Genomic DNA, 115,343 nt, shown 5'->3' on the forward strand with positions numbered 1-115,343 from the left:
ATAAGCGCAGATTTTGATTTCGACGGATTTTCAAAGCAGGGGGCCGTTCCGAAGCGACCCATCACTCCCGAAGTAGTTATTGAGCGGAGTGAGTTGTCTTACGCGCGAGCAGCTGACCTATCGTTTAAAGGCGAAGGAACACCTCGGACGATCTGGGGTACGGGCGACGGATGGTTCAGCGCGTCCTTCGGGCCATTTAGACGGTTCACTGGCGGCGACAGAATTTACGATCGCCTTTTCGTCTCCAACAAGCGCTTAGCCCCTCACCTAACAGCGCTTGGCGAGGATGTTGCTCTGACAGAGGCGTTGTCATGGCTCTCCTCTCTGTTTGTAAAGTCACTTCAAGACGAGAAGAGCAACACGCCCTCCACGGCGGGCGATATCCTCAATGGAGTGCTCACATTTATCAACGATAGCAAGTTTCTACCCCATGACGCAAAGATAGAATTCATCTCCGATGATGCTGTTTTGATATTGGATGGAAACGGCAATCTGGTTTCAATAGATCAACTGAGCGACGGATATAGGTCTGCACTCAGCCTTACATTAGAAATACTGAGGCAGATGTTCGAGCTGTTTGGACATGCTAAAGTGTTCCGTGCTCTAGAGTTGAATTCGCGCCAGATAATGCTTCCCGGAGTTGTTGCCATTGATGAAGTTGACGCGCATCTGCATCCGACTTGGCAGCGCGATATTGGACGATGGCTGACGCGCTGTTTTCCCAACATCCAATTCATTGTCACAACGCACTCTCCAATTGTTTGTCGAGCGGTAGCCAACGACGACGGGGTGATCACTGGCGGTGTCTGGAAGTTGCCTGCCCCAGGTTCAGACGACCTCGCGCGGAGAATTGAGGGAACGGAACTCGAGCAGCTAATTTTTGGCGACGTCCTCGATGCGTATGGAACAGAGCTCTTTGGAGAAGGTGTTACCCGGTCTCCGGTGGGCGGGCGAATGGTCGAACGTCTTGCCGAGTTGAATCTCAGGGCGATCGATCACGGCCTGACCGAGGAGGAGAAGCGTGAGCAGGCGCATCTCAGGGCCACTTTTCCCGCAGAAGCGGGGCGATTGAAAGCATAGCATGCTCAGATATCGCCCCGATGCCCTCTCGAAAGGGGCTGAAGACTCGCTCAGGAATCTGGCTGCTCAAGTTGCCGCCAAGTTGACCCGCGACGAGCAGATTGCGGAGGCTGGCAGGCTCTTTAAGAAAAAGACCCCAAAGGCCGCTTTCGACGACATTAGGTCAAAGCTGGGGTCTGTATCGCCGCCAGGTCGAGCATGTTTCTATTGCGAACGGGATCGATATCGAGATATCGACCATGTGAAACCAAAGAGACACTACCCCCAGTTCTGTTTTTCGTGGGACAACTACGTATTTGCGTGCGCTATTTGCAATCAGGATGCAAAGGGCGACAAGTATGCTGTGTTCGGCAACGGATTGGACGTTATAGAATTTGACAGATCGTGGGATCGCAACGTCGCCCCTCCGGTAGGCCAAGCCGTACCTATAGACATCCGAAGCGAAGACCCGCTCGACTACATCAAACTCGATTTAGAAACCGGTGTATTCCTTCCTATTGAAGTAGGTACGAGGTCCGCAATAAGAGCTGAGTATACGATCAAACTGTTCAAACTATTCGCCGACGATCTCGCTCGTATTCGACGACAGGCGTACGACAGTTATGCTCACTACCTCGAACTATTCTCGTCGGCCTTACAAGACGGGGATGTCAACAAGGCGCGCCGCATCCTTCAAGAGATATCTGAGTTACCCCACCCTACCGTGTTGGCCGAGATGCGGCGTCAAGCTGAGGAGGTGCAGAGCTTAGCGGAGCTATTTGCAGCCGTCCCTCCGCAGATCGGAGCGCGCAACTAGGGTGTAAGTTGCCCTCGTCTTGCGCGCTTAGCCCTCACACCTTCACCTCCACCACCCCGCCCCCGGCCCTGAACTTCGCGCTCATCTCCGCCATCCCGGCCTCGGCCTCGGCCAGTGAACCGCCCGCGTCGTTCTGCGCCTGGGCATCCCGGCGGATGTCCTGGCTGATCTTCATCGAGCAGAATTTCGGGCCGCACATACTGCAGAAGTGCGCCGTCTTGTGGGCCTCCTTGGGCAGGGTGGCGTCGTGGTATTTGCGGGCGGTTTCGGGGTCGAGGCCGAGGTTGAACTGGTCTTCCCAGCGGAACTCGAACCGAGCCCGGCTGAGGGCGTCGTCGTGCATCCGCGCGGCGGGGTGGCCCTTGGCCAGGTCGGCGGCGTGGGCGGCGATCTTGTAGGTGATGACGCCGTCCTTGACGTCCTGACGGTCGGGCAGGCCGAGATGCTCCTTCGGCGTGACGTAGCAGAGCATGGCCGTGCCGAACCAGCCGATCATGGCCGCGCCGATGGCGCTGGTGATGTGGTCGTAGCCGGGGGCGATGTCGGTGGTCAGGGGCCCGAGCGTATAGAAGGGCGCCTCGTGGCAGTGTTTCAGCTGCTCATCCATGTTCGCCTTGATCTTGTGCATCGGCACGTGGCCGGGGCCTTCGATCATGACCTGGCAGCCCTTGGCCCAGGCGATCTTGGTCAGCTCGCCGAGGGTGCGCAGTTCGGCGAACTGGGCCTCGTCATTGGCGTCGGCGATAGAGCCGGGGCGCAGGCCGTCGCCGAGGCTGAACGACACGTCATAGGCCCGCATGATGTCGCAGATGTCCTCGAAATGCTCATAGAGGAAGCTCTCGCGGTGATGCGACAGGCACCATTTCGCCATGATGGAGCCGCCGCGTGAGACGATGCCGGTGACGCGTTTGGCGGTCATCGGCACGAACGGCAGGCGGACGCCGGCGTGGATGGTGAAATAGTCGACGCCCTGTTCGGCCTGTTCGATCAGGGTGTCGCGGAACACCTCCCAGGTCAGGTCCTCGGCGACGCCGTTGACCTTCTCCAGCGCCTGGTAGATCGGCACGGTGCCGATGGGGACGCTCGAGTTGCGGATGATCCAGTCGCGGATGTTGTGGATGTTGCGGCCGGTCGACAGGTCCATGACATTGTCGGCGCCCCAGCGGGTGGCCCAGACCAGTTTGTCGACCTCGTCGTCCACGCTGGACAGGACGGCCGAGTTGCCGATGTTGGCGTTGATCTTCACCAGGAAGTTGCGGCCGATGATCATCGGCTCGACTTCGGGGTGGTTGATGTTGTGCGGGATGATGGCGCGGCCGCGGGCGATTTCCTGACGCACGAACTCGGGCGTGACGAAGTCGGGGATGCTGGCGCCGAAATCCTCGCCGTCGCGGATGCAGGGGGCGTTCTGCTCGCGGCGCAGGTTCTCGCGGACGGCGACGTACTCCATTTCTGGCGTGATCACCCCCTGACGAGCATATTCGTACTGGGTGACCGGACGGCCCTCGACGCCCTTGAACACCTTGTGGTTCGAGACGTCGAAGCGGGGGGCGAGGTTCTTGCCGGAGGCGTGGCCGTTGTCTTCCGGCTTGACCTCGCGCGGGTTCAGGACGGGGGCGATGTCGCCGCGGTCGAGCTGCCAGCTGGATTTGACCAGGGGCAGGCCGCGCTTGATGTCGATGGTGACGGTCGGGTCGGTGTAGGGGCCCGAGGAGTCATAAATGGTCACCGGCGGCTCGTTGGCCGAGGGGTGGACGGCGACCTCGCGGAAGGGGACGCGGATGTCGGGGTAGAGCTCGCCGGCGACATAGACCTTGCGCGACCCGGCGCGTTCGCCGGTCGGGATGGTGCCGGTCTCCTTCATCACCTGCTCGCGGGCGTCTTTCAGAGCCAGATCCACATTGGGCTCTTCGGGCAGGGCGGGGGGCGTGACGGAGATGTTCATGGCGGCCTCTGGTTTCAGAGAGTCCGCCGACGTCGGGCGCGGTGGTCCATTGGCATGGACCAGAAGCGTACTCATCCCTTCGCCGGCATGACCCGGATCAGGTTCGACGGGTCAGGCGAATACGCCAATCTCAGCCGCTGACCTGCGACCCCCCGGAGAACGGATCAAGGCATACGCCTCCGGGGGATGCGGTTCAACGGGCTAGACGGTGACCTGGGCTCCCATCTCGACAACCCGGCCCGGCGGCAGGCGATAGACGTCCGAGGCCGCCGAGGCGTTGCGGGCCAGCAGGATGAACAGCTTCGCCTGCCAGGGGGGCATCGGAGACTTGACCGACCGGACCACCGTCCGCTTGCCGAGGAAGAAGCTGGTGGCGTTGATGTCGACCTTGAAACCGCCCTTGCGCGCCAGGCTGAGGATGCGCGGGATCGAGGGCTGTTCCATATAGCCGAAGGTCGCCGTGGCCCTCCAGAAGCCGTGGCCGAGATCCTCGAAGGCGAGGCGGTCGGCGTCGGCGACATGGGGCCGGTCAGCCGTGTGCACGCTCAGCACCACATTGACCTGGTGCAGGATGTGGTTGTGCTTGAGATTGTGCATCAGGGCCGCGGGGGCCTCGGTGTTGTCGGCGGCCAGGAAGATGGCCGTGCCGGCGGCGCGGTGCGGCGGGCGCTGTGCCAGCATGGCGACGACGTCGGTCAGGGGCAGGGCCTCGCCGGCCGAGCGGGCGCGGACCAGCCCGGCGCCGCGCACCCAGGTGGCCATGACCAGAAACAGCCCGGCCCCGAGCATCAGGGGCACGAAACCGCCCGAGAACAGCTTGAGCGCATTGGCTCCAAGGAAGACGAGGTCGATGACCATCATGGGCACGATCACCAGCGACGCCTTCCACAGCGACCATCCCAGTTTGTGGCGCACGACGATGAAGGCCAGGGCCGTGGTGACCACCATGGTGCCGGTGACCGCCAGTCCGTAGGCGTGGGCCAGTCCGGCCGAGGATTTGAAGATCGCAACCAGGGCGACCACCCCGACGAGCAGGGCCCAGTTGACCCTGCCGATGTAGATCTGTCCGGCCTCGTGCTCGGAGGTGCGGTCGATCTTCATGCGGGGCAGGAGGCCGAGCTGCATGGCCTGGCTGGTGAGGGAGAAGGCACCGGTGATCACCGCCTGGGAGGCGACGATCGTGGCCAGGGTGGCGAGGATCACGACCGGCGCACGCAGGGCCTCGGGGGCCATGGTGAAGAACCAGTCGGCGTTCTCGACACGGGCCCCGTTCGCGGAGGCCACGGCCTGCAGCGCCATGGCCCCCTGACCGAGGTAGTTGAGGGCCAGACAGGGCAGGACCAGCCAAAGCCAGGCGGCGACGATCGGCTTGCGACCGAAATGGCCCATGTCGGCATACAGGGCCTCTGCCCCGGTGACGGTCAGGAAGACCGAGCCGAGCACGAACAGACCCGCCGTGCCATGGTTGGCCAGGAAGCTGATGGCGTAGGTCGGGCTGAGGGCGGCGAAGACGCCCGGTTGGTGGATGATGTGGCTGATCCCCAGCACCGCCAGCACCGCGAACCAGACCACACAGAGAGGCCCGAACCAGGCCGAGACGCGGGCGGTGCCGCGCGACTGGACGGCGAACAGGCCGGCCAGGATCACGCCCGCGGCGATCAGGATGAAGGCGGGGCTGACGAAGCCCCCGACGCCGGGCACCGACTTCAGCCCCTCGACCGCCGACAGCACCGATATGGCCGGGGTGATGATGGCGTCGCCGTAGAACAGGGCCGCGCCGGAGACGCCGAGTACGAAGATCAGCAGCGTGCGGCGGCCGACGGCGCGCTGGGCGAGGGCCATCAGCGACAGGACGCCGCCTTCGCCATGGTTGCTGAGCCGGGTGAGGAAGATGACGTATTTGACCGTGACCACGAGGATCAGGGCCCAGAGCGCCAGGGAGGTGACGCCCAGCGCCCCCTCGGCGGTGACACCGTCGCGGGACGCCTGTCCCAGAGCTTCGCGGAAGGCGTACAGCGGCGATGTGCCGATGTCGCCATAGACCACGCCTACGGACCCGAGGGCCAGCGGCCAGAATCGCGCACTCTTGCCGTCAGGCGAGGGTGTGGAGGATTTTTGGCTGAGGTCGGAAGGGGCCGATGAGGGCGTGGCGAACAAGGGTTCGCCGTTCATCGATTTCCAGTTCTCCGGCGGTTTCCGGGTGAGTCCGGTCCATCGCCACCCGGGAAGCTACGCTCGATGTTGCGGTGCACAAGTAAAATATTGCAACGCACACATCATGGTCAATCCGGGAAGGCGGCGAGGAGGGCGTCGAGGGCGCCCTCGATCCGGGCCCAGCCGGCGGCGTCGAGCGCCACCCCGCCGGAGCCGGGGCGGGCCTCGCCGGTGAGGGCGAGATGCTGGACGGCGGCGAGCAGGACGGCGTTGATGGCCACGGCGTCGCCGGACGGCGGCAGGCGCAGGCGGGGCCGGCGCTCGCGCATCCAGGCCTGGAGCACGGCGGCGCGCTCGGCCTCGATGCGGTTGAGCAGGGGCGAGGCCTCGACCAGGGCCCAGGCCATGAGGCGCAGGGTCAGGGGGCTGGCGCGCAGGGCGCCGAGCCAGGCCGACAGGCTTTCGCGGGCGAAGGCGCGCAGGGTTTCGGAGCCGGCCGGGGGCGTGGCGTCGAGGGTGCGGACCAGTTCGGCATGGGCACGGGCGGCGATGCGGGCGACCACGCCGTCGGTGCCGTCGAAATAGCGATAGACCAGCTTCCGGTCGCAACCGGCCTCGGCGGCCAGGGTCTGGACATTGAGGCCGGGGAAGCCGTCACGCAGCAGGATGCGCTCGCCGGCCTCGACGATGAGGGCCTCGGTGGCGGGGCGGCTGCGCAGCCTTATGGCGGGGTTGGCGGGCGAATCGGCCATGGGCACAGCATCGGGCCGCGCGGCCTGAGTCGGCAAGCGGGGCCGGGAGGGGCATAAAGGCGCGGCCCGGCCTGCGTCGGGGGGGCGTTGGCAGGGCCGGGCCGCAGTGGACCCTGTCGAGCGCGCATCGCCGCAAGGTCCGATCAGTTAACGGTGATCGATGAATTCGGTTCCGGAAAGCCTTCGGACGTTCGCCGGATGGGCGAGGGGATGGTAACGGGGGCGGTTCATCCGGAGCCCCGCCCATGCATCTCGCCCGCTTTCCCCGCATTCGCCTCGCCCATCTGCCGACGCCGCTGGAGCCGCTGCCGCGGCTGAGCGAGGCGCTGGGGGTGGAGATCTGGATCAAGCGCGACGACTGCACGGGGCTGGCCGGCGGGGGCAACAAGACGCGCAAGCTGGAGTTCCTGCTGGGCGATGCCTTCGAATGCGGGGCGGATACACTGGTGACCCAGGGCGCGGTGCAGTCGAACCATGTGCGCCAGACGGCGGCTGCGGCGGCGGCGCATGGTCTGGCCTGCGAGGTCATTCTGGAAGAGCGGACCGGGTCGAAGGCGATCGACTACACCCGCAACGGCAACGTCCTGATGGACCGGCTGTTCGGAGCGGGCATCCGCACCGTGCCGGGTGGCAGCGACATGCCGGCCGAGTTGGAGAAGACGGCGGCCGAGGTGCGGGCGCGGGGCGGCCGGCCCTATATCATTCCCGGCGGCGGCTCGAACCCGGTCGGGGCGCTCGGCTATGTCGACTGCGCGCGCGAGATCGTGGTCCAGGCCGATGAGCTGGACATGCAGATCGACCGGATCATCACCGCCACGGGCAGCGCCGGGACCCATGCGGGTCTGGTCGCCGGGCTGGCGGTGATGGGGGCGGACATCCCGGTGCTGGGCATCGGGGTGCGGGCACCGAAGGCGAAGCAGGAAGAGAACGTCCTGAAGCTGGCCCGCGAGACGGCGTCGCTGCTGGGGCGGCCGGGGGCGGTGACGCCGGAGATGGTGGTCGCCGACTGCGACTATGTCGGCGAGGGCTACGGGCTGGTCGACCAGGCGGTGATCGACGCCCTCGTGCTGGCGGCGCGGACCGACGCGATCGTGCTGGACCCGGTCTATACGGGCAAGGCGATGAAGGGGCTGATCGCCCTGGCGAAGGCGGGCCGGTTCGAAAACGAGACGATCGTCTTCCTGCACACCGGTGGGGCGCAGGGGCTGTTCGGCTATCAGGGCGAGATCGAGGGCGCGCTGCAGGCCTAAAGCCAGCGCGTCCGCTTGAACCGGATGTACAGCCCCGTGCAGGTCGCGGCGATCAGCAGCAGGACGGCCGGATAGCCCCAGACGCTGTCCAGCTCGGGCATGTGGGTGAAATTCATGCCGTAGATGCCGGCGACCGCGGTGGGGACGGCGAGGATGGCGGCCCAGGAGGCGAGCTGGCGGGTGATGACCCCGGTGCGCTGCTGCTCCAGCAGGCTGCTGAACTCGAACACGGAGCCGAGCACGTCGCGCAGGCCGTCGACCATCCCCTGGACCCGCCGCACATGATCGAGCACGTCGCTGAAATAGGGGCGCGCCTCGGGGTCGATCCCGGGCAGGTCCAGGCGGCTCAGCTTGGCCACCACCTCACCCGTCGGCGCGAGGATGCGCTGGAAGCGGATCAGCTGGCGGCGAATCTCGAAGATGCGGCGGACCTCGTTGCGGGCGAGGAAATTGTCTACCGCCCGCTGCTCCATGGCCAGCACCTCGTCCTCAAGGGCCTCGCCCAGCGGCAGATAACCGTCGACGATGAAGTCGAGGATCGCGTGGAGGACATAGTCGACGCCGTGGCTGAGCAGCGTCGGCGACGATTCGAGCTGGGTCCGCAGGTCGGCATGGCCGCGGCTTGAGGTGCGGCGGACACTGATGATGTGGCTGTGGCCGACGAAGATGGCGGTCTCGCCGTAGCGGATGGAGCCCTCCTCCAGCCAGGCCGTCCGGGCCACCACGAAGATCTGGTCGCCGAAGACATCCAGCTTGGGCAGCTGCTCGCCCTTGGCGGCGTCTTCGACTGCAAGCGGGTGGAGACCGTAGCTGTGCTGGAGTGTCTGAAGTTCCTTGAGGGTCGGATCGACAAGGCCGATCCATACGAACTGCGACTTGTCCTCGGGACAGTCGATGCGCTCGCGGATGGTCACGCGCCGGACCCGCTTGCCGTTCTGATAGAGATAGGCCGCGACAACGCTCATGGGCCAAGGCCTACAGCGGAAGGCCGCGCGTTAGAAGGCCGGCATGCTATCGCGCCGCTCAATCCGCGATCGCCTCGACGCCGGGCCGTTCCGGGCCGGGCCCGACGGTCCTCCATGGCCGCAAGACGTCTTGCCACACGCCGCGTTTCCGACGGCATGGCGTTCACGGATGGTTTTCGCGCATAAGGGCGGCTGATTGACCGCCTCGCGAAGGCGGCGAGGAGTTCAAGGGTACAATGGGCAAGGTATTGGGCGTTCTGGGCGGCATGGGTCCGGCCGCGACCGTGGCGTTTCTGGGCCGGGTGCAGGCGCTGACGCCGGCCGCCGGTGATCAGGACCACATCCGCATCATCGCCGACATCAATCCGCATGTGCCGGACCGCAACCGCGCGCCCGACGCCGCCGAGCAGACCCTGGGCCAGATGGCCATGCGTCTGCGCGACGCCGGGGCCCAGGTGCTGGCCATGCCCTGCAACACGGCCCACGCCCAGTCGGCGGGAATCCGGAAGGTGGGCCTGCCCTTCATCGACATGATCGCCGAGACGACCGAGGCGGCGACGGCGGGCGGGGCCAAGAAGATCGGCGTCCTGGCCACGCCGGGTGGCGAGGCGCTCTACACCAAGGCGCTGCAGGGCAAGGGGGCCAAGATCGTGCGCCTGAGCGGCGCGGCACGCGAGGCCTTCATGGCCTGCGTCTATGCGGTGAAGCGGGGCGATGTCGGCGAGGGCCCGCGCGCCGAGATGCGCCGTCTGGCGGCCCTGCTGGTCGCGGGCGGTGCCGAGGCGGTGATCGCGGGCTGCACCGAGGTGCCCCTGCTGCTGTCGGCGGAGGACGTGTCCGTGCCGCTGGTGGATTCCGCCGAGGTGCTGGCGGCGGCGTGCGTGGCGCGGTGCCGCTGATGGGGTGATTGGTGATTGGTGGTTGGTGATTGGTCATTCCTGCCTCCCTCACGGCGGACGAAGGGCGCAGTCCGGGCCCTGCCCCAACCAGCCACCAACCACCAACCACCAATCACCTTGCATGTGGTTGCCTAACCCCGCGACCCGCTCCAAACCTGACTCCGTGACCCAACAAGCCCTCATCATCGACTGTGATCCCGGCGTGGATGACGCCGTGGCGCTCATGCTCGCCTTCGGCTCCGCGGCGTTCGACCTTCTGGCTGTCACCGCCGTGGGCGGAAATGTGCCGGTGGTGAAGACGGCGCGGAATGCGCGGATCCTGAGGCAGATCGCCGGACGCGAGGATGTGCCGGTGTTCATGGGGGCCGACCGGCCGCTGCGGCGCGAGCCGGCGGGGGCGGGGGAGTTCCACGGGGCCGAGGGGCTGGGCGATATGGCACCGTTCGAGCCCGGCGCGCCGTGCGCGGACGGGCATGCGGCGGATGCGATCATCGATCTGGTGATGGCGCGGCCCGCAAAGTCGGTGGCGCTGGCGGTGCTGGGGCCGCTGACAAATCTGGCGCTGGCCCTGCGCAAGGAGCCGGCGCTGGCCGGGCGGCTGGGGCCGGTGGCGGTCATGGGCGGGGCACGCGCGGAGGGCGGCAACATCACCGCCTCGGCCGAGTTCAACATCTGGGCCGATCCGGACGCGGCGGCCGAGGTGCTGGCGACCGGCTGCGACGTGATCCTGTTCGGACTGGACGCGACGCATCAGGTGCGGGCGACCGACGCGCGGATCGCGGCGCTGGAGAGCGCGGGCACGCCGATGGCGGACGCCGCGGCCTCGATGATGCGGTTCTCGCAGCGGGTCGAGCGCAAGATCGTCGGCTGGGACGCGCCACCGGTGCATGATCCCTGCCCGGTGGCCTGGCTGCTGAAGCCGGAACTGTTCGAGCTGGAGCCGTGCCAGATCGCGGTGGAGACCGACAGCGATCTGACGCGCGGCCATACGGCGGTGGAGTTCCGCGAGGGCGTGGCCGGCGCGCGGCCGCACCGCTGGGCGGTATCGGCCGATGCGGGCGGCATCTTCGCCCTGATCACCGAGGCCGTCCGGTAAGGCCCGGACAATCTGCCGCAGCGTCCCGGGGCTGAGGTTTGCGCTGACGCAAGGTCGCTGCCGGGAGACGGGACCAGGACATCCGTGACGCCCGCACCGGCCGCATGTCGCGTCCGGACCGCGTCGTGGAAGACCAAGATGAAACGGAACATGACGCTGGCGGCCGCAGTGGCGGTGATGACGCTGGCGACCGGCGCCGCGACCGGCGCCACGGCCCAGACCGCCAACGACTGGCAAGTCGCGCGCAAGGGCGACTGGATCGTCACCGGCCGGATCACCGACGTCTCGAGCAGCGCCGATGATTCCATCTTCACCTCGGGCGGCGTGGACACGGGCCTGAACGTCGATGTCGGCAACAGCACCATGCCGACCCTCGGCTTCACCTATTTCCTGACCGACAACATCTCGGTCGAGGCCATTCTCGGCGCGACCCAGCATGAGATCCGGGCCCAGGGCGGGGCGACCGATGTCGCCGTGCACGAGACCTGGGTGCTGCCGCCGGTGGTGACCCTGCAATACCGTCCCGCCCCCGAGGCGCGCGTCAGCCCCTATGTCGGTGCCGGCATCAACTACATGCTGTTCTTCGACGGCAAGGACCAGAACGGCTTCACCGTCGATCTGGAGGACGGCTTCGGCTACGCCCTGCAGGCCGGGGCGGATGTGGCCCTGACCGGACCCTGGACGCTCAATGTGGACGTCAAGAAGGTGTGGTTCGACACCGAGGCGACCGTCAACGGCGGTGCCCTGACCAGCGACGTCAACCTCGACCCCCTGGTCGTGTCGGTCGGTATCGGCCGCAAATTCTAGAACGAACAGGCCCGCCGCCGGCGTGATCGCCGGCGGTGTCGCCGTGGTGGCCCACCGGGCCGCGCGCGGGTTATAGAATGGCGTCGGTCCGGTCCTGCCGGACGTGGGAGAGACGCCTTGAGGCTGACCGTCGTCGGTTCGATCAATCTGGATTTCGTCGCCACCGCGCCGCGTCTGCCGCGCGCGGGCGAGACCGTGACCGGCGCGACCCTGGCGCGGCATCCGGGCGGCAAGGGTGCCAACCAGGCGCTGGCGGCGCAGCGGCTGGGCGCCGAGGTCTGCATGATCGGCCGGGTGGGTCGCGACGGCATGGCCGAGGAGGCCATGGCCCTGCTGCTGGCCGACGACGTCGATGTCGCCGGCGTGCTGACCGACACCTCCGCGCCGACCGGCGTGGCCCTGATCGCGGTCGATCCCGAGGGCGAGAACCAGATCGTCGTGGCGGCCGGTGCCAATCATCACGCCATGCCCGAACAGCTGCCGGCGCGGATCGAGACCCCGCTGATCCTGCAACTGGAGCTGCCGATCGAGACGGTCGAGGCGGCGGTGGGACGGGCGACCGAGTTCGTCTGCGTCAACCTGGCCCCGGCTGCACCGGTGTCGGACCAGCTGCTGCGCCGGGCGGACCTGCTGGTGGTCAATGAGACCGAGGCGGAATTCTACGGCGATCTGCTGCACCACGGCGGAGGCAAGGTGGTGGTGACGCTGGGGGCGCGGGGCGCGGTCATGTACCAGCGCGGCACCGAGATCGCCCGCGCGACGCCGCCGAGGGTCAGGGCCGTGGATGCGACCGGCGCGGGCGACTGTTTCGTCGGGGCGATCTGCGTGGCCCTGCTGGAAGGCATGGATGCTGAGGCGGCGCTGCGGTTCGCCTGCGCGGCGGGGGCCATCGCGGCGACCCGCCCCGGAGCCCAGCCTTCGCTGCCCACGCGCGAGGAAGTGGAAGCGATCATTACAGGGTCGTAACTTGGGGCGCGATCGGTCACTGATAGGGTCAACGACCTGTTCAGACCTGACCGACTGGGGACCGCCGACATGACCCGCACCGCCGCGCTTCTGGGGGCCTCATTGCTGGCCCTCTGCACCCCCGCGTTTGCCCAGACGCCCGCATCGGCGCCGATCTCGGTGCCGCCGCTGGAGTTCACCCATCGCGAGCTGGCCAACGGGCTGGACGTCTACGCCATGCCGGACGCCACGGCGGGCACGGTGACGGTGACCCTCTGGTACAATGTCGGCGGCAAGGACGATCCGCAGGGGCGTTCGGGCTTCGCCCACCTGTTCGAACACATCCTCAGCCGCAAGACGGTGAACCTGCCCTATGGCCAGATCTCGACCCTGGTCGAGAACGCCGGCGGGTCGCGCAACGCCTCCACCGGCCAGGACTTCACCAACTACTATGAGACGGTGCCGCCGCAGTATCTCGAGACCATGCTGTGGACCCACGCCGAGCGGATGGCGCGGCCGGTGGTCGACCAGGCGGTGTTCGACGCCGAGCGGTCGATCGTCCAGGAAGAGTTGCGCCAGCGCGTCTACGCCCCGCCCTACGGCCGGCTGCAGCGCTTCGTCATCGGCGACAACAGCTTCGACGAGAGCATCTACCGCCGCAGCGTGATCGGCTCGATCGAGGAGCTGAACTCGGCGCAGATCGAGGACGCGCGGGCCTTCCACGAGGCCTATTACCGCCCGGCCACGGCGACGATGATCGTCTCGGGCAATTTCGATCCGGCACAGCTGGACCGCTGGGTCGACCAGTATTTCGGCGACATCCGCAACCCGGACCGTCCGGTGCCGGTGTTCGAGCGTCCGGTCGAGACGCCGCGCACCGCGCCGCGCAGGGTCGAGTCCTATGCGCCGAACGTGCCGCTGCCGGCGGTGGGCGTGATCTACCCCGGCGTGGCGGCGAACCATCCGGACAATGCGGCGCTGGACGTGCTGCAGGCGATCATGTCGCGCGGCGAGAGCTCGCGGCTGTACCAGTCGCTGGTCTATCGCTCGCAACTGGCCTCGAACGCCAGCTTCAGCGGCAATGCAATGGAGGAGGACGGCGTCATCGCCGTCACCGCCGTCGTCGCCCAGGGCAAGGCGATCGCGGACGTCGAGGCGGCGCTCGACGCGGAACTGGCGCGGGTGCGGGACGAGCCGGTGACGGCGGCCGAACTGGCCGAGGCCAGGACCGAGATCGTCGCCGGCGAACTGCGCCAGCGTGAGACCTCTTCGGGCCGGGCCTTCATCCTGGGCCAGGCGATCGTGTCGGAGAACAACCCCCGTGCCGCCGATGAGGGGCTGGCCGCGATCCAGGCGGTGACGGCGGCAGACGTGCAGCGCGTGGCGCGGACCTATCTGAATGATCAGGCCCGGGTCTCGGTCCGCTATCAGGACGAGAGCGCGCGGCCCGAGGGCGTGCCGGAGGAGAGCTGGCGCAATCCGGCTCCGGTCCCGACTTTCCTGACCGTGCCGCCGGCGGTGCTGGCGGCCAATGAACTGCTGCCCGAGGACCAGCGCATGGCCCCGCCCGCGCCGGGCGAGCCGCGGGCGATGGCGACGCCACGGGTGGTCGAGCGGACCCTCTCGAACGGCCTGCGGGTGATCGTGGCGAAGTCGACCGACCTGCCGATCCTCAATGCCCAGCTGGTGATGGCGGGCGGGGCGGCGGGCGATCCCGTTGATCAGCCGGGACTGGCGGCGATGACCGCCGGACTGGCCACCCAGGGGGCGGGCGACCGCTCGGCACCCGAGATCGCGCGGACGCTGGAGGCGCTGGGCGCCAATATCGGCGGCGGGGCCGGGGCGGATTCGACCACCCTGTTCCTGTCGGCGCCCGTCGCCTCGGCCGAGGCCGCGGGGGCGGTGTTCGCAGATGTGGTGCAGCGCCCGACCTTCGCCGCGGAGGAGGTGGCGCGCAGCCGGACCCAGGCGGTCAATGCCCTGCGGGTCAACCTGCGTCAGCCGGGGCCGCTGGCCTCGCTGGTGCTGAACCGGCTGGCCTTCGGCGCCGCCCCCTATGGCGCGCCCTCGTCAGGGACGCCCGACTCGGTGGCGGCCATGACGCGCGACCAGATCGACGGCTTCCATGACCGCTGGTGGCGGCCCGACAACGCCGCCCTGATCATCACCGGCGGGATGGAGCCGGAAGAAGCCTTCGCCTTCGCCGAGCGGACCCTGGGCGGATGGGAACGGCCGTCAGGCGCGGCACCGTCCGCCACGAACCGCGCCGGCGGCGAGCGGCCGGGACCGCGTATCGTTGTGGTCGACCTGCCGGGTGCCGGTCAGGCCGCGGTGGCGGCGGCCGTGCGCGGCCCGCGCCGGGCCGATGCCGGCTACTATCCGCTGGCGGTGGTCAACAGCGTCATCGGCGGCGGCCAGAACGGGCATCTGTTCCAGGAGATCCGGGCCAAGCGGGGCCTGTCCTACGGGGCCAACTCCTCGCTCGGCGCGCGGGTCGACGGCGGCCTGCTGAGCGCCGCGACCCAGACCAAGAACGAGAGTGCCGCCGAGGTGGTCGATCTGGTCCTGGCCGAGTTCAACCGGCTCCGGACCGAGGCGGTGACGGACCAGACGGTGACCGACCGCGAGACCTTCATCACCGGCGGCTTCTCGCGCGCGCTGGAGACGACCGGGGGTCTGGCCGGGGTGCTGGCCGACGCCGTCACCTATGGTCTGCCGCTGACGGAGATCGAGACCTATCCGCAGCGGATCGCCGCGACCACGCCCGAGGGCGTGATGGCGGCGGCCCAGGCTGTGAGCGCGGACGAGGCCTATGTGGTCGTGGTCGGCCAGGCCCCGATGTTCATCGATGCCCTGCGCGCCGCCCATCCGGACGTGGTGGTGATCCCGGCGACGGCGCTGGACCTGAACAGTCCGACGCTGGGGCTGTAGTGCAGTTTCCTCCCTGCGCCGAAGGCGTGGGGAGGGGGGCCGCCGGCACGGCGGTGGAGGGGTAAAGGGTCGCGACGCCGCCAAGGCCCCTCCACCATGCTTCGCATGGTCCCCCTCCCCATCGCTGCGCGACAGGGAGGAGACGGCTACTTCGCTCGGAACGCCGCGATCGCGTCCACCGTCTGGCGGACATTCGCCTCGATGCCGGCCCAGTCTCCGGCCTTGACGGCGGCGTCGGTGACCAGTTTCGAGCCCATGCCCGCGGCGACGATGCCGGCACCGAACCACCTGCCGATGCTGGCCGGGTCGGGATCAACGCCGCCCGTCGGCATGATCTTCGTCCACGGCATGGGTCCCAGGACTGCCTTGACGAAATCGGGACCGCCGACGCTGGCACCGGGGAAGAGTTTGACGATGTCGCAGCCCAGCTCATGGGCCTGGCCGATCTCGGTGACCGAGCCGCAGCCGGGGAAATACGCCGTCATGCGCCGGTTGCAGACGCGGGCGACCTCGGGAACCAGGCAGGGGCTCACCACGAAGCGCGCGCCGCGATTGAGGTAGAGGCTGGCCGTGCCCGCATCGACCACCGAGCCGATGCCGAGGATGATGTGGGGGTCGGTCTTCTGCAGCTCGCGCGCGATGTCGCCGAACAGGTCGCAGGCAAAGTCGCCGCGATTGGTGAACTCGATCACCGGCGCGCCGCCGCGGGCGCAGGCGCGGATGACGTCCAGGCAGGTCTGCGGATCAGGGTGGTAGAAGACCGGTGCCACGCCCTGGGTCTCCAGGGCGGTCAGGACGGCGAGGCGGTCGTGGCGCATGGTCTGATTCCTCCGCCGGTCGCTCCGGCAGCCCGCCATGCTTATCCCACCCGCCGCATGCCGGGAAAGCGCCGGTGCGGGCCAGTCTGGAACTTTGTGTTTCGAAAGCCGGCCGGGCGGGTCAGACCGCTTTGCGCTTGGCACCACAGAGGTCGCAGAACTCCCCGCCCGTTCTCTTGCGGTCAGGGCGCCAGCGATGGCGGCGGCAACGAAGCTGACGGATCAGGCGGGAAAAGACGCGGAACATCAAACTCAACTGGATGCGACGGATCGCCAGAACATCTGACCGGAACAGTGCAGACACAACCATTCGTCATTGTCGTCAAGCTCTGAATCAGGCGACGCCTTGATCCACCTTTCCGCGGACCGGACTTTCGTTCGCGGATACCGCGAGCGATCGCCGTTATGCGGAGGCCCGCGCCAGACCGGCTATCCGCATCACCATCGGGGTTCCCGGATCAAACAGCGGGTCGAGCACGGTGAAATGGTTCAGCCCCGGCAGCGCTTCGTAGCGTGTCTCGACGCCCTGACTCCCCCAATGGTCGGCCATCATCCGCGACTGGCGCAGGAACGCCGGGCTCTCGTCAGCGCCGACAAGGCAGTCCAGCACCGTGCCGCCGGGGGTGGAGCCGTTGGGGACGGGCCAGTGGATCGGCGACAGGGCGGCGGCCTCGCGGTCGTCGAGGTCGAGGGCCTTGTTCAGCGAGGTCGGAATCAGGGGCGTGAGGTCGAAGACGCCGCTGATGGCCACCGCAGCCGAGGCGCGGCCCTCGCTGAGCATGCAGGCTGCCATGTGCCCGCCAGCCGAGTGGCCGAAGACGACGGGGCGGACGCCGGTGCGCTCGCGGACCCTTTCAACAGCGCTGCGGACCTGACGCAGGATCGTCCCGAGGCGGACGGCGGGGCAGAGGTCGTAGGAGGGTATGGCCAGGCTTACGCCCCGGGCGAGCAGCGCCGGGGCCAGGCCGGAGAACCAGTCCTTGTCGAGGGCCTGCCAGTAGCCGCCGTGCAGGAAGACGGCGACAGGCACGTCGGGGCCGGCCTCGAACAGGTCCATGACCTCGCGGGGCCCGCGGCCGTAGGCGATTTCGAGCGGCGGATGAGCCGCACGGGCGACCTCCGCGGTCTCGCGCCAGCGCTGCATGACGGCGGGATGATCGGGCACAAGGGCGCGGTTGTTGTATTGCGCTTCCCAGTCAACGATTTTTGGGTCGATCTCGCCTGACACGCATCCATCCGCTAGACAGCGTCCAACACCCGGAAGGACCTCCGCCATGATGACCGCCATCTTCGTCTTCATCAAATGCGAGCTGGGCCACGCCAACGATGTGGCGGCCGATATGGTGGACAATGTCGAGTACGTCTCGGAGGTCTATTCGACCTCGGGCCAGTACGACCTGCTGGCCAAATTCCAGCTGCCCAGGGACATGGACATCGGGACCTTCGTGACGAAGTCGGTGCAGACCCGGGCCAACATCCGCGACACCTTCACGGTCATCACCTTCTCGCCGTTCCTGCCGGGCGGGGGCTGACGCTGCGTCACCGCGGAATCGCTGCTAAGGTTTCGGCACGGAGGATGACATGACTGATCTTGATGCATTCCGCGCGGAGACCCGCGCCTGGCTTGAGGCCAACTGTCCGGCGGAATGCCGCGGGCCGGTGGAGAGCGAGGACGACCGGGTCTGGGGCGGGCGCAACGCCGTCTTCCCGACCCCGGCGCACAAGATCTGGCTTGACCGGATGGGGGCCAGGGGCTGGACCGCCCCGGAATGGCCGACCCAATACGGCGGGGGCGGGCTGAGCCGCGAACAGGCCAAGGTGCTGCATTCGGAGATGCGGCGCATCGATGCCCATCCGCCGCTGGCCAGTTTCGGGGTCTGGATGCTGGGTCCGGCGCTGCTGGCCTTCGGCACCGAGGCGCAGAAGCTGCGCTTCCTGCCCGAGATCGTGCGCGGCGAAATCCGCTGGTGCCAGGGCTATTCCGAGCCGGGCTCGGGGTCCGACCTCGCGTCCATCCAGACCCGGGCCGAAGATCGCGGCGACCACTGGATCGTCAACGGCCAGAAGGTCTGGACCAGCTACGCCGACAAGGCCGACTGGATCTTCTGTCTGGTGCGGACGGACGCCGAGGCACCGAAACATCTGGGCATCAGTTTTGTGCTGATCGACATGGCCACGACCGGGGTGTCGACGCGGCCGATCACCCTGATCAGTGGCAAGAGTCCGTTCTGCGAGACCTTCTTCGACGATGTGCGGGTCGAGAAGGAAAATCTGGTCGGAACGCTGAACCGGGGCTGGGATGTGGCCAAATATCTTCTGGCGCACGAGCGGACGATGATCGGGGCCATGGGTGAGCTCGGCGGCGGGCGTCCCCTCGGTCAGGTCGCGACCGGATCGATCGGGACCGACGACGACGGCCGGCTCGACGAGCCGATGCTCCGTGCACGGATCGCCGAGATGGAAGTGGACGCCGCGGCCTTCCGCCTCGCCATGGAGCGGGCCGGGGATCAGGTGAAGGTGGGCCAGGCGCATCCGGCCATCGCCTCGATGCTGAAATACTATGGGTCGGAGCTGAACAAGCGTCGCCACGAGCTGCTGATGGCGGCGGGCGGGTCTGACGCACTGGAGTGGGAGAGCGAGCGCTCGCGCGGCGGCAAGGCGGCGCGCGACTGGCTGCGGACCAAGGCCAACTCCATCGAGGGTGGGACCAGCGAAGTGCAGCTGAACATCATCGCCAAACACCTGCTTCAGCTTCCGGGAGCCTGAGCCCATGCCCCTGATCCTGACCGAAGAGCAGACCATGCTGAAGGAGGCCGCGGACGGCTTCCTCAACGAACACGCGCCGATCGCCCACCTGAGGAAGCTGCGCGACTCGAAGGACACCGACGGGGTGTCGCGCGACCTGTGGCGGGCCTTCGGCGAGATGGGTTTCGCCGGGGTGATCATCCCCGAAGAACACGGCGGCTCGGGCCTTGGCGCGGTCGAGGCCGGGGTGATGGCCGAGGCGTTGGGGCGGACCCTGGCACCGTCGCCCTTCCTCGGCTCGGGCGTGCTGTCGGCCAAGGTGCTGGTCGACGGCGGATCCGCCGAGCAACAGGCGGCCTGGCTGCCCCGGATCGCGGCGGGCGAGGCCATTGTCTCCCTGGCCGTGGACGAGGGTTCCAAACATGCGCCGTCGCGGATTGCGACCGTGGCCGAGCGGTCGGGCAACGGGTTCAAGCTGAACGGCGCCAAGGGGTTCGTGCTGGACGGCCATGTCGCCGATGCGCTGATCGTTGCGGCCCTGACCGAGAACGGGCTGTCCCTGTTCCTCGTCGATCCCAAGACAGCCGGGGTCGAGATCGAGCGGACCGTCATGGTCGATGCGCACAATGCGGCGCGGGTGACGCTGACGGATGTCGAGGTCGATGCTGATGCCGTGATCGGGTCGGTCGATGGCGGCGAGGCGTTGCTGGAAGGGGCGCTGAACCTTGGCCGGGCCTGTGCGGCGGCGTCGCTGAACGGGGCAGGGGATCAGGCCTTCCAGACGACCATGGCCTATCTGCGGACCCGCAAACAGTTCGGCAAGCTGATCGGCGAGTTCCAGGCCTTGCAGCATCGCTCGGCCCATCTGTTCAGCGAGATCGAGATCGCGCGGGCGGCGGTTATGGGGGCGCTGACGGCGCTGGATTCCGATCGACCGGATGCCGCCCTCCGGGTTTCTGTGGCCAAGGCCAAGGCCGGCCGGGTCGCCGAACTGGCGGTGCAGGAGGCGGTGCAGATGCACGGCGGCGTCGGCATGACGGACGAATATGACGTCGGCCTGTTCATGAAGCGGGTGCGGGTGCTCAACGAGCTGCTCGGCGACGCCGGCTTCCATCAGGAACGGATGGCGCGGGCGCAGGGCTTCTGACGGCGTTGATCACCTCCGGTTCACGCCGGAGTGGCCAACCGGTCCGGCCTGTCCTAGATCGAGGGGCAGGGAGACTCTGACCATGACGACGCGATCCAACGCGCCTCACTATCTGAGCGGCTTCGGCAATCATTTCGCGACCGAGGCCGTGCCCGGCGCACTGCCTGAGGGCCGGAATTCACCGCAGCGGGCGCCGATGGGGCTGTATGCGGAGCAGCTATCGGGGACGGCCTTCACCGCCCCGCGCAGCGAGAACCGGCGGTCGTGGCTGTACCGGTTGCGGCCGAGCGCGCAGCACCCGGCCTACAGGCCGTTCGCCCAGGGGCTGGTGCGGACCGGACCCTTCCATGACGCGCCGCCGTCGCCGAACCGGATGCGGTGGGATCCCCTGCCGCTGCCGACCGCGTCGACCGACTGGGTCGAGGGGCTGGTGACCTATGGCGGGACGGGCGATGCGGAGGCGCTGTCGGGCGTCGGCATCCATATGTATGCGGCCAACCGGTCGATGGTCGACCGGGTCTTCTACTGCGCCGACGGCGAGCTGCTGATCGTGCCGCAGTCGGGCGACCAGGCCTTCGTCACCGAGATGGGGCGGATCGACGCCCGGCCCGGCGAGATCGTGGTCATTCCGCGCGGGGTGCGGTTCCGGGTCGAATGTTCCGGGCCGATCCGCGGCTATGTCTGCGAGAACTACGGTGCCCTCTTCCGCCTGCCGGACCTCGGGCCGATCGGCTCGAACGGCCTGGCCAATCACCGCGATTTCCAGACGCCCGTGGCGGCGTTCGAGGACATCGACCGGCCGACCGAGTGCGTGCAGAAATACGGCGGCCGCCTGTGGACCACGACCTTCCCGCATTCGCCGCTGGATGTGGTCGGCTGGCACGGCAACTATGCGCCGTACAAATACGACACCGCCCGGTTCAACACGATCGGTACGGTCAGTTTCGACCATCCGGACCCGTCGATCTTCACCGTCCTGACCTCGCCGTCGGATACGCCGGGAACCGCCAACTGCGACTTCGTCATCTTCCCGCCGCGCTGGATGGTGGGCGAGGACACCTTCCGTCCGCCGTGGTTCCACCGCAACGTGATGAGCGAGTTCATGGGGCTGGTGACCGGCGAGTATGACGCCAAGGAGGGCGGTTTCGCGCCGGGTGGGGCCTCGCTGCACAACTGCATGAGCGGCCACGGGCCGGACCAGGCCAGCTATGACAAGGCGGTCGCCGCCGAGCTCAAGCCGGTGAAGATCGAGAACACCCTGGCCTTCATGTTCGAAACCCGGGCACCGATCCGGACCACGGAATGGGCGCAAACCAGTCCCACGATGCAGCTGGACTACGACGACGTCTGGACAGGCTTCGAAAAGGGCCAGGTAACATGAAGCGCATTCTGATTGCGGCGGCGGTGTTGATGGCGGCCTGCCAGCCGTTGCCGGCGAATGACGGCAAGACCGATCTGGCCGGGGTGACGCCTGCGGTACAATCGGTGGCCGGCAGCGAGGATGCGGCGGCCTGCGCGCGGGCCGGCGGCAAGATGCTGCCGCAGGGCCGGATGCAGTCGGTGCGCTGCGTGATCACCTATGCCGATGCCGGGACCCGCTGCACCGATGGCGACGACTGCGCGGGCGACTGTCGCGTCGAGGACGTGGCCAATGCGCCGGCCGCGGGCACGAACGCCGTCGGCCAGTGCCAGGCCTCGAGCAGCCGGTTCGGCTGTTACACCACGGTCGAGAGCGGCAAGGCCGAGGCCACGCTCTGCGTCGACTGATCCTTTTGCATCCGGCCCCACCCCACGGACGTTTCTGACCCATGAGCCTGACCGAGATCGCTGCCCTTCTGGGCCTGAACCTGGCCCTGATCATCGTGGTGATGATCGGGCTGTGGACCCTGTCGCTGCGTCTGAAGGACGTCAGCTTCATCGACGCCGTCTGGCCCATGGCCATGCTGTTTCTGGCCCTGGTCACCTTTCCCCGGACCGAGGGTGACCCGACGCGCAAATGGCTGCTGATGTGGCTGGTCGGGATCTGGGCCCTGCGGCTGGGCTGGCATCTCTATCGCCGCTGGCGCGCGCACGGAGCCGATGGCCGGTATCTGAACCTACTGGCCCGGATGGAAACCAACCGCGGCTGGGGCTTCGGCAAGACGGCGCTGCTGGTGGTGTTTGTGCCGCAGGCGGTGCTGGCCTGGCTGACTTCCCTGCCGGTGCAACTGGGTCAGGTCGCCCTTGAGCCGGCCGTGGGCTGGCTCGGCTGGGCCGGGGCGGTGCTGGCGGTCATCGGAATTGGTTTCGAAAGCATCGGCGACGCCCAGCTGACCGCCTTCCGCAATGACCCGGCGAACAAGGGCAAGGTGCTGGACACCGGCCTGTGGAAATACACCCGCCATCCCAACTATTTCGGCGACGCCTGCGTCTGGTGGGGCCTGTATCTGATCGCCGCCGAGACCGGGCCGGGGCTGTGGGCGATCGCGGGGCCGCTCTTCCTGACCTTCACCCTGACCAAATGGTCGGGGATCGGGATCACGGAAAAGGCCATTCACGGCACCCGGCCGGGCTATGTCGACTATGTGCGCCGGACCAGCGCCTTCATCCCCTGGCCGCCGAAGAAGCCCTGAGACCTTTTCTTTTCCGGACACGGAAAACCCCCGCCGCGAACGCGACGGGGGCTGACCGTTCTGAATAGTCTCCGGAGGTTATGACCCCCCGGAGTCGTCCCGATTAGTTGTTCGGGTTGGCCGGCGTGGCGCTCGGCGAGGTGTTCGGCGTGTTCTCGGTGGTCATGCCACCGTCGGCGTTGCCGGCCTGTTGTTCGACGCGGTCGGCTTCGGCGTTGAGGGCGGTTTCAGCGGCTTCGGTCGGAGCGGCAGCAGCCTGCTCTTCCAGGGCGTCCGCTTGAACTTCAGCGGTCTTGTCGGCGGCGCTTTCACCGCAGGCGGCGAGGCCGACGAAGGCGAAGGTGGCGGCGGCGGCGATGATCAGTTTACGCATGAGGATATCCTTCCAGAGTGGAAACCTCATAACTCCGCCGCGCCGATCGGGTTCACGGCGGCGTGAGAAAAAAGTGTTGGAACCTCAGATCGATGCGGAGAAGGCGACCCGGGCGGCGCCCAGCAGGGCCGCATGTTTGTGCAGGATCACGTTCGTCGGGATGGCGGCCATATAGTCCTGGAACCGGCCCTTGCGCTCGAACCGTTCGCGGAACGGACTGGCCTTGAGGAAGGGCAGGATGCGGGGCGCGATGCCGCCAGCGATATAGACGCCGCCGCGCGCGCCCGTGGTCAGGGCGATGTCACCGGCGACGGCGCCGAGAATGGCGCAGAACCGGGCCAGGGTCGCACCACAGTGGCTGTTGGGGTTCTCGAGCGCCTCGGCTGTGATCTGGGCCGGATCGTCGATGTGGCTGTCGCGTCCGTCGATCTCGGCGAGGGCGCGGTGCATGTTCAACAGGCCGGATCCGCAGATCAACCGCTCAATCGAGACGCGATCATAGCGGCGGCGCAGGATGCGCAGGATCTCGTCCTCGATGGGGTCGCCGGGAGCGAAACAGGCGTGGCCGCCTTCGGTCGGCATGGCGATCGCCCGTCCATGGTGATCCCTCGCCAGGGCCGAGACGCCGAAGCCGGTACCGGGCCCGAGCACGGCGATGGATGCATGGGGATCGCCGGCGGCGGGGCCTCCGAGCGAGGCCAGCTGGTCGTACGGCACGACCGGCGCACCCCAGGCCAGGGCCTCGAAATCATTGATCAGGCTGACCGGGTTGAGGCCCAGCGTCTGAAGCTCGGCCTCGGACACCCGCCAGGGGGAGTTGGTCAGGTCGATGGACCCGTCCGTGACCGGCCCGGCCACGGCGAGGACTCCGCCCGTCGGCTTGATGTCGCAGCCGTCGATGAAGGCCTTTACGCCGCCGAGGAAGGTGGGATGTTCCGACGCCGGGAAGCTTTGATGGCGCTCAAGCACCGGCCGACCCTCGACCATGTGGGCCAGGGCAAAGCGAGCGTTGGTTCCCCCGACATCGCCGACGAGAAGGGTCCGGTCCCAGGCCACGGTCATTCAGGCGTCCTCTGCATCAGGCGTCGACCGTGCGGTCGACGAGATTTGCGTTCGGCGGCGTGTCGGCGTGCGACAGTTCGCCAGTCGGGGAGTCGAAACAGATCGAGGCACCGGCCTCCGCCGTGCCGACCGCCTGCCGGAAGGCACCGAACAGTTCGCGGCCATAGCCCCAGGCCGCGCCCGTGGCATGGGCGGGCGTGCGGACGGCGGCAGGCCGCGAGGACAGGTCGGGGACGCCGACGGTGGTCAGGACGCCGGCCTCGGCGTCGAGCCGGATGATGTCGCCGTCGCGGACATGGGCCAGGGGCCCACCGGCCAGGGCCTCGGGCGAGACATGGATGGCGGCGGGTGTCTTGCCCGAGGCCCCGGACATGCGGCCGTCGGTGACGAAGGCGACCTTGAAGCCCTTGTCCTGCAACACCGACAGGGCCGGGGACAGGCTGTGCAGCTCCGGCATGCCGTTGGCGCGAGGGCCCTGGAAGCGCAGCACCACGATCACGTCGCGGTTCAGCTTGCCGTCCTTGAAGGCCTGGAGGGCGTCTTCCTGGGTTTCGAAGACGGCGGCGGGCGCCTCGACGATGCGGTTCTCCGGCTTGACGGCCGAGACCTTGATCACGGCCCGGCCGAGGTCGCCCTGGACGAGGCGCAGACCGCCCTCGTGGTCGAATGGGTCAGACGCGGGGCGGAGAATGTCCGTGTCCAGACTTTCCGTGACGCCGTCGTTCCAGACCAGCTCGCCGTCGATCAGCATCGGCTCCTGGAAATAGTGGTGAATGCCCTCGCCCATGACGGTGACCACGTCGGAATGGATATGGCCTGCCTGGGCCAGTTCGCGGGCGACGAAGGCGACCCCGCCGGCGGCCTGGAAGGCGTTCACATCGGCCGAGCCATTGGGATAGACGCGGGCCAGAAGCGGGGTGACCGAGGACAGCTGGTCCATGTCGGTCCAGTCGATCAGCACCCCGGCCGCGCGGGCCATGGCGACCAGATGGATGGCGTGATTGGTCGAGCCGCCGGTCGCCAGCAGGGCGACGATCATATTGACGACGGACTTCTCGGAAATGACGTCGGCCATACGGCACTGACCGGTGCGGGCGAGCTCGACGGCGCGTTTGGCCGCCGCCGCCGTCAGGGCGTCGCGGAGGCCGGTCTCGGGATGGACGAAGGCGGTCGAGGGCAGGTGCAGTCCGCCCAGCTCCATCATCATCTGGTTGGAGTTGGCCGTGCCGTAGAAGGTGCAGGTGCCCGGCGAATGGTAGGAGCCGATCTCGCTTTCCAGCAGGACGGACCGACTCACATTGCCTTGCGCATATTCGGCACGGACGCGGGCCTTCTCGAAATTGGGAATGCCGGATGGCATCGGCCCGGCGGGAGCGAAGACGACCGGCAGGTGGCCGAAGGCCAGCGAGCCCATGAACAGGCCGGGCACGATCTTGTCGCAGACGCCGAGGCAGATCACGGAATCGAAGGCGTCGTGGGTCAGGGCCACGGCGGTGGACATGGCGATGACGTCGCGGCTGAACAGCGACAGGTCCATGCCGGGGCGGCCCTGGGTGACGCCGTCGCACATGGCGGGCGTGGCACCGGCGACCTGGGCGGTGGCGTTCACCTCGCGCACGGCGTCGCGGATGATCTGCGGGAAGCGCTCGAACGGCTGATGCGCCGAGAGCATGTCGTTGTAGGCGGTGACGACGCCGACGTTCGGCTGGGTCCCGGACATGGCGTTGAGCTTGTCCTTGACCGGGGCACCCGCGAAGGCGTGGGCCCAGTTGGCGCAGCTGAGCTTGGCCCGGCCGACGCCGGAGGAGCCTGCGGCGTCCATGCGTTGGAGATAGTCGGCGCGGGTCGCCTTCGAACGTTCGACGATACGGGCGGTGACCTCGGCCACGACGGGATGGAGTCTGGACATCACGCTTTCTCCGTCCACAGAACGTCGAGGGTGACGTTGGCCGCGATGAGCGCGGCGATGGGCTGGATGGCCGGGTCGCCGACGGCCTCACGCTCGAACACGGCCCGTTTGGTGGCACCGGTGATGGCCAGGACGACGCGGCGGGCGGTCATCAGATACGGCAGGTTGATCGACAGCCGCTCCAAGCCGGGCGCGGTGCCGTCGCGGCCGTGGGGGACGCCGAGAACGGTCGGCCGGAGCGCGGGCGAGAGCAGGGTCTTCAGGGTCGGGCTGTCGTGGAACATGGAACAGATATGGCCATCCTCCCCCATGCCGAGAAGGATGGCGTCCAATTTGCCGCCTTCGGCCGCCAGCGCATGGGCGGCCAGGGCGGCCGCCCGATCGACGGTCACGGCCGGATGGAATAGGGGCACGAAGCGCGCCGCGGCGGCCGGACCTGACAGCAGGGTCTGCTTCAGCAGGGCCGCGTTGGACTCGGGCGAGGTCTCAGGGACGTAGCGTTCGTCGATCAGGGTGACGGCGACGCGCGACCAGTCGAGGTCGGCCTGCGCCATACGGCGGTAGATCGGCGCGGGTGTCGAGCCGCCGGATCCGGCGAAGACGGCCTTGCCCGTATCGGTGAGGGCGGCGGCGAGTGCGTCAGTCAGGCGGTCGGCGCAGGCGTCGGCCCAGGCGGTGCCGTCGGCGAAGGACTCGATAGCGGGCGCGACCTCACCCATGGCCGGTGTTCCAGGCCCGGCCGCCGCGCTCGAGCAGCAGGTCGGCCTCGGGCGGGCCCCAGGTCCCGGCGTCGTATTCCTTCGGCTTGAAGGCCGCGCCGCGCCAGGCGTCCGAGACCTCGTCGACCCATTTCCAGGCCTGCTCCGCCTCGTCGCGGCGTACGAACAGGGTGGAGTCCCCGGACAGGGCGTCGAGCAGCAACCGTTCGTAGGCGATGCGGCGACGCGGCGGCTTGGCACCCTTGTCGCCCTGGCCCCAGGACAGGGACATCTGGATCGGCTGCAGCTTCATCTGCGGGTCCAGCCCAGGCTTCTTGTTCATCACCGACAGGGCGATGTCTTCCTCGGGCTGGAGCTCGATGACCAGACGGTTGGCGGCGATCTCGCCGCGTGCGCCGTGGTCGAAGATCGAGTGGGGCACCGGTTTGAACTGGATGACGATCTCGGTCCGCTTCTCGGCCAGCCGCTTGCCGGTGCGCAGGAAGAAGGGGGTGCCGGCCCAGCGCCAGTTGTCGATGTCGACGCGCACGGCGACAAAGGTCTCGGTGTCGGAAGGCTGGCCACGCTCCTCGCTGTAGGATTTCGCGGGCTTGCCCTCGCTGGTTCCGGCGACGTACTGGCCGCGCACCGTCACACGCTCGGCCTCATGCTCCGTGATCGGACGGAGTGAGCGGATGACCTTGACCTTCTCGTTGCGGACCGAGTCCGGATCGAGGTCGGACGGCGGCTCCATGGCGACGAGGCAGAGCAGCTGGAGCATGTGGTTCTGCAGCATGTCCCGCAGGGCACCGTACTCGTCATAATAGGGCCAGCGGTCGCCGACGCCGACGGTCTCGCCCACGGTGATCTGGACGTGGTCGATCGACAGGCTGTTCCACAGCGGCTCGAAGATGGTGTTGCCGAAGCGCAGGGCGATCAGGTTCTGGACCGTCTCCTTGCCGAGGTAGTGGTCGATGCGGAAAACCTGGTCCTCGGAGAAGGCATGGGCGACGGCGTCGTCGATCTCGAGGAAGGACTGGAGATCGCGGCCGACGGGCTTTTCGAGCACCACGCGGTCGGTCGCCTCGGCCAGGCCCGCGGCCTTCAGGGCCGTGACGATACGGCCGTACAGCGAGGGCGAGACGGCGAGGAAGCTGGTCACACCGCCGTCGCCGACCTTGTCCTTGAGCGGCTTCAGGCTGGCGGGGTCGGTGGCATCGACGGGCAGATAGTCGAGCCGGGCGTCGAGCCGGGCCCAGGCGGCGTCCGACCAGGCGTCGTCGGCCCGGGCCTTGCCCTCGACCGCGGCGCGGACCCTGGCGACATATTCCTCGCAGCTCTCGTCCGAGCGGGCCGCGCCGATGATCTTCAGCCCGTCGGGCAGCAGGCCGTCGTGCTCGAGAAAATAGAGTGAGGGCAGCAGCATCCGCATGGCGAGATCGCCGCCGCCGCCGAACAGCACCAGGGCCGCCATGCGCTCTTCTCCATTCAGGTCCCGGCTGGACCGGGGGATTGTCTGGCCGCTTCCGCGCGCTGCGCCAAGACGTCGAGGACGTCCTGAAACACCATGTGACGCGCCCGAAGCAGGACCATCAGGTGATAGACCAGATCCGCGGCTTCCGCCGCCAGTTCTGAATCCGGGCCCGCGACGCCGGCGAGGGCGGTCTCGACCCCTTCCTCGCCGACCTTCTGGGCGACGCGTTTGACGCCCTCGGCGAGCAGACGGGCGGTCCAGCTTTGGGCCGGATCGGCGGCGGCGCGTTCGGCGATGGTCGCTTCCAGCCGGGCGAGCCGGCCCAGGCCCGGCGCGTCCTCCTCGCCGAAACAGCTGATGCGGTTCAGGTGGCAGGCGTTGCCGACAGGGCGGACCTTGAGGACGATCGCATCGCCGTCGCAGTCGGGCGTGATCGAGACGACGTGCAGCCGGTCGCCCGAGGTCTCCCCCTTGCGCCAGCGCCCGCCGCGCGAGCGCGAGAAGAAAGTGGCTTCGCTGCAGGCGATCGTCTCGTCGAGGGCGGCGCGGTCCATATAGGCCAGCGTCAGGACCTGCAGGGTGGCGGCGTCCTGGACGACGACGGGGATGAGGCCGCCGGACTTGTCGAAGTCGAGGGTGGAAGGATCGATCACAGTCTCATTTCCTGTCCGGCGTCAGAGAGAAACGCCTTGAGATCGGGAATCGTCAGGGTCCCGGTGTGAAAAACACTGGCGGCGAGGGCACCGGAGACGTCGGCCTGTTCGAAGACGTCGCGAAAATGCGAGGCCGCGCCGGCACCGCCCGAGGCGACCAGCGGTATGGTCAGAAGGGCGCGGGCGGCGGCGAGCTGGGCGATGTCGTAGCCGCGGCGGACGCCGTCCTCGTCCATGCAGTTCAGGACGATCTCGCCGGCACCGAGGGTCTGGGCCTCGACGATCCAGTCGAGGGTGCGGCGGCCGGCACCGCGGCTGGCGGTCGGGTCGCCGGTGTACTGGTGCACCAGCCAGTCGTCTCCGGCGCGTTTGGAGTCGACCCCGACGACGACGCACTGGCTGCCGAGGCGCGCCGCCATTTCGGCGATCAACTCGGGACGCTCGAGGGCGGGGGAGTTGATCGAGACCTTGTCGGCGCCGTGGTCGAAGCAGCGCGCGGCCTGGTCGACCGAGCGGATGCCGCCGGCGACGCTGAACGGGATGTCGAGCAGGCGGGCGATGTCGCGGACCCAGCCGTAGTCGAGCGTGCGACCCTCGGGGCTGGCGGTGATGTCGTAGAAGACCAGCTCGTCGGCACCCTCGTCGCGATAGCGTGCGGCCAGGTCGCCGGCGTCGCCCATGTCGGTGTGGCCCTGGAAGCGGACGCCCTTGACCACCCGGCCGCCCTTGACGTCGAGACAGGGAATGATGCGACGGGCCGTCATGCCGGCGCCTTGGCCGCGAGCGCTTCTTCGAGGGTGAAGCGGTTCTCGTAGAGGGCACGGCCGACGATGGCGCCGTCGCAGCCGAGGGCGGCAGCGGCGGTCAGGTCCGCGACCGTGGCCACGCCGCCCGAGGCCTGGACCTTCAGATCGGGCCGGCGGCGGATGATCTCGCCCAGCAGGTCGAGATTGGGACCGGTCAGGGCGCCGTCGCGGCCGACGTCGGTGACCAGCAGGTGATGGGCGAGGTTGGGCGGATAGCGGTCCAGCGCGGTCCAGAGATCGACGCCTGCCGCCTCGGCCCAGCCCTTGAGGGCCGGGACCCAGCGGTCGCCGTCCGCCTTGACGTCGATGGCCAGGGTGATGCGGTCCGGGCCGAAGTGGCGCAGCCAGTCGGCCACCGTATCCGGCTGCGACACGGCGAGAGAACCGACGACCACGCGGGCGACGCCGGTGTCGATCAGGGCCGCGACGTCGTCGGCGGAGCGGACCCCGCCGCCGGACTGGATGCGGATGTCGATGGACCGGGCGAGGTCCCCGATCAGGGCGTGCTGGACCGCGCGGCCGGCCTCGGCGCCGTCGAGGTCGACGATGTGGGCCCAGGTCGCGCCGGCGGCCGCGAAGGCGGCGAGCCGGGCGGAGGGCTGGTCGTCGTAGCGGGTGACGGCATCAAACCGGCCATGCATCAGCCGCACGCAGATCCCGTCTTTCAGGTCGATGGCGGGATAGACGATCACGCGGGAAGCTCCAGGAAGTTGCGCAGGATGCGGGCGCCGGCGGCGGCCGAACGCTCGGGGTGGAACTGGCAGCCCCAGCGGTTGGCGCTGCGGACCATGGCGGGCACCGGGCCGCCGTAGTCGGCACGGGCGAGGGTCGCCGGGCCGTCCGGGCAGACGAAGCCGTGGACGAAATAGGCGTAGGCGCCGTCTTCGATCCCTTCGAGCAGGGGATCGGCCCGATCGGCGGTCAGGCGCGACCAGCCCATGTGCGGCACGGTCAGGCCCGGGCCGGGCTCGAGACGGCGAACGGCGCCGGGGATCAGGCCGAGCAGGGGGACGGGTTCGCCTTCCTCGCTGGTCTCGAACAACAGCTGCTGGCCGAGGCAGACGCCGAGCAGGGGGCGGGAGAAGGCGCGGAGCGGTTCGACGAGGCCGAGGGCGGTCAGCCTTGCCATGGCGTAGGCCGCGGCACCGACGCCGGGCAGGATCAGCCGTTCGGCCTCACTGACGGCGGCGGGGTCATCCGTCAGGCGCACGGTGGCACCGAGCCGCTCCAGCGCGAACCGGACGGAGGCTATGTTGCCGGCACCGTAGGCCAGGACGGTGACCTCGGTCACAGCACGCCCTTGGTGCTGGGCACGGCGTCGCCCTCGATGCGGATGGCCTGACGCAGGGCGCGTCCGAAGGCCTTGTAGACGGCTTCGGTCTTGTGGTGGTCGTCGTCGCCGGAGACCGAGACATGGACGGCCGCGCCCATGGCTTCGGCCAGCGAGCGGAAGACGTGGGCCGTCAGGTCGGTGCGGTAGTCGCCGATGAAGGGGGTGGAGAAGGTCCCCTCGAAAACCGGGAAGGGTCGGCCGGACAGGTCGATGGAGACGCTGGCGTTGGCCTCGTCCATGGGCAGGACGAAGCCGTAACGGGCGATGCCGCGGCGTTCGCCGAGCGCCTGTTTCAGGGCCTGACCGAGGGCGATAGCGGAGTCCTCGATGGTGTGGTGCGGGTCGGTGTGCAGGTCGCCCTCGCAGGCCAGCCGCAGGGAGAAGCCGCCGTGAGCGGCGACCTGTTCCAGCATGTGGTCGAAGAAGCCGACGCCGGTGGCGATGGAGACGGGCCCGGTCGCGTCGAGGTCGACGGCGCAGACAATGCGGGTCTCTTTCGTGTCGCGGACGGCCTCGCCGGTGCGGTGGGCGCGGCCGGATGCGGCACCGAGGCCGAGGGCGGCGAGGAGCCGGTCGTTGACCTCGGCCTTGGCGGAGACGGGCAAACGCAACCGGTCGCCGGCGCGTTCGGCGGTGAGGCCGAAACGGGCGAGAGCGGTCAGGACGGCATCCGGGTCGGTGGGCCGGGCCATGATGACGGGGCCGAAGCCCGGCTCGATCGCCATGTCGCGGGCGAGGGCCTTGATCAGCCGCTCACGCTCCGACCGGACGAGGGCGATACGGGCCGTCGTCTCCATCATCCGTGAGGGGTCGAGGGCCTGCAGGGCGAGACGGATTGAGACCTCGGGGAGGGCCCAGGGCTCCAGCACCGAGGCGAGGCGGGCCAAGGTCTCCGGCTGGCCGAGGGCGGCACCGACGCGGGCACCGGCCAGGCCATGGGCGAGCGAGAGGCTGCGCAGGACGATCAGGTTGGCGTGGTCGGGGATGGCGGTCGCCGCGGAGGTGGCGTCGGCGAACTCGGCCATGCCCTCGTCAATGACCAGCAAGGCCGGGGCGACCCGTTCGGCCATCTCGGCCACGGCTTCGGGGGAGCCGAGGGCGCGGAGGATGACGGCGCCGGTCTCGGCCCCAGGGGTGGGCGCGGCGTAGAGGGCGGCGAGGGCGCGGTACGGCTCGGCGTCGGGTGCCTCGACGCGAACACCGTCACGGGCGGCGAGGCGGAAGACCAGTTCGAGGCCGTGTGTGAGGCCGCGAACCGGCAGGACGCTGTCGGCGGCCACGCCATAGACCTGGGCCATGCGGGCAGCGAGGGCGCGGGGCTCGGCCGGATAACGGTCGAGGCCGTCGCCGCCGGCGACCAGCGGGGCGAAGGGGGCGGGGAGGTTGTTCATGCGCCGGTCCTCAGATCCGCGGCCCGGGCGTGGGCTTCCAGTCCTTCCAGCCGGGCGAGGCGGGCGGCGACGGGGGCGAGGGCGGCGGCGCCAGCCTCGGTCACGACCTGGACCGACATGGTGGTCATGAAGCTGGCGGTGGTGACTCCGCCCATGGTGCGGGCGGCGCCGTCGGTGGGCAGGACGTGGCTGGGGCCGGCGGCGTAGTCGCCGAGGGTCTCGGCCGCGAAGGCCCCGACGAAGACCGCCCCTGCGGCCGAGATGCGGCTGACCAGTCGGTCGGGTTCGACGGTCTGAAGGGCGAGGTGTTCCGGCGCGTACAGGTTGGCCACCTCACAGGCCTCGGCCACATCGCGGACGCGGATGGCGCGGCCCTCGGCGAGGGAGGCGCGGGCGATGTCGGCCCGGGGCAGGGTCTGCAGCTGCTCCTCCACCTCGGCGAGGATGGCGTCGATGTTGGCCCGGCTCTCGGAGACGAGGATGACCTGGGCGTCGGCGTCGTGCTCGGCCTGGCTGAGCAGGTCGGCGGCGGCGATTTCAGGGTCGGCGTCGCGGTCGGCTATGACCAGCAGTTCCGAGGGGCCGGCGGGCATGTCGACGGCGGGGCCGCCGGGCAGGTTGGCGGCCTGCTTCTTGGCCTCGGCGACCCAGGCGTTGCCGGGCCCGAACAGCTTGTCACAGGGTTCGATGACGCCGTCGTCCAGCTCGGCACCGAAGGTCAGGGCGGCGATGGCCTGGGCACCGCCGATCAGCCACAACGCGTCGAGACCGGCCTCGGCGGCGGCGAAGATCATGGCCGGGTGGGGCTCGCCCGAGGCCGAGGGCGGGGTGACGGCGATGCGACGGCCGACCCCGGCGACGGCGGCCGGGATGGCCAGCATCAACAGGGACGAAAACAGCGGCGCCGACCCGCCGGGGACATAGAGGCCCGCCGACCGCAGCGGCCGCCAGACGAGGCGCGAGCGGACGCCGGGAACGATCTCGACATCGGGGGTGTCCTCGGGCCGGGTGGCCTCGTGGAAGATCCGGACGTTCTCGGCCGCCATGCGGATGGACCGGGTGTCGGCGGGGCGCAGGGCGTCGCGGGCGGCGGCGACGCGGTCGGGCGTCAGCTCGAGCCGGCGCGGCGCGGCACCGTCCAGCTTGAGGCTCCAGTCGGTCACGGCGGCACCGCCGCGGGTGCGGACGTCGTCCATGATCTCGCGCACCGTATCGGTGACGCGCGCCTCGGTGCGGCGGCGGGGGCGGGCCAGGGCCTCGCGGCGGCCGGCGTCGTCGAGGGTGCTCCAGTCGATCCGTTTCATCACATCATCTTCTCGATCGGGAGGACCAGGATGGCCGAAGCACCGGCGGCCTTGAGCCGTTCCAGGGTCTCCCAGAAGACCGCCTCCTGGCAGACGGCGTGGACGGCCACGGCGTCGTCCCGGCCGGACAGGGGCATGACCGTCGGCGCGCCGGCCCCGGGCAGGATGGCGGTGATCTCGGCCAGGGCCGAACGGGGGGCGTTGAGCATGACGTATTTGGCCCCCTGCGAGGACACCACCCCGGCCATCCGCTCGATGATGCTGTCCAGCAGGTGCTGCAGGCCGGGCTCGGGCGCGACGGGCGATTTGATCAGCACGGCCTGGCTGTCCAGCACGGTTTCCTTCGCTGAAAGGCCGTTGGCCTCGAGCGTCGCGCCGGTCGAGACGAGGTCGCAGATGGCCGAGGCGAGTTTGAGCCGGGGGGCCACTTCGACCGCGCCGCGCATGGTGACGATGTCGGCGGACACACCCTGCGCATCCAGATAGCGGCGCAGGATCTTCGGATAGGAGGTGGCGATGCGCAGACCGTCCAGCGACGCCGGTCCGTCGTAAGCCAGGGTCGGGGGGATGGCGATCTTGAGGGTGCAGCGGCCGAAGCCGAGCGGCATCAACACCTCGGCCGTCGGGCCACCGTTGCGGACCTCCTCCAGCACATTCTCGCCGACGATGCCGAGGTCGCAGACGCCGTCGGCGACGAAGGTCGGGATGTCGTCATCGCGGACGCGCAGGAGGTCGATCGGGTAGTTCTCCACCCGGTAGAGCAGGTCGTTGTTGCCCTTGACCACGCGCAGACCCGCATCGCGAACGAGGTCGAGGCTGCGTTCGGACAGGCGGCCGGATTTCTGGACGGCGATACGCAGCCGACCCTGGACAGTGCTCATGACGGTGTACTCGGACTTTCTGTTTCAGGCTTTGGTCTTCAGGCGGTCCAGCACCAGGCGGTAGCCCTGGTGCGGCATTTCCCGGAGGAAGCGGGCGACGCGAACGACGGTGGTCGGGCTGGCACCGGCCGAGGAGGCGATCTCGCGATAGGACTGCAGTTGCTCGTCGAGCAACCGCGCCACCGCCCAGCGCTCCGCGAAGGCGCGCAGTTCCGACGGCGTGCAAAGATCGGCGAGGAAGGCGTCCAGCTCCTCACGCGTCTTCAGACACAGCAGGGCGTCATACAGGGCGAGCCGGTCGTCGGCCGCCTTGTGCACGGCCTTGGGGGGCAGGGTGTCGTTCATGTGCGTTCCACTATGCTGTAACAGTGGCACGGTCAAGGCGCATCTGTATGCCCTATCGACCCCCGCGCTCCGCCCCTCTATTTCCGTCTCATGACCAAGGTTCTGATCATCGGCGCGGGCCATGCAGGCGGGACGGCGGCGGCCTTGCTGCGCCAGTACGGGCATGAGGGCCCCATCGTGCTGGCGGGCGAGGAGTCGGCGGCACCTTACCAGCGTCCGCCCCTGTCCAAGGCCTGGCTGAAGGGTGAGGCCGACCTCGAGGCGCTGCTGCTGCGGCCGGAAGTCTTCTACGCCGAGCACGATATCGAACTGCGCACCGGCGTGACGGCGACGGCGATCGATGCGTCGGCGAAGACCGTGACCTTCGCCGACGGGACCGTTGAACCGTACGACGCCCTGATTCTTGCGACGGGATCGACGGCGCGGAAGTTGACCATTCCGGGCGCGAACCGGCCGGATCTGATGGAGCTGCGGACGCTCGCCGATGCGGAGCGGCTGAAGGCGGCGCTGGGGCCGGGGAAGCGGCTGGCCGTGGTCGGCGGCGGCTATGTGGGGCTGGAGGCGGCGGCCTCGGCCCGGGCGCTCGGCGCCGAAGCCGTGGTCATCGAGCGGATGGACCGGGTGCTGGCGCGGGTGGCCTCGGAGACCCTGTCGGCCTTCTTCACGGCGCATCATCGGGCGCACGGCGTCGAGGTGCTGACCTCCGCGGAGGTGGTGGCGTTCGAGGAGGGTGGCGTCCGGCTGGGCGACGGTCAGTTGATCGAGGCCGATGCAGTGCTGGTCGGGGTCGGGGCGTTGGCCTGCGACGGGCTGGCGCGGGCGGCGGGGCTGGCCTGCGGGAACGGCGTGGTGGTCGACGAGGCCGCGCGGACGTCGGACCCGGGGATCTGGGCCATCGGGGACATGACCTTCCGTCCGATTCCGGCGCACGGCGGGCTGCGGCATCGGCTGGAGAGCGTGCCCAATGCGCTGGAGCAGGCGAAGCAGGCGGCGGCGGACATCACGGGGCGCGCGGCGCCGGCGTCCGAGGTGCCGTGGTTCTGGTCCGACCAGTATGAGATCAAGCTGCAGATCGCGGGCCTGCCTGATGGCGCCGATCGTCAGGTGGTGCGCGGCGATGTCGAGGGCGGGGCGTTCGCCGTCTTCCATCTGGCCGGTGACCGGATCGTCTGCGTCGAGGCGGTCAACGCCCCGGCGGAATTCATGGCCGGGCGGCAGATGATTTCGCGCCGACAGGCCGTCAACGCGGTGCGCTTGGCTGACCGGTCTGTGTCGATGAAAGAGGTTGCGGCGGCCCAGGCCTGAGCCCCCAGGTCCTCCTAGAACCGCGAGGTCAGGGTCAGGCGGGCGTTCAATGGCGCTCCGGTGGAGATGTTGAAGTTGTTGTGGGCGTCAGAGAACCAGGTCGTGTCGAGCAGGTTCTCGATATTGAGCTGCAGCTGGACGGTGTCGCTGACCCGATAGTAGACGGCGGCATCGACCCGGTTGAAGGCGGGTAGCCGGGTGGTGGTTGCGGAGGTCCGGATAGCCGCAAACTGGCTGGACTGGTGGATCACGCCAAGGCCAAAGCCCAGCCGGCGGCTGACATCGTAGCGGTTCCAGACGCTGAACTGTTGCTTCGGCGTCTGCGCCAGTCGAACCGAGTCATTGCCCTGCAGCCGGGCGTCCAGCCATGAATAGCCGCCGCTGATCTGCCAGTTCGGCCGCAGACGCCCCGTCAGTGCCAGCTCGACGCCCTCTGTGCGGGTTTCGCCGACGTTGATGGTGACGGTCGGGTTCAGCGGGTCCGGTGTCGTGGCATTGGTCCGGTCCAGCCTGAATACGGCGGCCGTAAAATTCAGGTCGGGCCGGATATCCCATTTGGCACCGATCTCGTGATTGGTGAACGCCTCGGGCTCGAGGTTCTGCTGGGTGGTCGACAGGGAAAGGAACTGGTCGCCCGAGCGCGGCAGGAAGGACTGGCTGTAGCTGCCGTAGATCGAAACGTTCGGCTGCGGCTTGTAGATCAGACCGAGGCGGGGCGAGACCTTCTCGTCAGTACGGGCGAAGGGGCGATCCGGATTCGGCTGGAGGTCAGCACCGTCGATGTCGAAGCGGTCGTAGCGCAGGCCGGCGACGATCTCGAACCGGCCGCCGAGACTGATCTGGTCCTGCACATAGACCGAGACGGACTCCACATTCGAGACCGTGTCGCGGCTGAGTGACGGGAAGGTAACCGTCGGAAACACCGGATTGGCGAGGTTGAACGTCGTGTTCGACAGGACGCCGTTGCGCCGCTGGTTTGCCGAGTCCTGATCGCCGTATTCGAGGCCGACCAGGACCTTGTGGTCCGTGCCGCCCACCGTGGTCTTCCAGACCAGATTACCCTGGATCAGAAGGTTCTGCCGGTCGGTGGGGTCGGTGTAGGCCGAGAGCGGAACCGTGCCGTTCTGCGCCGTGGCGGCTCCGCTGGCGAAGACGTTGGTGTAGACCTTGTCGTAGTCGCCATACAGGACGTTCGTCGAGACCTCGATATTGTCCGCCAGGACGCCGTCGATGCGAAGTCTGGCGATATTGGCCTCAAGCGTTGTGCGGTTCACGCCCGGCACGCCGAAGAACTGGTCGCGATGGCCGGAGAGCGGGACGCCGGACAAGGACGGCACCCCCCGGTCGACGACGCGGTCATCGTTGACGTGCTCAAGGGAAAGGCCCGCTCGCCAGCCGCTGCCGAGGTCTACCGCGACAAAGGGGTTCACCGCGTAGCGCTCGCCCTCATAGAAGTCGCGGTGACTGTCGAGGTCTTCGTAGATGGCGTTGAACCGGAACGCCGCCATGGAGCCCATCGGGGCGTTGACGTCCGTCGAGATGTCCCAGGCACCAAAGCTGTTGGCGCTTGCCCGACCGGTCGCGAAGAAGCCGACTGCGCTGGGGGTCTTTTGAACCCGGTTTACGATTCCGCCGCCGCCGCCCCGGCCGAAGATCAGGGCATAGGGTCCCTTCAGCACCTCGACCCGCTCGAGATTATAGAGGCCGCGGAAATACTGGGTGTCGTCCCGAACTCCATCGAGGAAGAAGTCGGCGGTCGTATTCTGACCCCGCAGCGTGATCTGGTCACGGTTTCCCTCGCCCTGGCCGACCGTGGTTCCCGGAACATAGCGCAGCACCTCGCCGAGGCTGTGCAGCGCCTGATCGTCGAGTTGCGCCCGGGTGACCACATTGACCGTCTGCGGCACGTCAATCAGTGCGGTGTCGGTCCTGGTCGCGGTGACGGAGTTGAGCGCGATGTATCCCCGGCTCTGGCCCGTCACGATGATGGGCGCCAACTGGGTCGCGGGTTCTTCATCAGCCCATGCCGCGACCGGTGTCGCCATGGCCAGGGAAGCCGAAACCAGAAGGATACGCATCGTCAAGTGCCCGCAAACTCGATGGGAGGGCGTTCCTAATAATGCGACCCATTCTCATTATCAATTGAAAAGCGCAACTCTCCGAAATGGGGTCCGAGGGGGCGGGCTGTTGCTGGCAGAGTGTTCCGTAACCGTTCAGTAGACGTCGCGCCGGTAGCGGCCGGCTTCGGTCAGGGCCAGCAGGCGTTCGGTGCCGAGGACGGCCTCCAGCGCCGCCTGCACGCCCTTCGACATGCCTTCCAGACTGCCGCAGACGAGGATGGTCGCGCCGCGGTCGACCCATGCCGAAAGGTCCGCAGCATGTTCGCTGACAAGCTGCTGAACGTAGCGTCCGTCTCCGGCGTCGCGGGAGAAGACCCGGTCGAGACGCGTCAGGCTGCCGGACGCAAGGGCAGCCTGAAGCTCGGCATCGAGGAAGGCGTCATGGGCGCGGGTCCGCTCGCCGAACATCAGCCAGGTTCCGCCATGCGGGCGGGCGGCGCGGGCCTTCCAGTGGGCGCGCAGGCCCGCCAGACCGGTGCCGTTGCCGATCAGGATCAACGGCGTCTCCGGCGACGGCCCGTGGAAGCTGCGGTTGGTGCGGATGCGCATTTCGACCGCATCGCCGACGGCAAGCTCCCGCGTCAGCCAGCCGGAGGCCAGCCCCGGCGTGCCGTCCGGGCGATGCATCAGGCGGACGATGAATTCGGCGCGACCGTCGGCGGGCAGGGAGGCCACGGAATACTCGCGGCTGCCCGGAGCGGGCTGGCCGTCGATGACCGGCAGGCCGATCCCGGCGATGTCACCGGCGACCCATGCCGGGGCGTGGTCGACCGGCCCGAAGGCCATCAGCCAGGCCTCGCCGCCGGGGCTGCCGGGGTTCAGATGGGTGCGTTCGACCAGCCGCCAGCGATCGTATGCGGGCGGGGTCCAGTCCGCCTGAACCGTTGACCCGGTCAGCAGGGCCAGCTGGTGCTGCCAGTGCCGGACCGCGCTCGTGTCGCCGTCATCGACCTCGATCCGATCGAACAGGGGCGCGGCACCCGAGCGCTGCAGCCAGCCGTCCAGCGCCCGGCCGAAGCCGCAGAAATCGGCATAGGTCGCGTCGCCCAGGGCCAGCAGGCCGTAGGACAGGCCGGTCAGGTCGGCAGGCGCTTGCATCGACTGGCGCACGAACCGGGACAGGGCGTCGGGGGCGTCGCCCTCGCCGGTGGTCGAGGCGACAATCAGGATGCGCCCGGCGGCCTTCAGCCCCGCGGGCTGAAGGTCACCCAGCGGCATCACGCGGGCCGGGGTTCCGGCATCGGACAGGCTGCGTGCCGTCATCCAGGCCAGTTCCTCGGCGAGGCCGGTCTGGCTGGCGAAGGCGACCAGTACGGGTGGGGCGTCTCCGGCCGGCGCGAGGGCGGCCGATCGGGCGGCGGCGGCGCGGCGGGCGCGGGCCTGCGAGCGCCGCACGAGGGCGATCGTCATCAGCCAGAGGCCAAGGGCCAGGACCGCCCAGAGCCAGCGAACGGGATCGGTAGTCACGCGCCCTCTGACAACATGGCGGTGAAGGCGGGGGTGACGATCTCGACCATGCCGTCTCCGGTGCGCACGACGAAGGTGGCGGCGATCTTCATGGCTTCAGCGAAGGCGGGGCCCTCCTCGGGTCCCATGACGGTGAGGGCCGTGGCCATGGCGTCGGCGTACATCGCGGCTTCGGCGAGGACGGTGACGGAGGCGACGCCGTTCTCGACCGGCCGGCCTGTCCGGCCGTCAAGGGTGTGGCTGTAGGTCTGGCCATAGGCCTCGAAACTGCGGACCCAGTCACCCGAGGTGGCGCAGGCCATGTCGAACAGGGCGGCCACGGCCGGAGGGCCGGGCGCGCCGGGCGCCTGCTGCAGCTCCGCCCACCAGGGCATGGCGTCCGGCTTGACGCCCGCGCCGCGCAGTTCGCCGCCGATCTCGACCAGATGGTGGGTCGCACCCATTCGGGTGAGCCGTTCGGAGACGCAGTCGACCGCGTGGCCCTTGGCGATACCGGACAGGTCCAGTTTGACCCCGCCCAGTTGCTGCACGGCCCGGGCCTCCCGGTTGAAACGGACGACGCCCCAGCCCGACAGGGCGCGGGCGGCCTCGACCTCTTCCTCGAAAGGCACGGTCGGGCCGGTTCCGAAACCGTTGAGCGGCCGCGGGCCCGGCGGGCCGAAGCCCCACAGATCGACCAGTGCGCCCAGCGCCGGATCAACCGCGCCATTGGTGTCGTCGGCCAGGTCCATGGCCTTGTTGAGCAGGTCCCAGAACGGCTCGGACACGGCCCAGAATCCGGGCGGGGCGGCATTGAGCCGCGACAGCTCTGACCGGGGGTCCCAATGGCTGAACAGGCTGATGATCCGGGCGAGTTCTTCCTCGATGGCCGACTGGAAGGCCATGCGGTCGAGCGCGGGCGGCGGGATCAGGCGCACGGACCAGGTGGTCCCCATGGTCTCGCCGGCGAAGTCCCAGATGTGGGGCCCCGGCGGAGGAGACGGCTTGCGGCCATGGGTCGGGATCAGGACGCGGTTTCCGGGGCGCGGTGCCCCGCCCCCGCCCACGATCAGCGGGGGCGGAGCGGCGCGGGTCGGACGGGGACCGTTGTCCGTCAGGGCAGGACTTCCACGACGCCGTTGTACTGGGCGCTATAGGCCAGCTGGTCGCCCGCCGCGTCGCCGCGGACCGAGGCGTTCATCCAGTACATGCCGGGTTCGGGCCAGGTGACCGTAAAGGCCCCGTCGGCGCCGGTGGTGACGGTCATCTCTTCGGGGTTGTCGCGGTAGCGGGTGCCGCCCCGGGCGATGGTGACCTGGAGACCGGCCGCGGGCTGGCCATCGCGCAACAGTTTGAACGTCGCGGCCTCACCGGAGACCAGGTCGTTCGGGTGGCTGACGGGGACCAGTTCGATGCCTTCGCCCGTGGGCGCCAGCGCGGTGGTCGAGGGTTCGCCGAGGGTGACGAAGGTCTCGATCCGGCTCGCGCTGCGGGTCGCGACCACATCGGTGGCATCCGTCGGGATGTTCGCGGCCATATCCGCTTCTGCGCCGCGCCAGCGCTTCTGCTCGCCGCCCTGTTTGTAGCTGACGACAACGCCGCCCATGACGTTGGCGACGCGATAGGTGCCGCGCTGGGTCAGGTGGGCGTCGAAGGTGGCGCGATAGCGGGCGCGGTGCATGTTCTCGGGCGCGAGGGTCGATCCGTCCGGTGCCGTGATGATCAGGCCGGCCAGGTTCATCGCAGCGTGGTCGGCGATGAAGACCCCGTTGGACATACCGGCGTCAAAACCGACCCAGGCGTCCGTGCCGGACAGGACCGTCGCGGTCGGAGCCAGCCAGGCGCGGTGGGCCTGGGCCGACATCGGCAGGGCCAGGGTGGCGAGGGCGGCGAGAAGGGCGAGGGACTTTTTCATGCGCTCAATCCTTAGCGGGTGACGGCGACGCTGACGGCGCCCAGTTCGGTGGAGCCCGCGGCGCGGGCCGTGTTGGCGGCACCCCAGCGGAAGGGGACGCGTACGACCTCGCGTCCGCCCAGTTCACGGGCAGCCTCGACGACCATGATGTAGTCGCCGGCGGGCAGGTTGGAGAGACGCGCGCCGGGCACGGTGACCGCGTGGCGGCCAGGGGCCTTGGTGGCGCTGGAGACGCCGTCGACGGGCAGGGTCATGGCCCGACCGGCGCGACGCCACCAGGTGCGCATGTCCTTGAGCCAGTCCTTGCCGTCGCCTTCCGCGTTGGCGGTCTGCTGGTACCAGACGGCGAGCGTGCGCACGGCGGTGTTGTCGGGTCGCTCGATCCACACCGCGACATAGGGCCGATGATACGAGGCACCGGACACACGCGGGATCTCGACAGAGACCGTCAGGTCGGCAGCGATCGCGGGCGCGGCGGCGGTGCTGAGGGCGGCGGCGGACAGGGCGAGGGAAAGCTTACGCATGGGACTCGTCAGTGAATGAAGATGAGGGCGATGACGACGGGGATCAGCAGGCCGAGGCCGAGCAGGGGCCAGGTCGAGGGCCGCTGCCGGGCGTGCAGCCAGGTCAGGCCGAAACCGGTGACAGCGAAGACGATGCAGGCGGCGGCGAAGACATCGATGAACCAGTACCAGACGGGCCCGGTGTTCCGACCCTTGTGCAGGTCATTGATGTAGGCGACCCAACCGCGCGTGGTCCGTTCGCGCAGGGCCTCGCCGGTCGCACGGTCGATGGTCAGCCAGCCGTCGCCACCGGGCTCGGCCAGGGCCACATAGACTTCCTCCGCCGTGGTCTCGGTCGGCCTGCCTGCGATCTGGACACTGAAGGTGTCCGAGGCCCAGCGGGCGACGGCGTCCGGAACCGGATCGGTGGTCTCGGCCGGGACGTCGGCGAGGCGGGCGACCAGGGGTGCGGGCAGGGCACCCGTCTGTTCGACCGTGACCGGCTCGGCCGGGATCTGGGCGGCGTGGTTGAGGGTGATGCCGGTGACGGCGAACAGCAGCAGGCCGATCAGGCTGAGGGCCGCCGAGATCCAGTGCCACTGGTGGAGTTGCTTGAGCCAGAACGACCGCGTGGCGTTCAGCGCCTTCTTCGGCTCCCCGGGGGACTTGGCTGGCGCGGCGGTATCGGTCACGCGTGGCTTTTGCCGAAGTTGCGAACGATTTGCAATGGCCGGTCTCGCCGGTCCGGCGCGATCGTCTGACGCGGCGGGTCAGGCGGCCCGGATGAGAGGCGACTGCTCGACGGCTTCGGCACCCAGTACGAGACGGATGGCATGGAGCAGGGCATCCGGCTGGATGGGCTTTTGCGCCACGCCGTTCATCCCCGCCGCCAGGTACACGGCCGCGTCGCGCGGATCGCCGTTGGCGGTCAGCGCCAGGATCGGCACCTGCGCAACCGGACCCGGCAGACTGCGGATCAGACGCGTCGCCTCGACCCCGTCCATGACAGGCATCTTGATGTCCATCAGGACCAGATCGAAGGCACCTGACCGGACCCTGTCCACGGCCTGCTGCCCGTCCTCGACGGCCTCGAAACTACAGTCGAACAATTCCAGCACCTTGCCCGCGACAAACCGGTTGGTGGCATTGTCGTCCACGATGAGGACATGAAGTGTCTCGTGGCCGGTGGGCTCGGCCATCTGGATGGCGGCCGCACGCATCTCGCGGCTTGCGCCGGGCAGGGTCAGGGTGAACCGGAAGCGCGCGCCACCCTGTGGCGACCTCTCCACGGCGATGCCGCCGTTCATCAGTTCCACGATCTGACGGCAGATCGCGAGACCAAGGCCGGCGCCCGCTCCCTCGCGGCCGGCGTGACCGGTATTGAAGGGGTCGAAAATGGTCCCGGCCGCGTCGGTCGGCACACCGGGGCCGCTGTCGTCCACTGTCGCGTCAATGGCGATGACGCCGTTGGCTTCCCGGCTCGCGATGTGGACCGCCACCTCGCCCGCCTGGGTGAATTTCAGGGCATTGCCGATCAGATTGTTGAACAGCTGTTTGAGCCGCATTTCGTCCCCGGCCACCCACTCATGACCGGCCGTATCGTGCGTGACCGTCAAGGTCAGGTTCTTTTCCTGGGCGCGGGGGCTCCACAGGGCCTTGAGGTCGGCGGCGACGGAATCGAGGTGGACCGGCGCGGCTTCAAAGGTCATCAGGCCGGCTTCCGCCCGCGACATGTCCAGCGCGTCCGTGAGCAGCCGCAACAGACTCTGGCCGGAATCCAGGATGGTGCGGGCATAGGGGCGCATCGCCTCCTGGGTCAGTTCGCGCTCCATCAGGGCGGCGACGCCCAGGACGCCGTTCAGCGGGGTGCGTATCTCGTGGCTCATGACCGCCAGGAATTCGGACTTGGCGCGGCTGGAAGCCCGGGCTTCGGCCTCGGCTCGTGAGAGATCCCGGGCGAGGGCACCCATGGCTTCGGCCCGACGGCGGTGTATGGCGTTGCCGGCCTGAAGTACGTGCACACCGGCACCGACACCGAAATAGACGCCCCCGGACGTGACGACGAAGCCGTTCAGCAGCCCGCCGAGATTGGTGTCGTCCATAGACTGGAAAAGGGTCTCGGCGTCGGCGTCGGCGTCGAGGATGCGCGGGGCGGCGTCCATGAAGGTCGAGGCCGGGCGCCGGGCGTAAAGGGCGCGCCCGAACTCGGCGGCCATCTTGAGGGTAAAGGCGTTGCGCTCGATCAGCCCGACCGGCCGTTGGTCGCTATCGACGACGGCGATGATCAGGGTGTCAGGTTCGCGCTGAAAGCGGTCGAACACATCCGCGCCGGGCGTGTCGGCCCCGATCGGCGCCGCAGCGCTCGCAAAGTCTCCGATCCTGGCCATACACCACTCCCGCCTGACGGTCGGGATAGGCGCTCGGCCTTAACATCCGCTTTTCCGGGTGTGAAAGTTTTCCGATATTCTATTGAATATCAGTCAGTAAGCGGACCAGTAAGACGGCCGAGCAGGTCGGCGGCGAACACCGACAGGGTGTCGTCCCGCGCGCCCATGATGATGATCCGGTCACCGGGGCGGGCCAGGTCGATCAGCCGGTCGCCGCAGGCCTCGCGGGTGGGCAGGGCCTCGGCGTTGCGACCGGCGGCGCGAATGCCGGACGCGATGTCCTCGCTGCCGACGGAGCGGTCGGTGGTGCCGCCGAAATAGACGGGCTCGGGCATCAGCAGGACGTCGTCCTCGCGCATCAGGCCGGCGAAGCCGTCGATGAACTCGCGCTGCATCAGCCGCAAGGGTCCGAAGCCGTGGGGCTGGAACAGGATCAGCAGGCGGCCGTCGAAGGCGTGGAGCGTCTTCAGGGTGGCGGCGATCTTGTCCGGGTTGTGGGCGAAGTCGTCGATGACGGTGACGCCGTTCGCGGTCCCGACCACCTCCATCCGGCGGCGGATACCGGCGAAGGTCTCCAGCGCGGCGACGGCCTGGTCCAGCGGCACGCCAATGGCGCGGACGGCGCCGAGGGCGGCCAGGGCATTGGCGACATTGTGTGCGCCGGGGACGTTGAGGACCACCGCATGCTTCGCGCCGCCGAGCTCGGTCAGGGTGAACCGCATACCGGTCGGCATCGGCTCGAGGTCATGGGCGTTGAGGGTGGCCGACTCCTCGCCGAGGGCGAAGGTGATGACCTTGTCGGCGGGGAGGGACTGGGCCAGCGCCTGGGTCTCGAGATTGTCGAGGTTGAGCACGGCCTTTGTCGCACGCCCGGTGAAGCCGCCGAACAGGTCGCGCAGCTCTTCCATCGACTTGTGGTCCAGCGAGATGTTGGAGACCACGGCGACCGTAGGGTCGTAGCGGGCGATGGAGCCGTCCGACTCATCGACCTCGGAGACAAACAGGTCAGGGCCGCCGATCAGGGCGCTGGCGAAGGGGTGGTCGGCATCGGCGAAATTCTTCATCACCGCGCCGTTCATGACGGTCGGCGCCCGGCCCGCCTGATGCAGGATCCAGGCGATCATGCCAGTGATGGTCGACTTGCCGCTGGTCCCTGCCACGCCGATCGAGGCCGGCGCGGCGTTGAACAGCTGTGACAGGAGCTCCGGCCGGGTGACGATACGGGCCCCGGCGCGTTTCGCCGCGCCGATGTCGGGCACGGTGTCCTCAATGGCGCCGGTGGCGACCACGGTCTGGTCGGCGCGGGTGACGCCGGAGCCGTCCTGCGGATGCAGGGTCACGCCATGGGCTTCCAGCCAGGCGAATTTCTCGGGCGTGCGGCCCTGGTCACGGGACCGGTCGGAGCCCTCCAGACGGCCGCCGCGCGCCTGTACGATCATCGCCAGCGGGAGCATTCCCGAGCCGCCGATGCCGCAGAAGAAATAGTCGTCTTGATTCATGTGGGCGAAACCGGGGAATGTCCGGGGGCCTGACTAGCACGGGCAAGGCTGGAGGCCAGCGGCTGAGCATGAAGATCGGCATCGTCAACGCCAGTTCGCGCCTCAACAAGGCGCGCGCCGAGGCCGTGATGGCCTGGTTCGCCACCAATTTTCCCGACGGTTCCGTCACGGCGAGCTTTCACCCGGCCAGTTTCGGCAAGCACGGCCATTTCGGCGGCGATGACGCCAGCCGGACCAATGCCTTTGTGGAATACGCCAATGATCCGCGGCTGGACGCGGTGTGGTTCGCGCGCGGCGGCTACGGCTCGTGCCGCATCGCCGAGGCGGTGCTGCCCCGGCTGACGGCCGTGGCGCGCAAGAAGCGGTATCTGGGCTATTCCGACGCCGGCAGCATTCTGGCCCTGCTCTACAAGGCCGGCTTCCCGCATGTGGCGCACGGGCCGATGGCCTCGGACGCCGTGCGCAACGAGCCCACGGCCTGGCGGGCGTTGAACTGGCTGCGAACGGGGGACCCGACCTCGTGGGAGCCGTCGCTGGCAGAGGATCCTCGCCCGGCGGTCGGCTTCAATCTCAGCATCCTCGATGCGCTCGTCGGAACGGCGCTGGAGCCCGACCTGACCGGCCATGTGCTGATGCTGGAGGATGTGTCGGAGCCGCTGTACCGGATCGACCGGATGATGTTCCACCTGACCGGCCAGGCCTCGATCCGCAAGGTGGCGGGCATCCGCATGGGGCGGGTGTCTGACATCGTCGAGAACGAGCCCGATTTCGGCCTGACCGCGGAGGAGATCTGCCGCTACTGGTGCGAACGGTCCGGGATTCCCTACCTCGGGGTCGCCGATATCGGTCACGACCGGCACAACAAGGTGGTTCCCTTCGGCCACAGGTAGGCGGGGATCGGTTCGCGCAAACGGCGAAGCCTGTCGACTCTCCCGCACTTGCCGCGCCAGATGCAGGTGGATGGGACTTAAGTGGTTGTTAACCATGAGTTCGCGGCGCCTTGGGGGTAGGGTGTCCGCGGTGGCGGTCTGGACGGCGTCGGGGGGCGCTGACCGGACCGCCAGCCATCGGCAGGCCATCCGTTCCGATCGACCCGCCGCCTGAACTGCGGCCATGGCGACGCTGGCGCGGGCCGTGCGCAAGGGCCATCTTCGCCAGGCATGAACCGCCGCTCCCTTCTCATCCGCACCGCAGGACTGGCCGCCGTCGTCGGCGGGGCCTGGTGGGCGCGTGAGACCCTGCTGTGGCCGAAGCCGGCGCTGACCTTCGGCCATGGCGGCGCGACGCCGTGGCTGCCCTTTGTGCGCAACAGCCTGGTGCCCACCGTGCGGGTCAGGCTGGGCGGTGTCGAGGTGGTCGCCCTGATCGACAGCGGGGCCCAGTATTCCGTCATAGACCGGGCTCTGGTCGCGGCCTTGCCGGAGGCGGGCCGGTCGCTGTTCGACATGCCGCTGGTGGCCTATGGCGTCGGCGGCGGGGCGCAGGTCGGGCGCGGAACGACGCTTGAGGTCGACCTGCCCGGGCTGGCCATTCGCGGCCTGAGAGCGGCGATCCTCGATCTGGGACCGCTGGCTTCGGAGCAGGGCCTCCAGACGCCGCTGATCCTGGGACAGGATGTGCTGGGCGAGGCGGTGCTGGCGCTGGACCCGGCGCGGCGGCATGCGCGACTGGTCCATCGCGACGCCTTCGTTCGCCCGCCCGATCTGGCCCCCACGGCGGTGCGCCTTCAGGGCGGCTCCATGGTTGCGGAGGTGACCGTCGAGGGATCGACAGTCCAGGCCGTCGTCGACACCGGAGCGTCGGCCTTTCTCGGCCTGAGCCGCGAGGCGGCGACCGGCGCAGGGCTGATGGATGGCCGGCCGCAGGGCAGCGGGGTCAGTCTGGTGCTGGGCGGTGCGATGCGCGCCGCGACCGTCGAGGCGCGCACCGTGACCTTCGCCGACCACCGCTACGCCCGCGTCTCCGTCGGGGTGTTCGACCAGCCGCCCCTGCCCAACTTCCCCGGCGGCCTCGTCGGCATGGAAGCGCTCAGGGGCCGGCGCGTGGCCATGGACCTCGGTGCCGGGGCCCTGTTCGTGTCGCGTCCGCTGGACCTGACGGTCAGCTGAACCGTCAGAGCGTCTGGAAGGTGTCGCAGGCGGCGGGATCGCCCGATTCATAGCCGCGCCGCAGCCATTCGACCCGCTGGGCCGATGAGCCGTGGGTGAAGCCCTCGGGCTGGACCTGACCGCCCTGTCGGCGTTGCAGGGTGTCGTCGCCGATGGCCGAAGCCGTCTGCATGCCCGCCTCGAGATCGCCGGCCTCCAGGGCCACTTCGCCATTCGAGACCGACGCCGCGTTGCGGGCCCAGACCCCGGCGTAGCAGTCGGCCTGCAGCTCCAGCGCCACCGAGTAGCGGTTGGCCTCGGCCTGGCCTGAGGCGCGCTGCTGGGCGGTTCGGACCTGGTCCGACAGACCCGTCAGGGTCTGGACGTGATGGCCGTATTCATGGGCGATGACATAGGCGCGGGCGAAGTCGGCGCTGGACGCCCCGAGGTCGGTCTCAAGCTGCGACCAGAAGGACAGATCGAGATACACATGCCGGTCGGTCGGGCAGTAGAACGGCCCCATCGCCGCTTGGCCGAAGCCGCAGCCTGTGGGCGTGCCCTGTTCGTACAGGGTGACCGTCGGCGGCTGATAGCCCTGGACCCTGGTCTTCCAGACGTCGTCGATATTGGTCCCGATGACGTCGACGAAGGCGCCGGCCTGGTCGGACGGGCTGCCGGCCTTGCCTTCTGACACGCCGGCACCGCCGAACTGGCTGGCCAGCTGTGTCGTCGTGGCCGGATCGATGTCGAAGACGAAATAGCCGATCGCCGCCAGGATCACGACGCCGATGCCGCCCCCGGCCATGGCCCCGCCGCCGAGGCCGCGCCGGTCGTCGATATTGCCGGCGCGCCGTCCACCCTGCCACCGCATGATCGCTCTCCCTCAGCCCTGATGCCCAAGCTAGGCCGGAACGCAGGGAGAGGGGAAGGGATGCAACCTGAAAGGCGAACTCTGTTCGGCGGACGCGCCGCGGGGGCCTAGTCCCGGGGACGGTCCAGCCAGGCGTCGATCTGGCCTGTGTCCGGGGCTGCGGCGGCGCGCCGTCCGGAGGCGGAGAGGCGCAGGGCCCGCTCCTCTTCGGGCGAGCGCAGGGCGCGGGTCGCGGGGGGCTGGATCGGTTCGGGCCGGCGGGCGGCCTCGATCCGTTGGCGGTTGAGGCGGGCCTCGATCTCCAGCTGGCGGGCAAAGGTCTCGCGCTGTTCGGCCTGGAGGCGCAGGCGTTCCATCTCGAGGCGGTGCTGGTCGGCCTGATAGCGGCCCGGGTCGATCGTCGGTGCGCCGGCGCGCGGCTGCCACGTCTGGGCCTGCACCACGGCGGGCGCAGCTGCAAAGAGCGTCAGGACGACAAGCGCACGGAGAGCGGTCATGGGAGGAAGATGGCGCCTGGGTCGGCGACCTCCAAGCGGAGCCGTCAACGACCGGGCGTCAGGGTCCAGACGCGGGTGCGTTTGACCGCGTCGTCCTCGAGTTCGCGCGTCGTCGGAACGGCGTATTCCGCGAGCAGGTCAAAGCCCTCCTTCGGGAAATAGGTTCTCAGGGGATCCCCGACGAGAACGCGCGTGCCCCGGCCGGCTGCTAGCGTCAGCCAAGCCAGCACACGGCCGGCCATGGGCTGTTCATAGAAGACGTCGCCCGCGCAGATGACGTCCACATCCGGCGGAGGTCCGTCCAGCAGGTCGGCGTCGGTGAAGCCCAGCGCCACGTCGTTGGCCGCGGCATTGAGGGCGACCGCGGCACCGCAGAAGGGATCGATGTCGGCGCAGAGGGCCGAGGCGGCGCCCGCCTGCATCGCCGCGACGCCGACCAGACCGGAGCCGGCGGCGAGGTCCAGCACCCGCTTTCCGGCCACCTCGGCGGGATTGTCCAGCAGCCAGCGGGCCAGACCCTGCCCCCCTGCCCAGGCGAAGGCCCAGAACGGCGGCGGCAGACCCATTTCGCCGAGTTCCTCCTCGGTCAGCCGCCAGATCGGCGTGACCTCGTCGGCCAGCCACAGTGACATCTCCGGCGCGTGCGGCACGGTCTGGAGGCGGGTGTTGGCGAGGATGAAGGCCGTGGGGTCGAGGATGCGGGTCAGGTCAGGTCGTCCAGATCGACCGTGAGCGCAGCCGCGATCCGCCCGAGGGTCTCGACCGTTCCAGCCCGGGTGCCGGTCTCGATCTGTGAAATGTAGGCGGCAGACAACCCCGCTATTTCGGCCAGCCGGGCGATGGTCAGGCCGCGATACCGGCGCCAGGCCCGAACGGGATTCTCGCCAGCCAGCATGGCATCGACCAGGGCGACCGGAACGAACTCTTCCCGCCCTTTGGCGACGGCCTCCGTTGTGGCGTCATGAGCCGCCACATCGGCGAGCATTTCGGCGTCTGCGACGAGGCGATCATAGTCCGCCCTCGGCAAGACCACGAGATCTTCGCCGCCGGGCGTCTTCAACAAGGCATGTCCCATCGTCGCCTCCTAGTCGTAGACGCCGCCGCGAGGGCCGACGTCGAGAATCTCCAGCACAGCGCCGTGCTCGTCAAAGAGTACGCGCCAATCCCCGACCCGCAGGCGGAAGCCGTTCCGCCCTTGAAGCCGCGTCACATTGTTGGCGAGGCTGGCCGGGTCGACCGCGTACTGATCGATCTTCGCCCGGATAGTCGCTGCGACATTGGTCGGCATACGCCGCAAGGCCTTGAGCGCCCTTCGAGTGAAGACGACTTGTCTCATAGCACATAGCTATTGGAACTTATAGCGGATAGCAATGTCAGCGTGGCGCCGCGCCAACCAACACCTCGGCATAGCTGCTCGCCACCTCCATCCGCGCGCCCTGCGGCCTCGCCCGCACAGCCCGGTGCAGGGCCGGAAGCTTCCAGCAGGGCACATGCATGAACAGGTGATGCTCGGCGTGGAAATTGACCCAGTAGGGGGCGATGAAGGCGCGCTCCCACCAGGCGGCGCGGGTCGTGCGGGCGGCGCGGAACGGGTCGGTGGAGGATCCCTCGACACAGGCGTGTTCAGCGATGTTCCTCAGTCGGGTGACCATCGGGAACCAGGTGGCCAGGGGCAGCAGCCAGAGGACGAAATACGCCCACCAGACCCCGGCCAGGGTGAGGCCCAGCAGAAGCGCGGCGTTGAGCAGCAGGAAGGGGGCGATGCTGCGACCGGTGACGACGGCACCCTCGGCGAGATCCTTGTCGCGTTTCGAGGCGAAGGCCTGGAGGGCGAACAGCACGCGCTGTTTGAAGAAGGTCTGGCCGGTGAGGTCGCGGATGACCTTGCGGCGCAGGGAGGCGCGGGTGACGGGGAAGGGGGCCGACAGCACGAAATCGGGGTCCTCGGCCTGCTGGGCATATTTGTGGTGCGCCAGATGGTAGGGGCGGTAGGCGGCGAGCGAAGCTCCCACGGGAACCGCGCACAGCCAGTGGCCAAGGAAGTCGTTCAGCCGCCGGTCCAGCGACAGGCCGCCGTGGGCGGCCTCATGCATAAGGATGGCGAGGCCCAGCTGGCGGGTGCCGATGACGGCGATACTCACCGGGATGAGAAGGGGCCAGATCACGGCCACTGCCATGGCGGCGGCGATGACGGTCCAGCAGTGCAATACCAGCAGGGGGCCGATCCACGGCGAGCGTGTCTGGAACGACGCCCAGTCGCCGGGCTCGAAAAGGTCGGACGGCCGGATGCGGGGCGCGGCGGGCATGAAGGCAGGATACGCCCTGAGGGGGCCGACCGGAAGCTCGGGTTGTGATCGGAGGAGATGCCCGGAAGCGTCATTCGTCATGCGAACCCGACAAAAAGTCAGGTTGACATTACAATATGGGAATGTAAGGTAAGGCTTACATCAAGTCAGGAACGCCTTCCATGCTCGCTTTCGGAAAATCCACCTCGTCGGCGCACAAGCGATATGCCATCCGGACGATCGCCTTCATGTCCGGCTATGTGGCTGTCAATGTCGCCGCCATTTTCGGCGCGTTTGACGACATCACCTCGCCGGCCGCGGCATGGGGGCTGGCCCTGACCGTGTCAGCGCCGGTGATCGGCCAGATCTGGGCGACCCTGTCGCTGATGCGCGAGTCGGACGAGTTCGTCCGGGCCGTCGTCGCCAAACAGTTCATTCTGGCTTCCGGCCTGGCGATGGCGGTGGCCAGCGTCTGGGGCTTCGGCGAGAGCTATGCTGCCGCCCCGCACATTCCGGCCTGGATGATCTATCCGCTGTTCTGGGGCTGCTTCGGCCTGATCGCGCCCTTCGTGAAATCGTCGAACTGATGAAGAACCGCCTCAAACTTCTGCGCGTCGAGCGCGGCTGGACCCAGGAACAACTGGGACAGGCGCTGGGCGTTTCGCGCCAAGCGGTCAACGCCCTGGAGACGGAGAAGCACGATCCCTCGCTGGATCTGGCCTATCGCATCGCCGTGCTGTTCGCGCGGCCGGTGGAAGAGATTTTCGACAATCCGCACGCCTGACGATACGTCAGGATAACCTTACAGGATCACTGCCATGATGTTCATGTCCCGCTACGGCGGCGGCCAGCGGCTGCGCGCCTTCGCCATCGCCTCGGCCGTCGTTCTGGGTGTCGGCGCGGTCGCCTTCGCGGTTCGGGCCGAGCCCGCGCCTGTGGCGGCGCAGCCTGCCTTTGTCTCGGACCGTCTTTCCGTGGAGGTGATCGGATCGGGCCCCGATGTGGTCCTGATCCCCGGCTTCGCCTCCTCGCGGGAGGTCTGGCGGGTCGAGGCCGAGCGGCTGAGGGCGACGCATCGGGTGCATCTGGTGCAACTGGCCGGATTCGCCGGCGAGCCCTGGAGCCACGGCGACGGTCCGTTCGTGCAGCCGATGGCGGATGAGCTGGCGCGGTATGTTCGCGAGGCCGGACTGGTTCGGCCGACGGTCGTGGGACATTCGATGGGCGGGATGACCGCCGTGCTGCTGGCCCAGCAGCATCCCGAGCTGGTCGGTCGGGTGATGAGCGTGGACAGCCTGCCGTTCTTCAGCGCCCTGTACGGCCCGCAGGTCACGGCGGAGGCGGCGCGACCGTTCGCCGAACAGGCGGCGGCCGGCATGCTGGCGGCGGATGAGACGAGTTTCCGCACCCAGCAGGGCCAGTCCGCCGTCGGCCTGGCCCGCGATCCGGCGACGCGCGCCGCCATGGTCGAATGGTCGATGGCGTCAGACCGCCGGGCCCTGGCCTCGGCCATCCGCGAGGTGATGACCACCGACCTGCGGCCGGGGCTTGCGGCGATGACGACGCCCGTCTGGGCCGTCTATGCGGCCGACGCCGACGGAGGCGCGCCGGCGGCGATGGCCGACGGCCTCTGGGCACGGGAGTACGCCAGCCTGCCCGGCGTGCGGCTGATCCGTGTGGACGGCAGCCGGCATTTCATCATGGCTGACCAGCCGGCGCGGTTCGCCGAGCTGATGGATCAGTTGTTGGCGGACTGAGACCGTTCGGCCAGGCCGAGGTTGCCGGGAAGGGTGCAGGCGGAGACAATCCGCTGGCGGCGTCCGGCCTGGCCCGTGTCGGGGGCCAGATCGAGACAGTCGGTGACCTGAAGCGGGTTGGAATCGGCGATGATGACGCCGCCGCCCTCGACGCAGTCGATCTCGATCAGCGGGCCACCGTCGCGCGTCCGGCCGATGACAGCGGCCTCTGCGACCGTGCAGACCAGGCCGGCGCGGGCGACGGCGTCGGCGGCCTGATCCTGCACGGAGCCGCCGGCACCCGTGTTGCGACCCCGGTTCATTTCCTCGCGCGAGCCCTCGATCCGGCTGGGCGTCCCGGCGACCACGCCGAACTGGGTCGGGCTGTAGATGCGCAGGCCCTCGGGTTCGCGGGCGCTCTGGGGCAGGGCGAGGGCGGGGCCGGCGAGGCCGGCCAGGAGGATGATGGCGAGCCGGTGCATCAGGTGGTCGCCGGCGAGGGGCGGACGGCCATGACCGGCGTCACGTCGCCCGCCTTGAGCAACTGGCCCGCGAAGTCGTCGGCATAGGCCACGGCCAGCAGGGAGCGGAAGCCGGTGGCGGGGATGGCGATCTCATAGCCACCCTCGACATAGGGGCCGACCTGATAGGCGCCGATGAAGAAGATCAGGCCGGCGGCCTTGCCGTTCACCGTCCCCGGAGCGAGGACGAAGGGCGTGTCGGCGGCGCGGGGGCAGGACGCGCCGGGCGCTCCGCCGAGAGAGATGGAGGCGCTGTCCGGGACCCGGGCGCGCTTGGCCGCGTTGATGGCCGAGCACAGGGCCTGGTCGAGGACGCCCAGGTCAGTGTTCTTTCGGAACAGGTCGGCGAGGACGAGGCGGCGCTTCAACGCTTTGTCCCACAGGATGCCGCTGCTGAGGGTGTTGGGATGGGCTCCGCCCGAGTAGTCGAAATCGACCCGCTTGAGGCTGAACAGCTTGCCGGTCTCGAGGGCGGCGGTGACGGTGATGGTCTTTTCGAACTTCGGCCGGTCCGTGTCGGCCCCGGCCTCGGTCAGCTCGCCCTGGGCACCCTCGACGAACTGGCGAAGCCCCCGCACCTCCTCGGCATAGAGGCGCGCGTGGAGGTCGGTCTGGCGCTTGATGGCGTCGGGCAGGGTGAGGCGGACGTCGGCGTAAGGCGTCTTCGATTCAAAGGCCATCGGCGCGGCGGCGTCGGCCGGGGTGACGGCCGCGGGCGCACCGGGGGCAGGGGCAGCCGGCGGCGCGGGCTCGCGGTCGCGATTGCACGCGGACAGGCCGGCGGCGAGGGCGGCGCTCAGCAGCAGGGCGCGAACAGCGGACATGCGGGTCTCCTTCAGAACGGCCAGGATACAGCGCCCAGGATGATGGCGGAAAGCAGGATGAAGCCCGCATCGCGGTTCGAGCGGAACAGCCGCAGGGCCAGCGCCGGATCGTCGGGCCGGACGTCCCGCACCTGCCGGAACAGGTGCGCGGCGAAGGGCAGGAGGGCGACGTAGAAGATCGGGCCGAGACCGGCGGTCAGTCCGGCGAGGACGGTCAGGGCGACGGTCAGGGCGTAGAAGGCACCGACGCCGACCTGCACGTTGCCGCCGAGGCGGCGGGCCGAGGATTTGACCCCGACCATGGCGTCGTCCTCGATATCCTGCAGGGCATAGATGGTGTCGTAGCCGAGGGTCCAGAAGACGAGTGCGAGGTAGAGGAGGAGGGCGGGAAGGAAGAGCGCTGGGCTTCCGACGACGTAATAAGAATCCTGGATGGAATAGTCCGACGTCGCCGCGAGCATCAGACGGTTCAGCGGGCCGTCGGCAGCCACCGGGCCGAGGGTCGCGAGAATGGCTCCCAAGGTGGCTGCATAGCCCATCAGCGCGCCCCAGTTGAAGGTCAGGCCCAGCCAGGCCTGGGGCCACCAGGTGATGCGCTTCATGAAAGGGTAGGCGGCGACGAGGGCGAGGGAGGCGACGCCGAGCAGGACGGCGGTCAGGTTCAGGGTCAGCAGGATCAGCAGGCTGATCAGGCTGCACCCCACCACGAAGGCCAGCGCCTGTTTCACCGAGATCCGGCCCGACGGGATCGGCCGCATCGCGGTGCGGGCCACCTGCGCATCGATGTCGCGGTCGACGATGTCGTTGAAGGCGCAGCCCGCCGCCCGCATCAGGCAGGCCCCGAGGGCGAAGCCGAGGAAGAGCCATGCGTCGTAGAGCTCTGGCGTCCTGCGATATTGGGCCAGCGCCAGGGCGATCCCCTGCCAGCCCGGCAGGAGCAGCAGCCAGATGCCGATCGGGCGGTCGAACCGACCCAGCTTCAGCCAGGGTTTCAGGCCTTCCGGCGCGTGACGGTCGACCCAGTTCGTCGGGGCGTCGGGAAGCGGGGCGGAGGTCATGGGCCGGTTGTAGCGGGTTCCTCCCATGACCGGGAGGGGCCGTCGTTACGGATGTATCGTCTCGCCGTGCTGGGTGTAGTCGAGGCCTTCGATCTCCTCCTCCTTCGCCACGCGCAGGCCGGTGGTGAATTTGCAGATCATCAGGATGGCGAATGTGCCGACGGCGCTCCAGGCGATGACGGCGAGCAGGCCGATGGTCTGGTTGAGCAGGTTGGCGCTCGCCGCGACCGGGTTGATGGCGGCGGTGGCGAGGACGCCGGTCAGCAGGGCGCCGACGATGCCGCCGATGCCGTGCACGCCGAAGGCGTCGAGGCTGTCGTCATATTTCAGCGCGCGCTTGAGCCAGACGGCGCCGGCGTAGCAGGCCGGGCCCGAGACGATGCCGATGATGAAGGCCCCCTTGGGGTCGACCAGGCCGGCGGCGGGGGTGATGCCCACGAGGCCCGCGACGAGGCCGGACAGCAGGCCCAGCAGGGTCGGGCGTTTGTGGTCGATCCACTCCACGGCCGTCCAGCCGATGGCGGCGGCGGCGGCGGCGAGGATGGTGTTGAAGGCGGCGACGGCGGCGATGCCGTCGGCGGCCCAGGCCGAGCCGGCATTGAAGCCGAGCCAGCCGACCAGCAGCAGGCCGGCACCGATGGCAGTGAAGGCAAGGTTGTGCGGGGCCATATTGTCCCGGCCATGCCCGTGGCGCGGGCCGAGCACCAGGGCGGCGACGAGGCCGGCGACGCCCGCATTGACGTGAACCACGGCCCCGCCGGCGAAGTCGAGCACGCCCAGCGAGCCCATCCAGCCGCCGCCCCAGACCTGATGGCAGATCGGCGCATAGACGATCAGGTGCCAGAGGAAGAAGAACAGGATCGAGGCCGAGAATTTGATCCGTTCGGCGAAGGCACCGGCGATCAGGGCCGGGGTGATGATGGCGAAGGTCAGCTGGTAGGCGATCCAGAGAAACTCGGGCAGGCCGGGGGCCAGGCTGTGGGCCGTGGACGGGGTGATGCCGTTCAGGAAGGCCGCCTGCAATCCGCCGACAAAGCCGTTGGTCGCCTCGCCGCTTGAGCCGAAGGACAGGCTGTAGCCGACGATGAACCAGAGGACGGTGACGATGGCCATGGCGGCGGTCGAATGGGCGATGGTCGCCAGCACGTTCTTGCGCCGCACCATGCCGCCATAGAACAGGGCCAGACCGGGCAGGGTCATCAGCAGCACGAGGGCCGTCGAGGTCAGGATCCAGGCCGACGAGGCCTCGTTCAGCACCAGCGGAGCCTGATGCGCCAGCAGGGCCGGAGCGGCGGGCGCTGCGGCCAGGGCGGGGCCGGCGATCAGGCCGAGGCCAAGGATAACAAGGGCGGCGAGGCTGCGGAATTTCATGCGCGGGGTCCGAGGCTGGGAGACAGAAGGCTCGGCTCGAACCGCGTTCGGGGCCGCGGATAGGGATAGGAACCTATTGCACCGCAGCAGGCAAATCATTTCGTGTGCGGCGCAATAACTTGCTGTGACGCTGCACAGCAGGGCGCTCAAGACTGACGTTGCGGCACGTCCTGACCGCTGATGTTCGCGCCTGCGGTGACCTGCGGTGACCTGCGGTGACCTGCGCTCGACCTGTGATGAACCAAGGCTTGCCGGAGCAGGGGCTCCGGCGGAGGCATCAATTCAGGCGGAAACCTCCCTAGACGCCGTAGAAATCCCGATACCAGTCGACGAACCGCTTCACCCCGACGTCGATGGGCGTCGAGGGGGCGTAGTCGAGGGCGGCGCGGGTCTCGGTCACATCGGCTTCGGTGCGGGTCATCTCGCCGTCCTGGGTCGGCATGACGTTCAGGATCGCCTTGCGGCCCAGCACCTGTTCCAGCACCTCGATGTAGCGGGCCAGAGGCTCGCGCCGCCCGGCACCGAGGTTCAGGATTCGCCAGGGGGCCACGCCGCTGGTCGCCGGGGAAGGGGCTTCGGCGCTCCACACGGGATCCTTGCCGGGCACGACGTCCAGCGCGGCCACCACGCCGTCGACGATGTCGTCGACATAGGTGAAGTCGCGCTCCATCGTTCCTGCGCCATAGACGTCGATCGGCTGCCCCTCGAGAATGGCCCGTGTGAACTTGAACAGGGCCATGTCCGGCCGGCCCCACGGTCCATAGACGGTGAAGAACCGCAGGCCGGTGCAGGGAATGCCGAAGATGTAGGCATAGGCGTGGGCCATGGCCTCATTGGCGAGCTTGGTCGCGGAATAGACGTTCAACGGATGGGCCACGCCCTGCTGCACCGAGAACGGCAGGGCGGCGTTGGCGCCGAACACCGAACTGGTCGAGGCGAACACCAGATGTTCGGCCTTCACGGCGCGGGCACCCTCCAGAACGGTCAGGAAGCCGACGACGTTGGAGTCGATATAGGTCTCGGGGTTTTCGACGCTGTACCGGATGCCCGCCTGGGCTCCGAGGTGGACGATGCGTCGGGGCGCGTGTTTCGCGAACAGGGCGGTCATGCCGTCGCGATCCGCCAGGTCGAGCGTGTGGTGGATGTAGCCCGGCTGAGTCAGCAGGCGGTCGAGGCGCGCCTGTTTCAGCGCCGGGTCATAATAGTCGTTGAGATTGTCGATGCCGATCACCGTCTCGCCGCGCGCCAGCAAGCGCTGTGCGGTGTGGAAGCCGATGAAGCCGGCTGAACCGGTGACGAGAACGGGGCCCTTGGTGGTCATGGGTTTGCGATAGCGCCGCGCGTGCGGCTCCGCCACCTCATATCGCTGGCTTGCGGCTGATCCTGCCCGAAAGCGGCGGCATTTCGCCGTTCGGGACGCTGTCGAAATTGATCAGGGCGAGGACGTCCGCTGTGCCCGGCGAGCCCCAGGCCACGGCTTCATGGCCGAGGTTGAAGACGCAGGTCAGGGTGTCTTCGCCACGGGTGCGCTCAAAGGCGAGAACCGCGGCGGGGGCGTCGAGGAAGCGCAGGGACCCGAGCCGGAGGGCGGGCTCGCGCTTGCGCAGGGCGATCAGCCGGCGGGTCAGGTTGAGCATGGAGGCCGGGTCCGCGTCCTGAAGGTCGACGGCCAGGGGCGGGTGGCGCGGATCGACCGGCAGCCAGGGCTCGATGGTCGAGAAGCCGGCGTGTGCCGCTTCGGCGCGCCAGGGCATGGGTGTGCGGGCACCGTCACGGCCGAGGGTCCTGGGCCAGTTGGCGATGGCCTCGGGATCGACCAGTCGGTCGAAGGGCACGTTCGCCTGCGGCAGGCCCAGCTCCTCGCCCTGATAGACGAAGACATTGCCGCGCAGGGCCATGAGCAGAAGCATGGCCATGCGGGCGAAGCGGTCCGGGTCGCGGCCCTCGCTCCAGCGCGAGACGGCGCGCGGGGCGTCGTGGTTGGAGAAGGCCCAGGACGGCCAGCCCTGGCCGTGGGCTCCGTCCCAGGCGGCGTTGGCTCTGCGCACGAGGTCCGGGGTCAGGGCGTCCGCATAGAGGTAGGCGAAGCCATAGGCGCTGTTGAGATGGCGATCGTCGGCGGTGAAGGCCTGCATTTCGGGCTCGGCGGCCTCGCCGACGACCTCGGCGACGCTGAAGCGGCCGGGATAGAGGTCCATCAGCCCGCGGACCCGGGCGAGGAAGGCGGGGATCTGCGGCTGCGACTGGTTGTGGACGTGGGCCTGGTAGTCGAACGGCCGGGTGCGTCTGCCCGGGGGCGCGGGCGGATTGTCGGTCAGCTGCGGGTCATGCATGGCGAAATTGATCGCGTCGAAGCGGAATCCATCGACGCCGCGGTCGAGCCAGAAGCGGGCGACGTCCAGCAGGGCGTCCTGGACCTGTCCGTTGTGCAGGTTCAGCTGCGGCTGTTCCGGCAGGAAATTGTGCATGTAGTACTGGCCGCGCCGCGCGTCCCAGGTCCAGGCGGGGCCGGCGAAGACGGACTGCCAGTTGTTCGGCGGCGCGCCGTCAGGCCCGGCTTCTGCCCAGACATACCAGTCGGCCCTGTCGGCTGTGCGCGACTGGCGGCTCTCCGTGAACCAGACGTGCTGGTCCGACGTGTGGGCGAGGACCAGGTCGGTGATGATCTTCAGGCCGAGGGCGTGGGCGCGGGCGATCAGGCGGTCGAAATCGGCCAGGTCTCCGAACACCGGATCGACGTCGCAATAATCGGCGACGTCATAGCCGAAATCCTTCATCGGCGAGGTGAAGAAGGGGCTGAGCCAGACGGCGTCGACGCCGAGCGCGGCGATGTGGTCGAGGTGGTCGGTGATCCCCGCGAGGTCGCCGATGCCGTCGCCGTTGGCATCGGCGAAACTGCGCGGATAGACCTGATAGATGACGGCGCCGCGCCACCAGTCGGTGGAGGAAACGCTCAAAGGGTCTGGAACCTTGTCGGTCACGCGCGGCCTTCTGATTCGATACGACGTCGGGCGATGCGTCGTGACTTTGCAACGCCCGGCCACCGGGCGATAGGGTAGGCGGAAGACGGAGCCCGAAGGATGATCGGAACGATGAGGCGAGCCGGACTGCTGGGCCTGCTGCTGGCGCTGGTCGCGGGGTCGGCCTGGGCCGAGGTGACCCTGACCTTCTATGCCCATCCCGGCGCGCGGGTGCGGGACGGCAATCTTCTGTTCCCCCACGCCTTCGTGCAGGCCTCGGGCACGCTGGAGGATACGGGCGACACCGTGGACTGGGCGGCCGGGTTCACCGCCCGTAATCCGGGGCCGCATCTGCTGTTCGCGCGCGGCGACGGCGTGGTTGAGCTGCCCAACCCCCGCTATGTCGGCGAGGGCAAACCCTATCTGAGGCTGACGGTGAGCGACGCCGCCTATCGCGCTGTGCGGGCGCGCGCGGACTGGTGGAATACGCCGGAGGGCTGGGTCTATGACCTCCAGCGGCGCAACTGCATCACCTTCATCGCCGATCTGGCCCGCGTGGCCGGACTGCAGACGGCCGCCGAGCCGTCGATGAAGCCGGGGACGTTCCTCGAGGCGACAGCGGCGCTCAATCCGGCGGCGGCGATTACGGAACCAGAGGCTGGCCCGACGCCCGGCGGGCGCTGATTTCCGCCTGCACGTCCTCGAGGGCGCGGGCGCGCGCCTCGGCGGAGGGGTGGTTCCACTGGGGATAGCGGACGCGCCAGTTGTACGCCCCGAACCGGCGCCAGAAGGCGGGGGCGATGGCGCTGTCGAAGCCCGCACGGGCGGCGAGGAAGAGGCCGACGCGGTCGGCCTGCCGCTCCGCCCCGCCGGCCGTCGCGGAGAGGGCCGGCACGGTCTGGGTCTCACGGCCCCGCGTCTCGGCCTCGTGCCAGTCCCGGTGTCCGAGGACGTGGTGGGCGAGTTCGTGGCCGAGCACGACGGCAAGCTCGTCATCGGTCGCGGTGAAACCCGCCATGGCTGTGGTGATAAACAGGCGTTTGCCGTCCGCCCGGGCGTTGAGCTCGTCCGACGGATCGAGCTGGATGTCATAGCCGCAGGCCCGTTGCGGCGTGATCGTCGCGGTCCGGTCTGTGCCGCCGCGGCGGAAAACGACCTCGACCGGGCCGCGGGCCAGGGCGAGGTCGAGTTTGCGGATATTAGCCTCGACGCCTTCGAAGGCGGCCGCGCGCCGGTCAACCCCTCTGGCCATGGCCTCGCCGTTGACGCTGAGAAGAAGGTCGTCGCGCCGCAGCCCGGCGAGGTCCGCGGCCGATCCTTCCGGCACGGCCAGGAGGCCCGGCAGGTCGCCGTCCAGTCCGAACCGGGCTTCAGCCAGGGGGCGGAGTTCCGAACTGTACTGGCTCGCCGCATGGACCAGCCATCCGGCCGAGTTGCGCACCGCCGGGCAGAGCTCGGCATTGGCCGTCGAGAGGCGATGGCCAACCGTCGCGACCCGCTGGTCCAGGTCCGTCAGGGCGATCAGACGCTGCTCCGCCGGAGCCGCGATCGCCAGGCCGTCCTCCGGGACGGACGGGCTCGACCCGCAACCGGACAGGGTGGTCGCGGCGAGGGCGAGAAGGGCCGCAAGGGAGGCGGGGGAGCGGCGGTTCAACATCCCGACACCATGCGTCGGGGTCCGGGGCGTGCCAAGCCTTGAAGGGCGCAACCTGCGTCCCCCGGCTGCCCCGTCACGTATCACAGTGGAGCGCAGGGCGAGGTGGCCCGACAGCCAGGAGAAGACAGCGTGAATCGGCTGACAACCCTGAGAGGTATCCCCGGGAATTCATTACATCATGATTGCGTTGCGCTTGTCGTTTCGGCCTGCCGCGCTAGGGTGTTGGCATCAAATATCCTCTCCACGACGGTGGCCCCATGTTTTTCGGTATGAACAGCACCCGCTCCAGCGGAACCTCGATCAGCCTTCTTGATGCGTTTGAAGGGTTTACCGGCGAGACCCAGCGGTTCATCGGCGTCGGCGAGGCCGTAGAGCCGGCAGAGCCGGTCGATAATGGCTCGTTCGGGGCTATCGCCAGCTACCAGGTCTGCGCCTGCTGCGCCCGCTTCCATGGTCCCACGTCCGGCATCGACGGCGGCGGCGGCCCGACCTTCGGCCTGAACGCCGATGACCGGGGCGTGTTCGGCCCCAATGGCAAGCCTTCGCTGAGCTCAACGGACGCCGGCGCGCAGATCACCCGTACGAACCAGAGCTGGTCGTCGGCCTTGGGGACGGCTGCGGTGGTGACCTATGCCTTCCGCGATTCGGTCACGACCATGCCGACCGATACGGCCGGGTTCTCGCAGTTCAACGCCACCCAGATCGCGGCGACGGTCCTGGCGCTCTCCGCCTGGTCGGATGTCGCCAACATCACCTTCCAGCGCGTCCAGGACGCCGGCATCGAATTTTCGAACAACGCCACGATCCTGCTGGGCAACTATGCCAGCGGTCAGGACGGCGCGGCGGCCTTCGCCTATCTGCCGGGCGGCACGCCGGGCGGGACCGGCTTCAGCCAAGTCCAGGGCGACGTCTGGATCAACAGTTCGCTGTCCTACAACGCCCTGCCTGTCCAGCAAGGTTATGGTCAGCTGACCCTGCTGCATGAGCTCGGCCACGCCATCGGCCTGAGCCACCCCGCGGCCTACAACGCCAGCTCCGGGGGCGTGATCACCTATTCGGGCAGCGCCATCTACTACGAGGACTCCCTCCAGTATTCTGTGATGAGCTATTTCAGCGAGCGGGAAACCGGCGCTGACTTCCGCACAGACGGTGCCGGGGTGCGGCGCTATTCGGCCGCGCCGCTGCTCGATGATATTTCGGCCGCCCAGCGCCTGTACGGCGCCAATATGACGACCCGCACGGGCGATACCGTCTATGGCTTCAACTCCAATTCTGGCCAGATCTGGTACACCGCCAACAATGAGCTCAGCGCGCTGGTCTTCTGCGCCTGGGATGCCGGCGGGACCGACACGTTTGATTTCTCGGGCTATCTGAACAACGGCCAGATCATCGACCTGCGCCAGGGCTGCTTCTCGAGCGTCGGCGGCCTGGTCGGCAACGTCTCCATCGCCCTGGGCGCGGTGATCGAGAACGCCATCGGCGGCAGCGGTTCGGACACCTTCCGCGGCAACTCGGCCAACAACCGTTTCACCCCGAACACCGGCACGGACGTCGTCGACGGCGGGCTGGGCACGGATACGGTCGTCTTCTCCGGCGCGCGCAGCGCCTACACTGTCACCTGGAGCGGTCAGACCGGTACGATCACCGGCAACGGCCAGAACGTGACCGTCACCAATGTCGAATTCCTGCAGTTCACCGACCAGACCATCGCGGCGGCGCCGACGGGCGGCATCGTGGTCGGTGGTGACATCACCAGTGAGACCATCAACGGCACCGCCCTGGCGGACGTCATCGGCGGGCTCGGCGGGAACGACGTCATCAACGGCCTGGCGGGCAGCGATACGCTGAATGGCGGCTCGGGCAATGACACGCTGAATGGCGGCGACGACAACGATATGCTGATCGGTGCCCTGGGCAATGATGCGCTCAACGGCGGCGCCGGTATCGACACCGCCGACTATTCCGGCGCGGGTGCCGCGGTAACGGTCAATCTGACCGCCGGCACCGCCAGTGGCGGCGCGGGGGCCGACACCCTGAGCCAGGTCGAGAACGTGACCGGCACGACCTTCGCCGACACCCTGACGGGCGACGGAGCCGCCAACATCCTGCGCGGCGGCGGCGGCGTGGACACCCTCACCGGCGGCGGCGGGGCGGATGAACTCTACGCCGGCGTGCCTGGCCTGGCCGGCGGTGCGCCCGACATCATCAAGGGCAGCGACACGACCAACGGCAGCATCGGCACGGCCGTCTCCCTGACCGGATCCTTCGACCTCGCCGAGAACGCGGCGATTGCCGACTCCACGACCATTCCGCACGCGACGGTCGTGGCCACGACCCACGGCAATGTCGAATACTATCGCGTGACCGTGACGGCGGGCGAGACGGTGAATTTCGACATCGACAACGCCACCTTCGACAGCACGCTGCGCTTGTTCGATGGTGCCGGCGTCGAGCTGGCCAGCAATGACGACAGTGCGTCGGATGGCGGCGAGAGCACGGACTCTGCCCTGAGCCACACCTTCGCGACCGCCGGCACCTATTACATCCAGGTCGGGCGTTGGGTGAGCGGCAGTGCCCCCTTCGTCTCGGGCCCGCCCCCGGCCAACCAGACCTACACCCTGCATGTGTCGAGCCCGAGCCAGCCGGTCACCCCGATCGTCCTGCTCGGTTCGACCCTGAACGGCGATGCCGGAGCGGACCTCCTGACGGGCGGTACCGGTGCGGATACGCTGAACGGCGGTGCGGACGACGACACCCTGAACGGTGCCGGTGGTAATGACACAATCAACGGCGGGGATGGGTCGGACACGGCCGTCTTTACGGGCAACCGCTCGGCCTACACGATCACGGTGTCGGGTGGCGTGAGCACGGTGGTCGGCCCGGACGGAACCGATACGGTGTCCAACGTCGAGCGGCTGCAGTTTGCGGACGGGCTGTATGATGCGGCCGGGGCGCCGATCACGACGGGAGGGCCGATCAACGGGACGTCCGGGGCTGACACCTTGAATGGCACTGCGGGCGCGGACGTCATCAATGGTCTTGACGGCAACGATGTCATCAACGGACTTGCAGGTGATGACGTCCTTAACGGCGGCGCGGGGAACGACACGCTGACGGGAGGAGACGGTTCCGACACGCTAAACGGTGGCGCGGGCGACGATGTCTACAATGTCACCGCCGGCGACACCATCGTGGAAGCTGAGAACGAAGGACTCGATATTGTCTATTCGACAGGATCCTACCAGCTCGGCTCGAACCTGGAGGCCGTCTATCTGGTTGGGACAGGCAACTTCGTCGGGACGGGGAACGACCTTTCAAACTGGATCTATGGCGGCGCCGGTAGCGAGTCGCTGTTCGGCCTGGGCGGAAACGATGTCCTCGACGGCGGTGCCGGCAATGACGAGCTGGCCGGCAATGAGGGCGCCGACTGGCTGCGCGGAGGCGTCGGCAACGACACTCTGATCGGCGGGGCCGGCAACGACACACTGGCCGGCGGCGACGGTACGGATACGGCCGTCTATTCGGGTAACCGCTCCGCCTACACTATCTCGGTTTCGGGCGGCGTGACGACGATCTCGGGCCCCGAGGGCACCGACACGCTCACGACTGTGGAACTACTTCAATTCGCAGACGGCCTGTACAACATCGCCGGCAGTCTGATCATTAACGGCACTGCCAGCGGCGAAACGCTGAATGGCACTGCGAACGCGGACATCATCAATGGTCTCGATGGCAACGATGTCCTCAACGGCCTAGGGGGCGATGACGTCCTTAACGGCGGCGCAGGGAACGACACGCTGACGGGAGGAGACGGTTCCGACACGCTAAACGGTGGCGCGGGCGACGATGTCTACAATGTCACCGCCGGCGACACCGTCGTGGAAGCTGAGAACGAAGGACTCGATATTGTCTATTCGACGGGATCCTACCAGCTCGGCTCGAACCTGGAGGCCGTCTATCTGGTTGGGACAGGCAACTTCGTCGGGACGGGGAACGACCTTTCAAACTGGATCTATGGCGGTGCTGGTAGCGAGTCGCTGTTCGGCCTGGGCGGAAACGATGTCCTCGACGGCGGCGCCGGCAACGACGGGCTGGCCGGCAATGAGGGCGCCGACTGGCTGCGCGGAGGCGTCGGCAACGACACTCTGATCGGCGGGGCCGGCAACGACACACTGGCCGGCGGCGACGGTACGGATACGGCCGTCTATTCGGGTAACCGCTCCGCCTACACTATCTCGGTTTCGGGCGGCGTGACGACGATCTCGGGCCCCGAGGGCGCCGACACGCTCACGACTGTGGAACTACTTCAATTCGCAGACGGCCTGTACAACATCGCCGGCGTCCTGGTCACCACCGGCACCGCCGGGGCCGACACGCTGAACGGCACCGTGGGCGCTGATGTCATCGACGGCCTTGGAGGCAATGACGTAATCAACGGGCTTGGGGGTGATGATGTCATATACGGCGGTGCCGGAAGCGACACGCTGAACGGGGGCGATGGTTCCGACCGGTTGGAAGGCGGGGCGGGCGACGATGTCTACCATGTCACCGCCGGCGACACCGTCGTGGAGTATGAGAACGAGGGGCTCGATATTGTCTATTCGACAGGATCCTGGCAGCTCGGCTCCAATGTGGAGGCCGTGTATCTGCTTGGAGGGGGCACATACGTCGGGATGGGCAATGACCTGTCGAACTGGATCTACGGTGGTGCCGGCAATGAGTCCCTGTTCGGGCTCCGAGGGAACGACGTGCTTGATGGCGGCGCCGGCAATGACGGGCTGGCCGGCAATGAGGGCGACGATTGGCTGCGCGGAGGCATCGGCAACGACACTCTGATCGGCGGGGCCGGCAACGACACGCTGGACGGCGGCGACGGGACGGACACGGCCGTCTATTCGGGCAACCGCTCGGCCTACACCATCACAGTGTCAGGCGGCGTGACCACAGTTTCCGGACCGGAAGGAACCGATAGCTTGACCAACGTGGAACGGCTGCAGTTCGCCGACATGGTCACTGACGCCGCCGGCGCGCCCTCCGCCATGCCGCCGCTCGCGCGGGCTGATGCGCAGGTCTTGCCCGCGATGAACGGCGAGAAGGCCGGCGACGGGCCTGAGGTCCTGCCTGTCGCGCCGGCTGGCGAAATGGCCAAGGACGACGGACCTCAGGTCTTGCCGTTCGCCTCGGTTGACGAGGGCAAGGACTCTGGACCGGAGGTTCTTCCCTTCGCTCCCAACGACTTCGCCAAGGACGCCAGACCCGAAACGCTGCCGGGTGAAACCGACGTCTTCCCGACACTCGTGCGGGATCGGTTTTTCGCGACCGACTTCGCTCCGCGAGACGGCAACATCGCGGCGACCCTCTCCATGTTTGGCGAGCTGGCCGCCGAGGACGACTATCTGTTCGCCGCCGGGAGGGATCCGGATTCCCCCGAGGTCCTGCCGGCCACGGACGACGACTTCGTCCTGACAGACAAGTTCGAGGGCCCGCCCGTCCTGCCGCCTGTTGAGGTTGATTTCGACGGGACCGGCTTCGTCAAGGACATCGAGTTCGCCCAAGGTCTGCTGCATGCGCTGGGGGATCAGAACTTGCAGAACCCTTACATCTCCGCCGACGGCCTCACCGTGTTCGAAGACTGGTCCGGCATTGCCTCCCCAACCAGAAGCGACGTCTGGGGCTAAGGGAGCCGCCACGATTTCAGGGGCGGTTCGGACCATCCTGTCCGAGCCGCCCCGCGCCTCCCAAGCGGAATCAGCGCCCCCCGGTTGCCCTCTGAAGGCGGGCCGGATAGATCTCGTGAGGGGACCCGACATATGGCTATCTTTCCCGTAATCCTCTGCGGCGGCGCGGGAACCCGGCTCTGGCCTGCGTCACGTCCTGCGCGGCCCAAGCAGTTTATCGACCTGGTTTCCGACCTGTCCCTGTTTCAGGAGACTGTTCGGCGGGTCGCGCCGCTGGCGGAGGGCGGCCGGATCGTCGTCGTCGCGGGTCGTGATCATCGCAGATTCCTCGAGACCCAGCTTTCGGCGCTGGGCGTCGAATGCGATCTGATCCTGGAGCCTCTGGGTCGCGACTCGGCACCTGCCATGGCGGCGGCGGCGCTTTGGATCGAGCAGGTCGACCCGGAAGGGACGGCGGTGTTCGTGGCCTCGGACCATTACATTCCGAATCCCTCCGCTTTCAGGAAAGCGGCAATCGAGGCGGTGGTCTCTGCGGAGCGCGGGCGAATCGTGACCTTGGGCCTGGTCCCGACGACGCCGTCTTCGGCCTATGGCTATATCCTGCCGGAGAACGCCGGACTGTCCCGGGTCCGGCGCTTTGTCGAAAAGCCGGATCGGGTCGACGCTCAGCGCTATCTCGCGGAAGGCTACCTCTGGAACAGCGGAAATTTCGTCGTACCGGTGCGGATTCTTCTGGCCGACCTGGAGACCTTCGCTCCGGATGTGATCGCCGCCGTCCGCGCCGCTCTGCCGGAGGGTGGGTCAGGCACGCAGGTGCTCGGCCCAGCCTTCGCCTCGTCGCCGAAGATTTCCATCGACTATGCGGTCATGGAGAAGAGCGACAGGGTCTGGGTCCTGCCCGCCGCATTCGAATGGTCCGATCTTGGCGCTTGGGACGCCGTGGCCGCAACCGGGCTCGGGGCGCGGGGCGAATGGGTCGGCCATGCAAGTGACGGCTGCCTCGTCCGCGCCGCGCCGGGAATGGTGGTTGCTACGGCCGGGGTGTCGAACCTTGCAATCATCGCCGAGCCGGATGCGGTTCTGGTGTGCGACCTGAGCAGGGCGCAGGACGTGAAGGCGCTGGTCGAGGAGCTGGGTTGGCGCAAGCTTGGCGGAGTGGGCCGGGTCGATGTGGAGGCGGTCACGCTGAACCGGCTGTCGCATCAGTTCACCCGTTGGCTGAAGCTCGGCGCCTTGCCGCTTTGGGCAACGCTTGGCGTCAGCGCCGACGGCGGATTCTTTGAGGCGCTGGATGATGAAGGGGCCCCCGTCGGCGATTTCCGACGCGCCCGCGTTCAGGCTCGCCAAGCCTATGTCTTCAGCCTTGCGTCCGAATGGGGCTGGGGCGATGGTTATGCATCGATCGTCCAGCGCGGACTGGCGCGCTTCGAGGCGACCAACCTCAGGCCGGACGGGCTTTACCGAACACGGGTGAGTGGCTCCGGCGCGGCCCTCGACGAAACTCCGTCACTCTACGATCAGGCTTTCGTCCTGCTGGCGACCGCGACGGCCACCGCCGCCGGGATCGATCCCGATGGATGCCGACGAACGGCCGCGCGGGTCCGGGCGTCGCTTGACGCCCTCGCCCTGCCCCAGGGCGGCTGGCGCGAACTGGCCGGGCCCCCGTTCCAAGCCAATGCGCACATGCATCTGCTTGAGGCCGCGCTGGCATGGGAAGCGCTCGAGCCTGACGGGGCCTGGACAGTGATCGCCGATACAGCCGTGGGTCTGGCGAGGGCGTTTTTCATTGATGAGGCTGGGTTCCTCCGAGAGTTCTTCGGGCCCGATTGGCGGCCCGACGGGGGCGAGGCCGGACGGCTGGTCGAACCGGGGCATCAGTTCGAATGGGCTTGGTTGCTGAGCCGATGGGGCCGGCTGCGTGAGGATCGATGGGCGGTGGAGACGGCGAAGCGACTGTTCGCCTCGGGCGAGCGCGGCCTCGATCCGGCGCGTGGAGTGGCGGTCGACGAACTCGGCGATCACCTCCGGCCGGCATCGTTGCGCGCCCGGCTGTGGCCGCAGACCGAGTGGTTGAAAGCCGCGCTAATCCTCGCGGAGGAAGCGAAGGGCGACGAGCAAAACCGGCTGATCGAAAGCGCCGTCGCCGCGCTGCGTGCTCTGACCCTGTATCTCAAGCCACAGGGCCTGTGGCACGACAAACTGGGTGTCGGCGGCCATTTCGCCGCCGAACCCGCGCCAGCGAGCTCACTTTACCACATCGTTGCGGCCTATCGGCAGCTTCGGGAGACCGCCGCCGTTCTGCCGGCGGCGATGATCGGCACGCCCGCGCAGCCGGCGGCCTGACGCGGTCAGTCAGCCTGACGGGATCTGCGGCGTGGTTTGCGAGGCGCGCCGGCCGCCGGGCTCTCGACTGGAAGGTGCGACGGCATTGGCGGGAGTTCCCCGTAGAGGCCGGCAGATCGCGGTCGGCCGGGAGTCCGGTCGGCGCCGATGGCTGAATCACTGCGGTCAATCATCCGTGACGCTCCTCCCAGCGGCGACATTTTCTTACATTCTGGTAATGTTTACGCAACCTGGAACGCATTGAGCTTGGCACCACTGTGCGACAGCGGGGGCGTTTGGATCCGCGCCGGGTTCTTTCGGCCCCGCAGGTGAGTGTCCCGGCACAAGTCCGGGTTGGGCAACCTCAACGGCCCTTTTTGAGACACCGCCGGGCTTCTATAGGGTGCCGCCCCGTTTCCCCGCCCAAGGGACACCTAGGGATAAGCGCTCCGTTTGTTGTACAGAGAGTAATGCTCTCAATGCTTTTCCGAACTCGCTCGAAGGCGATCGCGCCGTTGGTGCCCACTGTTCCGAAGGGAACCGTGGTCTGGGCCGTGGGCGACATTCATGGCCGCATCGACCTGCTTCGACCCATGGTGGAAGCGATTGCTTTAGACCTCGACGCCAGCGCGGCGGATCGAAAGATGGTCGTTTTTCTGGGCGATTATATTGACCGGGGTCAGGACTCCCGGGGTGTGCTCCGGCTGCTCGCCAGCCTATCCGGCACCAAGGGCGTGGAGTGGCGGTTTCTCAAGGGCAACCACGAGCAAGCGATGCTGGGATTTCTCAACGACCCATCGGCGGGCGCGAAGTGGTGCGAGTATGGTGGCGACAGCGCATTGCGCTCTTATGGGCTCCGGCCGCCGGAACTCGCCCATCGCACGGAGGCTTGGGCCCGGGTATCCGCGGACTTGCGACACAAGCTGACGACGTGCGAACAGACCTTTCTCGAGACACTGGAGCTGAGTGTGACTGTGGGGGACTATTTCTTCACCCACGCTGGCGCCCGCCCGGGCGTGGCGCTCGATCGGCAGTCCTGGGAAGACCTGCTCTGGATCCGCCGCTCCTTTCTGGACAGTGCGGTGGAGTTCGAGCGGGTGATCGTGCACGGCCATACGCCGACGGCGACGGTTCACGCCGATCACCGCCGCATCGGGATCGACACCAAGGCCTATGAGTCGGGCCTGTTGACGGCTCTGCGCCTGGAAGGCCCGGAAAGATCCATCATTCAGGCGATCGGCACCGCCGGACGCCGTGTCGGGGCGTCGTTGGCGGGAGAAGACCTCGAAGCGGACGCCGTCGTGATCCGAAGGTCGCGTCTTACGGCCGGCGGCGGCGCACTAGACCCTTTCGGGTGACGTTCTCCCCTTGGGCTTAGAGGGCTGGGTAGACCGCCGCCGCCTCGTCGCGCCATCCCGCCATGCGGTGACGGCATTGAACCCCAAGCGACCGTTAGGCCCAGGTCACTCCGGTTTTGGCTCCGGTCGCCCCGCGCCCTCCAGCAGGGCGCAGCACAGGGCGAAGACGACAGCCAGCGTGGCCGTCCGAAGCGGGTAGTCCACGATTGAATGCAGTAGCAAGACGCCGATACCGATGCTGGCGGCGCGCTGCAGATCCCAGTCTCCAGAAGGCGGCGCTTTCCACGCAGTCCAGCATCGTCGAGCGTACCAGATCAGGAATGCCAGGATCAGGCCGATCCCGAGCCAACCGGCTTCCAGCCAAGTTTCGAGGTAGTCATTGTGGGCCTGGTTGAAGAAGGTGCTGTCGAGTTCCTCCAACGGCTCAACCGAGCGATAGACGGCGTCGAAACTTCCCACACCGGATCCGAGCGGAAGGTAGGTCTGAGCCGTCTCCGCGATGAGGGGCCAACGTTCGAAGCGAACCTCAGGTGCCCCTTCGGTGTCAAATCGCGCCAGGATGGGCGGGAGCGCTAGAACTGCGACGACCGTCAACGCCGCACCGATCGAACCGACCAGCACCAGGAGCCCCGGACCCGGCCGACCGCGTCCCGCGGCAATCCAGGCCGCCAGCAGGCTGATCAACAAGACGGGCGCGAACATGGTGATTCCCGCCCGCGACCGGATCGCGGCCAGGGCAACGACAACCAGCCCTGCAAACAGAGCCCCGAACCAAAGGGTGGCGGTCCGTCGATCCCGCCGCCTGAGTGTCGCCGCGGCGGAAATCAGCGCGAAGGGCAGGGCGACCAGAAGGAAGGACGCCAAGTGATTGCGATTGGCGAAAAAGCCCCTGACCCGGCCCGCCTCAGTCCAGTCCCAAAGGTAGAAACGTTCTCCGCCACTGGCCAGTTGGGCGGCACCGAGCAAAATGCCGGCTATTGTTGCAGCGATGCAGAACTGGACCACCCGCTCTCTCTGAATCGGCGACATGGTCAACACGGCGAGGAGGGCTGCTGCCGGCGGTGCAAGGGCCAAGGCTGACCCCCATGTCCGATCGGGAGCGATACTCAGCGGTACCCAGCCTGGTTGTGTCCCGGTGAGTTCCAAGGCGAGGACCATCTGGTCCCGACCGGGCAGGCCGGCCCATACCGCCGGAGGGAGCGGAATCGCCTGTATCAATGGGATGGCTACGACCACCGCCAACAAGCCGAGCACGAAGCGATGCTCACGCCAAAGGCCGGTGTCGATTACTCGTGCTGTCGCGAGCACCAGAAGCGGCAATGACGCCAGCTCAACAAGCGCCAGTCGGAGGGCATGGCCTTGGCTGGCACCGCCGAAGGCAAAAGAAAAGGCCAGCAAGACCATCGCAGCTACCGCGACGATGTCCCACTGGCCTTTCCAAATATTCTTAGGCACGCGCTATGTCAGTTGTTTGACGAAGTTAGGCGTGACCGCAACCAGTCTTAGTCGCTTTCCGAGGCGTCGTCGGTCGCCACTACGATGGTCGTGACCAGCACGGCGGCACCGATCAGGAGAACGAAGACCGGCACACCAGCGAACTCGGAGCTTGCCTCGGAGCTGGCACCCACACGGTCACCAACGCGGATCCCGGCGGAGTTGTTGGCGGCGGCAGCCTGTCCAGCGACGAGCAGCATGCCCGCAGTTACGGCAGCAATTGTCTTACGCATGCTTTGGTCTCCTAGATCAGTTCTGTGCGGCGGGCTGGCCCGCGAGTTATCGAGGACAATTATAGGGGGTGGAGGTTTTAAAAGCAATACGCGTTCCGGGTTGGGATCAAGGTCTGTGGGCAACCACGTTCTGACCATCAGCCCACGGGGGAAATAGTTATCCGGTCAAACCAGACAACGGTCGGAGAGCGACGATCGTCGGCGCGGGTTTCCAGTCGCAGCCATTGCGCGGAACAGGTGTCCGGGATTTCAAATCGTCCCGACAAGGTCGCCCAGGCGTTCGCTGTCGCACGGGAATGTCCGGCTGGCACATCGGCCAGCACCACCCCGCCGGAGGCGCACGAAAGCGTCCAGGCCATCCGGGCAGTCGGGTTGCCGGTCTCGCTTCTGACCTCGGCGGCAAATCGATATAAACCCGGCGGTAGCGAGGTCAGTTGCTCCGCAATCGTTCCGGTAGCGTAGCCGTCATACTCAACCCGCAACGCGGGGTTGGACGGACGAAGATCGTCGGCGACGATCTCCGCGACAATGCCAGCCTTCGGGAACACCCGCCATTGGAATGGCTCCGGCGCCTCGGAATCATCGAACCCGCCATTGGTTACCGACGCCGAGGCAGGCGGGCGTCCTATCCGTCCCCGGATCGCGCCGAGTGCGGGAAATTGGTTCCCGGCGGCCAGATTCCGATAAATCTGGCTGAGTTCCTCGTTGGAAACCGGGGAGCGGCCCGTTTCCAGCAGAATCGCGAGATTTGCAGCAAGCTGAAGATCCTGTGGAGTCCGATTGAGGCTGTTCAGATAGGCCGCACGCCAAGGCGGTCGAGCCACCAGCAGGTTTGCGATCACCGGAAGGGCTCGCTGGGGGTCTTCCGTTCCCGCGACGGTAAACAGTTCGAAGACTTGGGGGCGAATATCCTCTCGCCGTCTTACAAGGGTGTCAGCATGTGCGAAGGCGGAGGCGTAGTCGCCGCGCCGCAATCTGTGCTCCACCAACCATGCGTGAGCGGGGTCGTCGCGCAGACTCCAGTTTCCAGCCAATGTCAGCAGCTCATCAGCCGGACCGGCACGGCCAGCCCGGGCCTCCGTCAGACCGATGACCCGAAGTGCCCGAACGTCGAATGGCGAGCGGCTCAGGGCGTCCCGACCGAGCGCGGCGGCGTTGTCGATGCGCCCGGCGGCCAGTTCAGACTCGGCAGCCCTGCGCAAAACTAGAGGTGAACTTGGAGCGAGGCGGATCGCAGTCTCGACTGGTGCCCGCTGCGTCAGAGGTTGGAGGGCCATCTGCCAGCCCAGCAAAACCGCGCCGGCGATCAAACCATAGGAGGCGATATCCCTGACGCTGACCCGCCGACGCGAGGTGCCCGGGTTTTCCGCCCCCTTGCTCAAGTGCGCTTGCCCTTTTTGCCAGCCTTCTCGCCAGGTTCGCTCCCATAATGATAGTCGTAGGCGTAGTCATAACCGCCGTAAGACGTCGCCTTGGCGCTGAATTTTGTCAGCACTGCACCGAGCAGGTGCGCGCGGCCCACCTGGAGGCGCCGGAGAGCGCCCCGCGCTTGACCCCGACGTGTGCCACGGGATTCCAGAACGAACAGGACGCCGTTGACAGCGGCGGCCAACATCGGCGCATCCGCGAACCCGAGTACCGGCGGGCCATCGATGACAACGTGGTCGAAGTTGTTGCGGGTTTCGATGAGGAACTGGCGCAGACGTTCTCCGCCCCAGAGCTCCGCCGGGTTGGGCGGCAGAGGGCCACAGGGGATGAAGAACAAATTCTCATGCTTTGTTGGCTGGACCGCCGATGTAAGATCCGCCGAACCGGAGAGAATATTGCTCATGCCGCGCTCGTTCTCAACGCCGATCACACGGTGCATCGAAGGGTTGCGCAGATCGCCGTCGACCAGAAGGACACGCTTGCCGACGCGTGCCAGATTGACAGCCACGGCATATGCGGTCGTCGACTTGCCTTCGGCCGGCCGGGCGCTGGATACAACGAGACTGCTGGGAGCGCCGTCCGGAGTCGAGAACTGCAGCGCCGTTCGGAGAGAATAGTAGGCCTCTGAGAACCCGGATCGTATATCGCCGAGCGCATCGGCGGGGCTCCCTCCCTTGTCGAGGAGGGGGATAACTCCCAAGACCGGGACGCCCAGTTTCCTTTCGACGTCGTCCGGTGTCGCCAGGGTCTCGTCAAGGGCTTCGAGGACGAAGGCCGCCAAGACGCCAAAGCCCAGACCCAAGATGGCTGCAAGCGCCATGTTCAGCAACATGTTCGGCTTGGATGGTTTAAGTGGCGGGGTAGCGACGTCGACAATCGAAATGTTGTTCGTGGTCACGCTACCGGTGACGCCAACCTCCTTGTAGCGCTGAAGCAGGCCCTCATAGAGCGTGCGGGTGGTGTCTAACTCGCGCTGCAGAATGTTGTACTGAATAGACCGATCCCGCAGGTCGAGCACATCACCTGTAAGGCCAGTCACCTGGGCCTGAAGCGACCGCTCCTGGTTGGCTGCGATCTCATACTGGCTGCGGATGGAACTGCGGATGTTGCCGGCGATGGTGCGGATCTGCCCATCGGCTTCGTCGATCCGGGCCTTGAGCTGCACCATTTCCGGATAGTCCGGCTGGTAGATGCTGAGCTTCTGCTCATATTCTGCGTCAAGTAGCGCCCGCTGTTCTGTCAGCCGCTGGATAGTTAGATTTTGGAGCACTTCCGGCAGCGTCATAAGCTCAGACGTGCTGGCCGACCGCCAGCGTTCCTCGGCGGCCACACGTTCGGCCCGGGTACGGGCGAGGGCACTGTTGAGGGCGACCAGGTTGTTGGACGTCAGGGATTCGGTTGCGCTACCTGAAGAGGAGCCTTCGCTGGGCTCACCGACGTTGATGATCTGCTGGTTAGCAGCATAGGCCACCAGTTGGCGTTCGGCAGATTCCAGACGCTCCTTGGTTTGTGCGAGCCGCTCCTCGAGAAACTGGCGGGCGTAGGCCGAACTTTCGAACTTTCGATCGAGGTTGGACTGGATGAAATTCTCGGCAAACCCGTTGGCTATGCGGGCCGCCACGACGGGGTTCGGATTGTCGTAGCCGACGGAGACCAGGCGCGAGCCGCGGACGGGCGATACGCTGAGGTTGTCCTGGATAGCCTTGAGCGCCGCCGCTCGCCGCCGCGCGGCCTGTGCGGCGGCGGTTCCGCCGGCCTCGGGGGCCTCGACGCCGATCGCTTCAAGGGCTTGGTTGGAACTCGCCAGACCCAGGCTTTCGATGACGCGCTCGGCCAGAGAACGACTGCGAAGCAGGCCATACTGGGTCTGGAAGAACTCCTCGCCCTGCATCATGTTTTCGCTCGGGGTGACATCCTCGGAGTCGATGACGCGTGCGGCTTCACGGTCGATCTGCAGGGTCGCCTCGCCGGTGTAGATCGGGGTCATCAGGAGCGTAATCGTGGCACCGACAACGAGCGCGCCAAGGAAGCAGCCAATGATCATCAAGCGGTATTTGAGCGCGAGCCGCCAGTAGGAGGCCAGGTCGACCTCCCGGCGGTCGTCGCCTTGCTCCGCCCAGCCCTGCTCCTCGCCGACGAACGGATCGTGGGGGTCGCCTGCCCGGCTTTGAGAACGCCGACCGCGTGTGTCAGCGAATTGATTGTCGCCCAGCATTCTTTAAGTCCGTCACAGTGTTGCGGCTACGACCGCATGAATTCCATCGGGCTGATATCGCATAGCCTGTGATTGCGCACACAAATTCGCCGGGAGCGGGCCCACTCGACCAAGCCCGAAGCGATCCCGATGAAGAGGCGTCCAGTGCATGCGACGAGTCAGTGTCAGGCGTCAGAAGTACGCGAAAGCTGAGAGCGCCGGAAGGGCCCCGACGACCTCCCGCAGGGCGGAACTGAGCCGAGAGGTATCCACCACGATCACGTCGTCGCCGAGAACCTGTGGATCAGACGCCCTTCCCTGGCGAATGGCGCTCAGGTCGAACAGGGCTACGGAGCGCCTTCCGTCGATGCTCCTGAATACAGCCACCTTGGTCAGGTCGGCGACGCGGGTGGGGCCTTCCGCCATCGCCACGGCCTGAAGGAGGGACGTCGAGCCACGCATCTCATACACGCCCGGCTTGGTAACAGCTCCATCAACCGTGATCTTCTGACTGGCGGCCTCCTTAACGGTGACCGTCACTTGGGGATCGCGCAGATACTGCGCCGCCAGCCGCCCGGCAATGTCGGTCGCCATTTCGCCAACGGTGCGGCCCGCGCCGCGGACAGCGCCGATCAGCGGCAGGTTGATGTTGCCCGACGTATCGACAACCAGCTCCGCAAAGGACAAGTCAGCGACCTGGAACACCCGGACGTCGAGCTTGTCACCCACGCCGATGCGATACTCGGTCGAAGGGGAGATGACGTTCTCGACAGCCTGGAGATCGACCGGCCGCGCCGCCGTCATATTGTCGATGTTCATGCGCGAGCCTCCGCAACCGGAGGTCAGAAGTGCCGCAAGGGCCGAGAGTAGTAAAAGGGCGCGCGTCACGGGTGAAAATACCTCGAAATTTCGACAAATCACTTGGTCCGACACGACTGGACAGACGGCCCGAACCGTGCCGCCCCAAGGCTTCGGAAAGCCTTGTCGAGCACAGGAAGCGAGCGGTCAACCTAGGTTGTGCGTTTCATCGGATCAGAAGAGCTGAATGACAAGACGTCGGCCGCGATCTGTTTCCCGGTGCCCAATCGGAGAGGCTGCGGGAACTGGCCCGCCCAAATCTCTTGGGTAATGGTCTTGGTATTGTTCGTCTCTCCAGACCTTCACGCAATTCACATATCAGAAAGCTAAGGAGCCTGACTCTTTTTGACCAGACTGCGGCTTCGGCCCATGCGGCCTCATCGATCGTCGATCACCCTCCGCTGGCCGGGCGGATGCTGCTTACCGGCTGAATGTTGTATCTATTTGCCAAGTCTTTCCGAGTCTGTCAGACGGCTTGCCTCGCCCAAAAGCCCAAGTTTAGACGAGCCTGCCCGGGTCTCTGGGGATTGATGTGATCGACTATCGAGGGACCTATGACGGGTGTCGCCAGAACCACCCCGGCTGACTTGAACCAAGGCCGAGCGCGACGAGATACAGACGCCAGGTCCGATCGCCGTTTCTGGGATTGCGGCCGCGCCCGTCCGCTGGCCGCGAGTGTCGTCAGGCTTGGAGCTAGTGGTTCCCGCCACCATGATTTTCCATCGAGCCTCATATCTCGTGAACCCCGATGGGTGGACTCAGCCAAACCCAGTTCGTCAGTCTCTAACGGATAAATCCATGCCGCAGGTTTCCGTCATCGTACCGGTCTACAATGCCGAAAAATACGTTTCTGAGACATTGGCGTCGATCGCCGCGCAGACGGTCGGCGACTTCGACGTGCATGTCGTGGATGATTGTTCCACGGACGGCTCTGCGGAGATCATTCAGCGCTTTTGCGCGCGCGACCAGCGTTTTCAATATCATCGGTCCGAGAGCAATTTTGGCGGTCCGGCGGGGCCCCGCAACCTCGGTATTGCCCTCTCAAGCGCCGACTATATCGCTTTCTGCGATGCCGATGACCTTTGGACTCCGCACAAGCTGGAAGTGCAGTTGGGCGTGATGATGGATACCGGAGCCGACGTCGTTTCGGGGGGCGCGCGTGATTTCATCGACGGGGAAGCGCCTGAGCCTTTCGAACGGCCGACAGGGCCTGTGCCTTTGCAAGTGATCTCCCACGGCCAGCTTCTCTTGAAAAACTGGGTCTCCCTTTCGAGCGTCCTAGCACGCCGTTCTATTCTGGTTGCTGTCGGCCCGTTCAATCCAGCGCGATCACACATTGCGGTGGAAGACTTCGACATGTGGCTGCGCATTACCGCGGCGGGAGGGCGCATACTTCGCGTCGGAGCGCCGGTGGTTCACTACCGAAAGGTGCGGACCTCGATTTCGGCGCGCAAGACTATGATGGTCGGAAAAGCACTTAAGGTTATCGGCGAAGACTATGCGAGGCGAGGGAAAGCAGGAAGCTTCGTCCTACTGCGCCCCGTGCACTGGTTTTTGTATCTGTGCACATCAGCCTATATGCGCGGGCTGAGACGCGAACTTTAGTCCCGGATCAGTGACAGGAATTGGACTTACACATGACGACTCGCCACGATTTGAAGCGGATCCTGGTCACAGGTGCTGCCGGCTTTCTCGGAAGCCATCTTTGCGAACGGTTGATTGCCAAGGGACATGACGTACTGGGCGTCGACAACTATTTCACCGGGAGGCGGGCGAACATCGCGCATCTTCTTGGCGAGCCTCGCTTCGAAATGATGCGCCACGACGTGACTTTCCCACTGTTTGTGGAGGTCGACGAGATCTACAATCTAGCCTGTCCTGCGTCGCCGGTTCACTATCAGCATGACCCCGTCCAGACGACCAAGACAAGTGTGCACGGCGCGATCAACATGCTGGGTCTCGCAAAACGCACCGGGGCCAAAATCCTTCAGGCATCGACGTCGGAGGTGTACGGAGATCCGGACCAACACCCGCAGACGGAGGCCTATTGGGGCAATGTGAACCCGATCGGTCCGCGATCTTGCTATGACGAAGGAAAGCGTTGTGCAGAGACGCTATTCTTCGATTATCACCGGCAGAATGGCGTGCGTATCAAGGTGATGCGCATTTTCAATACGTACGGCCCGCGGATGCACCCGGAAGATGGCCGTGTCGTTTCGAACTTCATCATGCAGGCGCTGACCGGAGAACCGATCACCATCTATGGGGATGGGAGTCAGACACGCTCGTTTTGCTACGTCGATGACCTGGTCGGCGGCATGATCAGTTTGATGGAGTCGGCTGACGAAATTACCGGACCGATCAATGTGGGCAATCCAGTCGAATTCACCATCCGGCAGCTTGCGGAGAAGGTTGTCGAAATGGTCGGTTCCGACGCCAAGCTTGTTTTCAAGGACCTCCCGGTGGACGATCCGATGCAGCGGAGGCCTGACATCACCAAGGCGAGAACGCTGCTCGGTTGGGAGCCCAAGATCGGCCTTGAGGCTGGCCTAGGGCATACGATTGATTATTTCCGTGGGCTGGTGAACGAGCGTCAGATCACGTGATCCAGCAGATGAAATCGCGACGGAATGTTCGAGCGGTATCTCACTTGTCGCCGATGATGTCCGTTGTGCGATTCACGGTCATATTTTCTGTGATCGCCGCGCTTTTTACGGCTCTTCTGTTCAGCTATTGGGCGTTTGGTTTTGTCTTGCTGCTCGTGGGGGCCAGTTATATTGCCCTCGGCGGATATGCGGTCGGCACTTCCTTATCAAGATCGCCAACTATTCGGCCTATGTGCACGACGACGACGTTCAATATTGTCGTCTGTGTCATAGCACTGCTTGGCTTGGTCGCGATGTTCTACGACCGCACGTCGCTGCGCGGGATCGATTATGCCAATCTGGGCATGGCCGGCGCGCGGGCGCAGTTCAATAGCGCTGGAGAACGCGGCGGGGTTATCAGCATTTTGGGCAACCTCTTCTCGGCCGCGTTCTACCTGCCGCTGATTAATCTCATTTTTGACTGGGAGCGGTGGGATCGCGGTCGGTTCGCGGTCCTGGCACTTGTCCTCGTCGGCGTGCTTGGACTGACCTACGTCACGGGTGGGCGGACGGTGCTGCTAATCGCGGTCGCAATCGCCGCGGCAGCGATGCTGGGACGCGGCGTGCTCGGCATGCGGCGCCTGCCGCGCTTCTTGAGCACGACCAGCCTGGTTGCCTGCCTCGTTGCCGTAGCGGGAGTGTTCGGCACCGTGTTTGCTCTCCGGGCGAGTGCTTTCGGGGTGTCCAGTGGGGCCACTTATGTTTCACAGTTGTGCTTTCACCTGGCGCAACCGACCACCGAAATCACTGGCCGATGCTCGACCATCGCTTACGCAAGCGGATTTCAGGTCATCGACGAGATCTTGAACTACGGCATGTCTGTGCTGCTCTATACCTTTCACGTCGCTTGGGTCGGTGAAAGCGTTTTCACCACCATCAACCCTGGCGCCTTTACCTCCTTTGAGGGTCCGCAGGCCATGTTTCTCGGGCGGTTTGGGTTCGAGATCGTGGCCACCGACTATGACGGCTATTTCGTTCCCGCCGCGGCCAGTCTGGTATTCGACTTCGGCTTCCTGGAGATGGCGCTCGGCTTCATCATCCTGGGACTGCTTGCCGGGCTTTTCCAGACGAGGATGTTGGCCGGAAACTTTCTCTTTGGACGCGTTGCGTTCTGCTTCTCAGCCGCCGGCCTTCTGATTTGCGTGATGATCAGTCCCCTGAATCTGCCGGTGATGTTGCTCGCGATCATGGCGATCACGGCGATCATCGCGGCCACGTATTTTGCGCGCCTGATCGGCCTGATTCCGTCGGGAAGCTTTATCAGGCATCTTCGTCGCGGGCCGGATCATACTCCCCAAGCTCCAAGATGAAAAACTATCAATCGGTCGGGATCGCACAGATCTACCCTTGGCGTCCTCATGCGTTCCAACGCGACTACCTGTTGTCGCTGGCCCGTGAAGCCGGCGCCCGGACAAGTGAGCTGGTGTGTGACGGCTCATTCGTCCGCTGCTACGACAAACAGTACCAGACACTTGGCCTAGGAACGATCGATCATTGTCTGAAGTGCCGTCTCGGCCGCGGGCGCGAAAAGTCTCACCGGGCATTCAAGGTCGATTGGTCGACGAAGAACGTCCCGGTCGCCGGCGAGGAACAGGCCATAATTTCCAACCGGGCGGCGATTGTCCGCGCCGAGGTCCAAGGAGATCTCGGGACGGAGGCCGGTGGCGATGGGCTCTTGTACGCCTACCGTGCCGGATATCACTCCGCCGTCCGCTGGATCGAGGAATGCAACTTGGATCTCGTCCTCGTGTTCAACGGCCGGATCGACCTGCTCAAGGGCGTGGTCGATGCAGCGGTCGCTTGCGGCGTCGATTTCATGTCGTACGAACGGACGTGGTTCGGCGACGGCGTCATGATGCTGCCGGGCGAAAATTGTCTCGGTCTGGCTCACATCCACACGGCGTGCCAGGCGGTCGGGGCGATGGTGCTGACCGAGGAGGACAGGCTCCGCGCCGAGACGATCATCAATTCCCGCGTCCACCGGATCGGAAGCAATGAGTGGCGTGACTTCCAGAAGCGCGGCGACACCGAATACGCAGATCTGAAAAGTCAGATCGGGCGCCCGCCGAAGGTGCTGGTGCTGCCATCGAGCACCTACGAGATTTGGGGTCATGACGACTGGGGCAACGAATGGGCCGATAATTTCGAGGCGATGGATTATCTCCAGTCGGTCCTCGGCATTCCCTTCGAGGACTTCTTGGTGCGCGGACATCCGATCTGGGCGCAGCGCGTCGGACGGAACTTCGGCGACAAGGCGGACAGCCATTACCGGAACTACTGCGAGCGCCGCGGCATCCGATATGTCGAGCCCAGCTCACTGGTGCATACCTCCGCGCTGATCGAGGCCTCCGAACTGGTTGCGCTGAATGGCGGCAGTTCGGTGATCGAGGCGATCTGGCGCGGAAAGCCGGTCGTCTCGTTGGCCGCGAGCCACTTCCAGCACAGCGGGGTCTGCCCCACCCTTCTCGGCCCGGGCCAGCCGCTGGAAATTCCTGATGACGCCACCCGCCGCCGCCAGATCGTCAAATTCATTCACTCCATGGATCGGGTTACGCCTACGTTCGTGAACCACCTGAAGGCCGTATCCGCGGGTGAGCAGCAGGCATTCGCCGGTGGGGATTTTGCCGACATCGCGCGCCAGCTCCACGCCGACTCGCTGATGCCCAAGGGCAAGAATGAAGCGCCCGCAGGTGCCATGATCGAGCGCAATCCCACCTTGATCGAGAGCGCGCGAAAGCTGTTCAAATACGGAGATTATTGAGTTGGATGAAGACGCTCTTCTCCTCAACCTTGTTGCTGGGAACCGCGACGGTCATCCACGCGCTGCGGATCATCATCCTCTCGTTTCTGCTAGGAAATGCCGCCTTCGGAGCGGTGTCGACCATTATGCTGATGGCCGTCTTCTTCACAGAGTTCGGCGCTCTGGGCTTCTCACAACTCATCTATAACCAGCCACTGTTCAAGCCAGGCCAGGTATCCAGGCAGAGCCGGCGGATCGGACTCTATTTCGTCACCGGCACAGGTTTGCTGATGGCGAGCGCGGTCGTGGTCGCGGGCGTTGTGGCCGTGGTCTCGGAATTCTCGTTCGCGATGATCTTCCTCACTATCTTCTGCGCGGCATCAAACATGCTGGTGCTTTCGGCGTGCAGGTCATCACGGAGCAGCTTCACGCACCCGCTCGGCTACTTCATCAAGGGCGTCATCGTGATCGCGGATATCGTGATCCTCGGGTTTTTCACGCCGCCGATCCCGATGATGGCGTTGTGGGGCGAGGTGATCGCGCTTCCGGTGCTCCTGTTCTACGCGTGGCGCATCGGTGTCCTGAAGCTAAGGTGGACGATCGTTCGAGAAGTCCCGGGGCACCTGAGGGCCAACCTGAAACTCGGTGGGTCCGCGATCGCGTCGGCTGCGTCGGGCATGGTCTTTTTCAACCAGGAACGGCTCTTCGGCGTTGCCGCGTTGACGTTTGAACAACTCGGCGTGCTCACCAAGCTCCTTCTGCCAAAGCTGATCGCCGCGCAGGGCGCATTCCTGCTGGGGGTGCATTTCCACCGCATGGTCGTGGGAATGACCGAAGCGCAACGTATAGGGCTCTTCGCCGGGGCGCGGCGGCTCGAATGGATCGCAATACCAGTGGTCGCGCTCGCCCTAGGGGGCGGCGGCTATGTGCTGGCCCAGCTCGCCGCCCGAGTCTACGATATCCACATCGACTATCCGACCGGGATAGCAGTGACGGTCTTGGCGCTGCTGTTTTTCTTCAATCCGTATTCGATCATGCTTCAAGCGACCAACCGCTACGGTGCGCTCACGCTGGCGAACACGGTCGCCGTTGTAGCGTTCGTCAGCCTTATGGCGATGGCGGGCTCGGGAGGACCCGGCCCTATAGCTTTCTCAGCTGTGTCGGCTTGTCTCTGGTTTCTGGTCATCCGGCTTCTAGTCGCGCGGCATTTTTCGACCCAGGGCCTGCCTGGTGCGCTTACTCCGCCGCCGGCGTGAACAGCGACCAGTCGGCGGGCGTACCCGCAGGAGCAGGGCGCGCTATCGGCCTTCCGATCAAGGTATTCAGAAACTTCGGCGGCAAGCCAAAGCCGGGACGGATGGAGCGCAGGTTCTCCAAACTCAGCACGTCGCCAGCCTGCATATCCTGCACGATGTAGAGTGATCGCCGGAACATTCGGGACCCCTCTTCCGCCGTCGTTCCACCAAAGGTGACCGTGCCCATCGCCTGCCATGCACGGTCGCATTCGTCCCGCAGAGCCCGGAACTCGGCCGGCTCCAGCGAGAAGTCGCTGTCGACCCCGCCGTCGGCACGGGCGAGGGTGAAGTGCTTTTCAATGAGCGGCACCCCCAGTGCGATCGAGGCGACGGCGACACCTGTGCCCATCGTGTGATCCGACAGACCGACCTCGCACCCGAACGTCTCCCGCATTGTGGGAATTGTCGCCAGGTTGGTGTTGGCGGGCTCGGCGGGATAGGTGCTCGTGCACTTGAGCAGGATGAGGTCTTGGGCACCGGCGCGCTTGGCGGCCATCACGGCCTCGCCGACCTCGGCCACCGTCGCCATGCCGGTGGACATGATCATCGGTTTACGAGTCGCCGCGACCCGCTCGATCAGCGGGATGTCGAGAAGTTCGAACGAAGCGATCTTGTAAGCCGGCACGTCGAGAGTCTCGAGGAAATCGACCGCGGTCCAGTCGAACGGCGATGAGAAGCAAGCGATCCCGTGCGATTTCGCTCGCTCCATGATGGGAGCATGCCAGTCCCAAGGCGTATGCGCCTCGTCGTAAAGATCGTAGAGATTGCGACCGTTCCACAGGCTCTTCGGATCATCGATGACGAACCCTGGTGTGCGCAGGTTGAGCGTCATCGTCTCGGCCGTATAGGTCTGAAGCTTGACGGCGTCCGCGCCGGACGCGGCGGCGGCATCGACGATCTCCAGCGCCCGGTCGAGCGACTGATTGTGGTTGCCGGACATCTCGGCGATCAGATAGGGCCGGTGCTTGGGCCCTATGTCCCGGCTGCCAATTTTCATCGATTCATTTCCTGCTTCCGGCCTCTGCCGGAGTTCAACCGGTGCGGCCCGATCCGTGAGCCATCAGCGCGACCGGCTATTAGCCGTCGCGCTGTTGCAGAACAAGCGTGGGTTATGGCCGCGGAATGGCCGAAGCTCGAAACGCAGCTCAAATTTGATGATAGCCCGTCCAGAGAAATAGGCATTTCGAGCAGTGTTCATTGGAAAGCCTGCTCTGCGAGTGGCAACATCTCAATTGACGACGCAATCCACGCCACTGCTCTCTTCCCCAACCCAAGAAACTCCTCTAATCGTCTCGATCACATCCCGGTTGCAGTGTCATCGAGCCAGGTGATCACCGCCTGGCAACGCATCCGGCCGGTCGGTGACGGCTATATTTGGTGGGGCTAAGTAGTGTTAGAAAATTCCAGCATCCTGGTGACCGGCGGCACCGGATCTTTCGGGCACACCTTCGTGCCGATGACCTTGGCCAAATACAATCCCAAACGCATCATTGTTCTCTCCCGGGACGAGATGAAACAATGGGAAATGGCCAAAAAATTCCAAGGCGATGAAAGGGTTCGGTTCTTCATCGGGGACGTCCGGGACAGGGATCGTCTGTACCGCGCGCTGGACGGCGTCGACTATGTCGTGCATGCCGCTGCAACCAAGATTGTTCCGACCGCGGAATACAATCCATTCGAGTGTGTGAAGACGAACATTAACGGGGCCATGAATCTCGTGGACGCCTGCATCGACAGCGGCGTGAAACGGGTCATTGCGCTTTCGACCGACAAGGCCAGCAGTCCCGCCAATCTCTACGGTGCCACCAAACTGGTTTCCGACAAGTTGTTCATTGCCGGCAACTCATATGCCGGCGGAGACGGTCCCCGGTTCGCCGTCGTCAGGTACGGCAATGTCATGGGGTCAAGGGGCTCGGTGATCCCGTTCTTTATGTCGATTAAGAACCAGGGGGTCCTGCCGATCACCGACGAGCGCATGACCCGATTCATGATCTCTCTCAATCAAGGCGTTGAGCTAGTCTGGCACGCGTTTGAGGACATGGAGGGCGGCGAGATCTATGTGAAGAAGATCCCGTCCATGAAGGTGGTGGATGTCGCCAGCGTGATCGCGCCTGAGGCCCGCCAGGAGGTGGTCGGAATTCGACCGGGCGAGAAGCTGCATGAGCAGATGATCAGTGAAGAAGACTCCTACTTCACTTACGAGTACCCTGAGCACTTCAAGATCCTGCCGTCGATCAACAATTGGGGGACGTGCGCCGAGCGAATCAAGGGTGGCGAGAAGGTTTCGCCCGGCTTCAGCTATACGAGCGACAACAATCCGCACTGGATGACTCCAGAGGAATTGCAGGCCTGGATGTACGCACACACGGACAAGATCGGAAGCATTTGATCCATGATTCCGTATGGTCGTCAGGACATCACAGAGGATGATATCGAAGCCGTAGTCGCTACGCTGCGGTCTGATTTCCTTACCCAGGGACCGGCCGTGCCAAGGTTCGAGAAGGTGGTCGCCGACCACGTCGGCGCGGGCCATGCGATTGCTGTAAACAGCGCAACTTCCGCGCTTCACATAGCTTGTCTCGCGCTCGGCCTGGGGCCCGGGGACTGGCTATGGACGTCGCCCATTACCTTCGTGGCGTCAGCAAATTGTGCTCTCTATTGCGGGGCCATGGTCGACTTCGTCGATATTGATCCGCAGACTTACAATCTGAGTGTCGGTGAGCTTGAGCGGAAACTCGAGGCGGCCGAACGTGACGGCCGGCTCCCGAAGATTGTCGTCCCGGTCCATCTTTGCGGCCAGTCATGTGACATGAGCGCGATCGCGGAACTTGCGAAGCGCTTCAGGTTCCGGATTGTCGAGGACGCCTCGCATGCGATTGGGGGAAAATACCGGAACGGCCTAGTGGGGAACTGCCGGTACAGCGACATCACGATCTTCAGCTTCCATCCGGTGAAGATCGTCACGACCGCCGAGGGCGGCATGGCGCTTACGAATGACGATGAACTGGCGGCGAAGATGGCGCTGTTGCGCAGCCACGGCATCACCCGTGACCCAGCGCTTATGAACGTCCAGCCCGACGGACCTTGGTACTACCAACAGACTGACCTCGGGTTCAACTACAGGATGACCGAGATGCAGGCCGCTCTCGGCGTCAGCCAGATGGAGCGGATCGAAGCCTATGTTGCCCGCAGACATGTCCTCGCCCGGCGTTATGACGTGCTTCTGGACGGGCTCCCGGTAGTCAGGCCGCAGCAGGCAGACGACACCTATTCAGCCTACCATTTGTATCCCGTTCGCGTGCCTGAAGCGATCCGCTTGACCGTGTTCCGAAATCTTCGGGAGGCCGGGATCGGAGTGAACGTCCACTATATCCCTGTGCACCTGCAGCCCTATTACAAAGCCATGGGTTTCGACCGCGGTGACTACCCGGCTTCCGAAGGCTACTACGCCGAAGCAATTAGCCTCCCACTGTATCCGGCGATGACAGACGAGCAGCAGGATCAGGTGGTTGCCGCGCTAGAGTCAGCGCTGGGCATATGAATATCGCCGTCATTCCCGCCCGCGGCGGAAGCAAACGCATACCACGCAAGAATGTGAAGGTGTTTTGCGGGAAGCCGATGATCGCCTGGTCGATCGAGGCCGCATTGGAAAGTGGATGCTTTAAGCGCGTGATCGTCTCGACCGACGATGACGAAATCGCCCAGATCGCCGTGGCCCATGGAGCGGATGTTCCCTTTCGCCGGCCGGCGGAGCTTGCAGACGATTTCACACCGACGGTTCCGGTCGTCGCCCATGCCATTCGCTGGCAGCAGGACGCAGGGCCGGTGGAGCGAGCGTGCTGCATCTACGCTACGGCGCCCTTCACGCGGCCCGAAGATTTGCGCGCCGGCCTTGCCCTGCTGGACGAGCAAGCGGCTGATTACGCCTTCACCGCGACCACGTTTGAGTTTCCGATCCAGCGGGCCATCCGCGTGGACGCCTGCCGTCGCGTCTCAATGATCCAGCCGGAACATATGTTGACGCGCTCTCAGGATCTGGAGGAGGCCTTCCACGACGCTGGCCAGTTCTACTGGGGCCGGACAGACGCCTGGCTGGCTGGCCAGCCGATTTTCGGCCCACATTCGGTGGCGCTTGCTTTGGAGCGCCAGCGTGTCCAGGACATCGACACGGTCGAGGACTGGGATCGCGCTGAATTGCTATTCTGCGCTCTCCGGGCGCGATCAGACAAAGGGGATGCCTAAAGTCATGCAACAAGACGATTTCAGGACTGAGCAAGAGTCGTTCTGGGCAGGTGAGTTCGGCTCCGACTACATCGCCAGAAACCAGGGGGACCAGCTGCTTGCCTCCAACCTAGCCTTCTTTTCAAACGTACTCCGCGGAGCACGCAACCCGCAGAGCTGTATCGAGTTCGGCGCCAACATCGGCATGAACCTGAAAGCGCTGAAGCTGCTATACCCCGGGATCGATGCATCGGCGATTGAGATCAATGCCGCCGCCGCAGAGGAACTGGCGAAGGTAATTCCTGCTGATCAAGTATTCAACAAATCTATTCTCGACTTCAAGCCGACCCGAGCCTATGATCTCGCGTTGATAAAGGGTGTTTTGATACACCTTAACCCTGAGGTGCTGCCTGAAGTTTACGACCGGCTCGTGGAGGCCACGGGCCGATACCTGGTCGTCGCCGAGTACTACAACCCGTCGCCCGTCGCGATTCCCTATCGTGGTCACAGTGACAGGTTGTTCAAACGCGACTTTGCTGGTGAGCTCATGGAGCGTCATCCTTCGCTGAAGCTCGTGGACTACGGCTTCGCCTACAGGCGTGACCCGGATTTCCCTCAGGACGACATCACGTGGTTCCTGATGGAAAAACACTGAACTTCGAGGACAAGCAGGCGATGCTCACTTACTGCCGACGTTGCGTCATGCCGGACACCAAGCCGGACCTACACCTCGATGCGGAAGGCGTCTGCAACGCCTGCCGCAGCTACGAGAGCCGCAAGGTGGTCGATTGGGACCAGCGGCATGGCGAGCTGGTCAAGTTGCTCGACAAGTATCGCCGCCCAAGGGGCGAGAACTGGGACTGCATTGTTCCGGTGAGCGGAGGCAAGGACAGCACCTATCAGGTTGTCCGGATGCTGCAGTATGGGCTCAATCCCCTGTGCGTGACCTCGACCACCTGCGATCTCAGTGATCTGGGTCGAACGAACATCGAGAACCTGAAACATCTCGGAGTGGACTACATCGAGGTATCTCCCAACCCTCTCGTCCGCGCGAAGCTGAATCGTGTGGGGCTGCTACAGGTTGGCGATATCTCCTGGCCGGAGCATGTCGGCATCTTCACGATCCCGGTGAGAGCCGCAGTGCAGTTCAATGTCCCCTTGATCGTCTGGGGTGAGAATTCCCAGAACGAGTACGGAGGGCCTGCGTCCGCGGCCGGAGGAAATGTTCTCACTCGCCGTTGGCTGGAGGAATTTGGCGGCCTGCTTGGCATGCGGGTTTCCGATCTGGTCGGACAGGAAGGAATCGAGGACAAGCATCTCATCAACTACTCGTATCCGAGTGATGAGGATCTCGCACGTGTAGGCGTGACGGGGTTGTTTCTGGGGCACTATATTCCATGGGATGGTCTGGCCAACACGCTCATCGCTGCCGCAAACGGCTTCCACTCTTATGAAAAGGTGGTTGAGGGTTCGATGGTGAATTACGAAAATCTCGATAACTACCAAACTGGCATCCATGATTACTTCAAGTATCTGAAATTCGGTTTTGGACGTGCAACGGACTTGGCGTGTCTGCACATCCGGCGCGGCCGCCTGACGCGTCAGGACGGTCTCGACGCGGTGCGCCGCCTGGATGGGAAATTCCCCCGGGAATATCTCGGGAAGTCGCTTGAAGACATCCTTCGTCCGCTCGAGATCACGGTCGATGAATTCATCAGGACTTGCGACAAGTTCACCAATAAGAAGATCTTTAAGCGCGATGTTTCAGGCGCGCTGGTGAAGGATCGCGATGGCAATCTGAGCAAGTTGAACTTCGATAACCCATGAAGGTCGGCGTTCTCGATTACGGCGTAGGCAATCTTGGCTCTGTCCTCAGAGCCGTGGAAGAACTGAACGTGTCGCCAGTCCTGGTGAACCGGGCGGTGGACATGCACCTCAACGATTGCCTGATCCTTCCCGGGGTCGGCAATTTCGTTGACTGCGCGCGCCTGCTTGCAGAGGGCGGATGGATTGATGCGCTTCGCCAGGAAGTGCTCGGTTACAACCGCCCGCTGCTCGGCGTCTGCGTCGGGATGCAACTGCTGGCCGATGTCGGGCTTGAAGGTGCCGGTCCCGAAAATCCTGAAGGCACGGCAGGGCTGGGTTTTATTCCGGGCCGTGTCGAACACCTCGCCCAGTTAGGCTGTTCGTTGCGCCTGCCACACGTGGGCTGGAACGGGATCATTAGCACGGCCCCCAAGGACAGCCTTCTGGCAGGTATACCGGACGGCACGGATTTCTACTTCGTGCATAGCTACGCCTTCGTCGCTGAGGATCCGGCTGACGTTCTTGCGGTCGCCGACTACGGCGTGCCCGTGACCGCGGCGGTGAGGCGTGGCCATGTCTGGGGCACCCAGTTCCACCCCGAGAAGAGTTCGAAGGCAGGCTTTCGACTGCTTCAGAATTTCCTGTCAGGTCCGCAATGCTGAAGGTCCGCGTCATCCCGACCTTGCTGTGGAAGAATTTCGGGCTGGTCAAAGGGGTCGGCTTCGACAGCTGGCGTCGGGTCGGCCCGGTCCTTCCCGCGATCAAGGTCTATAACCAGCGGGAGGTCGATGAACTCATCCTTGTCGATATCGTCGCCCACGATACCGGGGACGATCCGGACTTCGAATCCGTCAACGACTTCGGTCAAGACTGCTTCGTGCCGCTGACTGTCGGCGGCGGCATCACCAATCTGTTGCAAGTTCAGCGCCTGTTGCGGGCGGGAGCCGACAAGGTGAGCATCAATACCGCCGGGTACCACGATCCGGGTTTGGTCACCGAGATTGCGACGAGGTTCGGCACGCAGTGCGTGGTGGCCAGCATCGACGTGAAAGCGCGCCAGGACGGGGGATGGCGTTGCTTCAGCCATGCCGGCGGCAAGGATACCGGCCGTGACGCTATCGAATGGGCGCGGGAGTTGGAAGGTCGGGGCGCGGGCGAAATCCTGATCACGTCCATTGAGCGTGACGGCACGATGGAAGGCTACGACCTTTCACTTGTCGAGAGCGTTGCCAGTGCCGTGCGCATCCCAGTCATCGCCTCGGGCGGTGCCGGCAACTACGAGCATATGGTCGCCGCCGTGACCCAGGCAGGGGCGTCCGCTGTCGCCGCTGCAAGCATCTTCCACTTCACAGAACAGACCCCGGCCGGCGCCAAGGCAGCGTTGGCGGCCGCGGGTATCCCGGTTCGAAAGAGCTTTCAGCGCGCTCAGGATGTCTAGTGATGCGGGTGGGCATTCGGGTTGACGCATCGCTTGCAATCGGAACTGGACATCTTCGCCGCTGTATGACTTTGGCAGCCGCCCTGAGGAGCAAGGGGGCCGACGTAAAGTTTGTCGTCCGACGTCATGACGCCGTCGCGGAAATCGCCCTTCGGTCGCAGAATTTTCCGGTCGTCTGGCTCGAAGTGAAAGCCTCACCGACGGGGCGTCAGGCATCCTCGACGGGGATGCACTCTCACGAACATTGGGCCGGTGTCGGCTGGAGCGACGACGCCGCGGAAACCGTCGGGGTGCTGGCGGGTTTTGATCCGGACTGGGTGATCGTCGACCACTATTCCTTCGATGCCCGCTGGCATGATCAGGTGCGCCAAGGACTCGGCTGCAAGATGATGGCCATTGACGATCTGGCTGACCGACCCCTTTCCGTCGACGTTCTTCTCGACGCCAATTTTGCCGAGGATCACGCCAGGAAATACTCAGGCCGGTTTTTGCGCAAATGCCGTCTCCTCGGCGGCCCCCGATTCGCACTCCTATCCGACCAATACAAAACGGCACCGCGGTACCGGTTTCATCCCGACGTCCGCAGTATCGGCGTCTTCATGGGAGGCACCGACCCGGACGGAGTCAGCGCCCGTGTCCTGCAAGCGTGCCGTGAGGACGCCGGTTTCGAGGGGGCGATCGAGGTGGTTTCGACATCAGCGAATCCACAGCTGGAGCAACTCCGCGACGCCTGCACCGCCTCAGCGGGCACCACCCTGTTGCTGGATCTGCCCGATCTGAGTGCCTTCTATGCGCGTCACGATCTCCAAATCGGCGCAGGTGGAACCGCGACGTACGAACGTTGCTGCATAGGGGCGCCCACAGTTGCGTTGGTCGTCGCATCCAATCAGCTGGCCGTCGTCCCGGCGCTTGCCGCGACCGGGATACTGCGCGCTGCGCGACTCTCTCACGATCCAGATATGGATATTCTGCCCGCGGCTCTGCAGCTCGGAAACGTTGTTCAGGACCTTGTCGCAGATCCCGACGCCCGGCGAGAGTTGTCCGAACGCGGAATGAGCATGGTTGACCCGGCTGGAGCCGATCGTGTCGCGATTTGCCTTCTCGGTGCCTCTCTTGGCCTCAGACGCGCCACACTGGAAGACGGTGTGCGACTCCACGTCTGGCGAAATCATCCCGGCGTTCGAGCCGTTTCCGGGAACGGTGAACCGATCCCGCTCGACGGCCATATGAACTGGCTGGCGCGGAAGATCGCAGCGAACGATTGCCGCCTTTACGTCGCGGAGATCGGCCCGGCCGCGATTGGCAGCATACGGTTCGACCGTTTGGACAACGGCCATCTCGAAGTGTCGCTTTATCTCGACCCGGATCTGCCGGGCCTGGGCCTGGGACCACATCTCCTGCTTGCCGGCGAGCGGGAAGTGGCAGAGGAGTGGTCGGACGCAGCCACATTGGTCGCGTCTGTTATGCCGAGTAACGAGATTTCCGCGAGGTTGTTCCTGAGCTGTGGATACTCCGGCGGCCCTCTTCGCTATAGCAAATCCATCATTCGAGGATAGGTGGCGGCCAGTTTAACGTCCCCGGAAATGAAATGATCTGCGGACCTAAAGCCAATCCAGGTGCCTAGGCAGAACCTTTCACAAGACTCCCATACTCACATCACGGCTTGTATCGCATATCGCCTTTCGGCTAGGGCAAAGATGTGCTGCGAGCAAGATAATGTTGTCCACTGCCAAGATCGTCTACCGCAATGCTTCCGATGGACCTGGAAACAACCTCCAGGAGTCCAGGTCGACCCATTGCCTTCCGCCGCGTCCTTCCCGTCGCATAGGCTTACGGCTGGCCAGGTCAATGATGGGGCTTGCAGCGTTTCTGACATGGTTCGGCATGCTCAGCTTCGCCCGGTATCTCGATGTCGGGCCGGCTCATACGCTTTTCGTGCACTTCGTGGCCCTTGGAGGCCTGTTCGTCTACATCGAGCGTGCCATCGGGCTTCACGATATGGAGCAGGCGGTCAATCTACGGGTGGCCGTCGCCCTAGCCGTCTCCGCCGTGCTGATCGAGGCCCTCATCCTGCTAGTCAGTTTCAACGGCTGGCGCGGCGGCCATTCCATGTTTGTCATCGGCATGGTTGGTGGCGGGATGCTGGCAGTTCGCTCGGGCCTAGTTTTGGGGTGCCGGGCGCTGGTCCGCGCGGGCTTGGTGGCCAAGACGGTCATGGTCGTCGGACCCGACTCCCCGCTTCGCGACGAGGTCCTCGTCGAATTGGACGCTCGTGTGGGCGTGAGGACGGTGGCCATCCACCCCGGCGATGATTTTCAACCGCTGGCCGAAGAGATGGAGACGGGGCCGGTTGACGAGGTTATTCTCGTTGCCCGCGAACCGCTCCAGCTGCAGGCGGTGGTCGATGGGCTTGAGGTGCACGCCGTCGACCTCCTGTTCATCGCGCCGATGCCGGCGGGGCCTGTCGAGCGCCGGCTACGTTTCAGGTCCCCGATCGAGCACGGCCGGGTCCTGCAGGATCGGCGGCAAACCGGGGGCTCGTACCTCATAAAGCGCGCCATAGACGTCGCTCTTTCCGCCACCGCACTTATCGTTCTCTCACCACTGCTGATAGCCATTGCAATCGCGGTCCGTTTGGATTCTCCCGGTCCTGCGTTGTTCAAGCAGATGCGGTTCGGCTATGGCGGTCGCGAGTTTCTCATGTGGAAATTCCGGTCTATGCGGACAGATGCGGCTGACCCTTCCGGCAGCGCCCTGACGAAGCGGAACGACGAGCGCGTCACTCGCTTGGGGGGGGTTCTGCGCTCGAGCAGCCTTGATGAGTTGCCCCAGCTGGTCAATATTCTGATCGGGGAGCTTTCAATCGTCGGCCCGAGGCCGCACCCCTCCGGGGCTAAGGCCGGCGAAGTCCTTTACGACGAGTTGATCAAAAACTTCAAGGCTCGCTACCGGGTCCGTCCGGGGCTGACGGGCCTAGCCCAATGCAGCGGTCTCCGGGGCAATACCGATACCGAGGCCAAGCTGATCGCGCGTTTCGAAAAGGACATGGAGTACGTCGAGACTTGGACGATTCTCCGCGACATCGAGATTATGCTGAAAACGGTCGCACACCTTGTCGGCAGAGAGAACGCGTATTGAGGGCACCGCCCCCAGCAACGTTTCCCGGGCTTTGAAGAATTGAATCCATGTCAAGCGATGTCGCATTCCCCGCGTCGAACGGCCGTCTGATTGTCGTCGGTGTGTCGGGGCTCATCGGCAGGGCCGTCGCCCTGGAAGCAGCCGTCCGGGGTTTGCAGGTGATCTCCGTCGGCAGGGGGCAGAGCGTCGCTGACGTCATAGGTGCGGGCGATGTCGTGCTGAACTGCGCCCTGGATCCCGTCTACAGGGCGGGTCCGTATGATCCGGCGATCGATCTTGAACGTCAGAGCGCCGAGACCGCTCTTCGCGCAGGCGCTCGTGTGGTGATGTTGAGCACCCGAAAGGTTTACGAACCCGAGGTGCAATGGGGGGCCGCGGAGACTGACCCAACCATCGCCGCTGGGCAGGGCTATGGTCCCAACAAGGCGAGGACCGAGGCTTGGCTTCTGGATGCCGCTCAAGGCGACCGGGCGCTGATCGTGCGGCTGAGTAATGTCTTCGGTTTCGAGTTCGTTTCCGGCGCTCAGCCCCGCCCATCCTTCTTCGGCCAAATGCTCTATCGGCTGAAAACGCAGGGCGAGATACTGTTCGACATGTCTCCAGCCACCCGTCGTGATTTCATCGCGGCGGACGCAGTGGCGACGGCGCTTGTCGACGCGATTCTAAAGGACGCCTCTGGCGTGTATAATCTTGGCTCAGGGGCGGCGGCCGTCTGTAATGACATTGCTCGTGCGGTAATTTGCGGTTATGGCACTGGCCGTCTCCATGGGGCTGACGCTGTCCGGGACGAGTTCTTTTTAGACTGTAGAAAGTGGGGCTCTGAGATCGGACCGATCACTGGTCAGGCCGATCTATTGAGCGTTGTCACAACCCTTGGAGAGCGGCTCAGATATGCGTAAGGTTTTGATCACGGGCGGTGCTGGTTTTATCGGTTCGCACATCGTGGATCAGTTCGCAGGTAGTTTGCCGGACTGTAAGATCGTAGTGCTCGATAAGATGACCTATGCGGCTGATTTCCGCAACCTTAGCGAATTGCTGATCACAAATCGGATCGAACTCGCGGTCGGTGATATCTGTGACTATGATCTGTGCGAGCGACTTGTCGAGGGATGTGACCTTGTCATCCATGCGGCGGCCGAAAGTCACGTTGATAACTCGTTCCACAGCTCCCTGCTTTTCACCAACACCAACGTCTTGGGCACGCACACGATCCTAGAAGCATGCCGTTCGAAGAACGTGCCGCGGATCGTCCACATCAGCACCGATGAAGTCTATGGCGAGGTACTATCCGGGGCGGTCGACGAAAGCGCTCAACTGAACCCCACCAATCCGTACTCCGCGTCAAAGGCCGCCGCCGAGATGATCGTGAATGGGTATATTCACTCCTTCAAGCTTCCGGTCGTCATGGTGAGGGCCAACAATGTTTTCGGTACCCGTCAGTACCCTGAGAAACTCATCCCGCGTTGCTGCCTCTCACTGATTCAGGGCAAGAAAATCCCGCTTCACGGGAATGGTAAGAACGTTCGACACTATCTGGCCGCCAAGGATCTGGCCGCCGCGATTGAACTAATCTCCCACGCAGGAGAACTGCACGAAATCTACAACATCGGCTCCCCTGACGAGTTCACGAACATCGAGGTCGCGGGTGCGGTCTGCAATGCGTTTGGTCTCGCATTTGAGGATCATGTCGAGTTCATCAAGGATCGCCCGTTCAATGACCGTCGTTATGCGGTGGTCTGGGACAAGATTACAGCCATGGGCTGGCGACCCAAGTATTCCTTCCGTGATGAAGTCAACGATATCGCCGGATGGTATCGCCGGAATCATCAGCGCTACACCTGAAAGGGGATGGGCGGCAGGAGTTATTGGCTCGGCGCTTTCCTGCCGCCGACCAACTCCTCCACCACGCCGGGATCTGCCAGCGTCGACGTATCCCCCAGCGCGCCCACATCCCCCTCCGCAATCTTCCGCAGGATCCGCCGCATGATCTTGCCTGACCGCGTTTTCGGCAGGCCCGGCGCCCAGTGGATCACGTCCGGCGCGGCGATCGGGCCGATCTCGTTGCGCACGTGGGCGACCAGCGCCCTCTTCAGGTCGTCGTGCGGTTCGACGTCTGCGTTCAGGGTGACGTAGGCGTAGATGCCCTGGCCCTTGATGTCGTGGGGGTAGCCGACGACGGCGGCCTCGGCCACGGCGCCGTGCAGGACCAGGGCGCTCTCGACCTCGGCCGTGCCCATGCGGTGGCCCGAGACGTTGATGACGTCGTCGACCCGACCCGTGATCCAGTAATAGCCGTCCGCGTCGCGGCGGCAGCCGTCGCCGGTGAAGTATTTGCCCGGATAGGCGCTGAAATAGGTGTCGAAGAAGCGCTGGTGGTCGCCCCAGACGGTGCGCATCTGGCCAGGCCAGCTGTCGGTGATGACGAGGTTGCCCGAGGTTGCGCCTTCGAGCACCAGGCCCTCGGCGTCGACCAGCTGCAGCTCGACGCCGGGAAGCGGCTTCGTCGCCGAGCCGGGCTTCAGGTCGGTCGCGCCGGGCAGGGGAGAGACGAGAATGCCCCCGGTTTCGGTCTGCCACCAGGTGTCCACGATCGGGCAGCGGCCCTCGCCGACGACCTCATGATACCAGCGCCAGGCCTCTGGATTGATCGGTTCGCCGACGCTGCCGAGCAGGCGCAGGCTCTTGCGGCTGGTCCCCTTCACCGGCCCGTCGCCCTCGCGCATCAGGGCCCGCAAGGCCGTGGGGGCGGTGTAGAAGATCTCGACCTGGTGTTTGTCGATCACCTGCCAGAAGCGGCTGTAGTCGGGATAGTTGGGCACGCCCTCGAACATCAGGGTCGTCGCGCCATTGGCCAGGGGGCCATAGACGCAATAGCTGTGGCCGGTGACCCAGCCGACATCGGCGGTGCACCAGAAGACCTCGCCCGGGCGGTAGTCGAACACCAGCTCATGCGTCCAGGCGGCCCAGAACAGATAGCCGCCCGTGGTGTGCAGTACGCCCTTGGGTTTGCCCGTCGAGCCCGAGGTGTAGAGGATGAACAGCGGGTCCTCGGCGTTCATCGGCTCGCAGGGGCATTCGGCGCTGACGCCGTGTTTCGCTTCGCCGTAGCGGATGTCGCGGCCCGCGACGATCGGGATGTCGGCGTTGGTATGGGAGATGACCAGCACCGTCTCGACGATGCCCGCGCCCGGTCGTTCCAGCGCCGCATCGACATTGGCCTTCAACGGCACCCGCTTGCCGCCGCGCAGGCCCTCGTCGGCGGTGATGACGACCTTCGAGCCGCAGTCCTCGATCCGGCCCGCGAGACTGTCGGGCGAGAAGCCGCCGAAGACGACGGAATGGACGGCGCCGATGCGGGCGCAGGCCAGCATGGCCACCGCCGCGGCCGGGATCATCGGCAGGTACAGGGTGACGCGGTCACCCTTCACCACGCCCAGCCCCTTGAGCACATTGGCCATGCGGCAGACTTCGGCGTGGAGTTCGCGGTAGGTCAGGCCGCCGGACAGGGTCGGCTCGTCGCCCTCCCAGATGATGGCGGTCTCATCGCCACGTTCGGCCAGATGCCGGTCGAGGCAGTTCCAGGCGACGTTGAGCACGCCGTCGCCGAACCAGCGGATGCGGAAGTCAGCCTTGTCGAACGACACGTCCTTGATCGCGGTCGGCGGGGCGACCCAGTCGAGACGGCGGGCCTGTTCGGCCCAGAAGGCGTCGGGGGTTTCGCGGGCGGCCGTGCGGGCGGCCTCATAGGCCGCGCGGTTCATGCGGGCCCTGCGGGCCCAAGCCGCCGGAACCGGGTAGTTTTCAGGCTCGGTCATTACGTCTTCCTTCGTAGGCATTTGACCACAGCCGGTCGTCCGCCAGAAGGCCAATCAGGCCGTGCCAGTCAGGCGCGCCCGATGGAGGCGTATTTGAAGCCTTGGGCTCGAGCTTCTTCCGGCCGGTAGACGTTTCTCAGATCGACCATGACGGGCTGCTGCATGAGCAGCTTGATGCGATCGAGATCGAGTGCCCGGAACTGGTCCCATTCGGTCAAGATCACCACCACATCGGCGCCCGTCACGGCCTCATAGGGACCGTCCTTGAACTGGACGCCTTCGAGCATCCGGGCCGCCTCATGCATCCCTTCCGGATCGAATGCCTGGACGGTCGCGCCCATGGCGATCAGGGCCGGCGCGATATCCAGCGACGGGGCGTCGCGCATGTCGTCGGTGTTCGGCTTGAACGTCAGGCCCAGCAAGGCCACCGTCTTGCCTTTCATCTCGCCGTCCAGCGACGCCGCGACCTTGCCGGCCATGGCCTTCTTGCGCGCATCGTTGATGGCCACCGTCGTCTCGATCAGGCGGACCGGTGAGCCCGCGTCAGTCGCGGTGCGCACCAGGGCCAGGGTGTCCTTGGGAAAACACGAGCCGCCGTAACCGGGCCCGGCGTGCAGGAATTTGGCGCCGATCCGCTTGTCCAGGCCAATGCCCCGCGCGACCTGCTGCACATCGGCCCCGACGGCCTCACACAGGTCGGCCATCTCGTTGATGAAGGTGATCTTCATCGCCAGGAAGGCGTTGGCAGCATATTTGATCAGTTCCGAGGTGCGCCGGCCGGTGAACAGGATAGGCGTCTCGTTGAGGTTCAGCGGCCGATAGAGTTCGCGCATCACCGCCTGGGCCCGCGCATCGTCGGTGCCCACGACCACCCGGTCGGGTCGTTTGAAGTCCTCGATCGCGGCGCCCTCGCGCAGGAACTCCGGGTTCGAAACCACGGCGAAGTCGGCGTCAGGCCGGCGCTCGCGAATGATCCGCTCGATTTCGTCGCCCGTTCCGACGGGGACGGTGGACTTGGTCACCACGACGGTGAACCCCTCGATCCGGTCGGCGATCTCCGCAGCGGCGGCATGGACGTAGGACAGATCGGCGTGACCATCCCCACGCCGTGACGGCGTGCCCACGGCGATGAACACCGCATCCGCTGCCCGGATCGCCTCGCCCCCGTCCAGGGCGAAGCTCAGCCGGCCGCCGCGCACATTGGCCGCCACCAGATCATCCAGACCCGGTTCAAAGATCGGAATCTCGCCCCGCTCCAGTCGCTCGATCTTGGAGGGGTCCGTGTCCACGCAGGTCACGTCATGGCCGAAGTCGGCGAAACACGCCCCCGAAACCAGGCCCACATAGCCCGTGCCAATCATCGCTACGCGCATTGAAACCTGCCCTTCGTCCAATGGCCTGGGAAGTAGTCTGTGCAGCGGCGCTTGGCTAGATGTCTAAGCTGGGAAGGCTGACCGCACGGAGGCCTGAGAGCCTGGATTGGCGACGCATCAACCTGAACCGAAATGGTTCCCGGTAGAGGTTTTATCAGAGTTCCCGCGCAGGGCCGTCGAGACGGCCCGCTTTAGTCGGGTGTCTGGAGGAGGGTGGCCGCCCGGACGCTGGCAGATGGTCCCGATGTGTCCGGGGTTTTCATGAGGCAGAGCGCTAAGACGTCACGATGCATCCATCTGCCCCTGAGAGACGTAAGATGGTAGTGCGGCCGGTGCCGGCCGCGCCGCGCCAACTGAATGGACGCTGTTCATGAGGCGATGGAAATCAGATTCGAATACTCGAAATGCGGGAGTTGTCTCCGAATACTATCGATCGAAAATCCTTGACTGCGGTCGATTTCGTTGTGCCTAGCGGCACAGTTAATATAAAATTTAGCGAATTTGGAGTGGCCGACCGGTCGGTATGCTTGGTCAGGCTTGGATTAAATTTATGCCGAACCTTACAGGCACGAGCGCGTCGGAAACTCTCGAAGGAGGGGTCGAGGATGACCGTATCGAGGATAGCGAGGGCGGCGCGGACATCCTGCGCGGAAACGGCGGCAACGACACATTGATTGTGACCCGCCTGTCGAGCATGGCCGCAGGCGCTATCGGCATTGAGGGCGGCGACGGCGACGACGTCGTCACCTACCAGGTCTACAACGGCAGCTTGGGCCTGGTGGACGGAGGTTCAGGGAACGACCGCATCGAGATTGACGGAGCCGGCGGTTCGGTGACCATCACCACCGGATCCGGTGTCGATACGATTGTGATCGATGATCTGATGATGGCCGACAGGGGCCCTGTCATCGTTGCGGATTTCATGACGGGTGACGCCGGCGACCGGCTGGACTGGGACGGGTTGCTGGCCGGCTGGGCTACCGGCTGGATGGGCGAAAATCCCTTCCTTTCCGGCCATGCCCGTCTCCTGCAATCTGGCCATGAGACATTGTTTCAGCTGGACCAGGATGGAGGTGGGAACGACTTCGTCACCATCGTGACATTTCAAAACGCCATCGCTGCGCATTTCACAGCGGCTAATATGGGTGGATTTTCCCAGTTTGACGTGCCCCCGCTTGGCGAGATCGCCGTTGTCGGTGTGTTGGGTAACCCGCATAACGGCTTTGGCGGTATTCCAGTAACTTTGCTGGCAAATATGCCTGGTGCCGTTGAAATGCGGTTCGGCAGCACGCTCGAAGAACTGGCTCTTACTGAATGGCGAGACTACAGCGCCCAAACACCCTTCTGGATGAGAACGGGAGGTGGGGAGCGGACCGTTTATGCAGAGTATCGAGACCAGTTCGGCAACGTAACGACTGTAGAGGCCCTAATACCTGCTTTTGATGAAGGTCTAGGCACTGACTATGCGCTGTTACCCAGTACGGCCCTGCAGCCGGTCGGGGATCCGGACATATGGGTTCAGGACTTTTCATTAGGGCATGATGCGTGGGTATCTTACGACTACAATGGCGGAGATCCCAACGGAGCGAACTACTTCTACGCGACGAGCTGGAACGAAACCGGAGGAGTCAATAATGGGGCGTATATCTGGACCGATTCAAGCAGATGGCTGATCGATACACCGGAATCCCCACACTCAGTTCTCGCGCTGCTCACCTATTCGCAGTGGGGCACCTTTCCTGACAATCCTACTATTGATCTAAATGGAACCAGTGTCGAATTCTACCTGCGCGGCGATAGCCTTGATCTCAAAGGTGGCGCTGCATATTTCTGGCTCGTTGATCAGTATGGCCGATATCATCAGCGTGACATCGCGCTCAATATTGGAGACGGTGACTGGGCCGTCAATTCGATCGACATCGGCTACGACACTCTGGGTTGGGAGAATAGTTGGACGCAGGATCCGAATGCCAGCTTGAACTTTACAGCCATCCGGTCTTGGGGGATCGGGTTCGTCGGATTCCCGACCGGGATCGAGCCGACGGGTGTCCTGGCGCTGGACGAGTTCTCGATCACGCGTCGTTCAATGGACATCCAGGGCACTGCCGCCTCGGACACGCTCGCCGGTGGGCGAGGAGATGACTTGCTGTCGGGCGGCGATGGAGCCGACACGCTGGACGGCGGCGAGGGCGACGACGCCCTGCGCGGCGGAGCCGGAGCGGACACTCTCACCGGCGGCGCCGGCTCCGACACGCTGGAAGGCGGCCTAGGCGACGATCGCTATTATGTGAATGCTGGCGACACCCTCTCCGAACAGGAGAACGAGGGCTTCGATATTGTCTATTCGACAGTATCCTATCAGCTCGGCCTGAACATTGAGGCGTTGTACCTGCTCGGTTCTGGCGACTACACCGGGCAAGGGAACGACCTAGCGAATTGGATCTATGGCGACATCGGCAGCGATCAGTTGTTCGGATATGGCGGGACCGATCTGCTCGACGGCGGCGCCGGGAACGACGTGCTTGAAGGCGGTCTGGGCAATGACTGGCTGCGGGGGGGCGCGGGGGCCGATACGCTCATCGGCGGCGAGGGCGACGACACCCTGCAGGGCGGCTTGGGCGATGACGTCTACCACGTCGCCGCCGGCGACCTTGTCGTTGAGGGCGCAGATGAAGGCGTCGATGTCGTGCACAGCGCCATCGACTGGACCCTGTCCGACAATGTCGAGGACCTGCGCCTGCTTGATGGCGCGACCGGACTGACCGGCACAGGCAATAGCCTGGCTAACCGCATCTACGGTGCCGTCAACGCTGATCTCCTGTTCGGCCTCGGCGGCGACGATCTGCTCGAGGGCGGCGACGGCAACGACACGCTGGATGGCGGCGACGATGATGACACGCTGGATGGCGGCGAGGGTGACGACACCCTGCGCGGCGGCGCCGGTGCCGACACGCTCACCGGCGGTGCCGGAGTTGATACCCTGCAAGGCGGCTTGGGCGATGACGTCTACCACGTCGCCGCCGGCGACCTTGTCGTCGAGGGCGAGGATGAAGGCGTCGATGTGATTCACAGCGCCATCGACTGGACCCTGTCCGCCAACGTCGAGGACCTGCGCCTGCTCGACGGTGCGACCGGACTGACCGGCACGGGCAACAGCCTGGCTAACCGCATCTACGGTGCCGTGACCGCTGACTTCCTGTTCGGCCTTGGCGGGAACGACCTGCTTGAGGGCGGCGACGGAGCCGACACGCTGGATGGCGGCGACGATGATGACGCGCTGGATGGCGGCGAGGGTGACGACACCCTGCGCGGCGGCGCCGGAGCCGACACACTCACCGGCGGTGCCGGGATTGATACCCTGCAAGGCGGTCTGGGCGATGACGTCTACCACGTCGCCGCCGGCGACCTTGTCGTTGAGGGCGCAGATGAAGGCGTCGATGTCGTGCACAGCGCCATCGACTGGACCCTGTCCGACAATGTCGAGGACCTGCGCCTGCTTGATGGCGCGACCGGACTGACCGGCACAGGCAATAGCCTGGCTAACCGCATCTACGGTGCCGTGACCGCTGACTTCCTGTTCGGCCTTGGCGGGAACGACCTGCTTGAGGGCGGCGACGGCAACGACACCCTGGACGGCGGTGAGGGTGATGACACCCTGCGCGGCGGCGCTGGAGCCGACACGCTCACCGGCGGTGCCGGAGCCGACACACTCACCGGCGGTGCCGGGATTGATACCCTGCAAGGCGGTCTGGGCGATGACGTCTATCACGTCGCCGCCGGCGACCTTGTCGTCGAGGGCGCGGATGAAGGCGTCGATGTCGTGCACAGCGCCATCGACTGGACCCTGTCCGACAATGTCGAGGACCTGCGCCTGCTTGATGGCGCGACCGGACTGACCGGCACAGGCAATAGCCTGGCTAACCGCATCTACGGTGCCGTGACCGCTGACTTCCTGTTCGGCCTTGGCGGGAACGACCTGCTTGAGGGCGGCGACGGCAACGACACCCTGGACGGCGGTGAGGGTGACGACACCCTGCGCGGCGGCGCCGGTGCCGACACGCTCACCGGCGGTGCCGGAGTTGATACCCTGCAAGGCGGCTTGGGCGATGACGTCTACCACGTCGCCGCCGGCGACCTTGTCGTCGAGGGCGAGGATGAAGGCGTCGATGTGGTTCACAGCGCCATCGACTGGACCCTGTCCGCCAACGTCGAGGACCTGCGCCTGCTCGACGGTGCGACCGGACTGACCGGCACGGGCAACAGCCTGGCTAACCGCATCTACGGTGCCGTGACCGCTGACTTCCTGTTCGGCCTTGGCGGGAACGACCTGCTTGAGGGCGGCGACGGAGCCGACACGCTGGATGGCGGCGACGATGATGACGCGCTGGATGGCGGCGAGGGTGACGACACCCTGCGCGGCGGCGCCGGAGCCGACACACTCACCGGCGGTGCCGGGATTGATACCCTGCAAGGCGGTCTGGGCGATGACGTCTACCACGTCGCCGCCGGCGACCTTGTCGTTGAGGGCGCAGATGAAGGCGTCGATGTCGTGCACAGCGCCATCGACTGGACCCTGTCCGACAACGTCGAGGACCTGCGCCTGCTCAATGGCGCGACCGGACTGACCGGCACAGGCAACCGTCTGGACAACCGGATCTACGGCACCGTCAACGCTGATCTCCTGTTCGGCCTTGGCGGCGACGATCTGCTCGAGGGCGGCGACGGCAACGACACGCTGGACGGCGGTGAGGGTGATGACACCCTGCGCGGCGGCGCTGGAGCCGACACGCTCACCGGCGGTGCCGGAGCCGACACACTCACCGGCGGTGCCGGGATTGATACCCTGCAAGGCGGTCTGGGCGATGACGTCTATCACGTCGCCGCCGGCGACCTTGTCGTCGAGGGCGCGGATGAAGGCGTCGATGTCGTGCACAGCGCCATCGACTGGACCCTGTCCGACAATGTCGAGGACCTGCGCCTGCTTGATGGCGCGACCGGACTGACCGGCACAGGCAATAGCCTGGCTAACCGCATCTACGGTGCCGTGACCGCTGACTTCCTGTTCGGCCTTGGCGGGAACGACCTGCTTGAGGGCGGCGACGGCAACGACACCCTGGACGGCGGTGAGGGTGATGACACCCTGCGCGGCGGCGCCGGTGCCGACACGCTCACCGGCGGTGCCGGAGTTGATACCCTGCAAGGCGGTCTGGGCGATGACGTCTACCACGTCGCCGCCGGCGACCTTGTCGTCGAGGGCGCGGATGAAGGCGTCGATGTGGTTCACAGCGCCATCGACTGGACCCTGTCCGCCAACGTCGAGGACCTGCGCCTGCTCGACGGTGCGACCGGACTGACCGGCACGGGCAACAGCCTGGACAACCGGATCTACGGTGCCGTCAACGCTGATCTCCTGTTCGGCCTCGGCGGCGACGATCTGCTCGAGGGCGGCGACGGCAACGACACGCTGGATGGCGGCGACGATGATGACACGCTGGATGGCGGCGAGGGTGACGACACCCTGCGCGGCGGCGCCGGAGCCGACACACTCACCGGCGGTGCCGGGATTGATACCCTGCAAGGCGGCTTGGGCGATGACGTCTATCACGTCGCCGCCGGCGACCTTGTCGTCGAGGGCGCGGATGAAGGCGTCGATGTCGTGCACAGCGCCATCGACTGGACCCTGTCCGACAATGTCGAGGACCTGCGCCTGCTTGATGGCGCGACCGGACTGACCGGCACAGGCAATAGCCTGGCTAACCGCATCTACGGTGCCGTGACCGCTGACTTCCTGTTCGGCCTTGGCGGGAACGACCTGCTTGAGGGCGGCGACGGCAACGACACCCTGGACGGCGGTGAGGGTGATGACACCCTGCGCGGCGGCGCCGGTGCCGACACGCTCACCGGCGGTGCCGGAGTTGATACCCTGCAAGGCGGCTTGGGCGATGACGTCTACCACGTCGCCGCCGGCGACCTTGTCGTCGAGGGCGAGGATGAAGGCGTCGATGTGGTTCACAGCGCCATCGACTGGACCCTGTCCGCCAACGTCGAGGACCTGCGCCTGCTCGACGGTGCGACCGGACTGACCGGCACGGGCAACAGCCTGGCTAACCGCATCTACGGTGCCGTGACCGCTGACTTCCTGTTCGGCCTTGGCGGGAACGACCTGCTTGAGGGCGGCGACGGAGCCGACACGCTGGATGGCGGCGACGATGATGACGCGCTGGATGGCGGCGAGGGTGACGACACCCTGCGCGGCGGCGCCGGAGCCGACACACTCACCGGCGGTGCCGGGATTGATACCCTGCAAGGCGGTCTGGGCGATGACGTCTACCACGTCGCCGCCGGCGACCTTGTCGTTGAGGGCGCAGATGAAGGCGTCGATGTCGTGCACAGCGCCATCGACTGGACCCTGTCCGACAACGTCGAGGACCTGCGCCTGCTCAATGGCGCGACCGGACTGACCGGCACAGGCAACCGTCTGGACAACCGGATCTACGGCACCGTCAACGCTGATCTCCTGTTCGGCCTTGGCGGCGACGATCTGCTCGAGGGCGGCGACGGCAACGACACGCTGGACGGCGGTGAGGGTGATGACACCCTGCGCGGCGGCGCTGGAGCCGACACGCTCACCGGCGGTGCCGGAGCCGACACACTCACCGGCGGTGCCGGGATTGATACCCTGCAAGGCGGTCTGGGCGATGACGTCTATCACGTCGCCGCCGGCGACCTTGTCGTCGAGGGCGCGGATGAAGGCGTCGATGTCGTGCACAGCGCCATCGACTGGACCCTGTCCGACAATGTCGAGGACCTGCGCCTGCTTGATGGCGCGACCGGACTGACCGGCACAGGCAATAGCCTGGCTAACCGCATCTACGGTGCCGTGACCGCTGACTTCCTGTTCGGCCTTGGCGGGAACGACCTGCTTGAGGGCGGCGACGGCAACGACACCCTGGACGGCGGTGAGGGTGATGACACCCTGCGCGGCGGCGCCGGTGCCGACACGCTCACCGGCGGTGCCGGAGTTGATACCCTGCAAGGCGGTCTGGGCGATGACGTCTACCACGTCGCCGCCGGCGACCTTGTCGTCGAGGGCGCGGATGAAGGCGTCGATGTCGTGCACAGCGCCATCGACTGGACCCTGTCCGACAATGTCGAGGACCTGCGCCTGCTTGATGGCGCGACCGGACTGACCGGCACAGGCAATAGCCTGGCTAACCGCATCTACGGTGCCGTGACCGCTGACTTCCTGTTCGGCCTTGGCGGGAACGACCTGCTTGAGGGCGGCGACGGCAACGACACCCTGGACGGCGGTGAGGGTGATGACACCCTGCGCGGCGGCGCCGGTGCCGACACGCTCACCGGCGGTGCCGGAGTTGATACCCTGCAAGGCGGCTTGGGCGATGACGTCTACCACGTCGCCGCCGGCGACCTTGTCGTCGAGGGCGAGGATGAAGGCGTCGATGTGGTTCACAGCGCCATCGACTGGACCCTGTCCGCCAACGTCGAGGACCTGCGCCTGCTCGACGGTGCGACCGGACTGACCGGCACGGGCAACAGCCTGGACAACCGGATCTACGGTGCCGTCAACGCTGATCTCCTGTTCGGCCTCGGCGGCGACGATCTGCTCGAGGGCGGCGACGGCAACGACACGCTGGATGGCGGCGACGATGATGACACGCTGGATGGCGGCGAGGGTGACGACACCCTGCGCGGCGGCGCCGGAGCCGACACACTCACCGGCGGTGCCGGGATTGATACCCTGCAAGGCGGCTTGGGCGATGACGTCTACCACGTCGCCGCCGGCGACCTTGTCGTTGAGGGCGCGGATGAAGGCGTCGATGTCGTGCACAGCGCCATCGACTGGACCCTGTCCGACAACGTCGAGGACCTGCGCCTGCTCAATGGCGCGACTGGACTGACCGGCACAGGCAACCGTCTGGACAACCGGATCTACGGCACCGGCAACGCTGATCTCCTGTTCGGCCTTGGCGGCGACGATCTGCTCGAGGGCGGCGACGGCAACGACACCCTGGACGGCGGTGAGGGTGATGACACCCTGCGTGGAGGCGCCGGAGCGGACACGCTCACCAGCGGCGCCGGCTCCGACACGCTGGAAGGCGGCCTAGGCGACGATCGCTACTATGTGGATGCTAACGACACCATCTCGGAATTTGAGAACGAGGGCTTTGATATTGTCTATTCGACAGTATCGCATCAACTCGGCTTGAACGTGGAGGCTGTGTACCTGCTCGGTTCTGGCGACTACACCGGGCAAGGGAACGACCTGGCGAATTGGATCTACGGCAACACCGGCAAGGATCTGCTGTTCGGGTATGGCGGGAACGATCTGCTCGATGGCGGCGCCGGGAACGACGTACTGGAAGGAGGTCTGGGCAATGATTGGCTGCGTGGGGCCGCGGGGGCCGATACGCTCATCGGCGGCGACGGGAATGACACTCTGGACGGCGGCGAGGATGCTGACACCCTGCGCGGTGGTGCCGGCACCGATACGCTCATCGGCGGAGACGGGTCTGACACGCTGGAAGGCGGCTCGGGCAACGATATCTACCATGTGACCGCCGGCGACATTGTTGTGGAGAGCGAGAATGAAGGCGTCGATGTGGTTCACAGCGCCATCAGCTGGACCCTCTCCGCCAACGTCGAGGATTTACGCCTGCTCGATGGTGCCACTGGCCTCAGCGGCACTGGAAACAGCCTGGCCAACCACATCTACGGCACCGTGAACGCGGACCTCCTGTTCGGCCTCGATGGCAACGATCTGCTTGAGGGCGGCGCCGGCAATGACACGCTGGACGGCGGTGAGGGCAATGACAGCCTGCGCGGGGACGCTGGGTCGGATACGCTGATCGGCGGCGACGGAGCCGACACGCTGGACGGCGGCGAGGGCGACGACACCCTGCGCGGCGGCGCCGGAGCGGACACGCTCACCGGCGCTGCCGGCTCCGACACGCTTGAAGGCGGCCTAGGCGACGATCGCTACTATGTGGATGCTAACGACACCATCTCGGAATTTGAGAACGAGGGCTTTGATATTGTCTATTCGACAGTATCGCATCAACTCGGCTTGAACGTGGAGGCTGTGTACCTGCTCGGTTCTGGCGACTACACCGGGCAAGGGAACGACCTGGCGAATTGGATCTACGGCAACACCGGCAATGATCTGCTGTTCGGGTATGGCGGGAACGATCTGCTCGATGGCGGCGCCGGGAACGACGTACTGGAAGGCGGTCTGGGCAATGACTGGCTGCGAGGAGCCGCGGGGGCCGATACGCTCAGCGGCGGCGACGGCGCTGACCGGCTGGAAGGCGGCGAGGGCGACGACACCCTGCATGGAGGCGCGGGCACCGACACGCTCACGGGGGACAATGGGTCCGACCGGCTGGAAGGCGGCTCGGGCGACGATGTCTACTATGTCACCGCCGGCGACCTGGTCGTGGAGAGCGAGAATGAAGGCGTCGATGTCGTTTACAGCGCCATCAGCTGGTCACTCTCCGCCAATGTCGAGGATCTGCACCTGCTTGACGGGGCAACCGGGCTGACCGGGTTGGGCAATAGTATGGCCAACCGGATTTACGGCGCCGGGAGCGCTGACTTCCTGTTCGGCTATGGCGGCAACGATCTGCTCGAAGGCGCAGCCGGGAATGACATGCTGGACGGTGGTGCGGGCAATGACACCCTGCGCGGAGGCGCTGGAGCCGATACGCTGCTCGGCGGCGACGGGACTGACACGCTGGAAGGTGGCGAGGCCAACGACATTCTGCATGGAGGAGCCGGAGCTGACACGCTCATCGGCGGCGCCGGGGCCGACACGCTGGAAGGCGGCGCGGGCGATGACCGCTACTATGTGGACGCCGACGACACCATTTCGGAACTGGAGAACGGGGGCCTTGATATTGTCTATTCGACAGTATCCCACCAGCTCGGCTCGAACATGGAGGCTTTATACCTGCTCGGTTCGGACGACTTCACCGGGCTTGGGAACGGCCTGGCAAATTGGATGTACGGCGGCGCCGGCAACGATTTTCTGTTTGGATTTGAGGGGAATGATCTGCTCGACGGCGGTGCCGGTAATGACGTGCTGGATGGCGGCCAGGGCAATGACTCCCTGCGTGGAGGCGAGGGGGACGATCTGTTCATATTCATGGGTGAATTCGGCTCGGACGCCATCCGCGGATTCGTTGCTGGAGTCGGCAGTGATGATCGAGTCGAATTCAGCATCGACGATTTTGCTGATTTTGCAGCTATTCAGGCGGCAAGTATTAGCTATTTCGGCGGAACACTCATTACAATTGGAGCAAATTCAGTTTACCTAATTGACGTTAATATAAACACTCTTACTGCAGACGATTTCTCATTTATCTGATCTAAGAAGAGTGTTATCCGCGGTTTCTGTTAATGTCAGTGGGTGAAATTGTTGGGAGGGACGGCAAGACCCGTACCTGCTTTCGAAACACTCGGATCGGGTGTCTCCCGCCTGCGTCAAGTGACTGCCTCGCCTCGACGTGCCGCCTCGGGGCGAGCCCGGGTCAAGGCCGACGACGAGGCCGAAATACGGGAACAGCGGCAACATCAGTTGCGTCGCCGCGGATGTCAGGACCGCCGCGTCAGTCATGCAGGTCCACATCCTTCCGGTCACGGATGAACAGGAAGCCGACCACCACCGTGACCAGCGCCACCACCACCGGATACCAGAGGCCGTAGTAGATGTTGCCCGTGGCGGCGACCATGGCGAAGGCGGTGGTCGGGAGGAAGCCGCCGAACCAGCCGTTGCCGATGTGATAGGGCAGGGACATGGAGGTGTAGCGGATATTGGTCGGGAACATCTCGACCAGCGCCGCCGCGATCGGGCCGTAGACCATGGTCACATACATCACGAGCACGAACAGGATGCCGACCACGAGCGGCTTGTTGACCAGGGCGCTGTCAGCCTTGGCCGGATAGCCGGCGGACGTCAGGGCCGCGCCGAGACCGGCCTCCCATTCCGTCTTGCGGGCGGCGAAGTCGGGGCGGGAGAGGGACGCGCCGTCGAAACTGGTCACGACCACATCCCCGATGCGGACCTCGGCCGTCGAGCCCGCCGGGGCAGCGACGTTGGCATAGGTGACGCCGGCCTTGGCCAGGTATGACTTGGCCAGATCGCAGGAGCTGTCGAAGACGGTCTTGCCGACGGGGTCGAACTGCAGGGCACAGTCGGCGGGGTCGGCGTGCACGCTGACCGGCGCGCTGGCGGTGGCGGCGGCCAGCTGGGGATTGGCGGCACCCGTCAGGGCGTGGAACAGGGGGAACCAGGTCAGGGCCGCCAGAAGACAGCCCACCAGGATGATCGGCTTGCGGCCGACCTTGTCCGAGAGCCAGCCCCAGAAGACGAAGAAGGGCGTGGCCAGCAGCAGGGCGACGGCGATCAGGATATTGGCCAGCGGCCCGTCCACCTTCAGCGTCTTCTCCAGGAAGAACAGGGCGTAGAACTGGCCCGTGTACCAGACCACCGCCTGACCCGCAGTCAGTCCGACGAGGGCCAGCAGGACCAGTTTCAGGTTCGGCCATTTGCCGAAACTGTCCTTCAGAGGGGTTTTCGATCCCTTGCCCTCGGCCTTCATGCGCGCGAAGGCCGGGCTCTCGGCGAGCTTGAGCCGGATCCACAGGGACACGCCGAGCAGCAGGATCGAAACGAGGAAGGGTATGCGCCAGCCCCAGTCCTTGAAGGCATCCTCGCCCACCGCGGTGCGCACGCCGAGAATGACCAGCAGACTGAGCATCAGGCCGGCCGTCGCCGTGATCTGGATGAAGCTCGTGTAGAAGCCGCGCTTTCCGGGTGGGGCGTGTTCGGCGACATAGGTGGCGGCACCGCCGTACTCGCCGCCGAGCGCCAGACCCTGGACCAGTCGCATGGCGATGAGGATCGCCGGCGCCGCGACGCCGATGGCGGCGTAGGAGGGCAGCAGGCCGACCACGAAGGTGGACAGGCCCATCAGCAGCATGGTCACCAGAAAGGTGTTCTTGCGCCCCCAGAGGTCGCCCAGCCGGCCGAAGACGATGGCCCCGAACGGGCGCACGGCGAAGCCCGCGGCGAAGGCCATCAGGGCGAAGATGTAGCCGGTGGTCTCGTTCACGCCCGAGAAGAACTGGACGGTGATGATCGCCGCCAGCGAGCCGTACAGATAGAAGTCGTACCACTCGATCACGGTCCCGACCGAGGAGGCCAGAATCACCAGACGGTCGTCACGGTCGACGGTGTGCTCCTCGGCGGCGGCGTCTGTCATGCGGTCCCTCCCCGGACTCGTTTGAGGCAGCCTAGACCGGCCTTGTCGAAAGCGCATCGTCCCGTTGACTCTGCCGTCCATCTGTTTCTCGCTGGGGAGGCAGCGGGAGGACGGGATGGCGGACAACGAACTTTACCGGCACCAGCTGATCGAACGGCTGGAGCACGAGAAACGCGCGGCGCAGGCCGAAATCGCCCGCGCCCAGGCGGACGAGGCGCGCGCCCGGGCGCGAGTGTCGGAGAAGGACGCGGCCATCGCCAGCGTCCGCGCCGCCCGGGAGCCCCAGGCCGACGAATGCAAGCGGTGCCGCTTCGAGTTTGGAAGGACCTCGGTCCTGAGACCCATGCCGTCGAAGTCGAAACACGCCCGCTTTCAATGTGCGCTATGCGGTGCCGAGGAGGAGCGGGGCTGAGATGGCGAGCGTCACGGACAAAGCAAAACCCCCGTCGCTTGCGCGACGGGGGCTGTTCTTCTGACCGGAACGGTCGAAAGGTTTAGTCGCTCTCGCTGTCGTCGTCGCTGGCGACAACGACGAGGCCGACGAGCACGGCACCGCCGATGAGCAGGACGGCGATCGGCACGCCGGCGAATTCGCTGGTGTCACCGGCTTCAGCGCCGACGCGGTCGCCGACGCGGACGGTCGAGCTGTTGTTCTGGGCGACGGCTTGGCCTGCGACGAGCAGGAGGCCGGCCGTGATGGCAGCAATGGTTTTCTTCATCAGTCAGTCTCCGGATTGAGTAGCATCTAATGCAATTGCTTAGCCGGGGTTGCAAACAGATTTATGAACCGCCAGCCCGGTTCGCCATTTTGTCCACGGTTTGTCGCCAATCGTTGCGCGGCGGCCGCACTTGAAACGGTCCGTCCCGGGCAGCACTGGCCGACCTGGAAGGCCCGTGGGCACGAGCCAGGAGATTGAAAGTTCAGCGGATTGCGGCGGCGCCGCGGCCACCGGCGAGGGCCTTCACCTCGTCAAGCGACGTCATGGCATTGTCGCCGGGCGTGGTCATCGCCAGCGCGCCGTGGGCTGCGCCGTAATCGACGGCGGTCTGCGGGCCGAGGTCGTTGAGGAACGCCCAGGCCAGGCCCGAGACAAAGCCGTCGCCGCCGCCGACCCGGTCCAGGACCGCGATCTCGCGGATGGGCGTCGCAAAACGTCTTCCCCCGGCCCATAGCACCGTGCCCCACCGATTGACCGATGCCGAGACGGGGTCCCGGAGCGTGGCGGCGAAGACCTTGATGTTGGGCAGGTCTGCTGATGCCCGGGCGACCATGGCGTCGAACGGCGCGGCGTCGGCCGGGTCCGACCGGGCGGCATGGCCGCCGATGCCGAGGCAGCTTTCATAAGCGTATTCATCGCCGACCAGCACATCGGCCAGGCCGGCGATCTCGCGATTGACCCGCCGGGCGGCGTCGGGGTCCGGATGGCTGGACCACAGGCTGGCGCGGTAGTTGAGGTCATAGCTGACCACGACGCCGTGGCGTCTGGCGGCGCGGATGGCGGCCAGGGTCGTTGCGGCGGTGCTCTCCGACAGGGCGGCAAAGATGCCGCCGGTGTGCAGCCAGCGCACCCCCTCATCCCCGAACAGGGCGTCCCAGTCGACCTCGTCCGGACGCATCTGCGAGGCAGCGGAATTGGCCCGGTCCGAGGCACCGAGCGCGCCGCGCACGCCGAAGCCGCGCTCGGTGAAATTCAGCCCCATGCGGGTGTTGCGGCCGATACCGTCCGCCTCGCGCCACAGGATGTGGGACGTATCCACGCCGCCCTGCAGGATCAGGTCCTCGGCAAGGGCCCCCATCTCGTTGCGCGGCAGGGCGGTGACCACCGAGGTCCGCATCCCGAAGGTTTTCCGCAGGCCGCGCGCGACATTGTATTCGCCGCCGCCCTCCCAGACCTGGAAGCTGCGGGCTGTGCGGATGCGGCCTTCGCCCGGGTCAAGCCGCAGCATGACCTCGCCGAGGGCGACGCAGTCCCAGCGGCAGTCTTCGGCCGGTCGAATGGCCAGCAGGTCGGTCATTTCATCAGCGAGGGCAGCCACAGCGAAAGCGCCGGGATGAAGGTGACCAGCATCAGCACGCCGGCGCAAGCCAGCCAGAAGGGCCAGATGGTTTTCAGGGCGCGGGTCATCGGGATTCCGGCAATGGCGCTGCCGACGAACAGGACCGAGCCCACCGGCGGCGTGATCAGGCCGATGCCGCAGTTGAGCAGCAGGATCACGCCGAACTGGACCGGATCGACGTCGAAGGCCTTGGCCACCGGCAGGAAGATCGGGGTGCAGATGATGATCAGCGGTGCCATGTCCATGAAGGTGCCGAGGATCAGCAGGATGACGTTGATCAGCAGCAGGATCAGGATCGGATTGTCGGTCAGGGCCTGCAGAAGGGCGACCATCATGGTCGGCACCTGCAGATAGGCCATCAGCCAGCCGAAGGCCCCGGCGCAGCCGATGATGAACAGCACCATGCCCGAGGTCCGGGCCGCGCCGAGGCAGGCAGCCTTGAAGGCGGTCCAGGTCATGTGGCGGTAGATCAGGCCGGTGACCACGGTGGCGTAGACCACGGCGATGGAGGCGCTCTCCACCGCGGTGAAGACGCCGGCCCGGATGCCGCCGAAGATGATGCCGACCAGCAGCAGACCCGGGATCGCCGCGACCAGCCGGACAGCCACCGCGCGGAAGCCGGGGAAGGCATCGGCGGCGTAGCCACGTTTGCGGGCTACGACATAGGCGGTGACCATCAGGGTCGCGGCCAGCAGCATGGCCGGGATGATGCCGGCGGCGAACAGGTCCGAGATCGACACCCCGCCGCCGGCCGA

The 115,343-nt window shown here is 66.1% G+C and carries 95 protein-coding genes and 1 riboswitch (2 of these 96 only partly in view); of the genes, 42 read left to right on the plus strand and 53 right to left on the minus strand.

Translation table 11 applies throughout. The features are described from left to right. Both KB221_03125 and KB221_03130 read left to right on the plus strand, forming a co-directional pair. On the plus strand, positions 1-1,080 hold the 3' portion of the coding sequence (locus tag KB221_03125) for an ATP-binding protein (protein ID WIY70023.1). It extends 186 nt beyond the left edge of the window; the window shows 1,080 of its 1,266 coding nt (coding positions 187-1,266); the start codon falls outside the window, past its left edge; the stop codon is at positions 1,078-1,080. A 1-nt stretch (position 1,081) separates the two neighbouring features. Further along, positions 1,082-1,876: a hypothetical protein gene (locus tag KB221_03130; protein ID WIY70024.1), complete on the plus strand. Its 795-nt coding sequence runs from the start codon at positions 1,082-1,084 to the stop codon at positions 1,874-1,876. 34 nt (positions 1,877-1,910) lie between these two features. On the opposite strand, the gene thiC is transcribed toward KB221_03130, so the two are convergent. The 3 genes from thiC to KB221_03145 form a co-directional block, all read right to left on the minus strand. Then, positions 1,911-3,740 (minus strand): phosphomethylpyrimidine synthase ThiC, encoded by a 1,830-nt coding sequence (thiC, locus tag KB221_03135; protein WIY70856.1) that lies wholly within the window; start codon positions 3,738-3,740, stop codon positions 1,911-1,913. A gap of 137 nt (positions 3,741-3,877) precedes the next feature. Further along, positions 3,878-3,986: riboswitch (TPP riboswitch) on the minus strand. Between the two features lie 36 nt (positions 3,987-4,022). After that, complete coding sequence (locus KB221_03140; GenBank protein WIY70025.1) at positions 4,023-5,993, minus strand: potassium transporter Kup; 1,971 nt, start codon at positions 5,991-5,993, stop codon at positions 4,023-4,025. Between the two features lie 110 nt (positions 5,994-6,103). After that, complete coding sequence (locus tag KB221_03145) at positions 6,104-6,727, minus strand: TetR/AcrR family transcriptional regulator (GenBank protein ID WIY70026.1); 624 nt, start codon at positions 6,725-6,727, stop codon at positions 6,104-6,106. A 245-nt stretch (positions 6,728-6,972) separates the two neighbouring features. On the opposite strand from KB221_03145, the gene KB221_03150 reads away from it, so the two are divergent. After that, complete coding sequence (locus KB221_03150) at positions 6,973-7,977, plus strand: D-cysteine desulfhydrase (protein WIY70027.1); 1,005 nt, start codon at positions 6,973-6,975, stop codon at positions 7,975-7,977. On the opposite strand, the gene KB221_03155 is transcribed toward KB221_03150, so the two are convergent. Beyond that, positions 7,974-8,942: a magnesium and cobalt transport protein CorA gene (locus KB221_03155; GenBank protein ID WIY70028.1), complete on the minus strand. Its 969-nt coding sequence runs from the start codon at positions 8,940-8,942 to the stop codon at positions 7,974-7,976. The two genes, KB221_03150 and KB221_03155, sit on opposite strands and share 4 nt — an antisense overlap. Positions 8,943-9,178: 236 nt before the next feature. On the opposite strand from KB221_03155, the gene KB221_03160 reads away from it, so the two are divergent. The 5 genes from KB221_03160 to KB221_03180 all read left to right on the plus strand — a co-directional run bounded on the left by KB221_03160 (position 9,179) and on the right by KB221_03180 (position 15,620). Beyond that, entirely contained in the window at positions 9,179-9,841 is a 663-nt protein-coding gene (locus KB221_03160) for an amino acid racemase (GenBank protein ID WIY70029.1), read from the plus strand. A 163-nt stretch (positions 9,842-10,004) separates the two neighbouring features. Further along, positions 10,005-10,937, plus strand: a complete 933-nt coding sequence (locus KB221_03165) for a nucleoside hydrolase (protein ID WIY70030.1) — start codon at positions 10,005-10,007, stop codon at positions 10,935-10,937. A 138-nt stretch (positions 10,938-11,075) separates the two neighbouring features. Then, complete coding sequence (locus tag KB221_03170) at positions 11,076-11,744, plus strand: OmpW family outer membrane protein (protein ID WIY70031.1); 669 nt, start codon at positions 11,076-11,078, stop codon at positions 11,742-11,744. Between the two features lie 117 nt (positions 11,745-11,861). Then, the gene (locus tag KB221_03175; protein ID WIY70032.1) at positions 11,862-12,710 is read left to right on the plus strand and encodes a ribokinase; all 849 of its coding nucleotides are present in this window, start codon (positions 11,862-11,864) and stop codon (positions 12,708-12,710) included. 69 nt (positions 12,711-12,779) lie between these two features. After that, on the plus strand, positions 12,780-15,620 hold the full coding sequence (locus tag KB221_03180) for a pitrilysin family protein (GenBank protein ID WIY70033.1): 2,841 nt from the start codon (positions 12,780-12,782) through the stop codon (positions 15,618-15,620). A gap of 146 nt (positions 15,621-15,766) precedes the next feature. Here the strand turns inward: KB221_03180 and KB221_03185 are convergent, their stop codons facing one another. Beyond that, the gene (locus tag KB221_03185; protein ID WIY70034.1) at positions 15,767-16,438 is read right to left on the minus strand and encodes a bifunctional 4-hydroxy-2-oxoglutarate aldolase/2-dehydro-3-deoxy-phosphogluconate aldolase; all 672 of its coding nucleotides are present in this window, start codon (positions 16,436-16,438) and stop codon (positions 15,767-15,769) included. A 403-nt stretch (positions 16,439-16,841) separates the two neighbouring features. Further along, positions 16,842-17,603: an alpha/beta hydrolase gene (locus tag KB221_03190; GenBank protein WIY70035.1), complete on the minus strand. Its 762-nt coding sequence runs from the start codon at positions 17,601-17,603 to the stop codon at positions 16,842-16,844. A 109-nt stretch (positions 17,604-17,712) separates the two neighbouring features. On the opposite strand from KB221_03190, the gene KB221_03195 reads away from it, so the two are divergent. The 6 genes from KB221_03195 (at position 17,713) to KB221_03220 (ending at position 22,942) form a co-directional block, all read left to right on the plus strand. After that, positions 17,713-17,970, plus strand: a complete 258-nt coding sequence (locus KB221_03195; GenBank protein WIY70036.1) for an Lrp/AsnC ligand binding domain-containing protein — start codon at positions 17,713-17,715, stop codon at positions 17,968-17,970. Between the two features lie 49 nt (positions 17,971-18,019). Then, positions 18,020-19,204 (plus strand): acyl-CoA dehydrogenase family protein, encoded by a 1,185-nt coding sequence (locus tag KB221_03200; GenBank protein ID WIY70037.1) that lies wholly within the window; start codon positions 18,020-18,022, stop codon positions 19,202-19,204. Positions 19,205-19,208: 4 nt separating this feature from the next. Continuing rightward, a complete protein-coding gene (locus KB221_03205; protein WIY70038.1) occupies positions 19,209-20,330 on the plus strand; it encodes an acyl-CoA dehydrogenase in 1,122 nt (373 codons plus the stop codon). Positions 20,331-20,412: 82 nt separating this feature from the next. Beyond that, a complete protein-coding gene (hmgA, locus tag KB221_03210) occupies positions 20,413-21,711 on the plus strand; it encodes a homogentisate 1,2-dioxygenase (protein ID WIY70039.1) in 1,299 nt (432 codons plus the stop codon). Further along, positions 21,708-22,097, plus strand: coding sequence for a hypothetical protein (locus KB221_03215; GenBank protein WIY70040.1), 390 nt, complete (start codon positions 21,708-21,710; stop codon positions 22,095-22,097). Before hmgA ends, KB221_03215 begins: the two co-directional genes overlap by 4 nt. 41 nt (positions 22,098-22,138) lie before the next feature. Further along, complete coding sequence (locus KB221_03220; GenBank protein WIY70041.1) at positions 22,139-22,942, plus strand: DUF1295 domain-containing protein; 804 nt, start codon at positions 22,139-22,141, stop codon at positions 22,940-22,942. 103 nt (positions 22,943-23,045) lie between these two features. On the opposite strand, the gene KB221_03225 is transcribed toward KB221_03220, so the two are convergent. The 13 genes from KB221_03225 to KB221_03285 form a co-directional block, all read right to left on the minus strand. Continuing rightward, entirely contained in the window at positions 23,046-23,315 is a 270-nt protein-coding gene (locus KB221_03225; GenBank protein ID WIY70042.1) for a hypothetical protein, read from the minus strand. An 84-nt stretch (positions 23,316-23,399) separates the two neighbouring features. Continuing rightward, positions 23,400-24,377 (minus strand): glucokinase, encoded by a 978-nt coding sequence (glk, locus tag KB221_03230; protein ID WIY70043.1) that lies wholly within the window; start codon positions 24,375-24,377, stop codon positions 23,400-23,402. Between the two features lie 16 nt (positions 24,378-24,393). Beyond that, positions 24,394-26,286 carry a phosphogluconate dehydratase gene (edd, locus tag KB221_03235; protein ID WIY70044.1) on the minus strand — a complete coding sequence of 631 codons (1,893 nt, stop codon included), beginning with the start codon at positions 26,284-26,286 and terminating at the stop codon, positions 24,394-24,396. Further along, positions 26,286-27,005: a 6-phosphogluconolactonase gene (gene pgl, locus KB221_03240; protein ID WIY70045.1), complete on the minus strand. Its 720-nt coding sequence runs from the start codon at positions 27,003-27,005 to the stop codon at positions 26,286-26,288. Before pgl ends, edd begins: the two co-directional genes overlap by 1 nt. Then, complete coding sequence (gene zwf / locus KB221_03245; GenBank protein WIY70046.1) at positions 26,998-28,458, minus strand: glucose-6-phosphate dehydrogenase; 1,461 nt, start codon at positions 28,456-28,458, stop codon at positions 26,998-27,000. The genes pgl and zwf overlap by 8 nt, the downstream gene beginning before the upstream one ends. A gap of 14 nt (positions 28,459-28,472) precedes the next feature. After that, positions 28,473-29,111 (minus strand): bifunctional phosphoribosyl-AMP cyclohydrolase/phosphoribosyl-ATP diphosphatase HisIE, encoded by a 639-nt coding sequence (hisIE, locus tag KB221_03250; protein ID WIY70047.1) that lies wholly within the window; start codon positions 29,109-29,111, stop codon positions 28,473-28,475. Continuing rightward, on the minus strand, positions 29,108-29,875 hold the full coding sequence (gene hisF / locus KB221_03255) for an imidazole glycerol phosphate synthase subunit HisF (protein ID WIY70048.1): 768 nt from the start codon (positions 29,873-29,875) through the stop codon (positions 29,108-29,110). Before hisF ends, hisIE begins: the two co-directional genes overlap by 4 nt. Then, complete coding sequence (gene hisA / locus KB221_03260; protein ID WIY70049.1) at positions 29,872-30,609, minus strand: 1-(5-phosphoribosyl)-5-[(5-phosphoribosylamino)methylideneamino]imidazole-4-carboxamide isomerase; 738 nt, start codon at positions 30,607-30,609, stop codon at positions 29,872-29,874. The genes hisF and hisA overlap by 4 nt, the downstream gene beginning before the upstream one ends. After that, entirely contained in the window at positions 30,606-31,208 is a 603-nt protein-coding gene (hisH, locus tag KB221_03265; GenBank protein ID WIY70050.1) for an imidazole glycerol phosphate synthase subunit HisH, read from the minus strand. Before hisH (KB221_03265) ends, hisA begins: the two co-directional genes overlap by 4 nt. Then, on the minus strand, positions 31,205-32,641 hold the full coding sequence (gene hisB / locus KB221_03270) for an imidazoleglycerol-phosphate dehydratase HisB (GenBank protein WIY70051.1): 1,437 nt from the start codon (positions 32,639-32,641) through the stop codon (positions 31,205-31,207). The genes hisH (KB221_03265) and hisB overlap by 4 nt, the downstream gene beginning before the upstream one ends. Beyond that, positions 32,638-33,945, minus strand: coding sequence for a histidinol dehydrogenase (gene hisD, locus KB221_03275; protein WIY70052.1), 1,308 nt, complete (start codon positions 33,943-33,945; stop codon positions 32,638-32,640). Before hisD ends, hisB begins: the two co-directional genes overlap by 4 nt. Beyond that, the gene (gene hisG / locus KB221_03280) at positions 33,945-34,826 is read right to left on the minus strand and encodes an ATP phosphoribosyltransferase (GenBank protein WIY70053.1); all 882 of its coding nucleotides are present in this window, start codon (positions 34,824-34,826) and stop codon (positions 33,945-33,947) included. Before hisG ends, hisD begins: the two co-directional genes overlap by 1 nt. Positions 34,827-34,850: 24 nt before the next feature. Further along, positions 34,851-35,171 carry a YerC/YecD family TrpR-related protein gene (locus KB221_03285; GenBank protein WIY70054.1) on the minus strand — a complete coding sequence of 107 codons (321 nt, stop codon included), beginning with the start codon at positions 35,169-35,171 and terminating at the stop codon, positions 34,851-34,853. Positions 35,172-35,261: 90 nt separating this feature from the next. Here KB221_03285 and KB221_03290 point away from each other — a divergent pair, with 90 nt between their 5' ends. Then, positions 35,262-36,476 (plus strand): FAD-dependent oxidoreductase, encoded by a 1,215-nt coding sequence (locus tag KB221_03290; GenBank protein WIY70055.1) that lies wholly within the window; start codon positions 35,262-35,264, stop codon positions 36,474-36,476. A gap of 14 nt (positions 36,477-36,490) precedes the next feature. Here KB221_03290 and KB221_03295 read toward each other — a convergent pair whose 3' ends face one another. From KB221_03295 to KB221_03330, 8 genes are all read right to left on the minus strand, one after another. Further along, a complete protein-coding gene (locus tag KB221_03295) occupies positions 36,491-38,554 on the minus strand; it encodes a TonB-dependent siderophore receptor (GenBank protein ID WIY70056.1) in 2,064 nt (687 codons plus the stop codon). Between the two features lie 135 nt (positions 38,555-38,689). Then, positions 38,690-40,063 carry a sulfite reductase subunit alpha gene (locus KB221_03300; protein ID WIY70057.1) on the minus strand — a complete coding sequence of 458 codons (1,374 nt, stop codon included), beginning with the start codon at positions 40,061-40,063 and terminating at the stop codon, positions 38,690-38,692. Beyond that, entirely contained in the window at positions 40,060-40,998 is a 939-nt protein-coding gene (locus KB221_03305) for an FAD:protein FMN transferase (protein WIY70058.1), read from the minus strand. Before KB221_03305 ends, KB221_03300 begins: the two co-directional genes overlap by 4 nt. Positions 40,999-41,156: 158 nt before the next feature. Then, the gene (locus KB221_03310; protein WIY70059.1) at positions 41,157-41,957 is read right to left on the minus strand and encodes a DUF4198 domain-containing protein; all 801 of its coding nucleotides are present in this window, start codon (positions 41,955-41,957) and stop codon (positions 41,157-41,159) included. An 11-nt stretch (positions 41,958-41,968) separates the two neighbouring features. Next, positions 41,969-42,481, minus strand: coding sequence for a DUF2271 domain-containing protein (locus KB221_03315; GenBank protein WIY70060.1), 513 nt, complete (start codon positions 42,479-42,481; stop codon positions 41,969-41,971). Between the two features lie 8 nt (positions 42,482-42,489). Further along, positions 42,490-43,101: a PepSY-associated TM helix domain-containing protein gene (locus KB221_03320; GenBank protein ID WIY70857.1), complete on the minus strand. Its 612-nt coding sequence runs from the start codon at positions 43,099-43,101 to the stop codon at positions 42,490-42,492. Positions 43,102-43,230: 129 nt separating this feature from the next. Continuing rightward, complete coding sequence (locus KB221_03325) at positions 43,231-44,847, minus strand: ATP-binding protein (GenBank protein ID WIY70061.1); 1,617 nt, start codon at positions 44,845-44,847, stop codon at positions 43,231-43,233. Between the two features lie 89 nt (positions 44,848-44,936). Further along, positions 44,937-46,346 (minus strand): Mur ligase family protein, encoded by a 1,410-nt coding sequence (locus KB221_03330; protein ID WIY70062.1) that lies wholly within the window; start codon positions 46,344-46,346, stop codon positions 44,937-44,939. 17 nt (positions 46,347-46,363) lie between these two features. Here KB221_03330 and KB221_03335 point away from each other — a divergent pair, with 17 nt between their 5' ends. After that, a complete protein-coding gene (locus KB221_03335) occupies positions 46,364-47,236 on the plus strand; it encodes an LD-carboxypeptidase (protein ID WIY70063.1) in 873 nt (290 codons plus the stop codon). Positions 47,237-47,506: 270 nt separating this feature from the next. Continuing rightward, entirely contained in the window at positions 47,507-48,454 is a 948-nt protein-coding gene (locus KB221_03340; GenBank protein WIY70064.1) for an aspartyl protease family protein, read from the plus strand. Between the two features lie 4 nt (positions 48,455-48,458). Here the strand turns inward: KB221_03340 and KB221_03345 are convergent, their stop codons facing one another. The 6 genes from KB221_03345 to KB221_03370 form a co-directional block, all read right to left on the minus strand. Then, positions 48,459-49,304, minus strand: a complete 846-nt coding sequence (locus KB221_03345; GenBank protein ID WIY70065.1) for a neutral zinc metallopeptidase — start codon at positions 49,302-49,304, stop codon at positions 48,459-48,461. A gap of 107 nt (positions 49,305-49,411) precedes the next feature. After that, complete coding sequence (locus KB221_03350) at positions 49,412-49,801, minus strand: hypothetical protein (protein ID WIY70066.1); 390 nt, start codon at positions 49,799-49,801, stop codon at positions 49,412-49,414. Positions 49,802-49,845: 44 nt separating this feature from the next. Further along, positions 49,846-50,433 carry a 50S ribosomal protein L11 methyltransferase gene (locus KB221_03355; GenBank protein ID WIY70067.1) on the minus strand — a complete coding sequence of 196 codons (588 nt, stop codon included), beginning with the start codon at positions 50,431-50,433 and terminating at the stop codon, positions 49,846-49,848. A gap of 71 nt (positions 50,434-50,504) precedes the next feature. Beyond that, complete coding sequence (locus KB221_03360) at positions 50,505-50,876, minus strand: helix-turn-helix transcriptional regulator (protein ID WIY70068.1); 372 nt, start codon at positions 50,874-50,876, stop codon at positions 50,505-50,507. A gap of 9 nt (positions 50,877-50,885) precedes the next feature. Continuing rightward, positions 50,886-51,137, minus strand: a complete 252-nt coding sequence (locus KB221_03365; GenBank protein ID WIY70069.1) for a type II toxin-antitoxin system RelE/ParE family toxin — start codon at positions 51,135-51,137, stop codon at positions 50,886-50,888. Between the two features lie 37 nt (positions 51,138-51,174). Then, complete coding sequence (locus KB221_03370) at positions 51,175-52,107, minus strand: fatty acid desaturase family protein (GenBank protein WIY70070.1); 933 nt, start codon at positions 52,105-52,107, stop codon at positions 51,175-51,177. 161 nt (positions 52,108-52,268) lie between these two features. Here KB221_03370 and KB221_03375 point away from each other — a divergent pair, with 161 nt between their 5' ends. The 3 genes from KB221_03375 to KB221_03385 are packed head-to-tail and all read left to right on the plus strand — an operon-like array spanning position 52,269 to position 53,843. After that, a complete protein-coding gene (locus KB221_03375; GenBank protein WIY70071.1) occupies positions 52,269-52,673 on the plus strand; it encodes a hypothetical protein in 405 nt (134 codons plus the stop codon). Continuing rightward, positions 52,673-52,870, plus strand: coding sequence for a helix-turn-helix transcriptional regulator (locus KB221_03380; protein WIY70072.1), 198 nt, complete (start codon positions 52,673-52,675; stop codon positions 52,868-52,870). Before KB221_03375 ends, KB221_03380 begins: the two co-directional genes overlap by 1 nt. 34 nt (positions 52,871-52,904) lie before the next feature. Further along, the gene (locus KB221_03385) at positions 52,905-53,843 is read left to right on the plus strand and encodes an alpha/beta hydrolase (protein WIY70073.1); all 939 of its coding nucleotides are present in this window, start codon (positions 52,905-52,907) and stop codon (positions 53,841-53,843) included. Here KB221_03385 and KB221_03390 read toward each other — a convergent pair. From KB221_03390 to KB221_03415, 6 genes are all read right to left on the minus strand, one after another. Then, a complete protein-coding gene (locus KB221_03390) occupies positions 53,825-54,304 on the minus strand; it encodes a hypothetical protein (GenBank protein WIY70074.1) in 480 nt (159 codons plus the stop codon). The genes KB221_03385 and KB221_03390 overlap by 19 nt on opposite strands. Continuing rightward, positions 54,304-55,167: a DUF3298 domain-containing protein gene (locus KB221_03395; GenBank protein WIY70075.1), complete on the minus strand. Its 864-nt coding sequence runs from the start codon at positions 55,165-55,167 to the stop codon at positions 54,304-54,306. The genes KB221_03390 and KB221_03395 overlap by 1 nt, the downstream gene beginning before the upstream one ends. Positions 55,168-55,178: 11 nt before the next feature. Next, complete coding sequence (locus KB221_03400) at positions 55,179-56,225, minus strand: UbiA family prenyltransferase (protein WIY70076.1); 1,047 nt, start codon at positions 56,223-56,225, stop codon at positions 55,179-55,181. Positions 56,226-56,270: 45 nt separating this feature from the next. Beyond that, a complete protein-coding gene (locus KB221_03405) occupies positions 56,271-57,596 on the minus strand; it encodes an ammonium transporter (GenBank protein WIY70077.1) in 1,326 nt (441 codons plus the stop codon). 298 nt (positions 57,597-57,894) lie between these two features. Further along, the gene (locus tag KB221_03410; protein WIY70078.1) at positions 57,895-58,917 is read right to left on the minus strand and encodes an NAD-dependent epimerase/dehydratase family protein; all 1,023 of its coding nucleotides are present in this window, start codon (positions 58,915-58,917) and stop codon (positions 57,895-57,897) included. A 37-nt stretch (positions 58,918-58,954) separates the two neighbouring features. Continuing rightward, positions 58,955-60,553, minus strand: coding sequence for an alpha-amylase family glycosyl hydrolase (locus KB221_03415; protein ID WIY70079.1), 1,599 nt, complete (start codon positions 60,551-60,553; stop codon positions 58,955-58,957). Positions 60,554-60,688: 135 nt separating this feature from the next. Between KB221_03415 and KB221_03420 the strand changes: the two genes are divergently transcribed. Further along, positions 60,689-61,240 carry a hypothetical protein gene (locus KB221_03420; protein WIY70080.1) on the plus strand — a complete coding sequence of 184 codons (552 nt, stop codon included), beginning with the start codon at positions 60,689-60,691 and terminating at the stop codon, positions 61,238-61,240. On the opposite strand, the gene KB221_03425 is transcribed toward KB221_03420, so the two are convergent. Then, a complete protein-coding gene (locus tag KB221_03425; protein ID WIY70081.1) occupies positions 61,200-62,213 on the minus strand; it encodes a M48 family metallopeptidase in 1,014 nt (337 codons plus the stop codon). The genes KB221_03420 and KB221_03425 overlap by 41 nt on opposite strands. A gap of 257 nt (positions 62,214-62,470) precedes the next feature. On the opposite strand from KB221_03425, the gene KB221_03430 reads away from it, so the two are divergent. The 3 genes from KB221_03430 to KB221_03440 all read left to right on the plus strand — a co-directional run bounded on the left by KB221_03430 (position 62,471) and on the right by KB221_03440 (position 71,571). Then, on the plus strand, positions 62,471-67,891 hold the full coding sequence (locus KB221_03430; GenBank protein ID WIY70082.1) for a M10 family metallopeptidase C-terminal domain-containing protein: 5,421 nt from the start codon (positions 62,471-62,473) through the stop codon (positions 67,889-67,891). Between the two features lie 132 nt (positions 67,892-68,023). Next, positions 68,024-70,234 carry an AGE family epimerase/isomerase gene (locus KB221_03435; GenBank protein WIY70083.1) on the plus strand — a complete coding sequence of 737 codons (2,211 nt, stop codon included), beginning with the start codon at positions 68,024-68,026 and terminating at the stop codon, positions 70,232-70,234. A gap of 458 nt (positions 70,235-70,692) precedes the next feature. Beyond that, on the plus strand, positions 70,693-71,571 hold the full coding sequence (locus KB221_03440; GenBank protein ID WIY70084.1) for a metallophosphoesterase family protein: 879 nt from the start codon (positions 70,693-70,695) through the stop codon (positions 71,569-71,571). Positions 71,572-71,676: 105 nt separating this feature from the next. Here KB221_03440 and KB221_03445 read toward each other — a convergent pair whose 3' ends face one another. From KB221_03445 to KB221_03465, 5 genes are all read right to left on the minus strand, one after another. Beyond that, a complete protein-coding gene (locus KB221_03445; protein ID WIY70085.1) occupies positions 71,677-73,026 on the minus strand; it encodes an O-antigen ligase family protein in 1,350 nt (449 codons plus the stop codon). A gap of 47 nt (positions 73,027-73,073) precedes the next feature. Then, the gene (locus KB221_03450; protein WIY70086.1) at positions 73,074-73,298 is read right to left on the minus strand and encodes a hypothetical protein; all 225 of its coding nucleotides are present in this window, start codon (positions 73,296-73,298) and stop codon (positions 73,074-73,076) included. Positions 73,299-73,435: 137 nt separating this feature from the next. Further along, on the minus strand, positions 73,436-74,680 hold the full coding sequence (locus tag KB221_03455; protein WIY70087.1) for a hypothetical protein: 1,245 nt from the start codon (positions 74,678-74,680) through the stop codon (positions 73,436-73,438). Further along, positions 74,677-76,941: a polysaccharide biosynthesis tyrosine autokinase gene (locus tag KB221_03460; protein ID WIY70088.1), complete on the minus strand. Its 2,265-nt coding sequence runs from the start codon at positions 76,939-76,941 to the stop codon at positions 74,677-74,679. Before KB221_03460 ends, KB221_03455 begins: the two co-directional genes overlap by 4 nt. Positions 76,942-77,112: 171 nt before the next feature. Continuing rightward, positions 77,113-77,739 (minus strand): polysaccharide biosynthesis/export family protein, encoded by a 627-nt coding sequence (locus KB221_03465; GenBank protein WIY70089.1) that lies wholly within the window; start codon positions 77,737-77,739, stop codon positions 77,113-77,115. An 837-nt stretch (positions 77,740-78,576) separates the two neighbouring features. Here KB221_03465 and KB221_03470 point away from each other — a divergent pair. The 5 genes from KB221_03470 to KB221_03490 are packed head-to-tail and all read left to right on the plus strand — an operon-like array spanning position 78,577 to position 84,419. Next, positions 78,577-79,383: a glycosyltransferase gene (locus KB221_03470; GenBank protein WIY70090.1), complete on the plus strand. Its 807-nt coding sequence runs from the start codon at positions 78,577-78,579 to the stop codon at positions 79,381-79,383. A gap of 32 nt (positions 79,384-79,415) precedes the next feature. Then, positions 79,416-80,384 (plus strand): SDR family oxidoreductase, encoded by a 969-nt coding sequence (locus tag KB221_03475; GenBank protein ID WIY70091.1) that lies wholly within the window; start codon positions 79,416-79,418, stop codon positions 80,382-80,384. Beyond that, positions 80,381-81,733 carry a hypothetical protein gene (locus KB221_03480; protein ID WIY70092.1) on the plus strand — a complete coding sequence of 451 codons (1,353 nt, stop codon included), beginning with the start codon at positions 80,381-80,383 and terminating at the stop codon, positions 81,731-81,733. Before KB221_03475 ends, KB221_03480 begins: the two co-directional genes overlap by 4 nt. Continuing rightward, the gene (locus KB221_03485) at positions 81,730-83,184 is read left to right on the plus strand and encodes a hypothetical protein (GenBank protein WIY70093.1); all 1,455 of its coding nucleotides are present in this window, start codon (positions 81,730-81,732) and stop codon (positions 83,182-83,184) included. Before KB221_03480 ends, KB221_03485 begins: the two co-directional genes overlap by 4 nt. 5 nt (positions 83,185-83,189) lie before the next feature. Further along, a complete protein-coding gene (locus KB221_03490; protein WIY70094.1) occupies positions 83,190-84,419 on the plus strand; it encodes a hypothetical protein in 1,230 nt (409 codons plus the stop codon). On the opposite strand, the gene pseI is transcribed toward KB221_03490, so the two are convergent. Beyond that, the gene (gene pseI / locus KB221_03495) at positions 84,400-85,455 is read right to left on the minus strand and encodes a pseudaminic acid synthase (GenBank protein ID WIY70095.1); all 1,056 of its coding nucleotides are present in this window, start codon (positions 85,453-85,455) and stop codon (positions 84,400-84,402) included. The genes KB221_03490 and pseI overlap by 20 nt on opposite strands. 417 nt (positions 85,456-85,872) lie before the next feature. On the opposite strand from pseI, the gene pseB reads away from it, so the two are divergent. The 11 genes from pseB (at position 85,873) to KB221_03550 (ending at position 96,903) form a co-directional block, all read left to right on the plus strand. Beyond that, positions 85,873-86,847, plus strand: a complete 975-nt coding sequence (gene pseB / locus KB221_03500) for a UDP-N-acetylglucosamine 4,6-dehydratase (inverting) (protein WIY70096.1) — start codon at positions 85,873-85,875, stop codon at positions 86,845-86,847. A 3-nt stretch (positions 86,848-86,850) separates the two neighbouring features. After that, the gene (pseC, locus tag KB221_03505; GenBank protein WIY70097.1) at positions 86,851-87,999 is read left to right on the plus strand and encodes a UDP-4-amino-4,6-dideoxy-N-acetyl-beta-L-altrosamine transaminase; all 1,149 of its coding nucleotides are present in this window, start codon (positions 86,851-86,853) and stop codon (positions 87,997-87,999) included. Then, positions 87,996-88,700, plus strand: a complete 705-nt coding sequence (gene pseF, locus KB221_03510; protein ID WIY70098.1) for a pseudaminic acid cytidylyltransferase — start codon at positions 87,996-87,998, stop codon at positions 88,698-88,700. Before pseC ends, pseF begins: the two co-directional genes overlap by 4 nt. Positions 88,701-88,704: 4 nt before the next feature. Continuing rightward, a complete protein-coding gene (locus KB221_03515; protein ID WIY70099.1) occupies positions 88,705-89,334 on the plus strand; it encodes a hypothetical protein in 630 nt (209 codons plus the stop codon). Then, entirely contained in the window at positions 89,310-90,506 is a 1,197-nt protein-coding gene (locus tag KB221_03520) for an N-acetyl sugar amidotransferase (GenBank protein ID WIY70100.1), read from the plus strand. The genes KB221_03515 and KB221_03520 overlap by 25 nt, the downstream gene beginning before the upstream one ends. Beyond that, on the plus strand, positions 90,503-91,147 hold the full coding sequence (gene hisH / locus KB221_03525; GenBank protein WIY70101.1) for an imidazole glycerol phosphate synthase subunit HisH: 645 nt from the start codon (positions 90,503-90,505) through the stop codon (positions 91,145-91,147). Before KB221_03520 ends, hisH (KB221_03525) begins: the two co-directional genes overlap by 4 nt. Further along, the gene (locus KB221_03530) at positions 91,141-91,923 is read left to right on the plus strand and encodes an imidazole glycerol phosphate synthase cyclase subunit (GenBank protein ID WIY70102.1); all 783 of its coding nucleotides are present in this window, start codon (positions 91,141-91,143) and stop codon (positions 91,921-91,923) included. The genes hisH (KB221_03525) and KB221_03530 overlap by 7 nt, the downstream gene beginning before the upstream one ends. A 2-nt stretch (positions 91,924-91,925) precedes the next feature. Further along, entirely contained in the window at positions 91,926-93,479 is a 1,554-nt protein-coding gene (gene pseG, locus KB221_03535; protein WIY70103.1) for a UDP-2,4-diacetamido-2,4,6-trideoxy-beta-L-altropyranose hydrolase, read from the plus strand. A gap of 328 nt (positions 93,480-93,807) precedes the next feature. Then, positions 93,808-95,061: a sugar transferase gene (locus tag KB221_03540; protein ID WIY70104.1), complete on the plus strand. Its 1,254-nt coding sequence runs from the start codon at positions 93,808-93,810 to the stop codon at positions 95,059-95,061. Between the two features lie 47 nt (positions 95,062-95,108). Next, positions 95,109-95,960: an NAD(P)-dependent oxidoreductase gene (locus KB221_03545; protein ID WIY70105.1), complete on the plus strand. Its 852-nt coding sequence runs from the start codon at positions 95,109-95,111 to the stop codon at positions 95,958-95,960. Continuing rightward, the gene (locus tag KB221_03550; protein ID WIY70106.1) at positions 95,953-96,903 is read left to right on the plus strand and encodes a dTDP-glucose 4,6-dehydratase; all 951 of its coding nucleotides are present in this window, start codon (positions 95,953-95,955) and stop codon (positions 96,901-96,903) included. Before KB221_03545 ends, KB221_03550 begins: the two co-directional genes overlap by 8 nt. A 20-nt stretch (positions 96,904-96,923) precedes the next feature. Here the strand turns inward: KB221_03550 and acs are convergent, their stop codons facing one another. From acs to KB221_03565, 3 genes are all read right to left on the minus strand, one after another. Further along, on the minus strand, positions 96,924-98,876 hold the full coding sequence (acs, locus tag KB221_03555) for an acetate--CoA ligase (protein WIY70107.1): 1,953 nt from the start codon (positions 98,874-98,876) through the stop codon (positions 96,924-96,926). A 68-nt stretch (positions 98,877-98,944) separates the two neighbouring features. After that, entirely contained in the window at positions 98,945-100,249 is a 1,305-nt protein-coding gene (locus KB221_03560; GenBank protein ID WIY70108.1) for a UDP-glucose/GDP-mannose dehydrogenase family protein, read from the minus strand. 790 nt (positions 100,250-101,039) lie between these two features. Further along, positions 101,040-101,585: a hypothetical protein gene (locus tag KB221_03565; protein ID WIY70109.1), complete on the minus strand. Its 546-nt coding sequence runs from the start codon at positions 101,583-101,585 to the stop codon at positions 101,040-101,042. A gap of 639 nt (positions 101,586-102,224) precedes the next feature. Between KB221_03565 and KB221_03570 the strand changes: the two genes are divergently transcribed. Beyond that, complete coding sequence (locus KB221_03570; GenBank protein WIY70110.1) at positions 102,225-110,633, plus strand: hypothetical protein; 8,409 nt, start codon at positions 102,225-102,227, stop codon at positions 110,631-110,633. Positions 110,634-110,874: 241 nt separating this feature from the next. Here KB221_03570 and KB221_03575 read toward each other — a convergent pair whose 3' ends face one another. Then, a complete protein-coding gene (locus KB221_03575; GenBank protein ID WIY70111.1) occupies positions 110,875-112,530 on the minus strand; it encodes an MFS transporter in 1,656 nt (551 codons plus the stop codon). Between the two features lie 115 nt (positions 112,531-112,645). Between KB221_03575 and KB221_03580 the strand changes: the two genes are divergently transcribed. Further along, complete coding sequence (locus KB221_03580) at positions 112,646-112,942, plus strand: hypothetical protein (protein WIY70112.1); 297 nt, start codon at positions 112,646-112,648, stop codon at positions 112,940-112,942. Between the two features lie 82 nt (positions 112,943-113,024). Here KB221_03580 and KB221_03585 read toward each other — a convergent pair whose 3' ends face one another. From KB221_03585 to KB221_03595, 3 genes are all read right to left on the minus strand, one after another. Then, positions 113,025-113,249, minus strand: coding sequence for a hypothetical protein (locus KB221_03585; GenBank protein WIY70113.1), 225 nt, complete (start codon positions 113,247-113,249; stop codon positions 113,025-113,027). A 202-nt stretch (positions 113,250-113,451) separates the two neighbouring features. Then, positions 113,452-114,546 carry a sugar kinase gene (locus tag KB221_03590; GenBank protein ID WIY70114.1) on the minus strand — a complete coding sequence of 365 codons (1,095 nt, stop codon included), beginning with the start codon at positions 114,544-114,546 and terminating at the stop codon, positions 113,452-113,454. After that, on the minus strand, positions 114,543-115,343 hold the 3' portion of the coding sequence (locus KB221_03595) for a TRAP transporter large permease (GenBank protein ID WIY70115.1). 480 nt of this gene lie beyond the right edge of the window; the window shows 801 of its 1,281 coding nt (coding positions 481-1,281); its start codon lies off the right edge, out of view; the stop codon is at positions 114,543-114,545. The genes KB221_03590 and KB221_03595 overlap by 4 nt, the downstream gene beginning before the upstream one ends.

The sequence above is a fragment of the Aquidulcibacter paucihalophilus genome (genome assembly GCA_030285985.1).
Classification (GTDB): domain Bacteria; phylum Pseudomonadota; class Alphaproteobacteria; order Caulobacterales; family Caulobacteraceae; genus Brevundimonas.

Coding starts and splice junctions, on each gene's coding strand:
- KB221_03130 (WIY70024.1), top strand. CDS start 1,082: ATGCTCAGATATCGCCCCGATGCCCTCTCGAAAGGGGCTGAAGACTCG.
- thiC (WIY70856.1), bottom strand. CDS start 3,740: ATGAAGGAGACCGGCACCATCCCGACCGGCGAACGCGCCGGGTCGCGC.
- KB221_03140 (WIY70025.1), bottom strand. CDS start 5,993: ATGAACGGCGAACCCTTGTTCGCCACGCCCTCATCGGCCCCTTCCGAC.
- KB221_03145 (WIY70026.1), bottom strand. CDS start 6,727: ATGGCCGATTCGCCCGCCAACCCCGCCATAAGGCTGCGCAGCCGCCCC.
- KB221_03150 (WIY70027.1), top strand. CDS start 6,973: ATGCATCTCGCCCGCTTTCCCCGCATTCGCCTCGCCCATCTGCCGACG.
- KB221_03155 (WIY70028.1), bottom strand. CDS start 8,942: ATGAGCGTTGTCGCGGCCTATCTCTATCAGAACGGCAAGCGGGTCCGG.
- KB221_03160 (WIY70029.1), top strand. CDS start 9,179: ATGGGCAAGGTATTGGGCGTTCTGGGCGGCATGGGTCCGGCCGCGACC.
- KB221_03170 (WIY70031.1), top strand. CDS start 11,076: ATGAAACGGAACATGACGCTGGCGGCCGCAGTGGCGGTGATGACGCTG.
- KB221_03180 (WIY70033.1), top strand. CDS start 12,780: ATGACCCGCACCGCCGCGCTTCTGGGGGCCTCATTGCTGGCCCTCTGC.
- KB221_03185 (WIY70034.1), bottom strand. CDS start 16,438: ATGCGCCACGACCGCCTCGCCGTCCTGACCGCCCTGGAGACCCAGGGC.
- KB221_03195 (WIY70036.1), top strand. CDS start 17,713: ATGATGACCGCCATCTTCGTCTTCATCAAATGCGAGCTGGGCCACGCC.
- KB221_03200 (WIY70037.1), top strand. CDS start 18,020: ATGACTGATCTTGATGCATTCCGCGCGGAGACCCGCGCCTGGCTTGAG.
- KB221_03205 (WIY70038.1), top strand. CDS start 19,209: ATGCCCCTGATCCTGACCGAAGAGCAGACCATGCTGAAGGAGGCCGCG.
- hmgA (WIY70039.1), top strand. CDS start 20,413: ATGACGACGCGATCCAACGCGCCTCACTATCTGAGCGGCTTCGGCAAT.
- KB221_03215 (WIY70040.1), top strand. CDS start 21,708: ATGAAGCGCATTCTGATTGCGGCGGCGGTGTTGATGGCGGCCTGCCAG.
- KB221_03220 (WIY70041.1), top strand. CDS start 22,139: ATGAGCCTGACCGAGATCGCTGCCCTTCTGGGCCTGAACCTGGCCCTG.
- KB221_03225 (WIY70042.1), bottom strand. CDS start 23,315: ATGCGTAAACTGATCATCGCCGCCGCCGCCACCTTCGCCTTCGTCGGC.
- glk (WIY70043.1), bottom strand. CDS start 24,377: ATGACCGTGGCCTGGGACCGGACCCTTCTCGTCGGCGATGTCGGGGGA.
- edd (WIY70044.1), bottom strand. CDS start 26,286: ATGTCCAGACTCCATCCCGTCGTGGCCGAGGTCACCGCCCGTATCGTC.
- pgl (WIY70045.1), bottom strand. CDS start 27,005: ATGGGTGAGGTCGCGCCCGCTATCGAGTCCTTCGCCGACGGCACCGCC.
- zwf (WIY70046.1), bottom strand. CDS start 28,458: ATGGCGGCCCTGGTGCTGTTCGGCGGCGGCGGCGATCTCGCCATGCGG.
- hisF (WIY70048.1), bottom strand. CDS start 29,875: ATGACGGCCCGTCGCATCATTCCCTGTCTCGACGTCAAGGGCGGCCGG.
- hisB (WIY70051.1), bottom strand. CDS start 32,641: ATGAACAACCTCCCCGCCCCCTTCGCCCCGCTGGTCGCCGGCGGCGAC.
- hisD (WIY70052.1), bottom strand. CDS start 33,945: ATGAAACGGATCGACTGGAGCACCCTCGACGACGCCGGCCGCCGCGAG.
- hisG (WIY70053.1), bottom strand. CDS start 34,826: ATGAGCACTGTCCAGGGTCGGCTGCGTATCGCCGTCCAGAAATCCGGC.
- KB221_03285 (WIY70054.1), bottom strand. CDS start 35,171: ATGAACGACACCCTGCCCCCCAAGGCCGTGCACAAGGCGGCCGACGAC.
- KB221_03290 (WIY70055.1), top strand. CDS start 35,262: ATGACCAAGGTTCTGATCATCGGCGCGGGCCATGCAGGCGGGACGGCG.
- KB221_03295 (WIY70056.1), bottom strand. CDS start 38,554: ATGCGTATCCTTCTGGTTTCGGCTTCCCTGGCCATGGCGACACCGGTC.
- KB221_03305 (WIY70058.1), bottom strand. CDS start 40,998: ATGGGGACCACCTGGTCCGTGCGCCTGATCCCGCCGCCCGCGCTCGAC.
- KB221_03310 (WIY70059.1), bottom strand. CDS start 41,957: ATGAAAAAGTCCCTCGCCCTTCTCGCCGCCCTCGCCACCCTGGCCCTG.
- KB221_03315 (WIY70060.1), bottom strand. CDS start 42,481: ATGCGTAAGCTTTCCCTCGCCCTGTCCGCCGCCGCCCTCAGCACCGCC.
- KB221_03325 (WIY70061.1), bottom strand. CDS start 44,847: ATGGCCAGGATCGGAGACTTTGCGAGCGCTGCGGCGCCGATCGGGGCC.
- KB221_03330 (WIY70062.1), bottom strand. CDS start 46,346: ATGAATCAAGACGACTATTTCTTCTGCGGCATCGGCGGCTCGGGAATG.
- KB221_03335 (WIY70063.1), top strand. CDS start 46,364: ATGTCCGGGGGCCTGACTAGCACGGGCAAGGCTGGAGGCCAGCGGCTG.
- KB221_03340 (WIY70064.1), top strand. CDS start 47,507: ATGAACCGCCGCTCCCTTCTCATCCGCACCGCAGGACTGGCCGCCGTC.
- KB221_03345 (WIY70065.1), bottom strand. CDS start 49,304: ATGCGGTGGCAGGGTGGACGGCGCGCCGGCAATATCGACGACCGGCGC.
- KB221_03350 (WIY70066.1), bottom strand. CDS start 49,801: ATGACCGCTCTCCGTGCGCTTGTCGTCCTGACGCTCTTTGCAGCTGCG.
- KB221_03355 (WIY70067.1), bottom strand. CDS start 50,433: ATGTCACTGTGGCTGGCCGACGAGGTCACGCCGATCTGGCGGCTGACC.
- KB221_03360 (WIY70068.1), bottom strand. CDS start 50,876: ATGGGACATGCCTTGTTGAAGACGCCCGGCGGCGAAGATCTCGTGGTC.
- KB221_03365 (WIY70069.1), bottom strand. CDS start 51,137: ATGAGACAAGTCGTCTTCACTCGAAGGGCGCTCAAGGCCTTGCGGCGT.
- KB221_03370 (WIY70070.1), bottom strand. CDS start 52,107: ATGCCCGCCGCGCCCCGCATCCGGCCGTCCGACCTTTTCGAGCCCGGC.
- KB221_03375 (WIY70071.1), top strand. CDS start 52,269: ATGCTCGCTTTCGGAAAATCCACCTCGTCGGCGCACAAGCGATATGCC.
- KB221_03380 (WIY70072.1), top strand. CDS start 52,673: ATGAAGAACCGCCTCAAACTTCTGCGCGTCGAGCGCGGCTGGACCCAG.
- KB221_03385 (WIY70073.1), top strand. CDS start 52,905: ATGATGTTCATGTCCCGCTACGGCGGCGGCCAGCGGCTGCGCGCCTTC.
- KB221_03390 (WIY70074.1), bottom strand. CDS start 54,304: ATGCACCGGCTCGCCATCATCCTCCTGGCCGGCCTCGCCGGCCCCGCC.
- KB221_03395 (WIY70075.1), bottom strand. CDS start 55,167: ATGTCCGCTGTTCGCGCCCTGCTGCTGAGCGCCGCCCTCGCCGCCGGC.
- KB221_03400 (WIY70076.1), bottom strand. CDS start 56,225: ATGACCTCCGCCCCGCTTCCCGACGCCCCGACGAACTGGGTCGACCGT.
- KB221_03405 (WIY70077.1), bottom strand. CDS start 57,596: ATGAAATTCCGCAGCCTCGCCGCCCTTGTTATCCTTGGCCTCGGCCTG.
- KB221_03410 (WIY70078.1), bottom strand. CDS start 58,917: ATGACCACCAAGGGCCCCGTTCTCGTCACCGGTTCAGCCGGCTTCATC.
- KB221_03420 (WIY70080.1), top strand. CDS start 60,689: ATGAGGCGAGCCGGACTGCTGGGCCTGCTGCTGGCGCTGGTCGCGGGG.
- KB221_03425 (WIY70081.1), bottom strand. CDS start 62,213: ATGTTGAACCGCCGCTCCCCCGCCTCCCTTGCGGCCCTTCTCGCCCTC.
- KB221_03430 (WIY70082.1), top strand. CDS start 62,471: ATGTTTTTCGGTATGAACAGCACCCGCTCCAGCGGAACCTCGATCAGC.
- KB221_03435 (WIY70083.1), top strand. CDS start 68,024: ATGGCTATCTTTCCCGTAATCCTCTGCGGCGGCGCGGGAACCCGGCTC.
- KB221_03440 (WIY70084.1), top strand. CDS start 70,693: ATGCTTTTCCGAACTCGCTCGAAGGCGATCGCGCCGTTGGTGCCCACT.
- KB221_03450 (WIY70086.1), bottom strand. CDS start 73,298: ATGCGTAAGACAATTGCTGCCGTAACTGCGGGCATGCTGCTCGTCGCT.
- KB221_03460 (WIY70088.1), bottom strand. CDS start 76,941: ATGCTGGGCGACAATCAATTCGCTGACACACGCGGTCGGCGTTCTCAA.
- KB221_03465 (WIY70089.1), bottom strand. CDS start 77,739: ATGAACATCGACAATATGACGGCGGCGCGGCCGGTCGATCTCCAGGCT.
- KB221_03470 (WIY70090.1), top strand. CDS start 78,577: ATGCCGCAGGTTTCCGTCATCGTACCGGTCTACAATGCCGAAAAATAC.
- KB221_03475 (WIY70091.1), top strand. CDS start 79,416: ATGACGACTCGCCACGATTTGAAGCGGATCCTGGTCACAGGTGCTGCC.
- KB221_03485 (WIY70093.1), top strand. CDS start 81,730: ATGAAAAACTATCAATCGGTCGGGATCGCACAGATCTACCCTTGGCGT.
- KB221_03490 (WIY70094.1), top strand. CDS start 83,190: ATGAAGACGCTCTTCTCCTCAACCTTGTTGCTGGGAACCGCGACGGTC.
- pseI (WIY70095.1), bottom strand. CDS start 85,455: ATGAAAATTGGCAGCCGGGACATAGGGCCCAAGCACCGGCCCTATCTG.
- pseC (WIY70097.1), top strand. CDS start 86,851: ATGATTCCGTATGGTCGTCAGGACATCACAGAGGATGATATCGAAGCC.
- pseF (WIY70098.1), top strand. CDS start 87,996: ATGAATATCGCCGTCATTCCCGCCCGCGGCGGAAGCAAACGCATACCA.
- KB221_03515 (WIY70099.1), top strand. CDS start 88,705: ATGCAACAAGACGATTTCAGGACTGAGCAAGAGTCGTTCTGGGCAGGT.
- hisH (WIY70101.1), top strand. CDS start 90,503: ATGAAGGTCGGCGTTCTCGATTACGGCGTAGGCAATCTTGGCTCTGTC.
- KB221_03530 (WIY70102.1), top strand. CDS start 91,141: ATGCTGAAGGTCCGCGTCATCCCGACCTTGCTGTGGAAGAATTTCGGG.
- pseG (WIY70103.1), top strand. CDS start 91,926: ATGCGGGTGGGCATTCGGGTTGACGCATCGCTTGCAATCGGAACTGGA.
- KB221_03540 (WIY70104.1), top strand. CDS start 93,808: ATGCTCAGCTTCGCCCGGTATCTCGATGTCGGGCCGGCTCATACGCTT.
- KB221_03545 (WIY70105.1), top strand. CDS start 95,109: ATGTCAAGCGATGTCGCATTCCCCGCGTCGAACGGCCGTCTGATTGTC.
- KB221_03550 (WIY70106.1), top strand. CDS start 95,953: ATGCGTAAGGTTTTGATCACGGGCGGTGCTGGTTTTATCGGTTCGCAC.
- acs (WIY70107.1), bottom strand. CDS start 98,876: ATGACCGAGCCTGAAAACTACCCGGTTCCGGCGGCTTGGGCCCGCAGG.
- KB221_03560 (WIY70108.1), bottom strand. CDS start 100,249: ATGCGCGTAGCGATGATTGGCACGGGCTATGTGGGCCTGGTTTCGGGG.
- KB221_03575 (WIY70111.1), bottom strand. CDS start 112,530: ATGACAGACGCCGCCGCCGAGGAGCACACCGTCGACCGTGACGACCGT.
- KB221_03580 (WIY70112.1), top strand. CDS start 112,646: ATGGCGGACAACGAACTTTACCGGCACCAGCTGATCGAACGGCTGGAG.
- KB221_03585 (WIY70113.1), bottom strand. CDS start 113,249: ATGAAGAAAACCATTGCTGCCATCACGGCCGGCCTCCTGCTCGTCGCA.
- KB221_03590 (WIY70114.1), bottom strand. CDS start 114,546: ATGACCGACCTGCTGGCCATTCGACCGGCCGAAGACTGCCGCTGGGAC.